Annotated in this window: 96 protein-coding genes and 2 pseudogenes (2 of these 98 cut by a window edge); 55 read left to right on the forward strand and 43 right to left on the reverse strand. The window is 60.1% G+C overall.

The genetic code is table 11. The features are described 5' to 3' along the window. The 5 genes from AABM52_RS05220 to AABM52_RS05240 form a co-directional block, all read right to left on the reverse strand. Nucleotides 1-564 carry the 5' portion of an SIS domain-containing protein gene (locus tag AABM52_RS05220; protein WP_347910800.1) on the reverse strand. The gene continues 459 nt to the left of window position 1, outside the view, so 564 of the gene's 1,023 nt are visible here — the first part of the coding sequence; it begins with the start codon at nt 562-564; the stop codon falls past the left edge of the window. Further along, nucleotides 545-1,651: an N-acetylglucosamine-6-phosphate deacetylase gene (gene nagA / locus AABM52_RS05225; protein WP_347910801.1), complete on the reverse strand. Its 1,107-nt coding sequence runs from the start codon at nt 1,649-1,651 to the stop codon at nt 545-547. Before nagA ends, AABM52_RS05220 begins: the two co-directional genes overlap by 20 nt. Before the next feature lie 50 nt (nt 1,652-1,701). Further along, complete coding sequence (locus tag AABM52_RS05230; RefSeq protein WP_046040977.1) at nt 1,702-2,433, reverse strand: GntR family transcriptional regulator; 732 nt, start codon at nt 2,431-2,433, stop codon at nt 1,702-1,704. Nucleotides 2,434-2,727: 294 nt separating this feature from the next. Next, nucleotides 2,728-3,231 carry a murein L,D-transpeptidase family protein gene (locus AABM52_RS05235; RefSeq protein WP_046040978.1) on the reverse strand — a complete coding sequence of 168 codons (504 nt, stop codon included), beginning with the start codon at nt 3,229-3,231 and terminating at the stop codon, nt 2,728-2,730. A gap of 121 nt (nt 3,232-3,352) precedes the next feature. Then, nucleotides 3,353-3,904, reverse strand: coding sequence for an NUDIX hydrolase (locus tag AABM52_RS05240; RefSeq protein WP_347910802.1), 552 nt, complete (start codon nt 3,902-3,904; stop codon nt 3,353-3,355). 14 nt (nt 3,905-3,918) lie between these two features. Here AABM52_RS05240 and AABM52_RS05245 point away from each other — a divergent pair, with 14 nt between their 5' ends. From AABM52_RS05245 to tadA, 11 genes are all read left to right on the forward strand, one after another. Then, entirely contained in the window at nt 3,919-4,062 is a 144-nt protein-coding gene (locus AABM52_RS05245) for a hypothetical protein (protein WP_185754788.1), read from the forward strand. Continuing rightward, the gene (locus tag AABM52_RS05250; protein WP_347910803.1) at nt 4,052-4,651 is read left to right on the forward strand and encodes a CoA pyrophosphatase; all 600 of its coding nucleotides are present in this window, start codon (nt 4,052-4,054) and stop codon (nt 4,649-4,651) included. Before AABM52_RS05245 ends, AABM52_RS05250 begins: the two co-directional genes overlap by 11 nt. Before the next feature lie 72 nt (nt 4,652-4,723). Then, nucleotides 4,724-5,248 (forward strand): gamma carbonic anhydrase family protein, encoded by a 525-nt coding sequence (locus tag AABM52_RS05255; RefSeq protein ID WP_218429474.1) that lies wholly within the window; start codon nt 4,724-4,726, stop codon nt 5,246-5,248. Further along, nucleotides 5,245-5,460 (forward strand): DUF1289 domain-containing protein, encoded by a 216-nt coding sequence (locus AABM52_RS05260; protein ID WP_347910804.1) that lies wholly within the window; start codon nt 5,245-5,247, stop codon nt 5,458-5,460. Before AABM52_RS05255 ends, AABM52_RS05260 begins: the two co-directional genes overlap by 4 nt. 206 nt (nt 5,461-5,666) lie before the next feature. After that, complete coding sequence (locus AABM52_RS05265; RefSeq protein WP_347910805.1) at nt 5,667-6,134, forward strand: VUT family protein; 468 nt, start codon at nt 5,667-5,669, stop codon at nt 6,132-6,134. A gap of 87 nt (nt 6,135-6,221) precedes the next feature. Next, the gene (gene purT, locus AABM52_RS05270; RefSeq protein ID WP_347910806.1) at nt 6,222-7,403 is read left to right on the forward strand and encodes a formate-dependent phosphoribosylglycinamide formyltransferase; all 1,182 of its coding nucleotides are present in this window, start codon (nt 6,222-6,224) and stop codon (nt 7,401-7,403) included. A 99-nt stretch (nt 7,404-7,502) separates the two neighbouring features. Next, on the forward strand, nt 7,503-8,051 hold the full coding sequence (locus AABM52_RS05275) for a sugar ABC transporter ATPase (RefSeq protein ID WP_347910807.1): 549 nt from the start codon (nt 7,503-7,505) through the stop codon (nt 8,049-8,051). Nucleotides 8,052-8,167: 116 nt separating this feature from the next. After that, nucleotides 8,168-9,637, forward strand: a complete 1,470-nt coding sequence (gene guaB, locus AABM52_RS05280; protein WP_347910808.1) for an IMP dehydrogenase — start codon at nt 8,168-8,170, stop codon at nt 9,635-9,637. Between the two features lie 99 nt (nt 9,638-9,736). After that, nucleotides 9,737-11,314 carry a glutamine-hydrolyzing GMP synthase gene (gene guaA / locus AABM52_RS05285; protein WP_347910809.1) on the forward strand — a complete coding sequence of 526 codons (1,578 nt, stop codon included), beginning with the start codon at nt 9,737-9,739 and terminating at the stop codon, nt 11,312-11,314. Between the two features lie 200 nt (nt 11,315-11,514). Beyond that, on the forward strand, nt 11,515-12,891 hold the full coding sequence (locus AABM52_RS05290; protein ID WP_347910810.1) for a multicopper oxidase family protein: 1,377 nt from the start codon (nt 11,515-11,517) through the stop codon (nt 12,889-12,891). Further along, nucleotides 12,891-13,388: a tRNA adenosine(34) deaminase TadA gene (gene tadA / locus AABM52_RS05295; protein ID WP_347910811.1), complete on the forward strand. Its 498-nt coding sequence runs from the start codon at nt 12,891-12,893 to the stop codon at nt 13,386-13,388. Before AABM52_RS05290 ends, tadA begins: the two co-directional genes overlap by 1 nt. A 59-nt stretch (nt 13,389-13,447) precedes the next feature. Here tadA and cmoB read toward each other — a convergent pair whose 3' ends face one another. The 8 genes from cmoB to AABM52_RS05335 form a co-directional block, all read right to left on the reverse strand. Then, the gene (gene cmoB, locus AABM52_RS05300; protein WP_347910812.1) at nt 13,448-14,404 is read right to left on the reverse strand and encodes a tRNA 5-methoxyuridine(34)/uridine 5-oxyacetic acid(34) synthase CmoB; all 957 of its coding nucleotides are present in this window, start codon (nt 14,402-14,404) and stop codon (nt 13,448-13,450) included. Continuing rightward, entirely contained in the window at nt 14,401-15,144 is a 744-nt protein-coding gene (cmoA, locus tag AABM52_RS05305) for a carboxy-S-adenosyl-L-methionine synthase CmoA (protein ID WP_347910813.1), read from the reverse strand. The genes cmoB and cmoA overlap by 4 nt, the downstream gene beginning before the upstream one ends. A 128-nt stretch (nt 15,145-15,272) precedes the next feature. Beyond that, complete coding sequence (locus AABM52_RS05310) at nt 15,273-15,908, reverse strand: lysoplasmalogenase (RefSeq protein WP_347912585.1); 636 nt, start codon at nt 15,906-15,908, stop codon at nt 15,273-15,275. A gap of 2 nt (nt 15,909-15,910) precedes the next feature. Beyond that, nucleotides 15,911-16,303, reverse strand: coding sequence for a protease inhibitor I42 family protein (locus tag AABM52_RS05315; protein WP_347910814.1), 393 nt, complete (start codon nt 16,301-16,303; stop codon nt 15,911-15,913). 236 nt (nt 16,304-16,539) lie between these two features. Continuing rightward, nucleotides 16,540-17,007 carry a hypothetical protein gene (locus tag AABM52_RS05320; RefSeq protein WP_347910815.1) on the reverse strand — a complete coding sequence of 156 codons (468 nt, stop codon included), beginning with the start codon at nt 17,005-17,007 and terminating at the stop codon, nt 16,540-16,542. 192 nt (nt 17,008-17,199) lie between these two features. Then, complete coding sequence (gene lon, locus AABM52_RS05325) at nt 17,200-19,617, reverse strand: endopeptidase La (RefSeq protein WP_347910816.1); 2,418 nt, start codon at nt 19,615-19,617, stop codon at nt 17,200-17,202. Between the two features lie 303 nt (nt 19,618-19,920). Beyond that, a complete protein-coding gene (locus tag AABM52_RS05330; RefSeq protein ID WP_347910817.1) occupies nt 19,921-22,332 on the reverse strand; it encodes a glucose/quinate/shikimate family membrane-bound PQQ-dependent dehydrogenase in 2,412 nt (803 codons plus the stop codon). Nucleotides 22,333-22,616: 284 nt separating this feature from the next. Next, the gene (locus AABM52_RS05335; RefSeq protein WP_347910818.1) at nt 22,617-23,999 is read right to left on the reverse strand and encodes a carbohydrate porin; all 1,383 of its coding nucleotides are present in this window, start codon (nt 23,997-23,999) and stop codon (nt 22,617-22,619) included. 306 nt (nt 24,000-24,305) lie between these two features. Between AABM52_RS05335 and AABM52_RS05340 the strand changes: the two genes are divergently transcribed. Together AABM52_RS05340 and AABM52_RS05345 are read left to right on the forward strand one after the other, a co-directional pair. Beyond that, on the forward strand, nt 24,306-24,536 hold the full coding sequence (locus AABM52_RS05340) for a VF530 family DNA-binding protein (RefSeq protein WP_007985772.1): 231 nt from the start codon (nt 24,306-24,308) through the stop codon (nt 24,534-24,536). A gap of 2 nt (nt 24,537-24,538) precedes the next feature. Further along, a complete protein-coding gene (locus tag AABM52_RS05345) occupies nt 24,539-25,180 on the forward strand; it encodes a Pr6Pr family membrane protein (RefSeq protein ID WP_347910819.1) in 642 nt (213 codons plus the stop codon). 189 nt (nt 25,181-25,369) lie between these two features. Here the strand turns inward: AABM52_RS05345 and AABM52_RS05350 are convergent, their stop codons facing one another. Beyond that, the gene (locus AABM52_RS05350) at nt 25,370-26,155 is read right to left on the reverse strand and encodes a siderophore-interacting protein (protein ID WP_347910820.1); all 786 of its coding nucleotides are present in this window, start codon (nt 26,153-26,155) and stop codon (nt 25,370-25,372) included. After that, nucleotides 26,152-26,727: a PadR family transcriptional regulator gene (locus AABM52_RS05355; RefSeq protein ID WP_347910821.1), complete on the reverse strand. Its 576-nt coding sequence runs from the start codon at nt 26,725-26,727 to the stop codon at nt 26,152-26,154. The genes AABM52_RS05350 and AABM52_RS05355 overlap by 4 nt, the downstream gene beginning before the upstream one ends. A gap of 504 nt (nt 26,728-27,231) precedes the next feature. Here AABM52_RS05355 and AABM52_RS05360 point away from each other — a divergent pair. The 6 genes from AABM52_RS05360 (at nt 27,232) to AABM52_RS05385 (ending at nt 34,360) form a co-directional block, all read left to right on the forward strand. Continuing rightward, nucleotides 27,232-27,717: a CS1 type fimbrial major subunit gene (locus AABM52_RS05360; RefSeq protein ID WP_347910822.1), complete on the forward strand. Its 486-nt coding sequence runs from the start codon at nt 27,232-27,234 to the stop codon at nt 27,715-27,717. Nucleotides 27,718-27,853: 136 nt separating this feature from the next. After that, nucleotides 27,854-30,376 carry a CS1-pili formation C-terminal domain-containing protein gene (locus AABM52_RS05365; protein ID WP_347910823.1) on the forward strand — a complete coding sequence of 841 codons (2,523 nt, stop codon included), beginning with the start codon at nt 27,854-27,856 and terminating at the stop codon, nt 30,374-30,376. A 29-nt stretch (nt 30,377-30,405) separates the two neighbouring features. Then, nucleotides 30,406-31,686 carry a hypothetical protein gene (locus tag AABM52_RS05370; RefSeq protein WP_347910824.1) on the forward strand — a complete coding sequence of 427 codons (1,281 nt, stop codon included), beginning with the start codon at nt 30,406-30,408 and terminating at the stop codon, nt 31,684-31,686. A gap of 53 nt (nt 31,687-31,739) precedes the next feature. Then, on the forward strand, nt 31,740-32,480 hold the full coding sequence (locus AABM52_RS05375; protein WP_347910825.1) for a molecular chaperone: 741 nt from the start codon (nt 31,740-31,742) through the stop codon (nt 32,478-32,480). Between the two features lie 76 nt (nt 32,481-32,556). Next, nucleotides 32,557-33,045 carry a CS1 type fimbrial major subunit gene (locus AABM52_RS05380; RefSeq protein WP_347910826.1) on the forward strand — a complete coding sequence of 163 codons (489 nt, stop codon included), beginning with the start codon at nt 32,557-32,559 and terminating at the stop codon, nt 33,043-33,045. A 61-nt stretch (nt 33,046-33,106) separates the two neighbouring features. Continuing rightward, nucleotides 33,107-34,360: a hypothetical protein gene (locus AABM52_RS05385; RefSeq protein WP_347910827.1), complete on the forward strand. Its 1,254-nt coding sequence runs from the start codon at nt 33,107-33,109 to the stop codon at nt 34,358-34,360. A gap of 61 nt (nt 34,361-34,421) precedes the next feature. Here the strand turns inward: AABM52_RS05385 and AABM52_RS05390 are convergent, their stop codons facing one another. The 3 genes from AABM52_RS05390 to AABM52_RS05400 form a co-directional block, all read right to left on the reverse strand. Beyond that, nucleotides 34,422-39,077, reverse strand: a complete 4,656-nt coding sequence (locus AABM52_RS05390; protein ID WP_347910828.1) for an NEL-type E3 ubiquitin ligase domain-containing protein — start codon at nt 39,075-39,077, stop codon at nt 34,422-34,424. Between the two features lie 171 nt (nt 39,078-39,248). Further along, nucleotides 39,249-42,362, reverse strand: coding sequence for a transglycosylase domain-containing protein (locus AABM52_RS05395; RefSeq protein WP_347910829.1), 3,114 nt, complete (start codon nt 42,360-42,362; stop codon nt 39,249-39,251). A 291-nt stretch (nt 42,363-42,653) separates the two neighbouring features. Further along, nucleotides 42,654-43,112 (reverse strand): transposase, encoded by a 459-nt coding sequence (locus tag AABM52_RS05400; RefSeq protein ID WP_347910830.1) that lies wholly within the window; start codon nt 43,110-43,112, stop codon nt 42,654-42,656. A gap of 520 nt (nt 43,113-43,632) precedes the next feature. Here AABM52_RS05400 and AABM52_RS05405 point away from each other — a divergent pair. Then, nucleotides 43,633-45,054 (forward strand): amino acid permease, encoded by a 1,422-nt coding sequence (locus tag AABM52_RS05405; protein WP_347910831.1) that lies wholly within the window; start codon nt 43,633-43,635, stop codon nt 45,052-45,054. Between the two features lie 65 nt (nt 45,055-45,119). Here the strand turns inward: AABM52_RS05405 and AABM52_RS05410 are convergent, their stop codons facing one another. Next, the gene (locus AABM52_RS05410; protein WP_347910832.1) at nt 45,120-46,253 is read right to left on the reverse strand and encodes an OpgC domain-containing protein; all 1,134 of its coding nucleotides are present in this window, start codon (nt 46,251-46,253) and stop codon (nt 45,120-45,122) included. A 243-nt stretch (nt 46,254-46,496) separates the two neighbouring features. Here AABM52_RS05410 and AABM52_RS05415 point away from each other — a divergent pair, with 243 nt between their 5' ends. Genes AABM52_RS05415 through AABM52_RS05425 form a run of 3 tightly spaced genes read left to right on the forward strand, consistent with a single transcriptional unit; the run spans nt 46,497 to nt 49,319 of the window. Beyond that, on the forward strand, nt 46,497-46,871 hold the full coding sequence (locus AABM52_RS05415; RefSeq protein WP_347910833.1) for a GtrA family protein: 375 nt from the start codon (nt 46,497-46,499) through the stop codon (nt 46,869-46,871). After that, nucleotides 46,868-47,809 carry a glycosyltransferase family 2 protein gene (locus AABM52_RS05420; protein WP_347910834.1) on the forward strand — a complete coding sequence of 314 codons (942 nt, stop codon included), beginning with the start codon at nt 46,868-46,870 and terminating at the stop codon, nt 47,807-47,809. Before AABM52_RS05415 ends, AABM52_RS05420 begins: the two co-directional genes overlap by 4 nt. A gap of 1 nt (nt 47,810) precedes the next feature. Next, complete coding sequence (locus AABM52_RS05425) at nt 47,811-49,319, forward strand: glucosyltransferase domain-containing protein (protein WP_347910835.1); 1,509 nt, start codon at nt 47,811-47,813, stop codon at nt 49,317-49,319. A gap of 27 nt (nt 49,320-49,346) precedes the next feature. Here the strand turns inward: AABM52_RS05425 and AABM52_RS05430 are convergent, their stop codons facing one another. Together AABM52_RS05430 and AABM52_RS05435 are read right to left on the reverse strand one after the other, a co-directional pair. Beyond that, on the reverse strand, nt 49,347-50,966 hold the full coding sequence (locus AABM52_RS05430; protein WP_347910836.1) for an FMN-binding glutamate synthase family protein: 1,620 nt from the start codon (nt 50,964-50,966) through the stop codon (nt 49,347-49,349). A gap of 103 nt (nt 50,967-51,069) precedes the next feature. Further along, complete coding sequence (locus tag AABM52_RS05435) at nt 51,070-51,870, reverse strand: LuxR C-terminal-related transcriptional regulator (RefSeq protein WP_347910837.1); 801 nt, start codon at nt 51,868-51,870, stop codon at nt 51,070-51,072. 124 nt (nt 51,871-51,994) lie between these two features. Here AABM52_RS05435 and AABM52_RS05440 point away from each other — a divergent pair, with 124 nt between their 5' ends. Together AABM52_RS05440 and AABM52_RS05445 are read left to right on the forward strand one after the other, a co-directional pair. After that, nucleotides 51,995-52,816 (forward strand): carbon-nitrogen hydrolase family protein, encoded by an 822-nt coding sequence (locus AABM52_RS05440; RefSeq protein WP_347910838.1) that lies wholly within the window; start codon nt 51,995-51,997, stop codon nt 52,814-52,816. 207 nt (nt 52,817-53,023) lie between these two features. Further along, nucleotides 53,024-53,200: pseudogene (locus AABM52_RS05445) on the forward strand (amino acid permease); the annotation flags it as partial. Between the two features lie 76 nt (nt 53,201-53,276). Here AABM52_RS05445 and AABM52_RS05450 read toward each other — a convergent pair. Then, nucleotides 53,277-53,744, reverse strand: coding sequence for a hypothetical protein (locus AABM52_RS05450; RefSeq protein WP_347910839.1), 468 nt, complete (start codon nt 53,742-53,744; stop codon nt 53,277-53,279). Nucleotides 53,745-53,922: 178 nt separating this feature from the next. Between AABM52_RS05450 and AABM52_RS05455 the strand changes: the two genes are divergently transcribed. The 3 genes from AABM52_RS05455 to AABM52_RS05465 are packed head-to-tail and all read left to right on the forward strand — an operon-like array spanning nt 53,923 to nt 55,528. Further along, nucleotides 53,923-54,366, forward strand: a complete 444-nt coding sequence (locus AABM52_RS05455; protein ID WP_347910840.1) for an NUDIX domain-containing protein — start codon at nt 53,923-53,925, stop codon at nt 54,364-54,366. A 23-nt stretch (nt 54,367-54,389) separates the two neighbouring features. Continuing rightward, entirely contained in the window at nt 54,390-55,028 is a 639-nt protein-coding gene (locus AABM52_RS05460) for a LysE family translocator (protein WP_347910841.1), read from the forward strand. Nucleotides 55,029-55,030: 2 nt separating this feature from the next. Continuing rightward, nucleotides 55,031-55,528, forward strand: a complete 498-nt coding sequence (locus AABM52_RS05465) for a GNAT family N-acetyltransferase (RefSeq protein ID WP_347910842.1) — start codon at nt 55,031-55,033, stop codon at nt 55,526-55,528. Between the two features lie 121 nt (nt 55,529-55,649). Here the strand turns inward: AABM52_RS05465 and metR are convergent, their stop codons facing one another. Together metR and AABM52_RS05475 are read right to left on the reverse strand one after the other, a co-directional pair. Further along, the gene (metR, locus tag AABM52_RS05470; RefSeq protein ID WP_007985733.1) at nt 55,650-56,567 is read right to left on the reverse strand and encodes a transcriptional regulator MetR; all 918 of its coding nucleotides are present in this window, start codon (nt 56,565-56,567) and stop codon (nt 55,650-55,652) included. Between the two features lie 117 nt (nt 56,568-56,684). Beyond that, a complete protein-coding gene (locus AABM52_RS05475; RefSeq protein ID WP_347910843.1) occupies nt 56,685-61,919 on the reverse strand; it encodes a DUF6543 domain-containing protein in 5,235 nt (1,744 codons plus the stop codon). A 218-nt stretch (nt 61,920-62,137) separates the two neighbouring features. On the opposite strand from AABM52_RS05475, the gene AABM52_RS05480 reads away from it, so the two are divergent. Continuing rightward, the gene (locus AABM52_RS05480) at nt 62,138-63,172 is read left to right on the forward strand and encodes an alpha/beta hydrolase (protein ID WP_347910844.1); all 1,035 of its coding nucleotides are present in this window, start codon (nt 62,138-62,140) and stop codon (nt 63,170-63,172) included. Between the two features lie 67 nt (nt 63,173-63,239). On the opposite strand, the gene AABM52_RS05485 is transcribed toward AABM52_RS05480, so the two are convergent. The 7 genes from AABM52_RS05485 to AABM52_RS05515 form a co-directional block, all read right to left on the reverse strand. Next, nucleotides 63,240-64,568, reverse strand: coding sequence for a sigma-54 dependent transcriptional regulator (locus tag AABM52_RS05485; protein ID WP_347910845.1), 1,329 nt, complete (start codon nt 64,566-64,568; stop codon nt 63,240-63,242). Next, entirely contained in the window at nt 64,565-66,466 is a 1,902-nt protein-coding gene (locus AABM52_RS05490; RefSeq protein ID WP_347910846.1) for a sensor histidine kinase, read from the reverse strand. The genes AABM52_RS05485 and AABM52_RS05490 overlap by 4 nt, the downstream gene beginning before the upstream one ends. A gap of 223 nt (nt 66,467-66,689) precedes the next feature. After that, on the reverse strand, nt 66,690-67,424 hold the full coding sequence (locus AABM52_RS05495) for an amino acid ABC transporter ATP-binding protein (RefSeq protein ID WP_093214651.1): 735 nt from the start codon (nt 67,422-67,424) through the stop codon (nt 66,690-66,692). Then, a complete protein-coding gene (locus AABM52_RS05500; RefSeq protein WP_347912586.1) occupies nt 67,421-68,092 on the reverse strand; it encodes an ABC transporter permease subunit in 672 nt (223 codons plus the stop codon). The genes AABM52_RS05495 and AABM52_RS05500 overlap by 4 nt, the downstream gene beginning before the upstream one ends. Next, on the reverse strand, nt 68,092-68,838 hold the full coding sequence (locus AABM52_RS05505; RefSeq protein ID WP_347910847.1) for an amino acid ABC transporter permease: 747 nt from the start codon (nt 68,836-68,838) through the stop codon (nt 68,092-68,094). Before AABM52_RS05505 ends, AABM52_RS05500 begins: the two co-directional genes overlap by 1 nt. 194 nt (nt 68,839-69,032) lie before the next feature. Next, nucleotides 69,033-69,947 (reverse strand): glutamate/aspartate ABC transporter substrate-binding protein, encoded by a 915-nt coding sequence (locus AABM52_RS05510; protein WP_347910848.1) that lies wholly within the window; start codon nt 69,945-69,947, stop codon nt 69,033-69,035. 277 nt (nt 69,948-70,224) lie between these two features. After that, nucleotides 70,225-71,853 carry a glucan biosynthesis protein D gene (locus AABM52_RS05515; protein ID WP_347910849.1) on the reverse strand — a complete coding sequence of 543 codons (1,629 nt, stop codon included), beginning with the start codon at nt 71,851-71,853 and terminating at the stop codon, nt 70,225-70,227. A gap of 417 nt (nt 71,854-72,270) precedes the next feature. Here AABM52_RS05515 and AABM52_RS05520 point away from each other — a divergent pair, with 417 nt between their 5' ends. Beyond that, entirely contained in the window at nt 72,271-72,456 is a 186-nt protein-coding gene (locus tag AABM52_RS05520; RefSeq protein ID WP_046041279.1) for a hypothetical protein, read from the forward strand. 62 nt (nt 72,457-72,518) lie between these two features. Here AABM52_RS05520 and AABM52_RS05525 read toward each other — a convergent pair whose 3' ends face one another. The 9 genes from AABM52_RS05525 to AABM52_RS05565 form a co-directional block, all read right to left on the reverse strand. Continuing rightward, entirely contained in the window at nt 72,519-73,025 is a 507-nt protein-coding gene (locus AABM52_RS05525) for a Bro-N domain-containing protein (RefSeq protein WP_347910850.1), read from the reverse strand. 405 nt (nt 73,026-73,430) lie between these two features. Next, nucleotides 73,431-74,915 (reverse strand): amino acid permease, encoded by a 1,485-nt coding sequence (locus AABM52_RS05530; protein ID WP_347910851.1) that lies wholly within the window; start codon nt 74,913-74,915, stop codon nt 73,431-73,433. A 227-nt stretch (nt 74,916-75,142) separates the two neighbouring features. Continuing rightward, on the reverse strand, nt 75,143-76,567 hold the full coding sequence (locus tag AABM52_RS05535) for a gamma-aminobutyraldehyde dehydrogenase (RefSeq protein ID WP_347910852.1): 1,425 nt from the start codon (nt 76,565-76,567) through the stop codon (nt 75,143-75,145). A gap of 169 nt (nt 76,568-76,736) precedes the next feature. Beyond that, nucleotides 76,737-77,546 carry an ABC transporter permease gene (locus AABM52_RS05540; RefSeq protein ID WP_347910853.1) on the reverse strand — a complete coding sequence of 270 codons (810 nt, stop codon included), beginning with the start codon at nt 77,544-77,546 and terminating at the stop codon, nt 76,737-76,739. Beyond that, nucleotides 77,536-78,483 carry an ABC transporter permease gene (locus tag AABM52_RS05545; RefSeq protein WP_347910854.1) on the reverse strand — a complete coding sequence of 316 codons (948 nt, stop codon included), beginning with the start codon at nt 78,481-78,483 and terminating at the stop codon, nt 77,536-77,538. Before AABM52_RS05545 ends, AABM52_RS05540 begins: the two co-directional genes overlap by 11 nt. Nucleotide 78,484: 1 nt before the next feature. Beyond that, on the reverse strand, nt 78,485-79,519 hold the full coding sequence (locus AABM52_RS05550) for an ABC transporter ATP-binding protein (protein ID WP_347910855.1): 1,035 nt from the start codon (nt 79,517-79,519) through the stop codon (nt 78,485-78,487). Nucleotides 79,520-79,767: 248 nt separating this feature from the next. Beyond that, nucleotides 79,768-80,919, reverse strand: a complete 1,152-nt coding sequence (ydcS, locus tag AABM52_RS05555; RefSeq protein WP_347910856.1) for a putative ABC transporter substrate-binding protein YdcS — start codon at nt 80,917-80,919, stop codon at nt 79,768-79,770. Nucleotides 80,920-81,003: 84 nt separating this feature from the next. Further along, entirely contained in the window at nt 81,004-82,491 is a 1,488-nt protein-coding gene (locus tag AABM52_RS05560) for a gamma-aminobutyraldehyde dehydrogenase (protein WP_347910857.1), read from the reverse strand. Nucleotides 82,492-82,593: 102 nt separating this feature from the next. Beyond that, nucleotides 82,594-83,508, reverse strand: coding sequence for a LysR family transcriptional regulator (locus AABM52_RS05565; RefSeq protein ID WP_007975056.1), 915 nt, complete (start codon nt 83,506-83,508; stop codon nt 82,594-82,596). Between the two features lie 194 nt (nt 83,509-83,702). Between AABM52_RS05565 and AABM52_RS05570 the strand changes: the two genes are divergently transcribed. From AABM52_RS05570 to AABM52_RS05640, 15 genes are all read left to right on the forward strand, one after another. After that, entirely contained in the window at nt 83,703-84,395 is a 693-nt protein-coding gene (locus tag AABM52_RS05570) for a tellurite resistance TerB family protein (RefSeq protein ID WP_347910858.1), read from the forward strand. Between the two features lie 213 nt (nt 84,396-84,608). After that, complete coding sequence (locus AABM52_RS05575) at nt 84,609-86,231, forward strand: methyl-accepting chemotaxis protein (protein ID WP_347910859.1); 1,623 nt, start codon at nt 84,609-84,611, stop codon at nt 86,229-86,231. Next, nucleotides 86,231-86,767: a chemotaxis protein CheW gene (locus tag AABM52_RS05580; protein WP_347910860.1), complete on the forward strand. Its 537-nt coding sequence runs from the start codon at nt 86,231-86,233 to the stop codon at nt 86,765-86,767. Before AABM52_RS05575 ends, AABM52_RS05580 begins: the two co-directional genes overlap by 1 nt. Then, nucleotides 86,764-88,035, forward strand: coding sequence for a CheR family methyltransferase (locus tag AABM52_RS05585; RefSeq protein WP_347910861.1), 1,272 nt, complete (start codon nt 86,764-86,766; stop codon nt 88,033-88,035). Before AABM52_RS05580 ends, AABM52_RS05585 begins: the two co-directional genes overlap by 4 nt. Further along, nucleotides 88,032-88,712 (forward strand): chemotaxis protein CheW, encoded by a 681-nt coding sequence (locus tag AABM52_RS05590; protein ID WP_347910862.1) that lies wholly within the window; start codon nt 88,032-88,034, stop codon nt 88,710-88,712. The genes AABM52_RS05585 and AABM52_RS05590 overlap by 4 nt, the downstream gene beginning before the upstream one ends. After that, a complete protein-coding gene (locus AABM52_RS05595) occupies nt 88,709-90,982 on the forward strand; it encodes a hybrid sensor histidine kinase/response regulator (RefSeq protein ID WP_347910863.1) in 2,274 nt (757 codons plus the stop codon). Before AABM52_RS05590 ends, AABM52_RS05595 begins: the two co-directional genes overlap by 4 nt. After that, the gene (locus AABM52_RS05600; protein WP_347910864.1) at nt 90,979-91,989 is read left to right on the forward strand and encodes a chemotaxis response regulator protein-glutamate methylesterase; all 1,011 of its coding nucleotides are present in this window, start codon (nt 90,979-90,981) and stop codon (nt 91,987-91,989) included. Before AABM52_RS05595 ends, AABM52_RS05600 begins: the two co-directional genes overlap by 4 nt. 48 nt (nt 91,990-92,037) lie before the next feature. After that, nucleotides 92,038-93,039, forward strand: coding sequence for a PleD family two-component system response regulator (locus AABM52_RS05605; protein ID WP_347910865.1), 1,002 nt, complete (start codon nt 92,038-92,040; stop codon nt 93,037-93,039). 245 nt (nt 93,040-93,284) lie between these two features. Then, a protein-coding gene (gene prfB, locus AABM52_RS05610; RefSeq protein WP_347910866.1) for a peptide chain release factor 2 occupies nt 93,285-94,380 on the forward strand; the annotation gives its coding sequence in 2 pieces (ribosomal slippage) (nt 93,285-93,356 and nt 93,358-94,380; 1,095 coding nt in all). A 129-nt stretch (nt 94,381-94,509) separates the two neighbouring features. Further along, complete coding sequence (lysS, locus tag AABM52_RS05615; protein WP_104450709.1) at nt 94,510-96,012, forward strand: lysine--tRNA ligase; 1,503 nt, start codon at nt 94,510-94,512, stop codon at nt 96,010-96,012. Nucleotides 96,013-96,110: 98 nt separating this feature from the next. Further along, nucleotides 96,111-96,827 (forward strand): TetR family transcriptional regulator, encoded by a 717-nt coding sequence (locus AABM52_RS05620; RefSeq protein ID WP_347910867.1) that lies wholly within the window; start codon nt 96,111-96,113, stop codon nt 96,825-96,827. Nucleotides 96,828-96,904: 77 nt separating this feature from the next. Next, nucleotides 96,905-97,459, forward strand: a complete 555-nt coding sequence (locus AABM52_RS05625) for a hypothetical protein (RefSeq protein WP_347910868.1) — start codon at nt 96,905-96,907, stop codon at nt 97,457-97,459. Nucleotides 97,460-97,491: 32 nt separating this feature from the next. Beyond that, on the forward strand, nt 97,492-98,769 hold the full coding sequence (locus AABM52_RS05630; protein ID WP_347910869.1) for a flavohemoglobin expression-modulating QEGLA motif protein: 1,278 nt from the start codon (nt 97,492-97,494) through the stop codon (nt 98,767-98,769). A gap of 58 nt (nt 98,770-98,827) precedes the next feature. Next, on the forward strand, nt 98,828-99,742 hold the full coding sequence (locus AABM52_RS05635; RefSeq protein ID WP_347910870.1) for an alpha/beta hydrolase: 915 nt from the start codon (nt 98,828-98,830) through the stop codon (nt 99,740-99,742). Further along, complete coding sequence (locus AABM52_RS05640; protein WP_046041078.1) at nt 99,739-100,068, forward strand: hypothetical protein; 330 nt, start codon at nt 99,739-99,741, stop codon at nt 100,066-100,068. Before AABM52_RS05635 ends, AABM52_RS05640 begins: the two co-directional genes overlap by 4 nt. A gap of 133 nt (nt 100,069-100,201) precedes the next feature. Here the strand turns inward: AABM52_RS05640 and AABM52_RS05645 are convergent, their stop codons facing one another. After that, entirely contained in the window at nt 100,202-100,546 is a 345-nt protein-coding gene (locus tag AABM52_RS05645) for a hypothetical protein (RefSeq protein WP_008051389.1), read from the reverse strand. Between the two features lie 202 nt (nt 100,547-100,748). Between AABM52_RS05645 and ppc the strand changes: the two genes are divergently transcribed. The 7 genes from ppc to AABM52_RS05680 all read left to right on the forward strand — a co-directional run bounded on the left by ppc (nt 100,749) and on the right by AABM52_RS05680 (nt 108,903). Further along, a complete protein-coding gene (gene ppc, locus AABM52_RS05650; RefSeq protein ID WP_347910871.1) occupies nt 100,749-103,379 on the forward strand; it encodes a phosphoenolpyruvate carboxylase in 2,631 nt (876 codons plus the stop codon). Between the two features lie 288 nt (nt 103,380-103,667). Beyond that, nucleotides 103,668-104,315 carry an adenylate kinase gene (gene adk / locus AABM52_RS05655; RefSeq protein WP_347910872.1) on the forward strand — a complete coding sequence of 216 codons (648 nt, stop codon included), beginning with the start codon at nt 103,668-103,670 and terminating at the stop codon, nt 104,313-104,315. Nucleotides 104,316-104,409: 94 nt separating this feature from the next. Continuing rightward, nucleotides 104,410-105,090, forward strand: coding sequence for a tRNA (adenosine(37)-N6)-threonylcarbamoyltransferase complex dimerization subunit type 1 TsaB (gene tsaB / locus AABM52_RS05660; RefSeq protein WP_347910873.1), 681 nt, complete (start codon nt 104,410-104,412; stop codon nt 105,088-105,090). Between the two features lie 350 nt (nt 105,091-105,440). Continuing rightward, nucleotides 105,441-106,652, forward strand: a complete 1,212-nt coding sequence (locus AABM52_RS05665; protein WP_347910874.1) for a hypothetical protein — start codon at nt 105,441-105,443, stop codon at nt 106,650-106,652. 229 nt (nt 106,653-106,881) lie between these two features. Continuing rightward, the gene (locus AABM52_RS05670) at nt 106,882-107,187 is read left to right on the forward strand and encodes a hypothetical protein (protein WP_057716196.1); all 306 of its coding nucleotides are present in this window, start codon (nt 106,882-106,884) and stop codon (nt 107,185-107,187) included. Further along, nucleotides 107,187-108,047, forward strand: a complete 861-nt coding sequence (locus AABM52_RS05675; RefSeq protein ID WP_347910875.1) for a DUF72 domain-containing protein — start codon at nt 107,187-107,189, stop codon at nt 108,045-108,047. The genes AABM52_RS05670 and AABM52_RS05675 overlap by 1 nt, the downstream gene beginning before the upstream one ends. 34 nt (nt 108,048-108,081) lie before the next feature. Beyond that, on the forward strand, nt 108,082-108,903 hold the full coding sequence (locus AABM52_RS05680) for an isocitrate lyase/phosphoenolpyruvate mutase family protein (protein ID WP_347910876.1): 822 nt from the start codon (nt 108,082-108,084) through the stop codon (nt 108,901-108,903). Between the two features lie 22 nt (nt 108,904-108,925). On the opposite strand, the gene AABM52_RS05685 is transcribed toward AABM52_RS05680, so the two are convergent. Next, nucleotides 108,926-109,546 (reverse strand): energy transducer TonB, encoded by a 621-nt coding sequence (locus AABM52_RS05685; protein WP_347910877.1) that lies wholly within the window; start codon nt 109,544-109,546, stop codon nt 108,926-108,928. 96 nt (nt 109,547-109,642) lie between these two features. Here AABM52_RS05685 and AABM52_RS05690 point away from each other — a divergent pair, with 96 nt between their 5' ends. Next, entirely contained in the window at nt 109,643-110,422 is a 780-nt protein-coding gene (locus tag AABM52_RS05690; RefSeq protein ID WP_347912587.1) for a class I SAM-dependent methyltransferase, read from the forward strand. Nucleotides 110,423-110,560: 138 nt separating this feature from the next. On the opposite strand, the gene AABM52_RS05695 is transcribed toward AABM52_RS05690, so the two are convergent. Further along, a complete protein-coding gene (locus AABM52_RS05695; protein WP_347910878.1) occupies nt 110,561-111,199 on the reverse strand; it encodes a TetR/AcrR family transcriptional regulator in 639 nt (212 codons plus the stop codon). Nucleotides 111,200-111,292: 93 nt separating this feature from the next. Between AABM52_RS05695 and AABM52_RS05700 the strand changes: the two genes are divergently transcribed. Both AABM52_RS05700 and AABM52_RS05705 read left to right on the forward strand, forming a co-directional pair. Further along, a complete protein-coding gene (locus AABM52_RS05700) occupies nt 111,293-112,393 on the forward strand; it encodes an efflux RND transporter periplasmic adaptor subunit (protein WP_347910879.1) in 1,101 nt (366 codons plus the stop codon). Between the two features lie 6 nt (nt 112,394-112,399). Beyond that, nucleotides 112,400-115,343, forward strand: a pseudogene (locus tag AABM52_RS05705) (efflux RND transporter permease subunit) (it continues 123 nt past the right edge of the window).

Genomic DNA, 115,343 nt, shown 5'->3' on the forward strand with positions numbered 1-115,343 from the left:
TTGCGCGGCGTGGCGCAGGCCATCGGGCAAGGCAGAGCCGGCCTCGAGCAGTTCGGCGTCTTCTTTCCAGTGGCCAATCAACCGGGCGCTGGCGCTGAGGGTGGCGATGAAGCTCTTGGTCGCGGCGACGCTGCTTTCGGTACCGGCCAACAGCGGCAAACTGAATTCGCAGGCGGCTTCCAGCGGCGATTCTTCGGCGTTGACCATCGAAATGCTCAGGGCGCCGCGCTTGCGCAACAGGCGCAGGCTGTTGACCAGGTCCGGGCTTTGCCCCGATTGCGAAAAGGCGAATGCCACCTGGCCGCTGACCTTCAATGGTGCCTGCTGCATGGTCACCACCGACATCGGCAGCGACGCCACCGGGATGCCCAGCAGTTGCATGGTCAGGTAGGCGAAGTAGCTGGCAGCGTGGTCGGAGCTGCCGCGCGCCACGGTCATGACCACTTGCGGCGGCTGACGACGCAGGCGTCCGGCGATCTCGATCATCTGCGGGTCGAGTTGCTGCAATTGGGCTTGCACGGCCTCGAACGAGGACAGCGCCTCTTCAAGCATTTTTGAAGTCAATGTCTTCTCCTTCGACCATCACGGCGGTCAGTTTCAGTGAGCGATCCAGCCGCACGCAGTCGGCCCAGGCCCCCGGTTGCAGGCGCCCGCGTTCGGTGATGCCGAGGTAGTCGGCGGGGAATTGCGACAGGCGCTGCGAGGCTTCGGCGATGGGAAGGCCGATCTTCACCAGGTTGCGCAGGGCCTGATCCATGGTCAGGGTGCTGCCGGCCAGGGTGCCATCGGGCAGGCGCACGCCGCCCAGGCATTTGGTCACGGTGTGGCTGCCGAGCTTGTACTCGCCATCGGGCATGCCGGCGGCGGCGGTCGAGTCGGTGACGCAATACAGGCACGGAATCGACCGCAGGGCCACGCGGATGGCGCCGGGGTGCACGTGCAACAAGTCCGGAATCAGTTCGGCGTATTTGGCGTGGGCCAGCGCGGCGCCGACGATTCCGGGCTCGCGGTGATGCAGAGGGCTCATGGCGTTGTAGAGGTGGGTGAAACTGCTGGCGCCGGCCTCCAGCGCGGCCACGCCTTCCTCATAACTGCCCAGGGTGTGGCCGATCTGCATGCGAACGCCGCGGTTGCTGAGGTCACGGATCAAGGCATCGTGACCGGCGATTTCCGGGGCAATGGTGATCACCCGGATCGGCGCGAGCGCCAGGTACGCTTCGACTTCGGCCATCAGCGCGGTATGGGCGAAGTTGGGTTGCGCGCCGAGTTTGCCGGGGTTGATGTAGGGGCCTTCGAGGTGTACGCCGAGCACCCGGGCGCAGCCTTGGGGGCGCTGCTCACAGAATTCGCCGACGGCCTGGAGCACGCTGGAGATCTCTTCGCTCGGTGCCGTCATGGTGGTGGCCAGCAACGACGTAGTGCCGAAGCGCAGGTGGGTTCGGGTGATGGTTTCGAAGGCCGGCGCGCCTTCCATGATGTCTTTGCCGCCGCCGCCGTGAACGTGCAGGTCGATGAAGCCCGGCAGCAGGTACGGCAGCTCGTTGTCCGCCGGATCGCAGGCCTGGCCCTCGATCGACACGACTTTGCCGTGCTCGTGGACCAGTCGGCCGCGAACCCAGCCGCGGGCGGTGAGGATGTTGTCTTCGGACATGATCGGGATCTCGGTTTTTTAGCGACGCAGCTCTCTATCTTCGAAACTCTTTATCTTCGAAGCTCTGCCACAAAGTCGTAGTAGTCGTTGCGGCAATAGGTGTCGGTGACTTCGATGGGCGTGTTGTCTTCGAGGTAGCCGACCCGGGTCATCAGCAACATGGCGGTGCCGGGGGCGATGCCCACCAGTGCGGCGAACTCGTCCGAGGCGTTGATCGCCTGGATATGCTGCAGGGCGCGGACCACCGGTTTGCCGATGCCGTCGAGGAATTCGTAGAGGGAGTCGCCCACCGCCTGCGGCTTGGGAATGATCGAGGCGGGCAGGGTACTCATCTCGATGGCCATCACCGTGTCGTCGGCCTTGCGCAGGCGTTTGAGGCGCGCGACCTTGTCGTTGGGCGACAGGCCGAGGCGGATCAGCTCTTCGTGGGTCGGCAGGGTGATTTCCCGCTCCAGCCATTGCGAGCCGGGCACGAAACCCTTGAGGCGGAGCATTTCACTGAAGCCGGAAAGGCGCGACAACGGTTGTTCGAGGCGCGGCGTGATGAAGGTTCCGGAACCCTGGTTGCGGCGGATCAGGCCTTGTTCGAACAACACTTCCAGCGCCTTGCGGGCGGTGACGCGGGAGATGCCCAGCGTCTCGCTCAGATTGCGTTCCGATGGCATTGCCTGCTCGGCTTTCCACTGGCCGGCGTGGATCGCCGCTTCCAGATTGCGTGCCAGTTGCAGGTACAACGGCGTGGGTTGGGTGTCATCGGGGCGCAGGGCCTGGAGATCGTTCATGGCGGGTGTCCGGGGCGGATATTGGAATGTTTTTGCCCGTGAATGGGCAAAAACTAATACCACTTGAATACCATGTCAACGCCAGAGCTTTGCTGCTTGTGTAGGGAATCCCGCCTTTTCGGCTGGTTGGAATGGGAGTTGGTTTGAAGTGGTATTAGCGGTAGGGTTTAAAGCGACAAAGATCGCAGCCTGCGGCAGCTCCTGCAGAGCGAAATGGTATTCACCCTGTAGGAGCTGCCGCAGGCTGCGATCTTTTGAATTTATTTTTTGCGGGCGACCAACGGTCGTGGGGGATTACGGGCGGATTTCGATCATCGTGCCGTCCGGCACCAGGTTCCAGACTTCGCGCATGTCCATGTTGCGCATGGCGATGCAGCCGTCGGTCCAGTCCAGGGTGTGGAACAGGTCTTCCGGGGTATCTTCGCTGTCCGGGGTGCCGTGGATCATGATCATGCCGCCGGGTTCAACGCCTTCACGACGAGCGCGGGCAGAGTCGCTGATGTTCGGGTAGGAAATGTGCATCGCCAGGTTGAAACGGTCGCTGACTTTGCGCCAGTCGACCCAGTAGAAGCCTTCCGGAGTGCGCTTGTCGCCTTCCATCAGCTTGGGCCCCTTGGGGCGCTTGCCCAGGGAAATGCGATAGGTCTTGAGCGGCTTGCCGTCATTGATCAATTGCAATTGATGGGAAGACTTGAGAATCAGGATCTTCTCGATGACCTTGCCGTCCAGGGTTTCCACGGCAGAAGCCTGGGACACCGTGACAAACGACAAACAGAACAGGGCAAGCAACCAGCGCATTGAAACGATTCCCCAGGAGGTGTCGCGACTATTTATGTATAGAAGTTTTTGCAGGAGCTGCCGCAGGCTCGTGCCGCGTTCGGGCGGTCTTTCGGCGCCTTTGAGTGATGCCGAGATGACATCAGATAATGGCAGGCTGAGCAAGTGGCGGGATCGATTCAGACCGAACGGGATAGACCTCGGTCCGCCGGTCAGCGAAGAAGCATTCTAAGGTACGGCCCACTGTGCGGAAAGCCAGCTCATCCCATGGAATGTCCGCTTCGTCGAATAGTTGCACTTCCAGGCTCTCGGGGCCGGCAGAAAAGTCCAGGTCGGCCAGCTCGGCACGGAAGAACACATGCACCTGGCTGATGTGCGGCACGTCGATCAGGGTATAGATGCTCAGGTTGCGCACCCGGGCGCAGGCTTCCTCGGCGGTTTCGCGAATGGCGGCCTGTTCGATGGTCTCGCCGTTCTCCATGAAACCGGCGGGCAGGGTCCAGTAGCCGCGACGTGGCTCGATGGCCCGTCGGCACAACAACACCTTGGTGCCCCAGGTCGCCACGCAACCGGCGACGATGTTGGGGTTCTGGTAGTGAATGGCGTGACAGCTGTCGCAGACAAAACGCAGGCGCGAATCGCCTTCGGGAATGCGCTGGGTTATCGGGTTACCGCACTGGCTGCAAAATTTCATGCTGGGGTTCCTGAATGCTGCGCCTATCTTGGCGTGCGGCAGTGCCGGTCGGCAAGTTGTCGTTTCGCGACATGGGGCGGTTGCGGGGGTTGGGCGACCGCAGCGATTGGTGCATGATGCCGGGTAAGGCACAGATCGAGAACACTCATGCTGGATGAGCTACTGCATCGGGTTAGTAACCACACACCACGCATACTGGAGACCGACCGTCGTTTTCCCGAGGCCGCGGTGCTGGTGCCCATCACTCGCAGTGACGAACCCGAGCTGGTGTTGACCCTGCGTGCCAGCGGCCTGTCGACCCATGGCGGCGAAGTCGCCTTCCCCGGCGGGCGCCGTGACCCCGAAGACCCCGACCTGATTTTCACCGCCCTGCGTGAAGCCGAAGAAGAGATCGGCCTGCCGCCGGGGCTGGTCGAGGTGATCGGCCCGCTCAGCCCGCTGATCAGCCTGCATGGCATCATGGTCACGCCCTATGTCGGGGTGATCCCGGATTTTGTCGAATACCGGGCCAACGATGCCGAGATCGCCGCAGTGTTCAGCGTGCCCCTGGAGTTCTTCCGCAAAGACCCCCGCGAACATACCCATCGCATCGATTATCAGGGCCGCAGCTGGTACGTGCCGAGCTATCGCTTTGGCGAATACAAGATCTGGGGGCTGACGGCGATCATGATCGTCGAGTTGATCAACCTGGTGTATGACGCCAAAATCAGCCTGCATCAGCCTCCCAAAAGCTTTATCAATATCTGAAGCCATCGTTCGAATGGTCTCAATCCTGGTTTTGCTGAAAAAAAGCCTGCCTGAGCCTTGAGGAATACAACAATGAAATACCGCCTGGGCGACGCCCGCGTCGAAACCCATCCACAGAGCTGGGTCGCACCCAATGCCGTGCTGGTAGGCAAGGTCAAGCTGGAAGAGGGCGCCAACGTCTGGTTCAACGCCGTATTGCGCGGCGACAACGAATTGATCCTGATCGGCAAGAACAGCAACGTCCAGGACGGCACCGTGATGCACACCGACATGGGTTACCCGCTGACCATCGGTACCGGCGTGACCATCGGCCACAACGCCATGCTCCACGGCTGCACCGTCGGCGACTACAGCCTGATCGGCATCAACGCGGTGATTCTCAATGGCGCGAAGATCGGCAAGAACTGCATCATCGGCGCCAATTCGCTGATCGGCGAAGGCAAGGAGATTCCGGACGGATCGCTGGTCATGGGCTCGCCCGGCAAAGTGGTGCGCGAATTGACCGAGCCGCAAATCAGGATGCTGGAGGCCAGCGCTGCTCATTACGTGCACAACTCGCAGCGCTATGCCCGCGACCTGGCTGAGCAGGAACAATGACCACCAGCGAACGCCCGGTTGCATCGCCCTGCGTGAATATTTGTGCGCTGGATGACGATGACATCTGCACCGGTTGCCAACGCACAGTGGAGGAGATTACCCGCTGGAGCCGCATGGACAACGACGAGCGGCGCAAGGTGCTGGGGTTGTGTCATGAGCGGGCGAAGTCCAGTGGGTTGATCTGGATGTTGCCTTCCAAATCCGATAACTGAATTGGCCCCAGAAAGTGCTTCGCACTTTATCGCGAGCAAGCTCGCTCCCACATTAGTTTGGTGTCGATCACAAAAGTGGGGTCGACATGAATCAATTGTGGGAGCGAGCTTGCTCGCGATGAGGCCGCCACAGTCACCACTTCTATTGGCCCAAAGTCATCCCTGAAGTACCCTGTGCACAAAATTGACAGGTACTTGTACACGCCATGCTCTTCCTGATCGCCTACATCGGCAGCGTCGTGCTGATCAACTACGCCTTTTCCACCGCACCGCACCTGGACATCATCTGGTCGGCCTGGGGCGGGTTGGTGTTTGTGTTGCGCGACATGGTGCAAGCCCGGTTCGGGCATGGCGCCCTCGCAGCGATGCTGGTGGCGCTGGTGTTGTCCTATGTCACCTCCGATCCGTCCATCGCCCTGGCCAGCGCCACGGCGTTCGCGGTCTCCGAGTGCATCGACTGGCTGGTGTTCAGCATCACCAAACGCCCGTTGCACGACCGCCTGTGGATAAGCTCGGCCCTGAGCATTCCCCTCGATACCTTTATCTTTTTCGGCATGATCGACGCCCTGACGCCGGGGGTGATCCTCACCGCCCTGGGTTCGAAATTCGCCGGGGTCACCGCCGTGTGGCTGATCATGGCCTGGCGCCTGCGCAAACAGGCTGTCGTCAGCTGAAGTTCATGTAAAATGCCGCGCTTTCTCCCCATGGGAAGCGCGCATGGCGACGCGTCCCTCGATGATCCGCTTCTTGAGGACCTTCAGATGACCCGTATCGGAACTCCATTGTCGCCGACCGCGACCCGCGTATTGATGTGTGGCTGTGGCGAGTTGGGCAAGGAAGTGGTGATCGAACTGCAACGCCTGGGCGTTGAAGTGATTGCCGTGGACCGTTACGCCAACGCGCCGGCCATGCAGGTGGCGCACCGCAGCCACGTGATCAACATGCTCGACGGTGCGGCCCTGCGCGCCGTGATCGAAGCCGAGAAGCCACACTTCATCGTGCCGGAAATCGAAGCCATCGCCACCGCGACCCTGGTGGAACTGGAGGCCGAAGGCTTCACTGTGATCCCGACCGCCCGCGCCGCGCAGCTGACCATGAACCGCGAAGGCATCCGTCGCCTGGCCGCTGAAGAGCTGGACCTGCCAACCTCGCCGTACCACTTTGCCGACACCTTCGAGGACTACAGCAAAGCCGTCGAAGACCTCGGTTTCCCATGCGTGGTCAAGCCGGTCATGAGTTCCTCGGGCAAGGGCCAGAGTCTGCTGCGCAGCGTCGATGACGTGAAGAAAGCCTGGGATTACGCCCAGGAAGGTGGCCGTGCCGGTAAAGGTCGGGTGATCATCGAAGGCTTCATCGATTTCGACTACGAAATCACCCTGCTGACCGTGCGTCACGTCGGCGGCACCACTTTCTGCGCGCCGGTCGGCCACCGTCAGGAGAAGGGCGACTACCAGGAATCCTGGCAGCCGCAAGCCATGAGCCCGATTGCCCTGGCTGAATCCGAGCGTGTCGCCAAAGCCGTGACCGAAGCCCTGGGTGGCCGTGGTCTGTTTGGCGTCGAGCTGTTCATCAAGGGCGATCAGGTGTGGTTCAGCGAAGTCTCGCCGCGCCCGCACGACACCGGCCTGGTCACACTGATCTCCCAGGACCTGTCGCAGTTCGCCCTGCACGCCCGCGCGATTCTCGGTCTGCCGATCCCGTTGATCCGTCAATTCGGGCCATCGGCCTCGGCGGTGATCCTGGTGGAAGGGCAGTCGACCCAGACCGCTTTCGCCAACCTGGGCGCTGCCCTGAGCGAACCGGATACCGCGCTGCGTCTGTTCGGCAAGCCTGAAGTCAACGGCCAGCGCCGCATGGGCGTGGCCCTGGCCCGCGACGAATCGATCGAAGCCGCCCGCGCCAAGGCAACCCGTGCTTCGCAGGCGGTTGTCGTAGAGCTGTAAAAACAGCTATGGCGGGCCTATAACTTCTTATAGGCCCGCCTGCAATCCACTACAGGGATTGTTGATCGACCCTTTCATTAAAGCTTCAGGCCTGTACCCATGAATTCCCAAAGCATCATCGTCCCGAAAATCTCCACACTGCCGGTGCACGAGCCCCGGGCCCGGGCGATCGTGCGTTGGCTGGTGCGCAAGAACATCATCGAGGAAGAGCTGACCACTTGCGGTCGCACCGGCAATCGCATGGCCCATGCCATCGCCGACGGTGCCCGCGCAGTGGTCCTGCACCCCGAAGCCCTGCCGTACGGCGAGCCGATCAATGGCCTGGAGATCATCACCAAGCGCTGCATCTATACGCCAGCCAAGGGTTTTCTTGAGGAGGCGGGCTGCGCCGAGTGCCGCAAGGAAGTGGGTGAAGCCCTGTTCGAAAGCCTGGAAGACTGGATGCCGGGGCGTACCGACAACTTCACCTGCCCCGAATGCGGGCATGAAGACGACATCAACGGGTTCCTGTTCCTGCAGGAATGCGGCTTCTCCAACCTCGGTTTCATCTTCAATAACTGGGCCGAAGCCGGGTTCAAGCAGAGCTTTATCGATGAATTCGCCGATTGGCTCGATCAGCCGGTCAGTTGGGTGAAAGTCGAATTGTAGGGGCGCCAATCCCCGTATGTCAGTAATGCCAATAATAGACAGAGTTTTACATTGAACCCGAGGGGGTGTCTGACTATAATGGCGCGCTTCCATTTTCCCGCTCGGGAGCCCCCGCGATGCTGCGTATCAGCCAAGAAGCTCTGACATTCGACGACATTCTCCTAGTGCCCGGTTATTCCGAGGTGCTTCCTAACGAAGTCAGTCTCAAGACCCGCCTTACCCGTGGCATCGAGCTGAATATTCCACTGGTCTCCGCCGCCATGGACACCGTCACTGAAGCCCGTCTGGCAATCGCCATGGCTCAGGAAGGTGGTATCGGTATCATCCACAAGAACATGACCATCGAGCAGCAAGCTGCCGAAGTCCGCAAGGTCAAGCGTTACGAAGCCGGTGTGGTCAAGGACCCGATCACCATCGTCGCCGACGCCACCGTGCGCGAGTTGTTCGAACTGACCCGCATGCACAACATCTCCGGCGTTCCGGTGCTGCACAATGGCGACCTGGTCGGCATTGTCACTTCCCGTGACGTGCGTTTCGAGAACCGTCTGGAAGCCACTGTCCGTGATGTGATGACGCCTAAAGAGCGTCTGGTCACGGTCAAGGAAGGCGCCGACAAGAACGATGTGCGTGAACTGCTGCACAAGCACCGCATCGAGCGCGTGCTGATCGTCGACGACAAATTCGCCCTCAAAGGCATGATGACCGTCAACGACATCGAAAAAGCCAAGGCTTACCCGCTGGCGAGCAAGGACGATCAAGGTCGTCTGCGTGTTGGCGCTGCAGTCGGCACCGGTAAAGACACCGGTGACCGCGTTGCAGCCCTGGTCGCTGCCGGTGTTGACGTGGTGGTGGTCGACACTGCTCACGGTCACTCCAAGGGCGTGATCGACCGCGTTCGCTGGGTCAAGCAGAACTTCCCTGAAGTGCAGGTCATCGGCGGCAACATCGCCACCGGCGCTGCCGCCAAGGCCCTGGCCGAAGCCGGCGCTGACGCCGTCAAGGTCGGTATCGGCCCTGGCTCGATCTGCACCACCCGCATCGTCGCCGGTGTCGGCGTGCCGCAAATCAGTGCCATCGCCAACGTCGCCGCTGCCCTCGAAGGCACTGGCGTACCGTTGATCGCCGACGGCGGCATCCGTTTCTCCGGTGACCTGTCCAAGGCCATCGTGGCCGGTGCTTCCTGCGTGATGATGGGCTCGATGTTCGCCGGTACCGAAGAAGCGCCGGGCGAGATCGAACTGTTCCAGGGCCGTTCGTACAAGGCTTATCGCGGCATGGGTTCGCTGGGCGCCATGTCCCAGGCTCAAGGTTCCTCCGACCGTTACTTCCAGGACTCTTCGGCAGGCGCCGAGAAGCTGGTTCCGGAAGGCATCGAAGGGCGTGTTCCGTACAAGGGCACCCTGAGCGCGATCATCCACCAGTTGATGGGCGGCCTGCGCTCCTCGATGGGCTACACCGGCAGCGCCGACATCGAAGAGATGCGCACCAAGCCTGAGTTCGTGCGGATCACCGGCGCCGGCATGGCCGAATCCCACGTTCACGACGTGCAGATCACCAAGGAAGCGCCAAACTACCGCGTAGGTTGAGCCTTCAAGCAACAAGCTAAGCAACCGGGGCTGTTTTATTCAGCCCCGAGTTGTTTCTGAATCACGACTGTTTCCGAATTTTTTAGACGAGACTGAATCATGGCCCTCGACATTCACGCCCACCGCATCCTGATCCTCGACTTCGGTTCCCAGTACACCCAGCTGATCGCCCGCCGCGTGCGTGAAATCGGCGTGTACTGCGAACTGCACCCGTTCGACATGGACGAAGATGCGATCCGCGAATTCGCTCCTAAAGGCGTCATCCTCGCCGGTGGCCCGGAGTCGGTTCACGAAGCCAACAGCCCTCGCTGCCCGCAAGCGGTTTTCGATCTGGGCGTGCCGGTCTTCGGTATCTGCTACGGAATGCAGACCATGGCCGAGCAACTGGGTGGCAAGGTTGAAGGTTCCGAGCTGCGTGAGTTCGGTTATGCCCGCGTAGACGTGGTCGGCAAGAGCCGCCTGCTCGACGGCATCGAAGACCACATCGACGCCGACGGCCTGTTCGGCCTCGACGTGTGGATGAGCCACGGTGACAAGGTCACCAAGATGCCGCAGGACTTCCACATCCTGGCCAGCACCCCAAGCTGCCCGATCGCCGGCATGTTCAACGATGCTCGCGGCTACTACGGCGTGCAGTTCCACCCTGAAGTGACCCACACCAAGCAGGGCGGTCGCATCCTGTCGCGCTTCATCCTCGACATCTGCGGCTGCGAAGCCCTGTGGACGCCTTCGAAGATTGCTGAAGACGCCATTGCCAACATTCGCGCCCAGGTCGGCACCGACAACGTACTGCTCGGTCTGTCCGGCGGTGTGGACTCCTCGGTGGTTGCCGCACTTCTGCACAAGGCCATCGGCGACCAGCTGACCTGCGTCTTCGTCGACAACGGCCTGCTGCGTCTGCATGAAGGCGAGCAAGTGATGGCCATGTTCGCCGAGAACATGGGCGTCAAGGTGATCCGCGCCAACGCCGAAGACCAGTTCCTGAACAACCTGGCCGGCGAAAGCGACCCAGAGAAGAAACGCAAGATCATCGGCCGTACCTTCATCGACGTCTTCGATGCCCAGTCGAACAAACTGGACAACATCAAGTACCTCGCGCAAGGCACCATCTACCCGGACGTGATCGAGTCGGCTGGCGCGAAAAGCGGCAAGGCCCACGTGATCAAGTCGCACCACAACGTGGGCGGCCTGCCGGAAGAGATGAACCTCAAGCTGGTTGAACCCCTGCGCGAGCTGTTCAAGGACGAAGTCCGTCGTCTGGGCCTGGAACTGGGCCTGCCGTACGACATGGTCTACCGTCACCCGTTCCCGGGCCCGGGCCTGGGCGTGCGCATCCTCGGTGAAGTGAAGAAGGAATACGCCGACCTGCTGCGTCGCGCCGACCACATCTTCATCGAAGAACTGCGCAAGGCCGACTGGTACCACAAGGTCAGCCAGGCGTTCGTGGTGTTCCAGCCGGTGAAATCGGTTGGCGTGGTCGGCGATGGCCGTCGTTACGCCTGGGTCGTGGCCCTGCGTGCCGTGGAAACCATCGACTTCATGACCGCGCGTTGGGCACACCTGCCTTACGAACTGCTGGAAACCGTCAGCGGCCGCATCATCAATGAAATCGAAGGCATCTCCCGCGTCACCTACGACGTGTCGAGCAAGCCGCCGGCGACCATTGAGTGGGAATGATCCCGCGCCAGCCCTGAGGGGTTGATCGCTGGATGAAAAGCCGTGTGAACGAGAGTTCACACGGCTTTTTGCATTGCTGCGGGGCCTTCCTGCGGCCCGTCGTCATGCCCGCTTTGCTGTTTCTTTCACAACTGCGGGTGTATCGTATTCGCCTTTTGCGGGCCCCGGGCCTGTCGCTGATACGTGAGGTAGTTGAGTTCATGTCGTTTACCCGTCGCCAAATCCTCGGTGGCCTGGCCGGTCTTGTTGTCGTTGGCGTCGGTGCGGGGGGCGCTTCGCGCTACTGGCTGGGCAAGATGGCTGACGCCGAGGCAGGCCACGACTACGAGCTGATCGCAGCGCCGCTGGACGTGGAACTGGTAGCCGGGCACAGGACCCAGGCCTGGGCTTTCGGTCCGTCGGCGCCGGGCACCGAATTGCGGGCGCGCCAGGGTGAATGGCTGCGGGTGCGCTTCATCAACCATCTGCCGGTCGCGACCACCATTCACTGGCATGGCATCCGCCTGCCGCTGGAAATGGACGGTGTGCCTTACGTGTCGCAATTGCCGGTGTTGCCGGGTGAGTACTTCGACTACAAATTCCGTGTGCCGGATGCCGGCAGCTACTGGTATCACCCGCATGTGAACAGCAGTGAGGAGCTTGGTCGTGGCTTGGTCGGCCCGTTGATCATCGACGAACGCGAGCCGACCGGTTTCAAGTATGAAAAGACCTTGAGCCTCAAGAGCTGGCATGTCGACGACGTTGGCAATTTCGTCGAGTTCAGCATCCCCCGTGAAGCGGCCCGTGGCGGTACGGCGGGGCGCCTGGCGACCATCAACGGCGTGCCGCAAGCGGTGATCGACCTGCCGGCCGGGCAGATCACCCGCGTGCGCCTGCTCAACCTCGATAACACCCTGACGTATCGCCTGAACATTCCCGGCGTTGAAGCGCAGATCTATGCGCTGGACGGCAACCCGGTCGAGCCACGACCGCTCGGCAAAGAATACTGGCTCGGCCCGGGCATGCGCATTTGCCTGGCGATCAAAGCCCCGCCGGCCGGTGAAGAGTTGTCGCTGCGCAACGGCCCGGTGCGCCTGGGTACGTTTCGTTCGGTGGCCAATAGCGATGCGCCGACCGAGTGGCCACCCGCATTGCCCGCCAACCCGATCGCCGAGCCGGACCTGGCCAATGCCGAGAAACTCAACTTCAATTTCGAGTGGGTCGGCTCGGTGTCGGTCAACGTCGACAACGGCAAACCGCCGAGCCTGTGGCAGATCAACGGCAAGGCCTGGGACATCACCGACAAGACCTGCGCCGACCGGCCGATTGCCAAGCTCGAGAAGGGCAAGAGCTACATTTTCGAATTGAAGAACATGACTCAATACCAGCACCCGATTCACTTGCACGGCATGAGTTTCAAGGTCATCGCCTCGAACCGGCACAAGGTCATTCCGTATTTCACCGACACCTACCTGCTGGGCAAGAACGAGCGCGCGCAGGTAGCGCTGGTGGCGGATAACCCGGGTGTATGGATGTTCCACTGCCATGTGATCGACCACATGGAAACCGGCCTGATGGCCGCCATCGAGGTGGCGTGATGCGTCAGATTCGTCCCGCCACCATCATCGACCGCAGCCGTGATCGCGAATTCATGCGTGAGGCCCTGGCACTGGCAGCCCAAGGCGCGGCCCTCGGCGAAGTGCCGGTGGGCGCGGTGCTGGTGCAGGACGGCGAAATCATCGGTCGCGGCTTCAACTGTCCGATCACTGGCAGCGATCCTAGTGCTCACGCCGAGATGGTTGCCATCCGCGCCGCCGCCCAGGCCGTGAGCAACTACCGTCTGCCGGGCAGCACGCTGTATGTGACGCTGGAGCCTTGCAGCATGTGCGCAGGGCTGATCGTGCATTCGCGGATTGCACGGGTGGTGTACGGTGCGCTGGAGCCGAAGGCGGGGATTGTGCAAAGTCAGGGGCAGTTCTTTACCCAGGGTTTTTTGAATCACCGGGTGCTGTATGAAGGCGGGGTGTTGGCGGAGGAGTGCGGGGCTGTGCTCAGCGAGTTCTTCAAGGCCCGGCGCGCCAAGCCATCAGACTAAGCACCGCCCCCCTGTAGGAGCGAGCAGGCTCGCTCCTACAGGGATCTCCATCGGGACAATTATTTGCGGGCGACAATGACCGCCCGCATCGGCGCCGGCAGCCCTTCAACGGTCTTGCTGTGATCCTCGGGGTCAAGGAAGTCGCTCAACGACTGATACTTCATCCACTCCGTCCCGCGCTGTTCCTCGATCGTGGTGGTGCTCACATCCACGCACTTCACATCGGTGAACCCGGCTCGACGTAGCCACAATTCCAGCGCAGGCACCGACGGCAGGAACCACACGTTGCGCATCTGCGCGTAGCGATCTTCCGGCATCAGCACCTGATGCTTGTCGCCTTCGACCACCAGGGTTTCCAGCACCAGCTCACCGCCCTTGACCAGGCAATCCTTCAGCGCCAGTAAATGCTCGATCGGTGAACGCCGGTGGTAGAACACACCCATGGAAAATACCGTGTCGAAGCCTTCGAGGTTCGGCGGCAGGTCTTCGAACGGGAAGGGCAGGTGCCAGGCATTCGGCTCGGACAGGTAACGCTGAACGGCCTGGAACTGGCAGAAGAACAACCAGTTCGGGTCGACACCGATCACGCTGTCGGCACCGGCACCGAGCATGCGCCACATGTAATAACCGTTTCCGCAGCCGACATCGAGGATGCGCTTGCCCTTGAGGTCCAGGTGCGGAGCGACCCGCGACCACTTCCAGTCAGAGCGCCATTCGGTGTCGACGTGCACGCCGAACAGCTCGAACGGCCCCTTGCGCCACGGCGACAGGCCCATCAACGCGGTGCGCATTTGTGCGCGGGTCTCGTCGCTGCAATCGGTATCCAGCTTCAAGCCATTGAGCAAATCGACTTCGCTCGGCTGGATCTTCGGCAGGGCGTCCAGCGCGCTTTGCCAGCGCTCCAGGTCGCCATGGCCCTTCTCCATTTTCTTGTCGAGTTGCGCCTGCAGGGTGTTGGCCCATTCGGCCAGCGGCGTGCCGGCCAGACGGCGGGCGAGGGGGGACAGATCAATCATGGCAAGGCAATCAACGAGGCAAAGTTAAGACACTGGAACCACGGCACGACTTTCGAGAATCCGGCGGCCAGCAGGCGTTCGCGGTGTTCTTCGAGGCTGTCGGGCTTCATGACGTTTTCGATGGCGCTGCGTTTCTGGGCGATTTCCAGTTCGCTGTAGCCGTTGGCGCGTTTGAAGGCGATGTGCAGGTCGGTGAGCAACGCGTGTTCCTGCTCGTCTTCGAAGCGCAGTTTTTCCGAGAGGATCAGGGCACCGCCGGGCAACAGCGACTGACGGATGCGCGACAGCAACGCCGTGCGCTGGTCCGGGGCGATGAATTGCAGGGTGAAGTTCAGCGCGACCACCGAGGCCGGCTGGAACTCCAGCGCGAGGATGTCGCCCTCGATCACATCGACCGGCAGCAACTCCTGGAACATCGAATTCTGACCGTTGAGGTACTCGCGGCAACGCTCGACCATGGCCGCGGAGTTATCCACAGCGATGACCCGGCAACCGTCAGTGCGCACGTGCCGGCGCAGGGCCTGGGTCACGGCCCCCAGCGACGAACCGAGGTCGTAGAGCACGCTGTTGGGTTGGGCGAACTGCGCGGCGAGCACGCCGAGGTTTTCCACGATGGTCGGATAACCCGGCACCGAGCGCTTGATCATGTCCGGGAACACCCGCACCACGTCCTCGTTGAAGGCGAAGTCAGGCACCTGAGCCAAAGGCTGGGCGAAAAGGCGATCGGGTTCTTTGCTCACGGCGGTTCCAGCGGTGTAGGTGGAAAAGGCCGGCATTTTAGCCAAGTTGGCGCGGGGATGCGCGGGTTGTCTGATAAAGCGGCGGGGCTGATGCAGTTTGAATGCTGGCAGCCCCCTCGCCACAGGGGTCAGCGTCTGTTTTGGGGGAACGCCGAGGCAGTGATCCCCCATTGCCCAAGCCAGTAACTGAGGATAATCACATAAGGCGCCGCATCGAACGGCACCACAAACCGGCTGATGCCAATCACGCTGTCGGAGAACACAAACGCGACTGCTCCCGCCGCCGCCAGCAGCGCCGAACGTTTGGGCACGTCGGTGCCGAGTCGGGCAAGTGCGCGCCAGAGCATGGCGCTGATCGCCGTGCCATAGACAATCACGGGCACCAGCAGTGGGCCGAGGCCGTTGGAAATCAGAATCCCCAGCAGGACGGCGCCGACACCGATGGCCAGCACCAGCGGCAGCACGGCCAGGCGTCGGCAATCGCTCAGATAAGCCTTGAGATAAGCCAGATGCGCGACCAGAAACGCGCCCAGCCCAAACACGAACAGATCCCCCGGCCATGCCAGCAACACGTCGCCGACCAGGGAGAAAATCAGGCCTAGGCTGATCCAGCGCCGATATTCGCCGGGCGGTGCGTCGTGCAGCCAGCCGAGCAGGGCCAGCACCGGCAGCGGCTTGACCAGCAGGCACAGCAGAGACGCATGCACGCTCAGGCCATAAAGGAAGGTCACTGCGCCCATCAGTGCCAGAATCAGCCAGCCCACGATCAGTTGACCGAGATCGTGCAGTCGAACGAATCCACCGGCAGCACTTCCGGCGCCCACGGTTGTTGCGAGGTCAGGCGCAAACGTCCGGTGCCGGGCGCAAAAGCCTGAAAACGCCAGGTCGAGACCCCGGCCGCGCCGACGATGCCGGCATCTTCCGGGTTTCGATAAACCTCTGGCCCCAGGGCGTGCAACACCCCGCCGGCGGAATCCTGGATCGCCCAGCGATAACCTGTGGTCGGATTGCTCGGCAGGGTCAGGATCAGGTTTTGCCCGTTGCTGAGCTGCACCGGACATTCGCTTTGTTTTTCCACGGTCACGTTGTGCGCAGGTGGCGTGGCGCATCCGGCCAGCAAGGCGAGGGCGAGGGGGGCAAGCAGGCGAATGGGGGACATAAAGTCAGTGGCTCCGGCGTTCACGACGAACGGCGAGCATAACTTAAGATGAGACAAAGTGTGACAGGCATCCAGGCTCAAAAAGGGAGAGTAGTCCTGTGACATCGTCGTCATCGGCAACCCGTTTTACTGTCAAGTAAAGCAAGGTTGCCATGATGGCTGTTCGGTTCGGCATGTTTCCGAACAGCCGTTCCTGGGCATATCTGGCGATACGGATAGATCACCGCAGGTGCAACTCAACTGATAACTGCCGCAGCTTCTCGAACAAAATCAAATTGGCCTTTCAGAACGCGTGTAATACCCGTGAGCGTTGATGTAGCCGTGATGGTGAAGTCCGTGATGTCGTAGTGGCGGTCAGTTCCTTCGTTCGTGACGGTAATGGTTATTGAACCAGCAGTTGCTTTGTAGTGGTTTGCTCTAGGTTGTCGGTCGAGTCGACCTGATTCTTCATATGCCGCGCTATAAAACAAACCACTGTTGTCAAGGAGGTACGTCCCTGATGTCAAGTTGGGATCAAACGAAAAAGTGATGGATCGCTGAGCGTCGTCGACTCCTTTGTTCATGGAGAACTGAACATCAAAGTTATCAGGTATCAAAGTGTAGATGGCGAGATCTGTTGACAAAAACTCAGGGCGCATTTTAGTGGTGCATTGCATTTTTCCGTAGGAAACCGTGAAAGTTTCGGCAGTGTTTTCGTTTGGCATGGCCACTTTTCCTAATTGATTAAAACAGCTTGGAGCAGGAATTGTGACGTGCGAGATGAAAAGCAGGTACTGTCATAACTGACAGGTTTCTATTGCTTTTGGCGATATTGATTTTGTTGGCAAGTTGAAAATTCGCATAAAACTATCGCTGCCCACTCATCAAAAAACAGGCAGCGATAAAAAGCCTGCGTCTTAGAACAACACCTTCGCCACATCCGCAAATTTTTTGGCAAAGTGCACGGTAATGCCTTCCTTCAGATACTCCGGCAGTTCCTCGAAATTGCCCTGATTCGCTTCCGGCAGAATCAGCTCGAAAATCTTCTGCCGCCGCGCCGCAATTACCTTTTCCCGCACCCCGCCAATCGGCAGTACATGCCCGGTCAGGGTCAATTCACCGGTCATGGCCACGCCTTTTTTCGGCGGCTGGTTGCGCGCTAGCGAAAGCAGGGCACTGGCCATGGTTACGCCGGCGCTCGGGCCGTCTTTCGGGGTGGCACCTTCCGGCACGTGCAGGTGCACGAAGGCCTCGTCGAAAAACTTCGGATCGCCGCCATAGGACTTCAGGTGCGAGCTGACGTAGCTGTAGGCGATTTCCGCCGACTCTTTCATCACGTCACCCAATTGCCCGGTGAGCTTGAAGCCACGGTTGAGGGTGTGGATGCGCGTGGCTTCGATCGGTAGAGTCGCGCCGCCCATGCTGGTCCAGGCAAGGCCGGTGATCACGCCGACACCCGACAGCACCTGCTCGTTACGGAACACCGGTTTGCCGAGGGACGTTTCGAGGTCTTTCGGGCCGAGTTTGATCACCGCCTCAGGATCGTCGAGCAGTTTCATCACCGCTTTGCGCACCAGTTTTCCGAGGTTTTTTTCCAGCTGGCGCACACCGGCTTCACGGGCATAACCGTCGATCAGCGCCTTGAGCGCACTGTCGCTGATGCTCAGGCTGCCCTTGGACACACCGGCTTTCTCAAGCTGTTTGGGCCACAGGTGACGCTTGGCGATGGCGACTTTTTCTTCGGTGATGTAACCCGACAGGCGAATCACTTCCATCCGGTCCAGCAGCGGGCCGGGGATCGAATCCAGGGTGTTGGCGGTGCACACGAACAGCACTTTCGACAGGTCCATCCGCAGATCCAGATAATGGTCGAGGAATTCGACGTTCTGCTCCGGATCCAGGGTTTCCAGCAGCGCCGAGGCCGGGTCGCCCTGGTAGCTCTGGCCCATCTTGTCGATCTCGTCGAGCATGATCACCGGGTTCATCACTTCGACGTCTTTCAACGCCTGCACCAGTTTGCCCGGCTGCGCGCCGATGTAGGTGCGGCGATGGCCCTTGATCTCGGCTTCGTCGCGCATGCCGCCAAGGCTGAAGCGGTAGAACGGCCGGCCCAGGGATTCGGCGATGGATTTGCCGACGCTGGTCTTGCCCACGCCCGGCGGGCCGACCAGCAGCACGATGGAACCGCTGATCTCGCCCTTATAGGCCCCGACCGCGAGGAATTCGAGGATGCGGTCCTTGATGTCGTCAAGGCCGGCGTGGTGTTTGTCCAGCACCCTGCGCGCGTGCTTGAGGTCGAGTTTGTCCTCGCCGTACACACCCCACGGCACCGAGGTCGCCCAGTCGATGTAATTGCGGGTCACCGCATATTCCGGCGAACCGGTTTCGAGGATCGACAGCTTGTTCATTTCCTCTTCGAGGCGTTTCTGCACCTGCGCCGGCAGGACTTTCCCCACCAGCCGCTGCTCGAACTGTTCGAGGTCGGCGCTGCGGTCGTCCTTGGTCAGCCCCAGCTCCTGCTGGATGACCTTGAGTTGCTCCTTGAGAAAGAACTCGCGCTGATGTTCACCGATCTTGCGGTTAACTTCGGCGGAAATCTCTTTTTGCAGGCGCGCGACTTCGACTTCCTTGCGCAGCATCGGCAGGACTTTTTCCATGCGCTTGAGCATTGGCACGCAGTCGAGCACTTCCTGCAGCTCACTGCCGGTGGCCGATGTGAGCGCGGCGGCGAAGTCGGTCAGCGGCGACGGATCGTTGGGGCTGAAGCGGTTGAGATAATTTTTCAACTCTTCGCTGTACAGCGGGTTGAGCGGCAGCAGTTCCTTGATCGCATTGATCAGCGCCATGCCGTAGGCCTTGACCTCGTCGGTCGGCTCGGTGGGCTGGTGCGGGTATTCGACTTCCACCAGGTACGGCGGGCGGTGGTGCTTGAGCCAGGTCTTGAGGCGTACGCGGGTCAGGCCCTGGGCGACGAATTGCAGCTTACCGTTTTCACGGCTGGCGTGGTGCACCTTGACCAGGGTGCCGTACAGCGGCAGGGCCGAGGTGTCGAAGTGGCGCGGGTCTTCCTGGGGGCTGTCCATGTAGAACAGGGCCAGGGAGTGGTGTTCGGACTTGGCCACCAGGTCCAGGGTCTCGGCCCACGGTTCTTCGTTGACGATGACCGGCAACACCTGGGCCGGGAAGAACGGGCGGTTGTGAATCGGGATGATGTAGACCTTGTCCGGCAGGTTCTGGCCAGGCAGGGCCAGGCCTTTGCCAGGTTTGTGCTGCGGGGCGTTTTCCGGATCGGCGTATTCGCTCGGGTCTTCGGGGAATTCCTGCTGGTCGCTCATGGGGGCACCTGCGCAATGGGTATGGGTCTTAGATGGGGCAGGTTGGCGGTGGTTTCAACGGTCATTTTCTGCGAAGCGGTGTTTCGCAGGTGTGTTCAGCGCAGAGACAGGTTAGCTGGGATTCGGCTCGACACCGTTCAATTGTAGGAGCGAGCCTGCTCGCGATAGCGGTCTGACAGTCACTTCAAGGATGTCTGTCATGTCCTCATCGCGAGCAGGCTCGCTCCTACAATGGGACGATGGTGAGCATAAAAAAGGCGACGCCTGTGGGGGCGTCGCCTTTCGTTTTACCGCCGCTAAAACTTACTCGGACAGTTTGTACGCAATCACATAGTCACCCATTTTGGTGCCCAGTGAGCCGTGGCCACCGACGACCAGCAGTACGTACTGCTTGCCGTCCTTGCCGGTGTAGGTCATCGGCGTCGCCTGACCGCCAGCCGGCAGGCGCGATTTCCAAAGCTCGTTGCCGGTGTTGACGTCATAGGCGCGCAGGTATTGATCCAGCGTGCCGCTGAGGAAGCCGACGCCGCCGGCGGTGACCATCGAGCCGCCCATGCTTGGCACGCCAAGTGTCAGGCCGATAGGCAGTGGCGAACTGTCGCGGCTGGTGCCGTTCTTGCGTTTCCACACGACTTTGCTGGTGGTCAGGTCGATGCCGGCCACGTAGCCCCAGGCCGGAGCCTGGCACGGTACGCCGAACGGCGACATGAACGGGTGCATGATCACCGCGTAAGGTGCGCCGGTATTCGGCTGCACGCCCGCGGTTTCGCTCTCGCGCTTGCTGCCGGCCGCGACTTCGGCGCGTGGCACCATTTTCGAGACGAAGGCCATGTAGTTCGGGCTGGTGAACAGCATCTGGCGAACCGGGTCGACCGAAACGCCGCCCCAGTTGAAGACGCCGACGTTACCCGGATAGATCAGGCTGCCCTGTTCCGACGGCGGGGTGTACTGACCTTCGTAACGCAGTTCCTTGAACTGGATGCGGCACAGCATCTGGTCGAACGGGCTGGCGCCCCACATGGCTTTTTCGGTCAGTTCCGGGGCCAGCAGGTTCAGGTCCGAACGGGCCTGGGTCGGCGCGGTGTGGTCACCTTTCACGGCGCCTTGCGGAACCGGGATTTCCTTGATCGGGATGATCGGCGTGCCGTCACGACGGTCGAGTACGTACAGGCTGCCTTGCTTGGTCGGCTGGATCACAGCCGGCTTGATGCCGTCGGCGGTTTTCATGTCCAACAGGGTTGGCTGGCTGCCGACGTCCATGTCCCACAGGTCGTGGTGAGTGAACTGGTAGTTCCAGCGCACCTTGCCGGTGGCCAGGTCCAGCGCGACCAGGCCGGCACTGAACTTCTCGGCGCCCGGGGTGCGGTCTGCGCCCCACTGGTCTGGAGTCTGGTTGCCCAGTGGCAGGTAGACCATGCCGAGTTTTTCGTCGATGCTGGCCAGCGACCACATGTTGGCCGAGTTGCGGCTGTAGTGTTCGCCCTCAGGCAACGGTTCGGTCGCGTCGGGATTGTTGCTGTCCCAGTTCCACACCAGATGACCGTCGTGTACGTCAAAGGCACGGATCACGCCGGATGGCTCGTTGGTCGACTCGTTGTCGGTGACGTGGCCACCCATGATCACCAGGTCACGGGTGATTGCTGCGGGCGAGGTGGCGTAGTAGCCACCGGGGGTGAACGGGCCGATGCCTTGAGTCAGGTCAACCACGCCGTTTTTACCGAAACCTTCGCAGACCTTGCCGGTGTCGGCATTGAGTGCGATCAGGCGTGCATCGGCGGTTGGCAGGTACAGGCGACGCGGGCAGACCTGGGCAACGGCTTTGCCGGCCTCGGAAATCACTGCGGAGGCTGGGTTTTCAGACTGGGCGTAGGCCGCTTCGTCGTAGTACGACACGCCACGGCAAGTCATGTGGGCGAAGCCCTTGAAGCCCACCGGGCTCTTGATCTGCGGGTCGAAACGCCACAGTTCCTTGCCGGTGTCCGGGTCCAGCGCCAGCACCTTGCTATGGGCGGTGCAGGCATAGAGCATGCCGTTGGCCTTGAGCGGGGTGTTTTCGTTGGTCAGTTCCACCGGGTCATCGGCGGTCGGCAGATCGCCGGTCTGGATACGCCAGGCTTCTTGCAGCTTGCCGACGTTGGCCGGAGTGATCTGCTTGAGCGGCGAGTAGCGGTCACCGAATTCGCTGCGGCCATAGGCCTGCCAGTCGCCTTCGGGCATCTGCGGCGCAGTGCTGGTCATGTCCGCGGTGTCGCGGCCCAACTCGCCCAAGGTCTCGCCAGGATGGGTGAACTGGCTGGCCACGGCGGTGGCGCCGGCCAGGACCACTGCCACGCTCAAGGCGCCAGTGCCCATGGGGGCAGGGCCGTTGATCAGCAATGGACGACGGAACCACGGCAGCAGCATCACTACACCGAGGGCGAACCACAGCGCCAGGCGCGGCACCAGTTGCCACCAGTCCAGGCCAACTTCCCACAGCGCCCAAACAGTGCTGGCGAACAGCACCAGTGCGTACAGGCCCAGCGCGGCACGGCGGGCGGCGATCAGCAACACGCCGCTCAGCGCGATGCCGATACCGGCCAGCAGGTAATACAGCGAGCCGCCGAGCATGCTCAGCTTGATCCCCCCGGCCAGCATGGCCAGGCCCATCAGTAGAAGCAGAATGCCGAGCAGGGTCGGCCATAGACGGCTTCGACTCGAGGCACTATCAGTGCTCATAGTGTGATTCTCCGTGACGTTTCATAGAGTCCCGCGCAAGTTCACTGTAGATGACGATCTTGTGCGGGCGTGGTTCAAGTAAAACTGGTGTGGTTGACGCATACCCTTGTAGGAGCGAGCTCTGTGGCGAGGGGGCTTGCCCCCGTTCGGCTGCGAAGCAGTCGCAAAGCATTGCACTCGGTGTGCCTGACACGCCGCAGTTGCAAGTATTGGGGTCGCTTCGCAACCCAACGGGGGCAAGCCCCCTCGCCACATGTCGCTCCCACAGGGTTTTTCGGTGTTTTTTAGAACGACGACTGGACCTTGATCCCGCCGATCAGCGCGTCATCGACCTCGTTCACGCCACCGGGATGGCGGATGTATTGCAGGTTCGGGCGCACGGTCAGCCAGTGGGTCACGTGCACGCCGTAATAGAGTTCGGCGCTGTATTCGGTGTCCTGGGGCGGCAGGTAGGACGGATTGTCGTAGTCGAAAACGACATTGGCCTGGTTGGTCGCCTCGGCATTCTTGCGAAAGGCCGGGTTGACGTGGACGCGGGCCATGGCGAAACCGATGTCGTCCCGGGCGCGTGCGTCGAACGGGCCTTTGTAGACGAGGCCGGCCTGGACGTAGTTGTCGATGGCGTTGGTCTTCTTGTCGTGCATCGTGCCGTTGGCGAACAGGCTCAGGCCCCTGGAGTGGTCGCTGGCGACGCTGGTGACTTGCTGTTGAAGGCCCAGCCACACACCGTGTTTGCTCGACGCGCTGCGGTAGGCTTCGCCGCTCAGGGCGGCAGGCTGGCCATTGCTGTCCTTGTAGACGTCGGTGGCGCTGGCGCTGCTGTAGTAGTAACCGGCGCGATATTCACCCGGCAGGCCGTTGAGTTTCGGCGTCCATACCAACTCCACCGGCAGGACCGCGCCCTGGGTGCCGCTGCCGCTGAGCTTGAAACCGTTGTCGCGATCCAGGTTCGACGGGTTCTGTTCATACGCGCCGACCTGTGCATAAAGCTCTGGCGTCAGGTGATATTTGACCCGCATCGCCCACTGGCTGACCGGCCAGTTGTACCAGATGTCGCCCGCCCAGTTGCCGACCTGGGAGCCGCAGAAAGCCAGGTTCTGGAAGTCGCAGGGGAAACTGTTGAAATCTTCGCCTTCGCCGAATCGGCCGACCTTGATGTCGAGTTTTTCATCGAGGAACTTCTGCTGGTACCACATCTGCGTCAGGCGCCAGGTCTGGCCGCGGCCCCAGACTTCCTGGGCCGAGGTGAAACCGCCGACACGCGGGTCGTTGATGCGGTCGTTGCTGATGTTGTTGCCGCTGCGTTCGGTAATGGTCAACTGGAACTCGGCGTCGTCCCAGCCGAGGATTTTCTGCAAGTCCAGGTGGGTGCCCAGGCCGAACTGGTCGCTGTAGCGAGCGGTGCGGTCGTGGTCGTAGCCGCCGTGCAGATTGCTGCCCATTTCACCGGTGTAATCGACTTTGAAGTCGTAGCCTTTTTCCGCGAGTTCTGTGCGAGTGCCGTTCCAGTCGCCGAGCATCCACGGTGAATCGCTATCGAAGGCAGGCGCCGCCTGAACGCAGGAGGCAAGGCCCAGCGCGGTGAGGCCGCTGATCAGTGGCAGGATGGTTCGTTGGGCAGCAGTTGTAAAGACAGCGCTGTCTCGCAAAGATTTAAAGTCAGGCATAGAGACGGAATTCTTGATCTTTTTCTGGGGGATAAACGGAAAGCAGCAGGCGTGAAGCGAAAGCAGAAGCGTTTCAGCAGGCAGCGGGGCGCAAGGATAATGTTCTGTTACAAATAGAGAAAGTGCTTTTGCTGACATGCATCGTTTCGGATTTGGTAACAGTGACAAAAGATCGCAGTCTTGAGTGACTCCATCCGCGCGTTTGCCTGCGCAGGCTCGGGACTTGTCCGGACGATCTTTTCCGTTTCACCTACATTTAACGTAAGGTGCGCGGCTTCCAATTCCCACTCTGCTCGAAGGCCCGGCATGACCGAACACAACACCGATCCGCTGCATGGCGTGACGCTGGAACAGATCCTCAACGCGCTGGTTGAACACTACGAGTGGTCGGGGCTGGCCGAGCGCATCGATATCCGCTGCTTCAAGAGCGACCCGAGCATCAAGTCGAGCCTGACGTTCCTGCGCAAGACCCCGTGGGCGCGGGAGAAGGTCGAACGCTTGTATGTGAAGTTGATGCGCACCAAACGACCGCTTTGAACATGGCCGACCCGTCTGCGTTACGCCGTCGTTTTGTGGCCGCGGCTGCCATGCTCGGCTGGGCGGGATTGAGCATCCAGATGTACCTGATTTTCCATTCACGCTGGACGCTGGGCGCCAGTCTGATCGGCGGGCTGGTGAGTTTTTTCAGTTTTTTCACCGTGCTGAGCAACACCCTGGTGGCGACCGTGCTGACCTGTGAGTGGACATCCCGCGAGTCGGCCGCGCGACGCTGGTTCCTGCAGCCTTGGGTCAGCAGTGGGATTGCCGTGAGCATCGCGGTGGTGAGCCTCGCCTACAACCTGCTGCTGCGCCACTTGTGGCACCCCGAGGGCTGGCAATGGCTGGCCGATGAGCTGTTGCACGACATCATGCCGTTGCTGTTCCTGGGGTATTGGTGGCGTTGTGTGCCCAAGGGCACATTGCGCGTGTGGCATATCGCGCTGTGGGTGATTTATCCGCTGCTGTATTTCGCCTATTCACTGTTGCGCGGGCATCTGCTGGCGGTTTACCCGTATCCCTTCGTGGATGTGGACAAACTGGGTTATCCACAGGTGTTCATCAATGCCGGCGGGTTGTTGGCGGGGTTTGTGGTGATTGCGTTGTTGGTGATCGGGCTGGATCGGTGGCGGGCTCGAACATGAGCGCGGATATGGCGGTGTGGAATGCTTTATGTGGCGAGGGGGCTTGTCGGATCGCCGCACCGCCCCGTTCGGCTGCGAAGCAGTCGCAAAACAGGTAAACGCGGTGTGCCAGACCATCACCGGTCGCAGGTTTTAGCGCCGCTTCGCAGCGCAACGGGGGCAAGCCCCCTCGGCACATAGTGACGCCAGTCACTCTTCGCCGCTGTCCCCCAATTTCCAGTAACCCACCGCCTTGACGAACTGCTCGTCCAGCCCATGCTCATCAAGCAACACCCGACGAATCTGCCGCGACACTTTGCTCTCGGTCGCCACCCACGCGTACAGGCTGCCGGCTGGCACCTGGATCTGGTGCACGGTGGCCAGCAGATTGTCCTTGCCGCCTTCGCGCAGCACCCAGATCACATTGACCTCGGCCGCACTGTGCAGCACTTGCTGCTCCTTGCCGTTTTCCACTTCCACGATCACCAGCGCACGGCGGTTGGCCGCCAGGCCTTCGAGTCGCCGGGCGATGGCGGGCAGGGCGGTTTCGTCGCCGATCAGCAGGTAGCTGTCGAAAATGTCCGGCACGATCATCGACCCCCGTGGCCCGCCGATGTGCAGGAACTGTCCCGGTTGGGCCTGCGCCGCCCAGGTCGAGGCAGGGCCGTCGCCGTGCAGCACGAAGTCGATGTCCAGTTCCAGGGTATCGAGGTCATAGCGGCGCGGGGTGTAGTCGCGCATCTCAGGCAGCGGACCGTTGTCCTTGCCGGCGCCCAGCACCAGGGTTTCCAGCGCTGCAGCCTGCTCGGCGTTCTGCGGGAACAGCAGTTTGACGTGATCGTCCGTGCCCAGGCTGACAAAACCCGCCAATTCAGGGCCGCCCAGGGTAATCCGGCGCATGCGCGGGGTCAGGTCGACCACGCGCAGCACTTCCAGGCGACGGCGTTTGATTTCGTGCATGACACGGTGAATGGTTGAGGCGATGACTTCAGTCATTCGGCGTTCTCCTGAACGGGTTGAACGGCGGGGCCGTCGACGATGGCTTTGGCGGTGTTGTTGAGCAGGTCGCGTACCCGCAGGATTTCGTCCGGGCTCCAGCGCCCATGGTGCATTTGCAGGGCGTGGCGCAGGTTATGCACAGCCTCGTGGATTTCCGCCGGGCGATCATGGCCGCGCAGCGAACGCTTGCTGACGTCGATGCGCATCCGCACGCCATCCAGGGCAACGGCTTGCTCTTGCAGGAATAGACGTCCGGCATCGGTGATGGCGTAGCGTTTTTTTCCGCCTTCGGCGTCGCCCAGGATCAGTTCGCTTTCTTCCAGGAACGTCAGGGTCGGGTAGATCACGCCGGGACTGGGGCAGTAGGCGCCCTCGAACATGCCTTCGATCTGGCGGATCAGGTCGTAGCCATGGCACGGCTGTTCGGCGATCAATGCCGGCAGCAATAATTTCAAATCGCCGGGGGCAAACACCCGGGGACCGCGGCCACCGCGTTCGCGGGCGGGACGTTTCTCGAAGCCGTCGCGGCCATCGCCGTGCTCACGGTGGGGGGAATGATGGTCTCTCATTTTCTGCTTTCTCTCGTCGTGTTTAGATACAACTTAAGATATATCTTAACGATCTGGCAATGGCTCCCGACCAACGGCACTCCCTTGGCGCGGCCATGGCTTGAGGGTCAAATCGAAAAAATAGTGCTTATTAGTAAAGGTAAAACCTCCAGAATTAGTGTTAACTCTCTAATAGATTAGTTTGCTCCATTGTTTACTGGGGTTGTGGTATTGGTCTTACAGAAGTTACTTTGTTAATATCTCGAGTGTCATGGCGGGCAGGAGCTGTTTGTAGTCTGTCTCTTACAGTCAAACATTGGTTTTATAGTTGTTTACGCTTTTTTCTTTCTGCTGTCATGGCACTCCGGCTACGCACTTGCAGGAATTTTCTTGCTTACTTTAAAGATAAATTGATCGATCATCTTTCGGCGTTGAAAGTTCGGCTTAGCAGTGGCTGCTCGTGACAGTTTTTGCTCTGTATGAACTTTCAGTACGTAATCCTTTTAAAAACACAGGTACTGAAAGATGTTCAAGAAAATCGCGTTCGCTGCTCCCCTGGCTGTTATTGCCCTGAGTTCTTCGATGGCGTTTGCCGCAGAAGAAATTCGTAGCTCAATCAACATCAGTGCCACCATTCCAAGCAAGGTTTTTCACGCTCAACCGGTGAACCCTGACTTCGGTAAAGATGAAACGATGGCCTACAATCTGGTCGACGGCACCTTGAGCCCGTTGCGTGCAACTTACGACGTTCGGCACACCAACGGTTCGGTTAACGCTTATGTAGAAGGTGGTCCGCAACCTCTGTTCAATGGTGCCGACAGCATCGCGCTGACCTACACCTTCAATGGCGTAACCTTGACCGGAACTTCTCAAGAAGTGGTCGGCGATACTGAGTCCAACGCTGGTATGCGGGCTGATCTGGTGATTGCGGCGGCCAAACCAACTACCACTCAGGCAGGTCTATACACCGCCACCCCGGTTGTGATTTTTGATGCCATTCCGCGCACCTGATTTTCGAAGCCGTAGGCGTATCCCGTAATACGGTTATGAACTAAGTCGGTTCTTTATTCGTTAACGCTTACCGGTCGATGGGTAATCACTGCCCATCGATCGGGTTTAACGCACTTATCTTTAGAGTATCTCGTTCATGTTCCCGATGACTCCCATCGCGACGGCGCTTGCCCTTTTTTTTTGCGCAACGGCCCTGGCTACAGCGGCGGAAAGTGGCCAAACACCTCGAAGTTTGTTAGCGCAGGCCAAAGGTTTGCCTAGCGAGTTTGAAGAGCATTTTTTTGATGTGCCATTAGCGGTGCGCGTGGAACTTGATCAACAGTTTCTGGGGGAGGCGATGGTGGTGTTAACCCGCGACGATCGAATCGCCCTAGTTGACTTCACTGATTTCAGCGACAGCATGATCAAAGCCAGCGAACGCGACACTTGGTCGAGTTATCTGAAACAAGGTGTAGCACTGGGCGGCTGTCAGACTAAATGCCCCGAGCAATTGCTAGCCGTGCACTACAGCCTTGAAAACTCTCTGGTCTCGATTCTCACGCAAAACGCCGAGCGTGACGAGCAGGCGCAGCTTTACTATGCGTTGCCTGAAGGCGGCAGCACCGGGTTGATCGTACGCAACCAGTTGAATCTCAACGGTGGCCAGAATCAGGACCTGGGCGGACGCTATGGTCTTGAAGCCAGCAGCAGTCTGGGTAACTGGACCCAAGCGGTAAACATTCAGCTGTCCCGATTGGGTGGCCCGGATAACCAGCTCTTTCACTCGGTGAATGAGCTCTTCACACAGCGCGAACTGGAAGGTAATTTCCTGCGCCTGGGCCTTTTCACGCCCTCGTCCGAAGGGTTGACGCGACAACCGCGTACTTTTGGCACCAGCCCTGACACGGCATTCGGCGTCATGTACGGCAGCTCGGACAGCCTGGCGATCAACAACCCGAAACCGGCGGTCTATCCGATTTATGTCACCGCCAATCGCCAGGGTTCGGTGGAGATCTACCGCGACGGCTTGCTGATCAATACCCAGGCGATGCCCGCCGGGCTACAGACCCTCGATACCCGACCGCTACCGGGTGGGATCTATGAAGTGGAAGTGCGCCTGATCGAAGACGGTCAAATCACCTCCAGCTCTCAGGAACTGATCTACAAACCCAGCAATTGGCGCAATCACGACGAGCGCTGGCGCTACAACCTGTTCGCCGGCCGTGAATCCAAAGTGCTAAGCAACTGGGACGAGCAGGACGACGGCGACATGACCGCCGGAGCGGCATTCAACTTTCTGCTGCATCCACGAGTCATCCTTGGTCTGAGCGGGCGACAAGTGCGGGACACTTTGCAGTATGGAACCTCGCTCGATTGGGCGATCGTCAACAGTGCCAGTCTTTATGCCAGCGTCTACCAAACCGAGGATTACGGCACCGGACTTGATGTTCAGGGGCTCTATTCCTATGGCAGCGGCAGCATCGTCGCCAGCCACAACCGTAGTTGGCTCGACACGACCCGGCTCTACGACACGTTACCGGACGGTACGCGAGTGCGGCAGCGCAATGTCTTTGTTGGTCAGACAAGTAACTCATCGCTGTCGGTGAATCATCGTCTGACCAGCAAAAGTTCGATCAATGCCCGAGTCTCCCACAGTGAAGGCAACACCGAAGGCACAGGGGTGGATCTCGGATGGACCCAGCGTACCCGTCTGTTTGGCAGCGATGCCAACTGGCGGTTGTCGTTGTTCGACAGGCCGGGAAGTTTCAGTTCGGGTGATGACAGAAACCGCGGTATCGACTTGAGCGTCAACATTGCATTGGGCGGTCCGGGTGAGCAGATATCCGGCAGTATCGGTACCCGTACGGACCGGGATGGCGGCCGGGACAACAACGCGTCGATCAGCTATCGCAAAGACCTTCAGGATCACCTGCTGCAAAGTGTCTCGGCCACGGCGATCACTGATACCTACGGCGTCGGTTTGAATGCCATGGCAACGATGCAATCGGACCTGGTCAACGGCGACGGTTTTATTCAGCGCTCGTCCTTCAACAACGATCTCACCGGCGGTCTTAACCTGGACAGCACCGTGGCCGTCGGCGCGAGCAAGATGGTCATGACCAGCCAGTACCACCGAGATGGCGCCGGCATGATCATCGATGTGGAGTCGGATATCGATGGCATTGTCCTGCGTGCGGACGACTTGAGTGGCAGCAGCGCGGTGCTACGGCCGGGGCGTAACTTCGTACCCATCACGGCTTACAAAAGCAGCTCGGTGAGTTTCGATTTCGAAGGCAATCATGTGCCTGCGGCGAACATACAGCCACCCCGTTCCAGCTATCACCTGAACAAGGGCGGCGTGGAGTACCGCAAGATCACCGTCAGCAAAACCGTCACCGTGCTCGGACGCTTGGTCGACCCTCAGGGTAAGCCGCTCAAGGGCCATCACATCATCAACCACGCCAGTCGTGGCGTCAGCGAAATCGACGGCTTCTTCTCCATGGAAATGAACGCCGGTTCTCCCACCCTGGAAGTGCGCTCCGGCAACCGGTTGCTCTGCCAGTTCCGTCTAGATCCGGACAGCGCCCAGCGGGAAAACGATGTGCTGATGATTGGTGATTTGCGCTGTACGCCGGATACGTTGGCGGATGCCACTGGCAATGCCGAGACGGCCGGTTAAGTAGCCGTCGAGGCTCTGGAGGAAGTTTAGTGTCTATCAATATGAATGCGGTGCGCGCCATAAAAAAAGCGATGAGTTATTGTTTTTTGTTCTTGGCTCTCAGTACGGCTCCATTGTTCGCAGTCGCGGCGTCGATGGATATTCAGGCCAAGTTCAGTCCTGATCCGGCTAATCCGTTGGTCAATAAATTTATCAATACGACGCCGTCTACCGGTTATTGCTTTGATTTTTATACTAGCTGTGAATTTTTAAGAATATTCAGTTTAAGAACACCAATTACGTTTAGCTCGAGTAATCCTATTCCCGGGCGACATAGTGATCCACGGCAGGGAGCGATGTTCAAGGTCCCAGCCGAATGGAGAACTTTCACTGTCAGCAAAGTAGGAGGAGAGGGAGCGACAAGCAGTGAGGCAGTAGAAGTTAAAGTACGTATTGCCGGTATAGGCACCCGGTATAGACTTAGTGCTTCGGCGTCTGATTTGGTCGGGCGTCTGGATGGTGAACACCACATTTTATGGTCAGGGCTGAACTGGCGCACTCCTTCTGCTCCGTCTGTAGGCACCTCGGTGAGTGGGCATATTCCTACTGAGTTCAATGTGTTTTGGCTTACACCGGTAGGAGGTACATGTACTAAAACGGCAGCTTATACAATTCCTGCTTTTGAATACTTACGTTTTGATTTTGGTTATGTGCTTGAAACGCCCGAGCCTCTAAAAATGAGTCAGGGGATCTACACTGGCAGTATCACTTATCAGATAGGGCCTCATGGTGACTTTGATATGGGTGACAACATGTTACCCAGTGAAAGCAATCTGACGCTTAACTTTACCTTGGAAGTTCAGCACACTCTAAAAGTTGAAATTCCACCCGGTGGTAATCACATCGAACTGGAGCCTCAGGGTGGTTGGCAAGCCTGGCTCAATCAAGGGCGCAAACCGGTTCGGTTGTTCCGGGACCAGACCTTTAATATTTCGGCGTCATCACGATTCAAAATGTTACTCGAATGCCAATACCTGGCGGGTAATGCCTGCGGGTTACGCGACACTGAATCCGCGCATCTGGTGCCGCTCAATACCAGTGTGAGCCTGCCGTATGGCCTGGCCGATGCGGCGGGGCAAACAGTCAATCGTCGCCCATTGCGTCTGGATGGCGGGGGTACGGAGCTTTTTCAACCCGGTTTTTATCTCGATCGCAAACCGGGGACCCTGCACTTTGAAATTGCCCGCGAACAGGTCGAGTCGATGCTGAGTGAGGGCGTCAGAAAAACATACTCGGGTGATGTCACGGTGATCTGGGATTCGGAAGTTTAAACCCATGTCGGTGGATCCGATTCGAGGGTTTTATTTTATTGAGGTGGTATGTCATGAAACGTCTGTTGGCACTCTTTGGTTTTTCTGTGTTTTCCCATGCAGCCCTGGCTGGGCCGCAAATTAATGTCGGAGTTGTTTACGACTATCTGGATGGCGATAAAAGTACTTACTTGAAACGTGTTTTCAACGGTGGTGACAGCACCGCTTTCGTCAAGATCAACATCCTCGAGATTATCTATGACGTCGATGGCAAGTCCCGGGAAATTCCACTGGAGAACCAGGCAGATGGCACTTCCCGCAATGGCTTGATGGCCAGCCCCGCACGCTTGATCGTGCCGGCCAACGGCATGCAGGGTTCGCGGTTGTTGTACATGGGGGAGCGTGAAAAAGAACGTTACTTCCGTGTGCGCTACGTGCCTGTGGTGCCGGAGAAGGAAGATGAGTTTGCTGTGTCCGTCGAAGAGCGTGAAGACTACAAAAAGAGCCTGTCAGCGGGTGTCAACGTACTGGCCGGGTACGGCACTGTATTTTTCGTGCGTCCAAAAGATACTCGTTACGACAGTGTGATCGAGAACGACGTCAGCCAGTACCGAATCCGTAATAACGGCAACACCGTGGTGGTGATCGATGAGTTCAAGGACTGTTCAGTCAAGAATGAACAGGAATGTCAGCCCGTTACCAAGCACCACATTCTGGCCGGTCGAACGTTCACGTTCGATAAACAGGCAGGCCGGGAATACCGTTTCACCATGGTTGAAGGATCCAAAACCACGAAGCTGGACGTAAAGGGATAACGCTGAGCGTTGGACGAAAGTTGTGTCAAGGCTTTCAGCCTTTTTAATTGCGTGCAGTACCAACAGGTGATGACACATGTTTAAGGAATTGATGACCATCATTTCGATGATGTTGCTGTCGTTGGCCAGCGCTTGTGCGTATGCCCTAGTTGAACGAGAAACCTTTGAAGTCTCAGTCACCGTCCCGACCGCGGAATTCTATGTGTTGCCGGTTGATCCGGACTGGATTGGACGGGAACAGAAACTGACCTGGGATTTGACTGCGCAGGCACTAAGCCCGCTGCGTAAACAATTCGACGTTAAAAACAGCAATGGCGAGATCACTGCACGATTAAGTGAAGAACCTTATTTGAGCAATGGCAGAGACGTGGACAACATTGCATTGGATGTTCAGTTCAATCGGGTAAAGCTCACGGTACATGATGCACCCGTCATTTCGGAAGTTGACGGAAAAACCGGTAAACGCGTGGAGTTGGTGATTGCGGCAGTCAAGCCGGATGACGGTTACAAGCCCGGTGAGTATTACGGCAGCGTGCACATGATCTTTGAGGCGAGTGCTCCTTGATCCTGTTTTAGAAACAAATGACGAATGTTTTCGTCACGTTTAAATTTCAGGCTGGTTAACAATGAAACTCTCTTTTTCGCTAAAAGTAATGACCGTGCTTTCGTTGGCGGGAGGTTTATCAACAGGGTTGTATGCTCCGTCCGCCAATGCGGTAGTTCAGGAGATTCGGGCGGAGTTTGTGCCTGATCCGACAAATCCGATGCTCAACAAATTCAAGAACACAACACCGGAAACCGGGGTTTGCCCCCAATGGATTGCGGCTGTATGCAAGAGGATGGGAATCTTCAGCCTGCAGGTACCCGGTCTACGATTCAATTCCTCAAAGCCTATTCTTGCCAATCATGCCGATCCCAGACAGGGCGCGATCTTCAGTGTGCCATCCAGTTGGCGGAGTCTGGAGGTCGTTCACTCCCGTACAGGCGAACGGGAGACGGTTCAGATGAGAGTCGCGGGAATTGGCGGCACCTGGAGTATGGCCAGACCCCCAGGGGTCAGTGCCTGGTCGCATGGGGGGTATTGGTTTAATCAATGGCGCTATGCGCCGGCTCCCTGTAGCGGTGTTGCCGTGGGGGTTGCCGGTGTCGCTTTTTCGCCCTTTTTCTGGCTGGTTCCCGAAGGTGCGGGCGCTTGTGGCAGGGTACCCTCTGTCGACATTCCCTGGTTCAACTTCTCTTCGGTTTCGTACGTCTATGAACTCCGGACCCCAAACCCCCTGGGAATGTCTTCAGGTGAATACAAAGGTTCACTGACCTACACCACAGGTCCGGGAATGGACTTCGACATGGGCGACGTACTGATCCCCAACGACAACGCCATTACACTCAATTTCACCCTGGATGTCATGCATGCGCTAAAAGTCGACGTCCCGCCGGGAGGTAATCGCATTGAGTTGGTGCCTCAGGGCGGTTGGCAAGCCTGGTTGAATCAGGGACGCAAGCCGGTGCGGTTGTTCCGGGACCAGACATTCAATATCTCGGCTTCATCACGGTTCAAGATGCAGCTCGAGTGCCAGTTCATCGCCGGAAACACCTGCGGTTTGCGCGACACGGGCTCTGCCGATCTTGTGCCCTTGAATACCAGCGTGACACTGCCATACGGCTTGACCGATGGAGCGGGACAACCCGTTGATCGTCGCCCCCTGCGACTTGATGGTAGTGGTACCGAGTTGTTTCAACCTGGTTTATACGTCGATCGAAAGCCGGGAGTCCTACACTTTGAAGTGGCACGGGAGCACGTCGAACAGATGTTGCAAAAGGACGGTGCCAAAACCTATACGGGAAATGTCACAGTGATCTGGGACTCGGAAGTGATTTGATCGCGCGCCCCTGAAGGCTTATTTTATGAGTTCTTCAGGGGCGGTATCAGTTATTGATCGTTTAAATGTTGGCTCTTGTCATGGCTTCTCGAGTCAAACGTCTTGCTAGTTCTTTTTCTTCGTCTCCCAAGTTGATGAGCAGCCGATTATAGATGTCCTCACTTATTGGAATTCCGGAAAACACTACATCTTCCTGAATCGAAAAATCGTTCATGAGTTCTATTAGTTTGTTTCGCAAGCCCATGCGTTGGATTTTCGTCAATTGCGTCGAATAGACCCACTCAAGCTGGGTGCTTAGTAACGTATCGATCCGCTCTGATTTACTCAGATAGAGCTGTTTGTTTTCTTCGAACTGCGAGGGGTATGTTTCACGAAGAAAGCGCTCCCAGAAGTCCAGCTCAAGCATTCTGTTAACCAGGCCGTCATCCTTTTCCATGGATAGCACCGTGTCGTACGCGTTATCGATCATGTCATCGGTGACGCCGGACACCGGCCGGTAAAGCATGGATTCGGATTGCCAAGGCAGGCCCAAACGTTCAGCCAAGCCCGTCTGATAAGCCAGGTAGACTTCCACTTCGTCAGGGTTGCCTTCACGGCTACTCAAATCGGCCCGGGCGATATCGTTTACCAGTTCCAGTCGCGCGGAACCTTTGGCTAGCATCACTAATTTATTTTCAAGTATCTCTGGATCAGTAGAGTAGGCGTGCGCCTCAAAGGCGAGTACCTCAATCCCCATATTGTTGAATAACTGCGCACCTGCATCAGCACATCTCACTGGATCCTTTGCCATTGTGAATAGCTTTTCCCTAAGCTGGGTGTCGATGTAGACGGCATCAAGCATGCGCCACAGGCGATCCAGTAGCTGTGTCCGAGATTCGCCTCCAGCACGATAATCAGCAAAACCCTCTGCCCCGTTAACGAAAGACAAAAAAGGTCCTGAGTCGGGCTCGTGTTTCAGCTCCTCCCAATGTTGGATGCGTTCAGGTCTCACGTCGGGAGCACCGGTCCATATCGATATGGTCGGCGGCATATCGATAACAGGCGATGCACCTATCTCATTGGGAAGACCTAACCACTGACGTATCTGATTAAACCTGAGGCGGTCTGAAACCGATAAGTTCTCGATATCGAGACGTGTTTGACCTACCACCCATGCATTTGGCGATTGATGAATCACTTCTGGTATTAGATTGATAGGATTGCCACGCATGTCCAAAACAAACTCCTGAGGTCTGCGTCTGGTAAACGTGCCAGTGGGCCAAGCAGTAATACCGGTGTTCCTCAAACCGACAGTGTTCAGCCGGGGCATGCGCCCAATATCCGGCAGCAGGGTTAGTGGATTGTCATCCAGTTCCAGAGTTTCCAGATAAGTCAGATTCCTCAGTTTCTCGACAGCGGGAGGGTCCAAGGTAATAGCGTTTGAACTCATTCGCAGACATTCCAGGCGATGCATGGCACCGATGCTATCTGGCAGGCGAGTCAGTTCGCAGTGGTTGGCATTGAGCTCCCGCAGGTTTGGAAAGTCCTTCAGCACCCCGTATAACTCGCTGGAAAACCTTGTGTTATCGAGTTTAAGCACGGTGACTTTGTCGAGATACTTTTTTAATTTTGGACGTTTTGACCACCAGGTTTCCAGATCCAGTGGTATTAACTCTCTAGAGAGATCGAGAGAGTAGGAGTACGGATCGGTGCGGGTACCGAGCACGGTATTTTTCCGCTCGTAACAGTCGATGAGCCGTTCGACTATGTGCCTTCCACCACCGCCAAGGAACCCGCGGTTGTCCGAAACCGAACTGTAAGGTTGCTGGCGCTCCCAGTGATTGAGTATTTCCCGCAACTCTGCGAGATCCTTTTCTTGCTCGTCCATCGCCCTGAGCGGCTCACCTCTGGTGTTCAAGGCCTGAGCAAATACCTCAACCTCGGCTTCACTGAAGTGCGGATGAAGATCCTGAATTCGTTCGTGCAGTGTTTTTCCTTCCTTACTGAGGCTACCACCACGAACCAACAGCATCGTTTCATGCTCGACAACCGGTCGGATGGGGGGCGTGGCGAGAACAGTTCTGCGTTCGCTAGGCGGCGCTGACTTGGCAATGACCCACTGCCTGAAAAACCTGGCATCGCCCGGTTTGTACCCCAACGCTTTTTTACCTTCGTTCCCCATGGCATGCAGCAGTGCTTCAAAAAAGACATCAGCATTGTGGATAGGCTGATTCGAGGCATCGCGCACCTGATACTTCCCCGAATTGTCTCGAATCAGTACCCGAACCTGCGTTGCGTCCTCGGGCCCGGCACTGCAACGAAGTTCGCCATCGAGTGTTCCCTGACGGATTTCTATGCGCAGGTCGCCAAACATATCTGTATTGAATCGCAACGCTCCCAATGCCAAGCGTTCGGTGTCGATATTGCTCAGTGCGTCGAGGTACAGACCTTGGGCTGCACGGACCGATTGCACTTCGAACTGGAGCTCTCGTGCCTGGGTTTTGAGACGCAAGGGGAGTCGAAGCTTTCGCTCAATATGTTGAAGCTCCGAGGGGGTTGCGCCCGCCATGATGTTTTCCACAATTCGGGCAGGCAGATCGGGGAAGTCGCTGAACAGTAGGGTGATCTCGGGAGATAACACGGCAGGTGGATTCACCGGTGCCCCCAGGCGCTGCAGGGTATCGGTCAGCAAAGGCGGCGGCGGGGCGTGCTCGATGTGCATCTTGCGCAGTTCGGCCTCTTCAGTACCGCTGATCTGACGGATCTGCTCCAGTTGTGTGTCGCTGAAGGCATCGGTCGTATGGCCCAGGCGACGCATCAGGGTCGTGCCTTCCCACTCGCGCGGGTTCTCCGTTTCGCAGATCCAGGCACCCTGGCCGTTGTGTCGCAGGGTCGGCGCATAGGCATCGAATCGCTGCGGATGGCGAATGCGCTGTTGCCCGGAAACGGGGTCGTCCAGCACTTCGAAGTGTTGATTGTTCAGGCGCAAAATTCGCCGGCCGCGATGCTGGTGAAAACCCTGTCGATCAGGCCGTGCATCCGCCGGCAAAACCACGTCGGTTCGTTGATAAGGGCTGAGGTCAGGGTTCCACAGCCGTGTCTCACCGTTTGCCAACTGCACCGGTTTCAGACTTTCGAAGAACGGCGAGAGCTTTGCTCGCGCGACATTGCCGATTGCGCCGCCTGCCGCAAATGCGCCCAACTGGACGACGCTTTCCAGCACGCTGATGGTCTGTTCTGCCGCCTCGGCAAAATGACCTTCGGCCAGGTCGACGATACCCTCGACCACTTCATCGGTCAGTTGCCAGGCGGTGTAGGCCAGCATCAGTTCGCCCAGACCGGGGACAAGCGGCGTGGCCACCAGCAGCGCGACGTTGAGAATGTCCGACAGCATTTTTTCCAGGTTATCCCACCACGCCCAACGCGCCATGCGGTCGGCGTACTCGGTGGAAATCGCGATTTCCCGCCCGTCGTTGAGAATCTTGTTGAGCTTCTGGCGGTAGTAGTAGCCCCAAAGATCATTCTTGAACACAGTCTCTCGGTCGGTCCTGACGCTCGACAGGCTGAACTTCAAGTCGGGGTTGGCCACGGGTGTTTCGCGCCAACTGGGCAAGTTGGAACCAGGTGGAGCCTGCTGCCAGGTGATTGTGCTCAGGCGGTCATTCAGTCCGGCAAAGAACTGTCCGCGTTGCTGATGGGGCACGAACTGGCTGAAGTACTGTTGATAACTTTTGCTGGAGGCGCCATCGCGCAGCTGGCGTGTCAGTTGCGCCATGAAATCGAGCGTCGACGGGTACAGCTTGAGCGGGTGCTCCGGGTCATGGGGAACATACGCCAGGACCGGGACGGTACTTGTGGAGGTGTATACATCAGGGGCGATCAGCACAATCCCAACCAGCCGCGTGTCCATCATCGACAGGTTGTAATAGCCGACGGGCTGCCCGCGCCATTGCATTTTTGAGCGATCGTCGAGCATGCTTTGCACGACGTCATAGGCCTCCTGGTCGATGTCCTTTTTCATCAGGGCCATTTGTGCCGCAACGTTCAACGCGCTTTTCTGACTGCGAATGACGGTGTAACGCAGGTAATTGCTCGCCACTCTGTTGGTCGACAGCAAAAAATCGTTCAGATGCTGTTGGTATCTGGCACCGATGTTCAGTTCGCGGCACAGTGATTTGAACTGATCGATGCTCAGCTTGTGCTTGAGGTGTTTGACCCCGAAATGCCCGCGAGCGTCGGGGCGGGTGATGAACTCGGAGTCTTGGCTAAATGACTCGTCGAGCGAAAAGTTATGCAGGGCGGCGTCCAGCAGCGAGACGGTTCGGCTGGTGACTCCGCCTGAAAAGTCATGCACCCACCAGGATGTTTTCACCGGTGCATACAATCGCAGCCAGGTCTGCTCGACATCGTCGTCGACGCCGAAGCGGTCCTTCAGCGCCTGTTGCAGGATGGGCCGGGCAAACCCGTAGACATCCTGCAGTTCGCTCAGTGCGCGATCTACCTGGTTTTGCGCAGTCCAGCTGAGCCTGATGTCATTCTTCAGTCGTTGCTGCAGCGCCCGGGTGGCTTCCCGTAGCGGGGCTGGAAGGATCACCCGGTCGGCTTTCAGTTCATCGACACGAGCGATGGAAGTCTCTTTCAGCCAGTAAGGGATAGCCTGTTTGACCCGTTCAAAATGGATACTTTTATCGGCCAGCTCATTGGCGAGTGAGTCTGGAGTTTTATCGGGGTTGGGCATTTTCTGATCGTCCGTTGATCAATAATGGAACGGACAGACTAGGTACGCATGGCCCCCGAAAAAAAGCTCAAAAACTGGTTTGAAAGGATGTCTTTTTTGCCCCGTTCCTCCAAAAATCAAAGAGTGAAAAATAAATAGTTACCACCACCCCGGTCCCGGTTCTGGTACTGGTTAGCGCACAGCCGTCGCCTGGGTTGGCCTGCACATCGTGTGGGTGCCCGGTTGCAGGTACGGCGTCAGAATCGGTGCCATGCCCTTGAGCACCTGCACCGGTAACGCCGAGGTGAAGGTGAAGCTTTCCGCCGAGCGGCCCGGCACGTACGCGGTCAGGGTGCCGAAGTGGGTATCGCCGATGTAGAACACGAAGGTGGCCGTGCGGTTGAGCGATTTCGAACTCAGGATCCGTCCGCCGGAACCGATGGCTTCGATGCGGTTGTCACCGGTACCGGTCTTGCCGCCCATGGCCAGCGGGCTGCCATCCGGCAGTTTGAAACTGCCAGCCACGCGTTTGGCCGTACCGGCATCCACCACTTGTGAAAGGGCTTCGCGCATGGCGGTCGCCACCTCGGATGGCATCACCCGTTTGCCGACGTCCGGGTCATTGATCAGTTGCGTTTCATAGGGCGTGTTCGCAGCGAAATGCAGGCTGTCGATGCGCAGGGTTGGCATGCGCACGCCATCGTTGAGGATGGTGCCGATCAATTCGGCCAGGGCGGCGGGGCGGTCACCGGAGCTGCCGATGGCGGTGGCCAGCGACGGCACCAGGTGGTCGAACGGATAGCCGACTTTCTGCCAGCGCTGGTGGATGTCGAGGAACGCTTCGATCTCCAGCATGGTGCGGATGCGACTGTCGCGGGCGCCCTTGTGCCGGCTTTTGAACAGCCAGCTGTAGACTTCCTGGCGCTCGAACTGGCTGGCTTTGACGATCTCGCTCCACTTGGCGTCGGGGTGATTGAGCAGGTAGCCCATCAGCCACAGGTCCAGCGGGTGGACCTTGGCGATGAAGCCCTGGTCGGGCAAGTCATAGGAGCCGGGGCCGTAAGCCTCGTAGAGCCGTACAAGACGTTCGTCGGTCAGTTTCTCCGTGAGCTTGGCGCCCGTGAGGTGCGAGCGTACGAAGGTGTTGAAGCTTTCCTGGCTGGCCTGCGGTAGTAGGTAGCGGTGTACGGCGGCCATGCGGATCGGGGTCGGGCGCATGCTGTCGAGGAAGGTGTCGAGGCGGTCCTGGGTGTCTTTGTTCTTGTACCTCTTCCAGAACTTGAGCAGGAACGAAGTGCCCTCGCGGTCGGCGAATTCGGCCAGGTATTCCTGGCGCCGCGGGTCGCTGTCGTCCTTGAGCAGTTCGGCACTGCTGTTGGGGCCGGAGTAGATGGTGTAGCGCACCAGATCGCGCATCAAGCGAATGAACGGCAGGTTGATCGACTCGCGCAGGGCATCGCGCAGGGCCGGTATCCGGCCGTTGTCTTCCTTGCGGAAGTTGTGGAACACATGCAAACCGCCCCCGGTGAAAAACGCCTCGCCGGGGCTGGCGGAGTATTTGCGGTCCAGGGCTGCGCCGAGCATTTTCTGCAGGTCGCGGTCCTTGTTCTCGATCAGGTAATCGACGGCCCAGCGGCTCAGGCGGTCCTGATCCGGTACGTCGACTTTCTTCAGTTCCGGAACGGTCATGCCGGCATATTTGTCGTGCAGCTCGGCGATGATTTGCAGGTAGGTGGTCAGCACGCGCATTTTCGCGGTGGAGCCCAGTTCCAGCTTGCTGCCTTCGTTGATGTCGAAGGGCTGGTCGGTGCTGTCGGTCTGTACCCGAACCCGGGAGCCGTCCGGGGTCAGTTCGAACAAGGTGAAGCTGTAGCGCACCTGGGTGGTGCTGGTGGTGGTCAGGAGGCGTTCGCCGATCAGGCCGATTTGCGTGGCAAACTCAGGGTCGGCGAGTTTTTTCAGGTACGCGGTGGCCTCGCTTTGCAACTCGCCTTGCAGGGTGCTGGTGGCGGAGAGGTCGAGGCGGTCGAGGTCATACAGCGGACGATTGAGCATCCCGGCCAAACGGCTGCGCGCGACGCTGATGCCCTTGTTGGTTTCAATCGGTTGAATGGTCGGCTGGGTGGCCCAGTCGCGGTAGGTCACTTTGCTGGCCAGGGCGGCGGCGGCGAACTCGGCGTCGATCACATTGTTTTGCGCCAGCAGGCGAATATGGCTGTCGGTGAGGTCGGCCAGTTCATCGTGACCCTTGGTCAGGTAGTGCGAGGGGCGGCGTTGGGCAATCATCAGCGACAGCATTTCGCGCAGGGCCAGGCCTTTTTCCGCCATGGTTTTTGGATCCGTCGCGGTGCTGGACAGCGCTTCGTTGGCCTGATTGAAGTCGGAGCCGTACCACACGCGCAACCCTTCTGCCATGCCATGCACTTCACCATGGCCCGGTACGGCCGACAGCGGCACGCTGTTGAGGTAGTCGCGCACCACATTCTGCCGGGCTTCGAGGGTTTGTGGCCCGGCCTGGTAGGCACGCACGGTAGCTGAAATCATCTGGCGAATCTTTTCCGCACCATTGACCGTCAAACCATCGGGGGAATGCCGGTACTTCTCCAACTGTGTGGCCAGGGTACTGCCACCGGCGGATTGGCCGGGCACGTGCAATATCTTGGCCACCTGGGACCACGCCGCCATGCCAAACCGCGGCCAGTCTACCGCCGGGTTGGCCAGCGGTTGTTTTGGATCCAGCAGGAAGCGGTTTTCGATGAACAGCAGGCTGTTGACCACCACCGGCGGGATCGAGGCAAATGTTGAATAAAGCTGCTGTGGATAGTTGTACTGGTACAGCGGCGCTGCACGGCAATCGGTGATCGACAGACCGGCCTGGATTTTCTCGGTATAAGGCACGAACAGGCCCTTGTCGCTGTACTTCAACAGCGCCGGGGAAAAGCGGGTTTGCGCCTCGACGACGAAATCGCGCTTGATCAGGCGCGGCAGGAACTCATCCAGCGAGCTGTAGCCCAGGCGCCGATCGAACGGACCGTCCCCCGGATAGCGAATCGCATCGCTGGGGCCGGGTTTGAGCTCATAGCTCAGGGACGCGGCGTATTTGCTGACTTCCCGGGCCTGGAACTTCGAGGTACGCATTTCCCTCGTCGCCGCCAGCCCCACGACAACCGCGATTATCAAAAGCAATAGCCAGAACGCTCCCCATCCGTGCCTGGAGCGACGGGGTTTTTCAGGTGTAGGCGCTTCATCCTCTCGTTCATTCGGAACCACGGCTTTACTCGAATCGGTTTGCCACAAAGCGCCCATAGTCGACTGATCCATTCACGCAGATTGATCGGACTTGAATGAAGCTTAGACGGTGGTTGGCGGGGGGGAAGAAAATGTGAAGGGCAAAATGATGCACGGACACACCAATAATTGGGCCGGATGGAGCCATTGTGGCGAGGGGGCTTGCCCCCGTTCGGCTGCGAAGCAGTCGTAAATCCGGTATTTGCGGTGTGTCTGATACAACAGTGGTTGCCTGATCGAGGGGCCTGCTTCGCAGTCCAACGGGGGCAAGCCCCCTCGCCACAAAGTGCTTGGTATACGGGCGTCTGTTTACAGCCAGCACGCATCCCAGAGCGGGTAGTCGCCAATTTTATCCACAAGCCCCGCCCTAAGTGGATTGGCAACGATGTAGCGAGCGAACGGTAGAAGATCTTCTCCGTCGCGGATGGCCCGGTCGTGGTAGCCGGTTTGCCAGAGCGGGCCATGGCGGCCGGTGATTTCGTTCACTTCACGGGTGCAGCGTGACTTGATGGCTCCGATGACACGCCCAAGATTGTCTTCTTCCAACTGCATCAACCAATGAAAGTGATCGGGCATGACCACCCATGCGATGGAGTTCACTACGTTGGTTTCATCAGCTCGGCGCAGTTCTGCAACAAGTAAGCGTCCCAAATGCCAATCCGAAAAGAGCGGTTGGCGATCATGGACAACAGCGGTGATGAGATATGCCCGGCCACACTCGGAATATCGGCCTAGACGCAAGCGGTGGGAGTTGGGTTGAGATGGCATTCCATTGCTTCCCTTGAGGTTATTAATTACACATTCAAGGCTAGTACCCGCTTGTCTCGGGCAGATCTGCATGTGTTGAGTGAAAGCTCTGATACCTGTGAAGGAATGACGGCATGAGAAGGCTGTTGTGGCGAGGGGGCTTGCCCCCGTTCGGCTGCGAAGCAGTCGCAAAACAGATAAACACGGTGTGTCAGACAATCACCAGTCGCAGTTTTTAGCGCCGCTTCGCAGCGCAACGGGGGCGAGCCCCCTCGCTACAGGTGCTGCTGCGGCTGAAGCGCGGTGGCGGTCTGTAATGGCCGGATTAGAGCCTTTTATAGGGCAAGTACGACTTTGGCAGGGGCATGACGATGCACCATTGTTGTGCAATACTCGGCGCCGTTTTTCCCACTGATCTTGCGGGTTTTTCCTACAAGACGGTTCTGCCCACGAAGCAGAACCGGTTCGGGAAGCAATGGCTTATCGGTCAGCGCTTCGCTACTCCGTGGTCATATCCAATAACAAGACGAGGATGTCCCCCATGCCCGTAGGCAATCACCTGCCACACGGCGAGACCGCTCAGGGCGGTCCGCTTAAACGTGAACTCGGCGAGCGGCATATCCGCCTGATGGCACTCGGTGCCTGTATCGGCGTCGGCCTGTTCCTGGGTTCAGCCAAGGCCATCGAAATGGCCGGCCCGGCCATCATGCTTTCTTACATCATTGGCGGTCTGGCGATCCTGGTGATCATGCGCGCCCTCGGCGAGATGGCCGTGCACAACCCGGTTGCCGGCTCGTTCAGCCGTTACGCCCAGGACTACCTCGGCCCGCTGGCAGGCTTCCTGACCGGCTGGAACTACTGGTTCCTGTGGCTGGTGACCTGCGTCGCGGAAATCACGGCCGTGGCGGTCTACATGGGCATCTGGTTCCCCGATGTGCCACGCTGGATCTGGGCGCTCGCTGCGCTTATCAGCATGGGCTCGATCAACCTGATCGCGGTCAAGGCTTTCGGTGAGTTCGAGTTCTGGTTTGCCCTGATCAAGATCGTCACCATCATCGCGATGGTGTTCGGCGGCATCGGCATCATCGCCTTCGGTTTCGGCAACGACGGTGTGGCGTTGGGTATTTCCAATCTGTGGACCCACGGCGGCTTCATGCCCAACGGCGTGCAAGGCGTATTGATGTCCCTGCAAATGGTGATGTTTGCCTACCTGGGCGTGGAGATGATCGGCCTGACCGCCGGTGAAGCGAAGAACCCGCAAAAGACCATCCCCAATGCCATCGGCTCGGTGTTCTGGCGGATTCTGCTGTTCTACGTCGGTGCGTTGTTCGTGATCCTGTCGATCTACCCGTGGAACGAAATCGGCACCCAGGGCAGCCCGTTCGTGATGACCTTCGAGCGCCTGGGCATCAAGACCGCGGCGGGCATCATCAACTTCGTGGTGATCACCGCGGCGCTGTCGTCCTGCAACGGCGGCATCTTCAGTACCGGGCGCATGCTCTACAGCCTGGCGCAGAACGGCCAGGCCCCGGCCGGCTTTGCCAAGACCTCGAACAACGGCGTGCCGCGTCGTGCATTGCTGCTGTCGATTGGTGCGTTGCTGCTGGGCGTGTTGCTCAACTATCTGGTGCCGGAAAAAGTGTTTGTCTGGGTGACGGCGATTGCCACCTTCGGCGCGATCTGGACCTGGGCGATGATCCTGCTGGCCCAGTTGAAATTCCGCAAAGGCCTGAGCGCCAGCGAAGCGGCAGGCCTGAAATACCGCATGTGGCTGTACCCGATCAGCTCGTACCTGGCGCTGGCGTTCCTGGTGCTGGTAGTCGGCCTGATGGCGTACTTCCCGGACACCCGCGTGGCGCTGTATGTGGGCCCTGCGTTCCTGGTGCTGCTGACGGTGTTGTTCTACGTGTTCAAGCTGCAACCGACGAATGTTTCGCAAGGTGCGGCGCGTTCGGTTTCGTAAGCGCCAACGCTTGAAATGAAAAAGCCCCGGTCGTAACTGATCGGGGCTTTTTTTGGTTTTGAAGATCAATGGATCGCAGGCTGCGATCTTTTGATTGTCTGGTTCAAACGCTTGTTGAACTCAAGCCACGCCCCCAGCAGTGCCATCAACCCGGCACCCACCAGCGCTGTGAAGATCTGCATGGCAAACGCATCGTCGGTCAGCGCATTGACCATATCCGCCAAGGGCGCAAGCAACACACCCAGACAGAAAATCTCCAGCGAGAAACGGCCCATGCGGCAACTTTGCTGCGCGAGCCAGTTTTGCGTCCATCCGCTGTCGGGAATCAGTTTCGCCGTGACGTAGGCCAGTGCGAGGAAATGCAGCAGGCGCACGGGGGACAGGTCGGTCTTGCTGATGGGGTACAGGACGTTTTGCAGGCTCGCCGGCACCACGGCATCGTGTATCTCCGACCAACGCCACAGAACGGTCAACACACCGGCGGCCACTACATACAGCGCCGCACTGACAAACAGCGGCTGGCGAACCAATGGGCGGGTTTCTGGCTGGCGCGGGCGCTGGCTGTGAATCGCAGCGGCACCGCCGAGTACGAACAGCAACTGCCAGGCAACCGGGTTGAAATACCACACGCCGTCCTTGATGGCTGCCAGGTTCCAGCCAGCCAGCGGCACCATCAGGTACAGCGCCAACGACATCGCGACCACCACCCAGGCCTTGCGCACCAGCAGCGGCAGCACCAGGGGCAAGCCTGCCAACAGCACGATGTACAGCGGCAGCGGGTCCATCAGGTTCGGCTTGAAGCGCAACAGCAGTTCATCGATCAGCGCCTGCTGCGGGTTGCTGATGAAGTGATGCATGCCCATTTCCTCCACCAGATCCCGTGTTTCCACGTGGCTGTTGGCGAAAAACACAATGCCCATCAGCATCGCCAGCAGGAAGATGTGCACCACGTAGAGCACCCACGCCCGGCGCAGGATTTTCACGCAGGCGATCAGAAAACCTTCGCGCGCCAGGACTTTGCCGTATGCCAAAACGGACGCGAAACCGGCCAGAAACACGAAGACCTCGGCCGCATCGCTGAAACCGAAGTTACGCAGGGTGATTTGCCCCAAGGGGTTGTGGGGCACGTGATCCCAAAAGATGAAGATCAGTGCCAGGCCACGAAAGAAGTCGATCCGGTGATCGCGCGCTAACGTCATGACAGCAGGCTCGTAACAGCGGGAAAAATGGGATTGGCCGCGGGCGCAAAGGCCACGCGCCCGATCGGCGGCGCGCAGGGTGGACTGATTCGCGGGCAATTGCAAAGTCGGGATATTACCGGATGTCTCGGGCGTTGCCCCAAGGCTCAACCGCTGGTCTGAAAGGTCCAAAAACCTGCGATTTCTGACAGCAGACAGGCTCCAATGTTAATGAGTGCATCGTTCTTGAAACGGGAGCCGTCCATGAGACTGTTGTGGAAAGGGCTGTCCAGTTACACGGTGATCGGGGTCGCCAACACCCTGATTCACTGGCAGATCTTTTTCCTGTTGAGCGTGGCGGCCGGCCTCAGCCAGGCGATCAGCAACCTGTCCGCGTTTTGCGTGGCTGCGTCGTTTTCCTTCTACATGAACGCGCAATTTACCTTCGCCGCCAGCGCCACGGTCGCAGGTTATCTGCTGTTTCTTTTGGGCATGGGGGCATTGAGCCTGGGGGTCGGCCATCTGGGCGACGTCTGGCGATTGCACGGCTTGCTCACGGTGGTCCTGTTTTCGGCGTTGAGCCTGGTGTTCGGTTTCCTGTATTCCAAATACGTGGTGTTTCGCGAGCGTGATCAATGAAAATCTCGCTCATTGTCCCGGTGTTCAACGAAGAACAGTCCATCAACCTGTTTTATCAGGCGGTGCGACGGGAGTTGAGGCTCAGCGGCACCGAAGTCGAGATCGTGTTCATCAACGACGGCAGCTCCGACCGCACGGCCGAACAGGCTATGGCTCTGGCTCAGGCGGACGATCAGGTCATGCTGATCAATTTCTCCCGCAACTTCGGCAAGGAACCGGCACTGTTTGCCGGCCTGGAGCACGCCAGCGGCGATGCCGTGATCCCGATGGATGTCGACCTGCAGGACCCGATCAACGTCATTCCGTTGTTGATCGAGCAATGGCAAAAGGGTGCCGACGTGGTGCTCGCCAAGCGCCGCAGCCGGGCTGCCGACGGTTACCTCAGGCGCCACAGTGCGTCGATTTTCTACCATGTGCTCAATCGCATCGCCTACACCCGCATCGAGGAAAACGTCGGGGACTTCCGACTGATGGATCGCAAGGTGGTCGACGTGATCCGTTCCCTGCCCGAGCACCAGTTGTTCATGAAAGGCGTGCTGTCGTGGGCCGGGTTCAACACCGTGGTGGTGGAGTTCGAGCGGGCAGGAAGGGTGGCGGGCAACAGCAAGTTCAATGGCTGGAAGCTGTGGAACCTGGCCCTGGAAGGCGTGACCTCGTTCAGCACTGTGCCGCTGCGCTTGTGGACTTACGTCGGTGGTGGCATTTCGATTTTCGCGGTGCTCTATGCGGTGTACATGGTGCTGGACAAGATTTTCTTCGGCAACAGCGTCCCCGGTTATCCGTCGCTGATGACCGCGATCCTGTTTCTCGGCGGCGTGCAACTGATCGGCATCGGCATCCTCGGCGAGTACATCGGTCGCATCTACATCGAGGCCAAGCATCGGCCGCGCTATGTGATCAAGGACATCGTCGGCGGTAAAGACCGGGGTGAGCGTTAGCATGGGGCGGTTCAGCGACTTCTTCGTTCGTGAGCTCAGCCGGCATCAGGTCTGGCGGTTTTTTCTGTTCGCCACCCTGGTGTATGTCCTGCCGTTGATCCTTGCGGATTATCCCTACATCGATGACAACTGGCGCTCGCTGGCAGCGGGTATGGCCTGGGCCGAACAGGGCCGGCTCTTCGCCCAACTGTTCTACAACGCGCTGACCTTCAGTCATGCCGCGCCGAACATCTTTCCCTTGCCCTTGTTGATCGCCACGCTGGCCATGGCGTCGGCGCTGACCAGCCTGACGTTTCATTACTTTCGCCAGCCCACCGTCGCTTGTTGCCTGGTGCTGTTGCCGCTCTGGTACAACCCGTTCTTCCTGCAAAACCTGTCCTATCAATACGACGGTCCCGCCACGGCCCTGAGCCTGGTGGCGGTGATCTACGCCATTACCTTTCGTCACCCTTGGCGCAGCGTGCAATGGCTGGTGCCGGCGTTCCTGATTGCACTGGCGCTGGGGTTGTATCAGATCAGCCTGAATGTGTTCCTGGGCCTGTGTTGCCTGGAGTTGCTCAGGGCCGCCAACGATAAAACGGCCCCGGTGCCATGGCGCGACTTGCTGGGCTGGAAAGCCGCACAGGTCATCCTCGGCGGGCTGATCTACAGCGTCAGTGCGGGTCCGTTCATGGACTCCAATCGCACATCGTTGCTCAATTGGACGGCGCATCCTTCATTGCAGATCCAGATCAACATTGCCCGGGTCCTGGAAAAAGTCGTGCTGCTGTTCCATGGCGGATGGCTCTGGGTGTTCGGCGGGTTGCTGTTGCTCGCGATAGCCGGGGCAGTGCGGTTGGGACTGAACGTAGCGGTGCGCCAGGACAGCGGACCGAAGAAGCTGTTGATTGGTCTGATGTGTTTACTGACATTGCCGGTGGTGACGCTGCTGGTGTCCGGTGTCGCGCTGTTTTTCCGCGACTTCAACGAAGGCGCCCGCACCTTGATGGGCTTCGCCGTGTTGCTGGTGTTGCTGTTCTACCTGGGCCATCTGGCGCTGGCGTCGATCCATGAGCGCTTGCCGCTGTTGTTGATGATTCCCCTGCTGGCCATGTTGTCGCTGTCGTTCGCCTATGGCCGGGTGCTGACGGTGCAGAAAACCTTCGCGTCCACGGCATTGGCCAGCCTTGCGTACGACATCGCCAGTCGTCAGGCACTGCGCGAGGCCAAGCGGATCTATATGTCGGTGAGTTATTCCGACTACTGGTTGCTGGCGGCAGCGGGTTCGTTCAAGCAGCTGCCGGTGCTGCACTACCTGTTCAATACCGACTTTTACATGCTGGCCGAGAATCTGCCGAAAGCGGGGATCACCAATGTGGTGGCGGAGCGGGAGCGGCGTAACGCGACGCGGGTGGGTTATCAGGGTTATCCGGCGCTGGTGGACAGCCAGTACTACCGGATTTACCTGATCGGTGATTACGGTTTCATCGTGATGAAGGAACCGACCCCGAGCAAAACCCTGCGCTGGTGACGCGCGATTTTGATCGGGGTGGCGAGGTCATGCCGCCGCTATGTCATTGGGCTCGAAACTGTCGGCCCGTGCCATCTGCCACATCCGCGAGTAGAACTCGCCGTTCACTTCGCCGGTCAGCAACTCGCCGGGTTTGAGGAACACATGCAGCTGCGAGAACAGCTTGATCTCGGTCGCCGACATGCGTCGCACCAGGTGCTTGGCGGACAATTGCGATGGATGTTCGAGGCCGGCGGCGGCGAGCATTTCCGCCAGGGCCTTGAGGGTGTTGCGGTGAAAGTTGAATACGCGCTGGGCCTTGTCCGGCACCACCAGCGCGCGCTGGCGCAGGGTGTCCTGGGTGGCGACGCCGGTCGGGCATTTGTTGGTGTGGCAGCTCTGCGACTGGATGCAGCCGATGGCGAACATGAAGCCGCGCGCCGAGTTGGCCCAGTCGGCGCCGATGGCCAGCACGCTGGCGATGTCGAAGGCGCTGACGATCTTGCCGCTGGCGCCGAGCTTGATCTTGTCCCGCAGGTTCAGGCCCACCAGGGTGTTGTGCACGAACAGCAGGCCCTCGCGCATCGGCACACCGATGTGGTCGGTGAACTCCACGGGCGCGGCGCCAGTGCCGCCTTCCTTGCCGTCAACGACGATGAAGTCCGGGAGGATGCCCGTCTCCAGCATGGCCTTGGCGATGCCCATGAACTCCCACGGGTGGCCGAGGCAGAATTTGAAGCCCACCGGTTTACCGCCGGACAACTCACGCAGTTGCGCGATAAAATGCATCATTTCAATGGGGGTGGAAAACGCAGTGTGGCGCGACGGAGACACGCAATCCTCGCCCATCGGGATGCCGCGGGTTTCGGCGATTTCTTTGGTGACCTTGTGTTTGGGCAGGATACCGCCGTGGCCGGGCTTGGCGCCCTGGCTCATCTTGATTTCGATCATCCGCACCTGCGGCGTCCGGGCTTGCGCCGCGAAGCGTTCCGGGTCGAAACGGCCGTCGCTGGTGCGGCAGCCGAAGTAGCCGCTGCCCAGTTCCCAGGTCAGGTCGCCGCCGTTTTCCCGGTGATAGGGGCTGATGCTGCCTTCACCGGTGTCATGGGCGAAGTTGCCGAGCTTGGCGCCCTGGTTCAAGGCACGGATGGCGTTGGCGCTGAGGGAGCCGAAACTCATGGCCGAGATATTGAACACCGACGCCGAATACGGCTGGGTGCACTGCGGACCGCCGACGGTGACGCGGAAACTGCTCGGGTCGCTCAAGGGCGCGGGGCGCATGGAGTGGCCGATGAATTCGAAACCCGACTGGTACACGTCAATCAGCGTGCCGAAGGGTTTGTCGGCGCTTTCGTTCTTGGCCCGGGAGTAGACCAGCGAGCGCTGGGCCCGGGAGAAGGGCAGGGCGTCGCTGTCGGACTCGAGCAGGTACTGGCGGATTTCCGGGCGGATGCCTTCGACCAGATAGCGGATATTGCCGAGGATCGGGTAGTTGCGGCGCACCGCGTGGGGGCTTTGCAGCAGATCGAACAAGCCGATCAGGCTGAGGACAGCGGTGACGGCGGTGATCGGCCAGAGCCAGTCATAGTCAAGAAAAGGCAGGCTGGCGAGGGTGAAGATCACGCAGACGGCAAAGAAGGCGTAGCGGCTCAGGAGTGACAGGCTCATACGGTTTCCTTGGGTTCGGACTCGAGTTTTAAAGATCGCAGCCTTCGGCAGCTCCTACAGGGGAATGCGATCCATGTAGGAGCTGCCGAAGGCTGCGATCTTTTCAGGCATTTTGTGCCTGGAGAAAAATCGAAAACAGCTCGGACTGGGATTTGATCCCCAGCTTGCTGTACATGTGTTTCTTGTGGACTTTCACGGTTTCGACCGAGATTTCCAGCTTACGGGCGATTTCTGTACTGGAGCAACCGCTGAGCATCAAGCGCCCGACATCCAGCTCCCGGACGGTCAACTGCGCGCCTTTGAGCTGCTGCACCGAGGCCTCCAGTTGTACCCGCCAATCAGCTTGCGGCGGTGCGGGGGCCAGGGCCACGACTTCGTTGATTTCATAGGGTAGACGCTGGCGCAACAAACCGAGCACCCACGGCTGGATCAACGACAACAAGGCGATCTGCTGGCCGCTGAAGCGCTGCGTGCTGCCTAGGGACAGGCACAGCGTGCGATCGCCTTCGAGCTGGCAATTGAACTGGATTTCATCGGCCACCACATTCAGACGAAAGTAGCGCTGGTAATACTCGGTCAGCTCGAAATGCTCCGGGGCCACTTCCGACAGGCGATACAGCCCGGTGCGCGACTGCTCGCGGCAGGCGATGTAGAAGGGGTCGAGCAGGTACAGGCCGCGCAGGTAATCCTGGAACAACTGGTCAGGGCTGCCGTCTTCGCCGGGGCATTCGGCGAACACCTGCGGGCGCTGATCGGCGCTGAAAAGCAGCGCCACCCAGCTGTCGAAGGGCACGTACTGGTCCAGTAGGCGTACCAGCTGGGTCCAGAAATTGGGCTTGTCCAGGGCGTCGATCAGTTGCCCCACCGAGCGGTGCCAGGCGATGTCGTCCAACGAGAGTGTCATGCATCTACCCCTATCGTGTTACCCCAGCGGCGTAATTCCCCGCCCGGTTGCTTGCTGCGCATACTGGCGCACAGACACCGACCGGGCAATCTTTCTGCGGCCCGGCCCATAACAAGGAATACCCATGAAGGTCGAACTCGCCCAATTGGCAGGCCGTGACAACGACACGGCCTACAACCTCGAACGCACCCTGGCGGCGATGGCTGCGTGCGCTGTCGATACGCAGCTGATCCTGTTCCCCGAAGGCCACTTGATGGGCTTCCCTTCGGCGGAGTCCGTGGCCGAGGTGGCCGAGGCGCTGGACGGCCCGTCCGTCAGTGCGGTGATCGCCGCCGCCCGCCAGCGCAATATCGCCGTGGCCATCGGCATGGCCGAGAACGACAACGGCCGCTTCTACAACACCACGCTGCTGATCACCCCTGAAGGCATCGCGCTGAAGTACCGCAAGACTCACTTGTGGGCCTCGGATCGCGGTGTCTACGAAGCGGGCGATCGCTACGCCACCTGCCTGTGGAACGGCCTGCGCGTGGGCCTGCTGATCTGCTACGACATCGAATTCCCCGAAAGCGCCCGCGCCCTGGCGCAACTGGGGGCCGAACTGTTGATCGTCACCAACGGCAACATGGACCCGTACGGCCCGACCCACCGCACCGCCATCATGGCCCGCGCCCAGGAAAACCAGGCGTTTGCGCTGATGGTCAACCGGGTGGAAGAGGGCGACGGTGGTTTGTTGTTTGCCGGCGGCAGCGCATTGGTCGATCCGCTGGGCACCTTGTTGTTCGAAGCCGGACGCAAGGAAGGGCAGTTTGCGGTCGAGCTGGACCTGAACCAGCTGACGGCGGCGCGCCAGGATTATCGCTATCTGGATGATCAGCGGCTGAGGTTGCCGGGGGAGGTGGTTGAGCAGGCGGATGGGCTGCGGGAGCTGCTGATTCCTGCGCGCTGATCCGGATTCCGTGTTGGCTGGGCTGACGCCTTCGCGAGCAAGCTCGCTCCCACAGGGGGTTTCCGGTGGATTCAGATTTTGTGATCGACAAAAAACCTGTGGGAGCAACTGTCTTCACCAAGCCACTCGTCACCGCCATTCGGTGCCGTCCCGCAACATGGCATTCAGTCTAATCAGTAAGATCCGCATGCAGGCGATGAGCGCGAATTCGTGCTGTTCCCGTTCATCGGCCTGGCAGCGGATTTGTGGCTGATGGTCAGCCTTGATCATCTAGCGGTTTATCTGGGGTTGAGCTGGCTGGCGATCGGCGTGGTGTACCTGGCGGAGTTGACCGGCGGGTTCCATCGGCAGCCGCCGGAGATGGATTTCCAGGAAGCTGCTTAAGCGAACTGGCTCCAAGCTGATTGCGTTGCGTAAAGCAAAAAGGCGAACACCTTCAAAGGTGTTCGCCTTTTTCGTTTCAAGCCTGGATAGGTTGTTTTTGCTGTTTTTTTTCTTCGTGTTTTTGCTTGTCACGGGGAAGGGCGTTGATGCAGTAGTTGACGTAGTAAAAGGTGAAAAGCCCGGTATAGACTAGGTTCATGCGCAGTTCGAAGTTGTGTTCAGCCAAGGTATATGCCCTTAACACCCTTCGTACACGGAAACACCAGAGCAGGGTCAGCAGTAAATATAGTATGAACAGAACACCTATAAGGGCGAATGCATAGTAGTGAGGTACCGAGCCGAGAGTTCCGATAGAACCAATGATGATCAGGTAGAAGACAAATAAAGCCGGGCTCATCGTCTTGATGTGTGTGACCTCCTCAAGTGCCGTGAAGGTTTTGTACATCCAGACATTTATATAGAGCCCACCAGTCAAGAGTCCCAGTAGAAGGAGAGGAAACGTCCTGGTGTTGATTTTTTCTTTCAATGTTGAAATGTCAGACATGCGAGGCGTTCCAGTGACGGTGGAGGGCGATTGACCGGTGAAGTTCGGCAGAACACGCTACCAAAGTCGTTCGTGGGAAATTTCCGGGCTTGTTGGCGGATAGTTCTGGATTCACCCTTGGCCGAGTTTTGAAGGCGTGGGATTCTGTGCGTCCCTCAACATGGACCTATAGTCAGCGATGCCTTCTTCTACTGATTTTTCACTCAATCATTCCAGGTTCATCCGCATCGCCGCTGCCCTGTTGATCGGCCCAGACGGCCGCACGTTGCTGGTGCGCAAGCGCGGCACCACGGCGTTCATGCAGCCGGGCGGCAAGATCGAGCCCCATGAATTGCCGGTTCACGCCCTGGCCCGGGAGCTGGAAGAAGAGTTGGGGCTGGACATCGACCCGGCGCAGGCGGTTTACCTCGGTCACTTCTCGGCACCGGCCGCCAACGAGCCGGGCTTTGTCGTACACGCCGAGCTTTTTCAGCTGAATATTGATTCGGATGTCACCCCGGAGGCAGAGATCGAAGAAGTGATCTGGATCGACCCGGTCACCGATGGCGGTGTCAGCCTGGCGCCATTGACACGGGACCTGATCCTGCCGTTTTATCGAGCATCGCTGACCGCGATCGCCTGATCATCACGCAAAGGACCTCGCCCATGATCCCGCTTCAAGACCTGCTGATTTTTACCGCTGCCGCGTTGTTGATGGTACTGACGCCGGGGCCGAACATGATCTACCTGATCTCCCGTTCGATCTGCCAGGGGCGCAAGGCCGGGGTGATTTCGCTGCTTGGGGTGGTTGCGGGTTTTTTCGTGCACCTGTTTGCTGCCGCCGCCGGTTTGACCGCGGTGTTCCTGGCGGTGCCGATGGCCTATGAGGTGTTGAAGTGGGCCGGTGCGCTGTACCTGTTGTGGCTGGCCTGGCAGGCAGTCAAACCCGGTGCGCGTTCGCCGTTCGAGGCACAGCAGTTGCCCCCGGATTCGTCGCGAAAACTGGTCACCATGGGCTTTCTGACCAGCGCCCTGAACCCGAAAATCGCGGTGTTCTATCTGTCGGTGTTTCCGCAGTTCATCACGCCGGAGCACGGTTCGGTGTTCAGCCAGAGCATCATCCTCGGCCTGACCCAGATCAGCGTCAGTTTCTGCATCAACCTGCTGATCGCCATGTTTGCCGCGGGTATCGCCTCGTGGTTCGTCAACAATCCGAGCTGGCTGGCGATGCAGCGCTATTTCATGGGCTTCGTGTTGTCGGCGCTGGCGCTGCGCCTGATGCTTGAGCAAAAACGGATGGCCTGAGGATGTGGATCGAACGACTGGATGCCAGCCATGCCCTGGACTACCGGGCGCTGATGCTCGAAGCCTACGACCTGCACCCGCAGGCCTTTACCTCGAGCGTGCGTGAGCGGGCGGCGATGCCGCTGGGCTGGTGGGAGTCGCGGCTGACCGGCAAGCTGGACGTGGTGCTCGGGGCGTTCGAAGAAGGCCGGTTGGCCGGCATCGTCGGCCTTGCGTTCGAGTCTCGGGAAAAGGCCCGGCACAAGGTGACGCTGTTTGGCATGTATGTTTCACCGACGGTCCGCCAGCGCGGGCTTGGCCATCAACTGGTCCAGGCTGCATTGGCCGAGGCGCAGAACCATGGAGGTTTGCGCCTGATCCAGTTGACCGTCACCGCCGGTAATGATGCCGCGTTCAACCTCTACCAGCGCTGCGGTTTCGTCCAGTTCGGGCTTGAGCCGATGGCGGTGCGGGTGGGTGAGGACTATTTCGACAAGATCCATATGTGGCGCGAAATATAAGGATCACCAAGATCCATGTAGGAGCGAGCCTGCTCGCGATGGCGGCGTGTCAGTCAATGCAGATATTGAATGTCAGACCGCTATCGCGAGCAGGCTCACTCCTACAGGGATTTTTGTTGTTCTATCGAACTGCGCTAACCCCATCCAATGTCGAAAACGACGTGTCCTTGGCCGTCAGCAGGAAGTCGCGCATGTACGGCGCATCAAGCATGTCGGCGCGGATCGCCGCATACAGTGTGGCGAACAAACCTTTCTCACCCAGCCGCTTGGCTTTCACGTAACCCCGCGAGCTGTATTCGTGCAGTGCCCAATGGGGCATGCCGCACACGCCGCGACCGCTGGCCACAAGTTGCATCATCATCACCGTCAGCTCCGAGGTGCGGACCTGGGCCGGTTCGATGTCGGCGGGTTCGAGGAAGCGGGTGAAGATGTCCAGCCGGTCCCGTTCTACCGGGTAGGTGATCAAGGTTTCCGGGAGCAGGTCTTCGGGGACGATATAGGCCTTGCTGGCCAGGCGGTGCTGGTTGGCCACCGCGAGCATCGCTTCATAAGTGAACAGCGGTACATAGGTGATCCCTGCCAGGTCCACCGGATCGGAGGTCACCACCAGGTCCAGGTCGCCACGGGCCAGGGCCGGCAGCGGGGCGAAGGAGAACCCCGAAGCCAGGTCCAGCTCGACTTCCGGCCAGGCGTCGCGGAACTGGTCGATGGTCGGCATCAGCCACTGGAAGCAACTGTGGCATTCGATGGCCATGTGCAGGCGACCGGCGGTGCCCCCGGCCAGACGACTGATGTCGCGCTCGGCGGCGCGCAGCAGCGGCAGGGTGGCGTCGGCCAGTTGCAGCAGGCGCAGACCGGCGCTGGTGAAGCGCACCGGTTTGGTCTTGCGCACGAACAGCGGCATGCCCATGCGCTCCTCCAGCTCCTTGAACTGGTGGGACAGGGCTGACTGGGTCAGGTGCAGGCGATCGGCCGCATCCACCAGGCTGTCGGCTTCGCGCAAGGCGTGCAGGGTCTTGAGGTGACGGATTTCAAGCACCGGGGGCTCCATGAGGAAAACTTGTCGATAAATCGAAAAGATTGAGTTTGTCTCATGTTGGGGCCGCTGTCGACCACCAGCACGGCGGAGCACATGGCGTACTCCGCCGTAGTTACTTTACAGCGCGGAAAAGTGTTTGTTGCCCAGCGGTTTGCCGATGTCGCCGCGCCAGATCGCCTCGACCGTACCGCCACTGGCGGCCACGTCCTTCTGCCATTGCAGGCCGAGGTTGCGTTGTTCCGGCCGTTTCAGATGGCCTTTGACGAAGTCGCTGAACTGAGGCTTGGCCGAGGTGTAGTGGAAGTGTGCGTACCACAGGGTTTGTGCCGGTTCGCTGCGCAGGTCGCGCACCTCGTATTCCTGGAGGAAATCCCGTCGTCCGTCTGCGCGTTTGCCCAGGTCGCGCAAACCGCCTTCCTTGCGGATGTCCACCACTTGCTGTTCAAGCAGATAGTCCAGATAACCTTCGGTCGGGGTTTTGCTGTTCATGCTTTGATCGATGCGCAGGGTGCGCCCCGTGCGCAACATCTCATCCGCCCGATTGCGCAATTGCAGCGCTACGGTCTCGGCGGGGGACAACCGTTCGATGGCCTGGGCGCGCAGGGTCAACTCCGCTGCTTCGCTGCTCATCATGTGTTCCAGGTCGACGGGCAGCATGTTTTGCTGCGCATAGCCTTTGACTTTGTGGGTATAGGCGTCCGCGGCTACCAGCCTTTTTCCGGCCTCTGTCAGCAGTGGCCTGACATCGGTCGGCAGCATCGGTTGCGCGGAGACGGCGGGTTCACTGAGGTGATATTTACCGCTGGAACGGGGCAGCCAGGTTTCCGTACGGCCATCGACACCTTCGATGGTGAAGCGCTTTTGCCGGGTGACCGCGTCGGTGCTGGCGATGCCGATCAACAACTGGTTGTCTTCGGTCTCGAACAGCTGCTGCCCGGGCCGTCCTTCCTTGGGAACCACCGAAGGGCGGGTCTTGATGGCATGGCGCGCGAAGTCCTCGACCCTGTCCAGATTGTCCAGAAATGCGGTGACTTGCTCCAGATCCAGGTGCTGCGGATAGCCGAGAGTCCAGGCGCCCAACTGACGGCGGAATCCGGTATAGGTGGCCAGGCAGTCTTCGAGGACTTTGTTGCGCTGGCTGACGCTGGCGCTCACCTGAGGTAGGTGATGCTGCGTCAGTAACGCGCGACCGACCTTGTTGCGGGCTGTTTTCAACTGTACGTGGAAGTACGCCCAGGACAGGTCGGTTACCGCGTCATAGTGGGTGATGATTTCCAGGGTATGTGCCGTTTTCAGGTAGAAGTGATTGGCGTCGCTGAATTTTTCATTCACGGTCGTCATGTCCTGCGCCAACTTCGATTTTTGCATCCGGTTGGTGATCCGGCGGTTCCAGCGATTGGCTTCCTCGACCGTCGTATGGAGCTGATCGAAATCTTTGAGAAAGTCTTTGCGGACCTCCTTGCGTTGCGCCATGAGCTGCAAATGCGCGGCGGTATCGGTGACCTGTGTGGTGTTTGAGCGCGCGATCAACTGATCGACACGGTCGAGGTGCTCCAGCAGCCGTTCCTTGACCAGGCCGATCCGCCGCAACGAACGGTCGACGATGATCCAGGCACAGCGGCTTTGAATGTCTTCGATCTGCACGCGTTTGCGGCCATGGCTGTACAGCATCAGCTCATCGAGATTCAGGTATTGGGCCTGGGCAAGGTCGATATCGTTCGTGCAGGTGATATCGGCACGGGCGCGAAGGGCCGGGCGCTGCTGGGGTTCGAGGCCGAAGTAGTGCTCCAGCGTGACGTTGCTGCTGCGGGTCTGGGTATCGAGCCGTCGCAAGTAGGCGTCGGCGGTATTGGTCAGGGTCAACTGCCGACGCAAGGCCCGATCGGTCCACCAGCGTGGCAGCCAGCGGCGAATGGCGACGGGCCAAAGTGGGTCCAGTCCATCGGCCATGTGCCCCAGCACCGCGCCACCCCCTACGCCGCCGCCTTCGATCACGGTGCCGTACACCGCGTAATGGGTGTTCCAGTGGCCGGATTCATCGAGGGCAACCGGTTGTTTGTAGCTCCGGCTGCGGGTGCCGCTCAAGCGCCAGCGGGGTGGTTGGCCTTCCAGCTCGATGCGATAGATTCGCCCCTGGCTGACCATGAAATGGCCGTCAACGTGGCGGTACACGTTGCGATAAATGCCTTCGGTGCCCGGTTGCAGGTCCGCAAGGGAAATCGGCTTTTCATATTCGTAACCCTTGAAGCGTTCCAGGGCACGTCGTGCCTGGTGTCGCGTCGATACCTGCAAGGCACGCGGGCTTTTGCCCAGCGCCCGCCACTGACGATTGCGCGTGACGGCGCGGGCCGCAGTGGGCGCAGCGCTGACACCCGGGAGAATGTCCATGGCCGCATCGATCAGCGACAACAGCACCGCTTCCACCTCGGCCAGGCCATGACCGACATCACCGCGCAGGAAGGCCGCCACCGCCAGGTTGATGCTGTTCCAGGCGTCGTACAGGGCGATGGCTGCACCGACGAAAGGCAGCATGCCCACGGCCATTTTCAGGTAGTTGAACATCGCGCCGGACTTCAGGGCGACTTGCTCCAGGTACAAGGCATCATTGGAGCGCGATGTCACCCGATGGGCTTCCAGCAAACGGCCCATGTGCACGTTCAGCAGATGCGCCGCCAGGGAGGTGCTGGATGGCCAAGGCATGCCGACGCCGATCAGACCGTCGAAGTTTCTCACTCGCGCCTCGTTGATTCGGCTGACGTGATGGGCGAACTCGCCGGTCAAGGCCCGTCCGGCGAGATAGGTGACCATGGAACTGCGCAGGCAATCGTTGAACAGTCGCATCCGCGCCTGCTCAAGGCTGTCGAACTGGCGAAGAAACACACCGTCCTGGCTGTCCGGCAGGTAGAGCAGGGTCAGGCCACTGATCCGCTCGACAATGAAGGTCACGCCGGACAGGGTGCTCGGCCCCTGGCCAGGGGTGTCGCTGCCGCCTACTGTCAGGTGCGCTGGCAGCAACTCGATGCGTTTACCATGGGCGCTGAAGGCTTCACGACTACTGGCATCGATGGCGATGCCCAGGACCTGTTGGCCATCGGCATTGATGTCCTTGGCGAGCACGGCGAACTCGCCTTGCAGGCGCAGCATCAGGCGCCAGGGTTCGCTCAGGCATTCGTGGCGGTATTCATTGCTGAAGGCCGGCGCGGCCGAGGTGCCGAGGAAGGTTTCATGAATCAGCGTTTCATACTGTCCGGCCAGGTCCAGTTCGGCGACCATCTTGCGTAGCCAGGCCTGGGTGATGGCGGTTTTCAGCTTCTGATGATCTGCCGGGTCGCCGCCGCTGGTCTCCACTTGCATGAACGACAGGCGCCACGACATCGCCTGATCAATGTTGCTTTGCGCCAGGTCGCCGAGGGTCAACTTGCTGCGTTGCTGGCTGGCGACCAGCACGTTTTCCTGGGGTGTCCCTGGTGCCGCCCCCTCGGTGACGACCTTGCGCCAGGCGGTGGAGTCAGGCACGTCCAGTAGCACGTCAACGTTTCGGGACAGGCCGAACGCCTGGCGCAGGTAGGCATCAATGGCCTTTTTGCTGAAGGCGTCGCGGGGCGGCAATTCGCGCTCCAACCATTCATGGGAGCGCTTCATGGCCTTGATGTAGGACTTGAACAGCGTCTTGATCCGCTCACGTTGCACGGCGGACAGGGTGCCGTGCCAGGCCGGCAAGCGTGCGGCCAGCGCACTGCTGTGAACTTGCTCGACAATGTGTTGGTGCGCCAGCTCCCGGGCTGCAGGGACAGGAACCGTCAGGCAGGCGAGGGTCTGCTCGCGCAGCTTTTCCAGTTCTGTCTCGCGTTGACTGGCGCGAGACGGAACCGGGTTGGTGGTCAGTAGCCGGGCCACTTCTTGTACGCAGCCATGAAGCTGGTTCTGCAAGGCATATTCGAACGGGTTTGCAGTCAGCGGCAGCAGATGCAGCGCTTGACTGCCGTCGTTGACCGATAGTTTGAACAGCGACTGTTCCAGCGCCTGTCGAGAAGCGAATCGTTGCAGGCCACCGAAACGTCCGGGCCAGTAGAGCAACAGGCTTTCGGTCGAGGATGGCAGCAAGGCCGACGGCCGGGAAAACAGCAATACACCGTCCAGTTCCCGGGTTTGTGTACCGCTGGTGTCACCTTCGCTGTTCGTCATCGACAACACCAGGCGCGCCACCACCACCCCGTTCGGATGTGGTTGATCCGGTGCGTCCAGCACACTGATCAGCCATTGATGTTCCTCTTGGCTGATCTGGTTCAGGCTCAATTGCAGCCCGGCTTCGGCGCGCAGGCCGTCCAGGCGTGCCTGGTAAAGGGCGGCGTAGTGCGGGCGGTTTTTGTGGCGCAGTTCCAGCATTTTCTGCGCACTGTCGCTGTGCAGCAGTGCGGTTGCGGCGGTGGTGCTGGCCTGCTCGGCCGCAGCGAGGGCGTCCATTTGCTGTTGCAGACGTTGCAGGCGCGGGTCAGTGTGGTCGCCCTGAAAGTTCTCGCCCAGCAAGGCATCCAGTGCCGTGCGCTGTTGCGCCAGTGCCTGGCGACGGATGCCCAGTGGAATATCGGGGCTCAGCTGGCCGAACAGGACACCTTCGTCGTTGGAATCCGCGTCCGGCAGGTCGGCGGGCAGGGCCAGGGTCGATTCGTTGCGCGACCGGTCCTCAGGTGCGACGTGCAAGCGCGGCCACAGGGATTCGGCGCTGGTCTGCAGCACCTTTTGCTCAAGCACTGTGTACTCGACCCTGAGGGTGTCTCTCGGTATCCGGGGTTGGTCGAACATCTGCGGCTGATGTTCGATCAGCCAGCTTTCCATATCGACACGCTTCTCAAAGGTCATCCAGGCGGATGGCAGGGAAGGCGAGTACAGCAGCTGAGCGACCGGTTGCTTCGTGTCCCGGGTGATGACCAAGGCGCCCGATAGCTTGACTGACAAGCCTTTGCCATCCTTGAACTGCATTTGCTCGACGTAAACCCGTGGCGTGGCAGGCGTTGCTGTTTGCACGGGCGGGTCGATGATCGCCTGTAATGTCTCGATCTGTTCGGCTTGTAGAATGCCTTGGGCAAAAGCCCATTGGCTCGACGCCTCGAAATGCTGACGGTACAAGCGGTTTGCCTGTGCCTTACGCGTCTGATCCGTACCGCGCGCACGGGCATTCCACCAAGTGCTGGCGAGCGGCGACTGCGGGTTTTGCGCCATAAGCGCCCGCCACTGTTCACAGCATTCATTCCAGCGTTCCGAGGCGCTCAGGGTCAGGCTTTGATCCGGGTTCGCGGGTAAAGGAAAGGCAAGGCCGAAATCGGCCGTCAGGGGGGTGGTTTCGTCAGCCATGACGATGAGTCTCCATAAGGCCGGACCGTACCGGCGGTACGGGTATTAGGTGGCAGTCGTCAAACGGTCGGGTGGTACATAGTTATCGCGAGGCTGAATCTGGCGCTTGATGACCGCTCGGCACTCTTCATCAAACTGTCATGGAACTGTGGCAGCGCGCTCTAACAAACTTCATCAGACTCGCGCTCTACTGGGGTTCTGCGTTTTGGTGTTTTTTCATGGGTGCTTCATTCTTTTCACGAATCGTATTTCTGGCCGCGCTGTTGTTCGGCCTGCCGGCCCTGGCGGCTTCGCGTTGTGACGTCAATGTTCCGACCGAACGGGTGGATCTGGCCCAGGTAAGCCTGGCGTATCAGAGCATCGGCCGTGCGTCCGATCCGGCCTTGCTGCTGGTGATGGGCCTGGGCGGGCAATTGATTCACTGGCCGGACGAGGTGGTGGTCGCACTGTGCCAGCAGGGCTTCCGGGTGATCCGCTATGACAATCGCGATGTCGGCCTGTCGACCTGGCGGCAAGCACCGGCCGAAGCCAACCTGACCTTCGAAGTGCTGCGCTACAAACTCGGATTGCCGGTGTCGTCGCCGTATTCGCTGACTGACATGGCCGACGATGGCCTGGGCTTGATGGACGCCTTGCACATCGACCAATTCCACGTGTTGGGCGCCAGCATGGGCGGAATGATCGCCCAGCACATGGCGGCCATGGCACCGCAAAGGGTCGAGAGCCTGACCCTGATCATGACCTCCTCCGGCGCCGAAGGCTTGCCGGCGCCAAGTGCGGCGCTGGTGCAGTTGTTGGCCCGGCGCGGCGCACCGAACCGCGAAGTGGCCCTGGAGCAACAGGCCGATCTGCTGGCGGCGCTGGGCAGCCCGATGGTCACCGATGATCGCCAGTCGCTGCTGCATCAGGCGGCGCTGTCCTATGACCGCGCATTCAATCCCGAGGGCGTGAAACGCCAGATCATGGCCATTCTTGCCGAGCCGAGCCGGGTGAGCCTGCTCAATCAGTTGCGGGTGCCGGCGCTGGTGGTGCATGGCACGGCCGACCCGCTGCTGCCGGTGATGCATGGGGTGCATCTGGCGGCGCACTTGCGTGGCAGTCAGTTGATCCTGATTCCGGGGCTGGCCCATCGTTTCCAGGAGGCGTTCAAGGCGCCGTTGCTGGCGGCGGTGTTGCCGTACTTGCGCGAGCACCGTGAAGACACTTCACACTGGGCGCAGATCGAGCCTGTGGCTGATCGCAACCTCCTCTAACCCCAAAATCCCCTGTAGGAGCAGCCTTCGGCAGCTCCTACAGGGGTAGTGGGCGATCAGGTTTTGCTCAATGGCTCAGGCCGTACTTTTTGACTTTGTCGAACAGCGTGGTCTTGGCCATGCCCAGTTCCTGGCTGGCCTGGGTCAGGTTGCCGCCGCTGCGTTGCAAGGCGTCGCTGAGCAGGTTGCGCTCGAACGCTTCCACCGCTTCGGCAAAGGCCAGGCCTTGATTGCCGGCGCCGGCACCGGGTTTCTTGAACGCCGGCAGGCCCAGGGCAAAGCGCTCGGCAACGTTGCGCAGTTCACGCACGTTACCCGGCCAGTCGTGGCTCATCAGGTTCGAAACGGTCTGGTTGTCCAGCTCCGGCACCGCACGGTCGAAGCGCAGGGACGACTGCTGCAAGAAGTGTTCGAACAGTTGCAGGATGTCCTCGCGGCGCTCGCGCAGCGGCGGCAGTTCCAGGGTCACCACGTTGAGGCGGTAATACAGGTCGCTGCGGAACTCGCCGGCCTTGCTCGACTCGACGAGGTCGGATTTGGTCGCCGCGATGACGCGGCAATCCACCGCTACGCTCTGGTTCGAACCGAGGCGTTCGAGGGTGCGCTCCTGCAACACCCGCAGCAGTTTGATCTGCAAGGGCAGGGGCATGCTTTCCACTTCGTCGAGGAACAGCGTGCCACCGTCGGCGTGTTCGATCTTGCCGATCCGCCGCTTGCCCGCGCCGGTAAAGGCGTTGGCCTCGTGGCCGAAAATTTCACTTTCGAACAGGTTCTCCGGCAGGCCGCCGCAGTTCAAGGCGACGAACTGCTTGGTGTGGCGCCGACTGAAATCGTGCAGGCAACGGGCAACCAGTTCCTTGCCGGTGCCGGTCTCGCCTTCGATCAGCACGTTGGCCGAGGTGTCGGCAACGTTGGCGATCAGTTCCCGCAGGTTCTGCATGGCCGGCGAGCGACCGATGATCCGCCCTTCGAGGGAATCGCGTTCGGCCAGTTGTCGGCGCAGCGACGACACCTCCCGCGCCAGGCTGCGTTGTTCCAGGGCGCGGCGGGCGACATCCACCAGGCGTTCAGGGGAGAACGGCTTTTCCATGAAGTCGTAGGCGCCTTTCTGCATCGCGCCGACGGCCATGGAGATGTCGCCATGCCCGGTAATCAGTACCACCGGCAGGCTGCGGTCGCGCTCCTTGAGTCGCGTCAGCAGTTCCAGGCCATCGATGCCCGGCAGGCGGATGTCGCTGACGACGATGCCGGCGAAGTTGTCGCCGACCCGCTCCAGGGCTTCTTCGGCGCTGCCCACGCCAATGCAGGGAATGTCTTCCAGGGTCAGTGCCTGCTGGCAGCCGAGCAGCACATGGGGGTCGTCTTCGACGATCAATACACTAAGGTCGTTGTTCATATTGGCTCGGCGGGAGTGGGGCTTACCAACGGTAAACTGAGGACGAATGCGGTACCACCGTTGGCCGGGTGCTCGACACCCAGGTGACCGCCGGTGGCGGCGGCCAGGCTGGCGGAAAGGGTCAGGCCAAGGCCCAGGCCCTGTTCGCCGGGTTTGGTGGTAAAGAACGGTTCGAACAGGTGCTTGCGCGCTTCGGCGTCGATGCCGTGGCCGTTGTCACGCACCCGCAGGCGGTATTTGCCATCGAACGCTTCGCCTTCGAGCCACAGCTCGGGTTGCGGTTGCGCTTGCATGGCGTCGAGGGCGTTGCCGATCAGGTTGACCAGAATCTGCTCCAGACGGGTCTGGTCGATCTGTACCTGCACATCGGTGAAATCGCGGTGCAGTTGCAGGTGAATGTTTTCCACCCGACCACCGAGCAATTGCAGGGCCGCGTCCACGCCTTTGCCGAGGCAGGCCTGGCCCTTGTCGTCACCGCGCCGGGCGAACGAGCGCAGGCTGGCGGTGATCCGGCCCATGCGGTCGATCAGTTCGTTGATGGTCTTGAGGTTGGTGCTGGCCACGTCGAGCTGGCCGCGTTCGAGGAAGCGCACGGTATTGCCGGACAAGGTGCGCAGCGCCGCCAGCGGCTGGTTCAGTTCGTGGGCGATGCTGGTGGACATCTGGCCGATGGCCGCGAGTTTTCCGGCCTGTACCAACTCATCCTGGGCGCGGCGCAAGGTCTCTTCGGCCTGCCGGCGTTCGCGGATCTGGCCCTTGAGCCGTTCGTTGCTGGCGCGCAAGTCGGTGGTGCGTTCGGTAATCCGACGCTCCAGCTGATTGTTGGCTTCCTGCAAGGCTTCCCGGGCCGCGAGGCGGGTGGCGATCACCTTGCGCCGCTCGTTCCAGGCGATCAAAAGGAACGCCAGGAGGGCAAACGCCACGGCCACAAGGATCCCCTGGTTGATCGCTTCGCGGCGCAAGTCCTGCAGTGGCGTAAGCAGGGTGAAGTTCCACGGCGTATCGCTCAACGGCCGGGTCTGCGCCAGGTAGCTGATGTTTTCGTCGTCGGACATCAGCTCGCTGTTGGCCGGGAACGTGAGTTTTTCCACGCCATCGGACAGGGTTTCCCGCGCCAGCGGCTGCAGTTCGTTGAGCGGAAACCAGTAGTACTGCAGGCTGCGGGCGAGTTTTTCTTTGGTTTCATCGCTCAGCGGCACCACCGATTTCAAGCGCCGCGCCGGATCGCTGGACAGAATGATGATGCCGTTCTCGTCGCTGACGAAGGCTTCCAGGCGAGCCCGTTGCCAGCGTTCTTCCATGGCTTCCAGGCGGACCTTGACCACGGCGACGCCGATGATCTTGCCGTGTTCTTCCAGGCCATGGGCCAGGTAGTAACCGGGTTCGCCGTTGGTGCTGCCGATGCCGTAGAAGCGCCCTGGCTGACCGCGCACGGCGTTCTGGAAATAGGCGCGAAAGGACAGGTCTTCACCCAGGTAACTGTCGACATCGCGCCAGTTGCTGGTGGCCATGACACGGCCTGTGGTGTCCATCACGTAGATGGCCCGACTGCGGCTGCGCCGGTTCAGGCCTTCGAGGTAATCATTGACCGTCTGCCGGTGTTCCGGCGTCGGGTCGGCCAGCAACTGCGAAACGCTGGTTTCGAGTTCCAGCAGGCTGGGCAGGTAGGTGTATTTGCTGATTTCGCTTTCGACGGCGCGGGCGTGCAGTTCCAGCTGGCGCTGGCCGTTTTCGCTGAGGTTGCGGATGCCGTAGTGTTCACTGATCCAGAAGCCGATATAGCCCAGGCCGATCATCATGGCGATGATCAGCGGCGGCAGGAACAAATGACGAACCAGACGGGGTTTCACGGCGAGTGACGGCGACGCTGCGCGATAAAGAGTGGGGTCGCATTTCATCACAGATGCCTTGGGTCAACCACAACACAAATCTCAAGATCACCACTGACCCAATGTGGGAGCGGGTTCTGTGGCGAGGGGGCTTGCCCCCGTTCGGCTGCGCAGCAGTCGTAAACCCATTGCATGCGGTCTGACTATAAAATGCCGGGGCCGCTTCGCGACCCAACGGGGGCAAGCCCCCTCGCCACAAAAGCCCGCCTCCACAGAGGGAGCGGTGTTTTGCTTAGTGCTGCAAGATCTTGTTGAGGAAGTGCTGCGTACGCTCGGCACGGTGGCTGATGTCGCCGAAGAACTCCTCTTTCGGGCAGTCTTCGATGATCTTGCCGGCGTCCATGAAAATCACCCGGTCCGCCACTTTACGGGCGAAGCCCATTTCGTGGGTCACGCACATCATGGTCATGCCTTCGTGGGCCAGTTGCACCATCACGTCGAGCACTTCGTTGACCATTTCCGGGTCCAGCGCCGAGGTCGGTTCGTCGAACAGCATGACGATCGGGTCCATCGCCAGCGCACGGGCAATCGCCACGCGCTGTTGCTGACCACCGGACAGTTGGCCAGGATGCTTGTGGGCGTGGGCCGAGAGACCGACGCGCTCGAGCAGTTGCAGGCCTTTCTTGGTGGCTTCTTCCTTGCTGCGGCCCAGCACTTTGATCTGCGCGATGGTCAGGTTTTCGGTGATGGTCAGGTGCGGGAACAGCTCGAAGTGCTGGAACACCATGCCCACGCGGGAACGCAGTTTCGGCAGATTGGTCTTCGGATCGGCGATGGAGGTGCCGTCGACCACGATGTCGCCTTTCTGGAACGGTTCCAGGGCGTTGACGCACTTGATCAGGGTCGATTTGCCGGAACCGGATGGCCCGCACACCACGATCACTTCACCTTTCTTGACCTCGGTGCTGCAATCAGTCAGTACCTGGAAGTCCCCATACCACTTGTTGATGCTTTTGATAGAGATCATACGGCGAACCTTTTTTGCAGACGCTTGACCAGCAGCGAGGCGGAAAAGCTGATGATGAAGTACACGAGACCCGCGAAAATCAGGAACTCATTGGAGCGGCCAATGATGTCGCCACTGGCGCGCGAAGCATTGAGGAAGTCCACCAGGCCGACGGCGTAGACCAGCGAGGTGTCCTGAAACAGGATGATGCTCTGTTGCAGCAACAGCGGCGTCATCTTGCGGAACGCTTGCGGCAGGATGATCAGGCGCATCATCTGCCCGTAGGACATGCCCAGTGCCTGGGCAGCACCCATCTGGCCCTTGGGAATCGACTGCACACCGGCGCGGACGATTTCGCAGAAGTACGCGGCTTCGAACATCATGAAGGCCACGATGCACGAAGCGAACGCGCCGATCGGCGTGTCTTCGCCGGTGATCCAGCGCAGCACGAACGGTACCGCCAGGTAGAACCAGGTGATCACCAGCAGCAGCGGGATCGAGCGGAAATAGTTGACGTAGGCGCCGGCCAGGTTCGACAGCAGTTTGTTGTGCGACAGACGGCACAGCGCCAGGAGGGTGCCGAGGATGATGCCGCCGATCACGCCCATGGCCATCAGCTTGAGGGTCATGATCATGCCGTTCCACAGGCCCGGCAGGGACGGGATGATGCCCGAGAAGTCGAATTCCATCATTTACCCCCTACGGAGATCAGGCCCGGTACGGCGACTTTCTTCTCGACCAGGCGCATCAGCAACATCAGGCTCATGTTCAGGGTGAAGTAGATCAGCGTTGCCAGGGTAAAGGCTTCGAACAGGTTGGCGGAGAACTCGGCGGTCTGTTTGGTCTGCGCGAGCAACTCCATCAAGCCGATCAGCGAGGCCACGGAGGTGTTCTTGAAGACGTTCAAAAATTCCGAGGTAAGCGGCGGAATGATGATCCGGTAGGCCTGGGGCAGCAGCACGTTCCAGTAGATCTGCGGCAGCTTGAAACCCATGGCGCGGGCGGCGGATTCCTGGCCTTTTGGCAGGGCCTGGATACCGGTGCGCACCTGTTCGCAAACCCGGGCGGTGGTGAACAGGCCGAGGCACACGACGACGCTGAGGAAGGCCGAGGTGGTGGGGTTCAGGTCCTGCTTGTACCACTCTTGCAGGTCGGCCGGCAGCAGGTCGGGTACCAGGAAGTACCAGATGAACAGCTGGACCAGCAGCGGCACGTTACGGAAGAGTTCGACGTAGCAGGTGGCGATGCCCGATACGATGCGGTTCGGCACGGTACGCATCACGCCCAGGATCGAGCCCAGTGTCAGGGCGATGATCCAGGCCGCGATGGCGATGCCGATGGTCCAGGCCAGACCGGTCATGTACCAATCGAGATAGGTCTCGCTGCCCACGCCGGTGGACTTGAAGAACACGCCCCAGTCCCAGTTGTAATTCATTAGGGTCTCCCCTCAGTTCAATCGATGTACAAGTGCCCGCTTGGGGGAAGCTCCGTTCCCGCCTGATCTTTACGATCAGGCACACGCCCCCGGCTCGACAGCCACCGGTTCGAGTGTTTCCAAAAAATGCCAGCAGGAAGTGACCACCTCCTGAAAGGGCCAGGGCCCTTTCAGGAGATAAGGTTAGTCAGAAATCAGGACTTCTTGTCGTCAGCCGCTTTATCGGTCGGATTGGCGATCAGGGCCTTGAGCTCGTTGCTCATCGGGAAGTTCAGGTTCAGGCCTTTTGGCGGGATAGGTTGCATGAACCATTTTTCGTAGATCTTGTTGATCTCGCCCGATGCGTAGGTGGCCTTGATGGCGTCATCCACAGCCTTTTTGAACGGTTCGTCGCCTTTGCGCACCATGCAGCCGTAGATTTCGTAGGACTGTGGAGTGCCGGTCACGGCCCAGTCGCTTGCCTTCTTGGCCTTGGCAGCTTCACCGGCCAGCAGGGCGTCGTCCATCATGAAGGCCACTGCGCGGCCGGTTTCCAGCATCTGGAACGACTCGCCGTGGTCTTTGGCGGAGATGACGTTCATGCCCATCTGCTTGTCGGCGTTCATCGCCTTGAGGATGCGCTCGGACGTGGTGCCGGCGGTGGTCACGACGTTCTTGCCGGCCAGATCAGGGAAATCCTTGTACTTGGAGTCTGCCTTGGACAGCAGGCGAGTACCGATTTCGAAGATGCCAACGGAGAAGTCAACTTGCTGCTGACGCTCGACGTTGTTGGTGGTGGAGCCGCACTCGAGGTCCACGGTGCCGTTCTGCACCAGCGGGATACGGGTTTGCGAGGTCACCAGGTTGTACTTGACCTGGAGGTTCGGCATGTCGAGGTCTTTTTTCAGCGCTTCGACGACTTTCAACTGGATGTCGTGGGAGTAGCCGACCGGTTTGCCGGAAGCATCCGCGATGTAGGAAAACGGAATGGAAGCGTCGCGATGCCCGAGGGTGATGACGCCGGACTCTTTGATCTTCTTCAGGGTGCCGGTGAGTTCGGCGGCGAAAACTGGCGTGCTGATCAGAGCGGCAGCAATGGCTGCGCCCAGGATATGGGGAACGATGCGCATCAAATTTTCCTCGACATTGTTTTTTTTATGGAGCCAGTTGATCGGCCCTTTTGTGCTGCAAAACACCTGAGCGCTATTGAGAGTCGGCGCAAAGGACATTCGTCGAAGAAGTGTAGAGCATGACTCGTGCCAGACCAGTCGCAATTGATCAAAGTATTGATTTTTAATGGAATTAAATATTTTTTGCACTGAAATTTCAGTGAAATGATCCGGTTAACCGAACCGACCTGCAGGTCGCGTTCGGAAAACCGAATGGTGGCGGGGTGCTACTCGGGTGTCAGGTGTATTTGCGCTTGTCCGGCGCTGGCGGGAAGTACTGGTACAACCAGGTTTCACTCAGCGTGCGGTCGTTGGTGCGGATGAACAGGCGCAGCTCGACAGGCTCGACGCTGTCATTGGTCGGGTACCAGTCAAACAGGATGCGGTAGCCCTTGATGTCATCGAGCTTGAGCACGCTGAAATCCTTGACCTCGCCGTTCGAGCAAGTGACTACAGGCTCGATGCCCGCGCCTTCAGGCAAGCGGTCCAGGCCGCCGCCAGTGAAGTCCACGGCAAAACGACGGGCCCAGACTGGCGGGTAATGCTCGCCTGGCGCCCAGCCTTCGGTGAAACCGCCCATGCCCGAACGGGTCGCGTTGACCCGCGCCAACGGCGTTCCGACTGGCGGCAATGCGCTCCAGTACAGCTTGTAGCCGTAGTTCAGCGAGTCGCCGGCCGCCACCGGTTTCTTCGGGGTCCAGAAGGCGACGATGTTGTCCATGGTCTCGCCGGTGGTCGGTATCTCCAGCAGATCGACCGAGCCTTCGCCCCATGCGGTGGTCGGTTCTACCCACAGGCTCGGGCGGCGACTGTACCAGTCGACGGTGTCCTGATAGCTGGCGAACTCGTGGTCGGTCTGCACCAGGCCGAAGCCCTTCGGGTCGGTATCGGCGAAGGCATTGAATTGCAGGGTGGCCGGGTTGTTCAGCGGGCGGCAGACCCACTCGCCGTTGCCTCGCCACATGGCCAGGCGGTCGGAGTCGTGGATTTGCGGGTGGATGGTGTCGCACATGCGGCGCTCGTGGGTGCCGCAACTGAACATGCTGGTCATCGGCGCGATGCCTAACTGGTCGATGGCGGTGCGGGCGTTGACGTGGGCATCGATCTCCATCACCACGCGCTCGGCCTGGCAGTCGATATCGAAGCGGTAGGCACCGGTGGCGCTCGGCGAGTCGAGCAGGGCGTAGACCACGAAGCGGGTGCTGTCCTTGTCCGGTGTCTCGAACCAGAACTTGGTGAAATCGGGAAATTCTTCGCGCTTCTTGGCGTAGGTGTCGATGGCCAGCCCGCGGGCCGACAAGCCGTATTGGCCGGTGGCGTCCACCGCACGGAAGTAACTGGCGCCGAGGAAAGACACGACGTCGTGTTTGTCCAGTTCCGGTGCCTTGAACAACTTGAAGCCGGAGAAACCCAGGTCGCCCTTGAGCTGTGCGGTGTCGACCGTGGTGTTTTCATAGTTGAACAGCGACGGGCGGAAATGCACCTCGCGGGCCATCCGGGTTTTCGGATCGACGCTGTACATGCGCACCGGCTGCTTGAACCCCATGCCGACGTGGAAGAACTGCACGTCCAGCTGGCCCTTGAGCTCTTTCCACAACGAATGATTGCCGTCGTAGCGGATCGCATTGAAGTTCTGCGGCGTCATGGTCGCCAGGGTCGGCGGCAACTGTTGCTTGGTGTCCTGGTAGCGATTGCTGGCGAGCTGTTTGGCCTGGAGCTTCAGCGCCTCGAAATCGAACGCGGTGGCCTCGCCATCAGCGGTTCCGCCGCCGGCGGCCCAGGCCTTGGCGGCCAACAGGCCCGTGGCGGACAAACCGGTGTAGGCGGCGATGGCCATGGAGGCTTTGAGCAAGTTCCTGCGGTGCATAAATACAACCTGTCGTGAACAATCCCGCGCCGTTCCTGGCACGTGCTGGATCAGAAATATCGGTTCGGACATGCCTTCGGCCAAACGCAACGGACTTTTAAACAGATGCCCGACAGCTTAAACCGTTCGATTGCAGAGCAAAATTGATTGGTGGCACTGCGCCGGCTCGGCAATGAAACAAGACATGTCGGGAAACAATTCCGACAGGGGTTTCTGATTTACAGGGCATTTCTGCTTTTTTCGACTAATTACTCTAAAAACCGCTTTTCAGCGCCCGGAATATTTCTATTCTGTGCACATGACCGGTTTATGCCCTTCGGACCGGTGCGGTTCAGTGGGCACCCAGCCGCTGCTGAAAAAGGGATAGGGCGATGCGGTTTTTTGCAGTTTTCTTTGACGTTTAGAAGGACATCGTCCATGTCGAAAGTACAAGGCATCACCGAAATGTTGGGAATCTTTCCGTGTCTGGCCCTGGGGCGACGAAGACGCCGGCTCAACAGCGAGGAAATGAAACTGGTGGAACGCTATCGGGAACTGTCGGAGAGCGACAGGATCGCGATGAGGTATCTGGTGGATGCGATGAGGAGTGTTTCGAGGTTTTGAGCAGGCAACCCAAAGGGACGGACTGTGAAGTCTGTCCCTTTTTTCCAGCTCGATTTATCCCTTCAACGGCAGGTGCCTGCGATTGGGAAAGGTCGCTGTACCTGCATCAGCTCAGGCATGTCTCGCCACTTGATCCAGGCGTGATGTTGGTAGTGCAGCAAGGGCACCGAAACTCCGGCCCAATTCAAGGAGCTCAGGCTTGGCAGGTTTTCCACAGGCTCTGATTTCGCATCACGCAGCGAGGGTATGACTTCGTTGCTCAACCACTGGCGCAGATTGCGGTTTTCCGGGACGAAGTGGTGGACCAGCAAGGCGTACATGCCTGATTCGCTGACTATCAGGGTTTCGATCGTTTTGCCGTCCTTGCGCAGCCAGACGGTGCGACGTTGGTCGGGGTCGAGTTTCAGGGTGAGCCGTTCATTCAGGGGTTTGCCCATCAGGCGCCCAAGGTCCTGAACACAGAGCCAGGCTTGGTTGTCTTGCATGAAGGCATGGAGGAAACGGTTGTGGCGGGTGAAGACGGAGGGATCGAAATAGGGAACAGGCGAGCTTTGAGGATGCATTGGCATGGCGTGATTTCCGTTTTGGCTTGGAAAGTCGCCACCAACCTTTCGACAGGTTGGGTGGCGGACCGAGTGACGTTCGAAGCCGGGACACTTCCAATCAAAACGGAAGCCGGAAGGCCCGCGCCACACGGCCCGCCATAAAGCAGAACTGAAGGCATAAAACAGCCACAGTTCTATGGGGGCACACGAGCACCGTTTTGACTTGTTCCGGCTTCGACTCCGGGCCGCTGATTTGGCAGCGACGGAACAAAGCCTATCGGTCAGGCACTCGCGGCGCCAAGTCTACTCTGGCGACGCTTGTTGTAGGAAACGAGGGTTTTTCAGGAAGGCTGCGCCTGTAGGAATTTCCTGTGTTTGCACTGGACAGAACTCGCCCCGAGATCGCACTTGATCCCGGGGCGATTTTCATTAGTGACTAACCTTCCATGCATCCCCCGCAGGTGCCGTACCGTGGTCATACGGCTTGGCGATCCACATGTAGAGCAGGCCCAGGCCAATGACGATGGCCGTGCTCAGTACCATGGCATAGTTGATGTACCACGCGGCATCCGGGGTGCGTGGCCAGGCCATGTTGATGATGGCACCGACACCATAGACCAGTGCGCCGATGTTCACCGCCCAGCCCCAGGCGCCGAGGGTGAATTTGCCGCTTGGTTTCCAGCCCTTCATGCGGGCGTACAGGGCCGCGAGCACGATCATCTGGAACGCCAGGTAGATGCCGATGGCCGCGAAGCTGACGATAGTGGCGACTGCGTCCTGCAGGAAGAAGCCGAGGATGATGATCAGCGCCGGCAGGACGCCGGAGACGAACAGGGCCGCGACAGGAACCTGGGTTGTAGGGGAAATCTTTTTCAGCAGTCGGCTGCCGATGACCATTTCATCACGGGCGTAGGAATACAGCAGACGACTGGCCGCCGCTTGCAGGCTGATCACGCAGGAGATGAAGGAAATCATCACCACACCCATCACCACTTTCGAACCGACCGGGCCGAAGGCGTTGTTGAGAATGGTGGTGACTGGGTCCTTGTCGGTGCCGTTGATCACCGCTTGCATGTCCGGTACGGCCAGGATCAGCGCCAGGCAGGCGAACATCGCTGCGATGCCGCCGATGTAGATGGTCATGCGCATGGCCACCGGGATTTTCTTGCTCGGGTTCGGGGTTTCTTCGGCCACGTCGCCGCAAGCCTCGAAGCCGTAGTACAGGAACATCCCCGCCAGCGACGCGGTGAGGAAGGCCGGCAGGTACGAGCCGTCGACACTGATATCGAAGGTGTTGAACAACACGCTGATGGGCTGATGACGCTCGAAAATCAGCAGGTAAACGCCGACGATCACCGCGCCCACCAGTTCGCAGAGGAAGCCGAACATGGCGATCCGCGCCAGCACTTTGGTGCCGCTGAGGTTGACCAGGGTGGCGAACAACGTCAGGAACAGGGCGATGATGATGTTGGTGTTGTTGCTCGGTTCAAAGCCCATCATGGCGGCGAGGTACGGACCGGCACCGACGGCAACGGCGGCGATGGTTACGCACAGGGCGATGGAGTAGATCCAGCCGACCATCCACGCCCAGCGCTTGCCCACCAGACGACGGGCCCACGGGTACACACCGCCGGAAATCGGGAACTGCGAAACCACTTCACCAAAGATCAGGCACACCAGCAATTGGCCGCAACCGACCAGCAAATAGGCCCAGAACATCGGTGGCCCGCCTGCGGCCAGGCACAGGCCGAACAGGGTATACACCCCGACCACCGGGGACAGGTAGGTGAAGCCCAGGGCGAAGTTCTCCCATAGGCTCATGCTGCGATTGAAGTTGGAGGTGTAACCGAGTTTGCGCAGTTGCTCGGCATCGCTGTCGGCAAGGGCTGCAGAGAGATCGGGTGATGCACTCATGTGTGATTGCTCCGGAAAATCGGCAGATTTCGGATGTCCGAAACCGTGGCGGGGCCTTGGGGGCGCCGCCCGGATCGGTGGTTATTGTTTTGTCTTCTTTGGGGTGGAGCCTGGTGGTGCTGGTGCCGGTTTCTTCCTTGAGGTTGCGGTGACGCCATCGCGAGCAGGCTCGCTCCTACAGGGGAATGCGATCAACTGTAGGAGCGAGCCTGCTCGCGATGCTTTTCTTAATGCTTGAACATCACATGCCGCACTACGGTGTAGTCCTCCAGCCCGTACATGGACATGTCCTTGCCATAGCCGGACAGTTTCTGACCGCCGTGAGGCATTTCACTGACGAGCATGAAGTGCGTATTCACCCAGGTGCAGCCGTACTGCAAGCGCGCTGCCAGGCGATGGGCGCGGCCGACGTCGGCGGTCCACACGGAGGAGGCCAGGCCGTAGTCCGAATCGTTGGCCCAACCCAGCACCTGCGCTTCATCGCTGAATTTGGTGACCGACACCACTGGCCCGAACACTTCGCGACGGACGATCTCGTCGTCTTGTTGTGCATCGGCCAACACGGTCGGTTCGAAGAAGAAACCATTGCCCTCAACTACCTTGCCGCCAGTGATCAAGCGGATGTGCGGCTGGGCGATGGCGCGCTCGACGAAACCGGCAACTCGGTCGCGGTGTTGCGCGGTGATCAGCGGGCCGAGTTCGGTCGACGGATCATCCTGCAAGCCGTACTTGATGCTGCTGACGGCGGCGCCGAGTTTCTCCACGAACTTGTCGTAGATGCCTTCCTGGGCATAGATGCGGCAGGCGGCGGTGCAGTCCTGGCCTGCGTTGTAGAAACCGAAGGTGCGGATGCCTTCGACGGCGGCATCGATGTCGGCGTCGTCGAAGATAATCACCGGGGCTTTGCCGCCCAGTTCCATGTGCATGCGTTTGACGCTGTCGGCGGTGCTGGAAATGATGTTCGAACCGGTGGCAATCGAACCGGTCAGCGACACCATGCGCACTTTCGGGTGGGTCACCAGCGGGCTACCGACGGTAGGACCACGGCCGAACACCAGGTTGAGTACACCGGCCGGGAAGATTTCCGACGCCAGTTCGGCCAGGCGCAGGGCGGTCAGCGGGGTTTGTTCCGACGGCTTGAGCACCACGGTGTTACCGGCAGCCAGGGCCGGGGCGATTTTCCAGGCGACCATCATCAGTGGGTAGTTCCACGGCGCGATGGAGGCGATCACGCCGACCGGGTCGCGGCGGATCATCGAGGTGTGGCCCGGCAGGTACTCGCCACCGGCCGAACCGCTCATGCAGCGGCTGGCGCCAGCGAAGAAACGGAACACGTCGGCAATCGCCGGGATCTCGTCGTTCAGCGCAGCGCTGTAAGGCTTGCCGCAGTTGTCCGATTCCAGCTTGGCCAGCTCTTCGCCGTGGGCTTCGATGGCATCGGCCAGTTTGAGCAGCAGCAGCGAACGCTCTTTCGGCGGGGTATGCGACCAGCTGTCGAACGCGGCGTCGGCGGCGCGTACGGCGGCATCGACCTGGGCTTCGCTGGCTTCGTTGATTTCCACCAGCACCCGGCCCAAGGCCGGGTTGAATACGGGTTGGGCGGGGCCTTCGCCGTCTTGCAGTTGGCCGTTGATCAGTAGTTTGGTTTGCATGGTTCTGTCCTCACTAACACTTTTATTTTTCTGCCTGAACCGGATCTAAATGTAGGAGTGAGCCTGCTCGCGATAGCGGTCTTACAGTCGACATCACTATTGAATGACAGTCAGTCATCGCGAGCAGGCTCACTCCTACAGGGATTCGGTTCCTTCAGTGGTTACTCGGTTATTTCCCACCACTACCCGCAACGCTTTCGCCACCACGGGTCAGGTAATAGGCGCCGAGAATCGGCAGCATGGTCACCAGCATCACCAGCATCGCCACGACGTTGGTCACCGGTACGTCCCGTGGGCGGCTGAGCTGGTTGAGCAGCCACAACGGCAGGGTGCGTTCATGGCCGGCGGTGAAGGTGGTGACGATGATTTCGTCGAACGACAGGGCAAACGCCAGCATGCCGCCGGCCAGCAACGCCGAGCCAAGGTTTGGCAGGACGATGTAGCGGAAGGTCTGCCAGCCGTCGGCGCCGAGGTCCATCGAGGCCTCGATCAAGCTGTGGGAGGTGCGGCGCAAGCGGGCGATGACGTTGTTGTAGACGATCACCACGCAGAAGGTCGCGTGGCCGACGATGATGGTGAACATCCCCGGCTCGATCCCCAGTGTCTTGAAGGTCGCCAGCAGCGCGATCCCGGTGATGATCCCCGGCAGGGCAATCGGCAGGATCAGCATCAGCGAGATGCCTTGCTTGCCGAAGAAGTCCCGGCGGTACAGCGCGGCGGACGCCAGCGTGCCAAGGACCATGGCGATCAGCGTGGCAATCGAGGCGATCTGCAACGACAGCTTGATCGCTTCGAGCACGTCCGGTCGCGAGAACGCTACGCCGATCCATTTCAGGGTGAAGCCCTTGGGTGGAAAGCTGAACGCCGCATCTTCGGTGTTGAAGGCGTACAGGAAGATGATCAGGATCGGGAAGTGCAGGAACACAAGCCCGCCCCAGGCGGCGATACGCAGCCCGATTGAAGCCTTTTCAGAGTGCATCGAAGGCCCCCAGACGTTTGACGATGGACAGGTAGATGGCGATCAGCACGATCGGCACCAGGGTGAAGGCGGCTGCCATCGGCATGTTGCCGATCGCACCTTGCTGGGCGTACACCATGCTGCCGACGAAGTAGCCGGGCGGGCCGACCAGTTGCGGCACGATGAAGTCGCCCAGGGTCAGCGAGAAGGTGAAGATCGAACCTGCGGCAATGCCCGGGATCGACAGCGGCAGAATCACTTGCGTGAAGGTCTGGCGCGGCTTGGCACCGAGGTCGGCGGAGGCTTGCAGCAGCGACGGCGGCAGGCGTTCCAGCGAGGCCTGGATCGGCAGGATCATGAACGGCAGCCAGATGTAGACGAACACCATGAAACGCCCCAGGTGCGAGGTCGACAAGGTGCTGCCGCCGACGCCCGGAATGCCCAGCACGAACTGCAGGACCGGCTCCAGCCCCAGGTGCTGCACGAACCACTGCGCCACGCCGCCCTTGGCCAGCAGCAGCGTCCAGGCGTAGGCCTTGACGATGTAACTGGCCCACATCGGCATCATCACCGCGATGTAGAAAAACGCCTTGGTCTTGCCGGTGGTGTAGCGCGCCATGTAGTAGGCAATCGGGAACGCGACGATGGCGCTGGCAATCGACACCACAATCGCCATGCCCAGGGTGCGCAGGATGATGTCGAAGTTCGACGGCTGGAACAGTGCGGCGAAGTTCGCCAGGGTCAGGTCGGGAGTGACCGCCATGGTGAAGTCGTCGAAGGTGTAGAAGCCTTGCCACAGCAGCGTCAGCAACGAGCCGAGGTAGATCGCGCCGAACCACAGCAGCGGCGGCACCAGCAGCATCGACAGGTACAGGTTCGGCCGGCGGTACAACAGGTTGGAAAACCTGCGCAACGGCGAGCCGCCTGACGAGGTTTGAGAAATAGCCAAGGTGCTCATCTCACACCCCGCCAACGGTGTCGTGCAACTGGACCATCGCTTCCCGCGCCCAGCGTGCGTTGAGGCGCTGCCCGGTCTGGTGTTGGGCGCAGGTGTCCAGCCACTGGTTGTTGGCCTTGCTGATGTTCAGGGTCTGGCCGTTTTCCAGTTTCAGTTCGTAGCGGGTGGCGCTGCCCTGGTACTGGATGTCGTGCAGCAAACCGCTGACTTCGATCTCGTGACTGGCCAGCGGGCCTTCGGCGAAACGCACGTGTTCCGGGCGAATCGAGAACGGCTGCGGATTGCCACTGAGTTGCTTGGCCAGCTCGCCGCGAATCACGTTGGAAGTGCCGACGAATTCCGCCACGAAGGTGGTGGCCGGTTTCATGTACAGGTTGCGCGGACTATCGACTTGTTCGATGCGGCCCTTGTTGAACACGGCCACGCGGTCGGACATCGACAGTGCTTCGGTCTGGTCGTGGGTGACGAAGATGAAGGTGATGCCGAGTTGGCGTTGCAGCTTCTTCAACTCGCCCTGCATTTGCTCGCGCAACTTCAGGTCGAGTGCACCGAGGGGTTCGTCGAGCAGCAGCACCCGTGGACGATTGACCAAGGCGCGGGCCAGGGCCACACGCTGGCGCTGACCGCCGGAGAGTTGCACCGGCTTACGGTCGCCGTAGCCGCCGAGGGCAACCATCTCCAGGGATTCTTCGGCACGCTTGAGGCGCTCGGTCTTGCCGATGCCTTTGACCTTCAAGCCGTAGGCGACGTTGTCGCGCACGTTCATGTGCGGGAACAGTGCGTAATCCTGGAACACGGTGTTCACGTCGCGCTGGTACGGCGGCAGGCCGGCGGCCTCTTCGCCATGAATTCGGATGGAACCTGCGCTCGGTTGTTCAAAACCGGCGATCAGGCGCAAACAGGTGGTCTTGCCCGAGCCGGACGGCCCCAGCATGGAGAAGAACTCGCCGTCCTGGATGTCGATGGAAACCCGGTCTACGGCTTTCACTTCGCCGAATAGACGGGAAACGTTGGTGAACTGGACTGCAAGCGTCATGGTGCGGTGCTCCAAAAAGGCGAAGGCCGTCGCAGCGGCCCTGCCTGGACTTCTGAAAAAGCTGAATCGTGTTCGCGCATGTGTAGCTGGAATACTGACTGTGGCGAGGGGGCTTGCCCCCGTTGGGCTGCGCAGCAGCCCTGAAAGCGGAGATCGCGGTTTGTCGACTGGTTAGAGGAGGGCTTCGCCCTCCAACGGGGGCAAGCCCCCTCGCCACAAAAGCTCCTTTGCCACAGTTGAGCGGTGTGTCAGCGGCCGCCCATGATCGCGATGTAGTCCTGGGTCCAGCGGCTGTACGGCACGAACTTGCCGCCTTCAGCCTGCGGGGTTTTCCAGAAGGCGATCTTGTCGAACTGGTCGAAACCGTTGGTCTTGCAGCCTTCGGCGCCGAGCAGTTCGCTCTCCTTGCACGCCGCCGGAACCGCTGGCAGCGAGCCGAACCAGGCCGCTACGTCACCCTGGACTTTCGGTTGCAGCGACCAGTCCATCCACTTGTAGGCGCAGTTCGGGTGCTTGGCTTCGGCATGCATCATGGTGGTGTCGGCCCAGCCGGTGGCGCCTTCTTTCGGGATGGTCGAGGCGATTGGCTGCTTCTCGTTCATCAGCCCGTTGACCTGATATGGCCAGGCGCCGGAGGCGACCACGCCTTCGTTCTTGAAGTCGCTCATTTGCACGGTCGTGTCATGCCAGTAGCGGTGGATCAGCGGCTGTTGGGCGCGCAGCAGGTCGAGCACGGCCTTGTACTGGGCTTCGGTCAGTTCGTAGGGGTTCTGGATGCCCAGTTCCGGCTTGGCGGTCTTCAGGTACAGCGCCGCGTCGGCGATGTAGATCGGGCCGTCATAGGCCTGCACGCGGCCCTTGTTCGGCTTGCCGTCTGGCAGGTTTTCCGCGTTGAACAGCACGCCCCAGCTGGTGGGCGCGGTCTTGAACACGTTGGTGTTGTACATCAGCACGTTCGGGCCCCACTGATACGGGGTGCCGTAGGTCTGCTTGTTGACCACGTACCAGGGTCCATCCTTGAGGCGCGGGTCGAGGTTTTTCCAGTTCGGGATCAACGCGGTGTTGATCGGCTGCACACGCTTGCCGACGATCAGGCGCAGGGACGCATCGCCGGATGCGGTGACCAGGTCGTAACCGCCCTTGGCCATCAGGCTGACCATTTCATCGGAGGTGGCCGCCGTCTTGACGTTGACCTTGCAGCCGGTTTCCTTCTCGAAACCGGTCACCCAGTCGTAGGCCTTGTCGCTCTCGCCACGTTCGATGTAGCCGGGCCAGGCCACAATATCCAGTTGGCCTTCGCCCGCCCCGACAGCTTTGAGCGGCTCGGCGGCCTGGAGACTGGCGCTGGCCAGCAGCGCGGTGGTGATTGCACTGAGCAGTGCGGTCTTGTGCACGAACATGGGAATTCCCTCTTCTTTAATTATGGTCGGGGCAGTGTTTTGAACGTGGTGAAGCATGCCGTTGGTGGCTTGTTATTAGCGTAGTCAGAGATGCTCGCCATGGCGGGCCATGATGTGTCGCACCACGCTGTAGTCCTGAAGCGAATCGCTGGACAGGTCTTTGCCGTAGCCAGAGCGTTTCAGGCCGCCATGGGGCATTTCGCTGACCAGCATGAAGTGGCTGTTGATCCAGGTGCAGCCGTACTGCAAGCGCGCCGCGACCTGCATGGCCTTGTCGAGGTTCTGGGTCCAGACCGACGAGGCCAGGCCGTATTCCGAATCGTTGGCCCAGTCCACCGCTTGTTCCAGCTCATCGAAACGAGTGACGGTGACCACCGGCCCGAACACTTCGCGTTGGACGATCTCGTCACTTTGCTTGCAACCGGCGAGCAGGGTCGGCTGGTAATAGAAGCCGGCGCCGGAGTGCACCGCCGCGCCGGTCACCCGCTCGATATGCGGCTGGCCCAGGGCGCGCTCGACAAAACTGGCCACGCGGTCACGCTGGCGGGTGCTGATCAGCGGGCCGATTTCGTTGTCGGCGTCGCGTTTGCCGGCAAAACGCAGGCTGCTGACGGCTGCGCCGAGCTCGGCCACCAGACGGTCATGAATCCCGGCCTGGGCATAAATTCGGCAAGCGGCGGTGCAATCCTGGCCGGCGTTGTAATAGCCGTAAGTGCGCACACCTTCGACCACGGCCTGAATGTCGGCATCGTTGCAGACGATCACCGGGGCTTTGCCGCCGAGTTCGAGGTGGGTGCGTTTGAGCGTTTTCGATGCGGCCTGGAGGATTTTTTGGCCGGTGACGATATCGCCGGTCAGCGACACCATGCGGATCTTTGGATGGCTGACCAAATGGCTGCCGACGCCTTCGCCGCCACCGCAAACGATGTTGATTACACCGCGCGGCAGGATTTCGGCCAGCGCGGGGGCCAGGGCCAGGATCGACAGCGGTGTGTGTTCCGACGGCTTGAACACCAGAGTGTTGCCGGCGGCGAGGGCCGGGGCGATTTTCCACGCGGCCATCATGATCGGGTAGTTCCACGGCGCAATCGACGCCACGACCCCGATAGGATCGCGCCGGACCATGCTGGTGTAGCCCGGCAGGTATTCGCCGCTGAGCTGGCCGGTCTGGCAACGCACGGCACCGGCGAAGAAGCGGAACACATCGACCGTGGCACTCAAGTCGTCCTGACGGGCCAGGTGCAGCGGCTTGCCGCAGTTCATGGACTCGAGGCGGGCCAGCAGGTCGGCGTTTTTTTCGATGGCGTTGGCGATCTCCAGCAACAGGTTCGAGCGTTGCTGTGGCGTGGTGCGCGACCAACCGGCAAAGGCACGGTGGGCGGCGAGGATGGCGGCTTCGACTTGCTCGGTGCTGGCTTCGGCGATCTGTGTGATGACTTCGCCGGTGGCCGGGTTGAGAATCGGCTCGACGCAGCCTTGACCGGCAACCAATTCACCATCGATCAACAATGCGGTGAACAACGGGGTCTGCGCGCCAGCCATTTTTCGGGTTCTCTTTTCTTGTGTAGCCATGGTGTTCCCAGTGATTGGGGCCCGGCCGTCTTATATAGATGTAACAAGACTAGTTCGCGGACCCGAGGACAACAAATACTAAATACTGAAGGTGGCGTTCGATTAAATAGATGGCTTGCGCCCGCCGTGAGGTTGTTCGCGGGCGACCGTGAGGAAGGGGTCCACCAGCGCTGGCCGCGCGGTGCCGCGACGCCACGCCAGGCCGACATCCAGGGTCTGGCTGAGGTCGGCAATCGGCCGCGCTTCGATGATGTCGCCCTCCAGTGACCACGGGCGATAGGTCATGTCCGGCTGGATCGATACGCCCAGCCCGGCGGCCACCAGGCTTCGCACCGCTTCGGTCGAAGCCGTGCGCAGGGTGATGCGCGGTTGCAGCGAGGCGGCGGACCACATGCGTTGGGCGTTGCGGTCCATTTCATCGACGTTCAGTTGAATCAATGGCTCGCGGGCCACGTCGGCGAGGTTGATGCTGTCGTGCTCCAGCAACGGGTGCTGGGCCGGCAGCCATAGCCGGTGCGGCGAATGGGTCAACACTTCGGTCTGCAGGGCGTGGCGGTCTTCGAGGTTGGACAGGATCAACACGCCGACATCGATCTCGCCGCTGACCAGCAAATGCTCGATGTACGGGCGCTCATCCTCCATCACGCGGATTTCCACATTGGGGTAGGCGCGCTGGAAGCGGGTGAGCAGATCCGCCAGGTAATAGCCGGCCACCAGGCTGGTCACGCCGACGATCAGTTGCCCGGCAACCTGATCGGTGCTCTGTTGCAGGCTGCGCTTTGCGTTATCCACCGTGGCCAGGATCAAGTGCGCCTGACGCAGGAATTGATGCCCCTGATGGGTCAGGGTCATGCCCTTGGCGTGGCGGCTGAACAGGCTGACGCCGATTTCCTCCTCCAGTTGCTGGATCGCCAGGGTCAGGGTCGACTGGGAAATGAACGCGGTTTGTGCGGCGGCCGAGATCGAGCCGGTCTCGGCCACGGCGATGAAATGACGGATCTGACGCAAGGTCATCATGGGAAAGTACCCGGTGGGCTGTTTTTATCGATTGGCGAGAGTGTATATCTTTTTTTCTGATAGGCCGGCGCAAGCGGCATTGGGTGCATCGAGGCAATGCAACATCTGGAAGCACTCTCGCCCACGGAGCGTGGGCACTTTCGTTTTAGGCTGGTGGTCCTGGTTTCAGGTTAAACGTCTTGTGGAGGCGGTAAATGAACACCCGTGGATTGCTCGATCAACTACTCAAGTCCGGCCAGGACCTGTTGCAGAACAAGGCCGGCAGCCAGCAGCAAAAGGGCGCGAGCGGTGGCACCAGTGCCCTCGGCAGTTTGCTCTCCGGCGCGAGTGGCGGGGCGTTGGCGGCAGGCGCGATGGGTTTGCTGCTCGGCAGCAAAAAGGCCCGTAAAGTCGGGGGCAAGGTTGCGGTCTACGGCGGTCTCGCCGCGTTGGGCGCGCTGGCTTATAAAGCCTATGGCAACTGGCAGGCGCAGCAGGGCGGTGCAGCCGCTACGCAACCGCAAACTTTGGACCGCGTGCCGACCGCGCAAGTCGAACTGCACAGCCAGGCGATTCTCAAGGCGCTGGTGGCCGCGGCCAAGGCTGACGGTCATGTCGATGCGCGTGAGCGGGCCTTGATCGAAGGCGAATTCACCCGGCTCGACAACGACCAGGAGCTGCAACACTGGCTGCACGCCGAGCTCAACAAGCCGCTGGACCCGAGCGATGTCGCCCGCGCCGCCCGCTCCCCGGAAATCGCCGCCGAGATGTACATCGCCAGCGTGATGATGGTGGACGAGGAAAACTTCATGGAGAAGGCCTACCTCGATGAACTGGCGCGCCAGCTCAAGTTGGAGCCGGGGTTGAAGGCCGAACTGGAGAAGCAGGTTCGCCAGGCTTCTCTGTAAACCTTTAGTGCGCCATCGCGAGCTTGCTCGCGATGGCGTTTTCGGCCACAACACCTCCCCAATGACCATTGCACGGTCCCTTTCTGCCCAATCCCCCGGCATCCATCCCGCCTTTTTTCAACGGGATGAGAAGCGGTGCGCAACCGTCTTATAAATGAAACACCGCCCTCGGCTATACTCCCCGCATTTCGTATCAGCCCCCGAGGATTGACTGTGAAGAACTGGACGTTGCGCCAACGCATTTTGGCGAGCTTTGCGGTAATTATCGCCATCATGTTGCTGATGGTGGTCCTCTCCTATTCGCGATTGCTGAGGATCGAAGAGAGCGAAGCCAGCATGCGGGACGACGCTTTGCCGGGGGTTTATTACAGTTCGATGATTCGTAGCGCCTGGGTCGACACTTTCCTGCAGACTCAGGAAATGCTCGGCTTGAAAGAAGGGCAGGGCATCAGCAGTGAAGACGCTGCGGAATTCAAGGCTTTCGAAGTGCGTCTGCTGGAGCAGATAGGTAACTACCGCAACACCATCACGACCGATGAAGACAAGGTCGAGTTTGCCGCTTTCGAACAACGGCACGAGGAGTTCAGCAGGATTCTGACGGCAGTGCTCGATCTGCACAGCCGCAACCAGGAAGCCGAGGCTCTCAAGTTGTTCACCGAGCAACTGACCCCGGTCTGGACCGCAGGTCGCGCGAAGCTCAACGACATCCTCCGCGAAAACAAATTGGTGGCCGACCACGAAATGGCCGCCATCGACGATGCCGTGCTTGCGGCAAAAATCAGCATGGGCATTTCCCTGCTGGTGGCTGTCCTGGCTGCCGGCCTCTGCGGTTTGCTTTTGATGCGCGCCATCATGGCGCCGATGAACCGCATCGTGAAAATCCTCGAAATCATGCGCACCGGCGATCTCAGCAGCCGCCTGAACCTGGAGCGCAAGGACGAATTCGGCGCGGTAGAGACCGGTTTCAACGACATGATGTCCGAGCTCACGTCTCTGGTGTCCCAGGCCCAGCGTTCGTCGGTGCAGGTGACCACGTCGGTGACCGAGATCGCCGCAACGTCCAAGCAGCAACAAGCCACCGCCACCGAAACTGCCGCCACCACCACGGAAATCGGTGCGACTTCCCGTGAGATCGCCGCCACTTCCCGGGATCTGGTGCGCACCATGACCGAAGTCTCCACTGCCGCCGATCAGGCTTCCGTGGCTGCCGGTTCCGGGCAGCAGGGCCTGGCGCGCATGGAAGAAACCATGCACTCAGTGATGGGCGCGGCCGATCTGGTCAACGCCAAGCTGGCGATCCTCAACGAGAAGGCCGGCAACATCAATCAGGTGGTGGTGACCATCGTCAAGGTCGCCGACCAGACCAACCTGTTGTCGCTCAACGCCGCCATCGAAGCCGAGAAAGCCGGGGAATACGGGCGCGGTTTTGCCGTGGTCGCCACCGAAGTGCGGCGCCTGGCGGACCAGACCGCTGTCGCCACCTACGACATTGAGCAGATGGTGCGCGAGATCCAGTCGGCAGTGTCGGCCGGGGTCATGGGCATGGACAAGTTCTCTGAAGAGGTACGTCGCGGCATGTCCGAGGTGCAGCAGGTCGGCGAGCAGTTGTCGCAGATCATCCATCAGGTCCAGGCGCTGGCGCCGCGGGTGCTGATGGTCAACGAAGGCATGCAGGCCCAGGCCACCGGTGCCGAGCAGATCAACCACGCGCTGGTGCAGTTGGGTGATGCCAGCAGCCAGACCGTCGAATCTCTGCGTCAGGCCAGTTTCGCCATCGATGAGCTGAGCCAGGTGGCCGTCGGGCTGCGCAGCGGCGTTTCGCGATTCAAAGTCTGATGAGCGAAATCACGGCCAAACGCTCTGCCGTGAAGCAGACGCTGCACGCTTTGTTTCTGGTGTTTCGCATCGGCAGCGAGCGCTATGCCTTGAAGGCCATCGAAGTGGCTGAAGTGCTGCCGCGTCTGCCCTTGAAGCCCATTCCCCATGCCCCCACCTGGGTTGCCGGGGTGTTCGCCTATCGGGGCACAGTGGTGCCGGTCATCGACTTGAGCGCACTGACCTTTGGTACGCCGGCACAGGCCCGTACCAGCACGCGGCTGGTGCTGGTCAACTATCGCCCGGACGAAACCGCCGAGACGCAGCTGCTCGGGCTGATTCTGGAACAGGCGACTGACACCTTGCGCTGCGATCCGGCGGATTTTCAGCCCTACGGCCTGGACAACCGCCAGGCGCCTTACCTCGGGCCGGTGCGCAAGGACGAGCAGGGCTTGCTGCAATGGGTACGGGTCGGCGATCTGCTGGACAATCAGGTGCGCGCCTTGCTGTTTCCCTCGCCGCCAATGGATCCGGTACTGCTGCAGGAGCGGCCATGAACAGCGATCAGCGGTTTTTCGATTTCCTCAAGGAAACCATCGGACTCGACGTGACCTCGGTCGGGCAAGCGATCATCGAGCGAGCGGTGCGCCAGCGCAGCATCGTTTCGCAAGCAGTCTCGGCCGATGAATATTGGCGCACCTTGCAGGGCTCGCGGGATGAGCAGCAGGCATTGATCGAAGCGGTGATCGTTCCGGAAACCTGGTTCTTCCGCTATCCGGAGTCTTTTGTCACCCTGGCGAAACTGGCGGGCAAGCGTCTGGCCGAAATCAACAACCTGCGCGCACTGCGGATTCTCAGCCTGCCGTGCTCCACCGGTGAAGAACCGTACTCGATCGCCATGGCGTTGCTCGATGCCGGGCTCAAACCGTACCAGTTCAAGGTCGACGGCCTGGACGTCAGCCCGTTGTCAGTGGAAAAAGCCCGTCGGGCGTTGTACGGCAAGAACTCTTTCCGGGGTGACGACATTGCGTTTCGCGACCGTCATTTCATCGCCGAAGGCGAGAGCTATCGCCTCAATCAGCGGGTGCTCGAGCAAGTGCGCCTGCAGGTCGGCAACCTTCTGGATCCGGCCTTGCTGGCTGGTGAACCGCCCTTCGATTTCGTGTTTTGTCGCAACCTGCTGATCTATTTCGACCAGCCAACCCAGAAGCAAGTCTTCGAAGTGCTCAAGTGCCTGACCCACGTTGACGGCGTGCTGTTTATCGGCCCGGCCGAAGGCAGTCTGCTGGGGCGTTTGGGGATGCGTTCGATCGGAGTCCCGCAGTCCTTCGCGTTCAGTCGACAGGGCACTGCGGACCCTGATCCCTTGCCGACATTCGTTCCTGCACCCTTGCCGGTGCCGCAACCGCTGCGCAATCCACCGCCTGCGCCAGTACGCAGTCGCCCGTTCGCCAGTGTCGTGCCGCTGGCGACTGCGCCGAAAACGCCTGGCACCGATACGGCCGTGCTGCTGGCGAACATCGCCGCGCTGGCCAACGAAGGCAAAAGCGCCGAGGCGCGAGCGGCGTGTGAAAGCTACTTGCGCAGCCATGAACCGGTGGCCCAGGTCTTTTATTGGTTGGGACTGCTCAGCGATGTGGCTGGCAATACCCTGGAAGCCCAGGGGTTTTATCGCAAGGCGTTGTACCTCGAACCGCAACATCCCGAAGCGTTGATGCATCTGGCCGCATTGCTGCAGGCCCAGGGCGACGCGATGGGAGCCAGACGATTGCAGGAGCGTGCCGCCCGCAGCGCACGCGCCGCCGACAGTGAGCGTAAACGATGATCGCCTCCGACACCTTTAGCGTCACCCGGGATGCCCAGGCCATCGACGATTGCTGGAACCGCATCGGTATCCACGGCGACAAGTCCTGCCCGCTGCTCAGCGAGCATATTCATTGCCGCAATTGTGCGGTGTATTCGGCCGCCGCCACACGCTTGCTCGATCGCTATGCAATGCAGCAGGAAGATCGCGGGCCCGTGTCGGTCGCAGTCGAGAGCGAGGTGAAAACCCGCTCGCTATTGATGTTCCGGCTGGGCGAGGAGTGGCTGGGGCTTGCGACCCGTAGCCTGGTAGAGGTGGCGCCGCTGCAAGCGATTCACTCTTTGCCGCATCAACGTTCCCGGGCCTTGCTCGGCGTGGCGAATGTGCGTGGCGCGCTGGTCGCCTGTCTGTCGCTGGTGGAGCTGCTCGGGCTCGACGGCGCCGGCAACGTGGCACCCGGTGCGCGGGTTATGCCGCGCATGCTGATCATCGCGGCCCACGGCGGGCCGGTGGTGGTGCCGGTGGACGAAGTCGACGGGATTCACGCCATCGACGAGCGCATCCTCGATACAGCATCGCGCTCGGGTGCTCAGGCCAGCGCCAAATACACCCGTGGCGTGTTGCAATTCAAAGGTCGCAGCCTGCGTTGGCTGGATGAAGAACAGCTGCTGTCCGCCGTGACCCGGAGCCTCACATGACCCCCGAGCAAATGCGCGACGCCTCTTTGCTGGAGCTGTTCAGCCTGGAGGCCGAAGCCCAGACCCAGGTCTTGAGCGCCGGCCTGCTGGCGCTTGAGCGCGACCCGACCCAGGCCGATCAACTTGAATCGTGCATGCGTGCCGCGCACTCGCTCAAGGGGGCGGCGCGGATCGTCGGTGTCGACGCCGGGGTCAGCGTCTCCCATGTGATGGAAGATTGCCTGGTCAGTGCCCAGGAAGGCCGTCTGTTGCTGCGCCCCGAGCATATCGATGCGTTGCTGCAAGGCACCGACTTGCTGATGCGCATCGCCACGCCGAGCAATAACCCGGAGGCTGCGGAAATCGAGGCCTACGTGGCGTTGATGGCGCGGTTGCTGGACCCGGTGGCCCAGCTGGTTGCGCCTGCCGCACCGTTGATGGCCGAACTTCAGCTCGAAGCACCGTCGCCCCGGGTCGAGCCGCTGACGTCTGCCGTAGAACCGCCATCGGCCCCACGCAAGACCAAACGCACCACCGAAAACGGCGAACGTGTACTGCGTGTCACCGCCGAGCGTTTGAACAGCCTGCTCGATTTATCGAGCAAATCCCTGGTGGAAACCCTGCGGCTCAAACCGCACCTGGCGACCATGCAGCGACTCAAGCGCATGCAGAGCAACAGCCTGCGCGCACTGGAGAGTCTCAATGTGCATCTCAAGGAGCACACCTTGAGCCTGGAGGCCCAGGAAGCCCTTGAGGATGCGCGGCGATTGCTCGCGCAGTCCCAGCAATTGCTCGTGGAAAAGAACGCCGAACTCGATGAGTTCGCCTGGCATGCCAGCCAGCGGGCGCAGGTGTTGTACGACACGGCGCTGGCCTGTCGCATGCGGCCGTTTGCCGATGTGCTGACCGGGCAGGTGCGGATGGTCCGGGATCTGGGGCGCGACCTGGGCAAACAGGTGCGGCTGGAAATTGAAGGCGATAAGACTCAGGTCGATCGCGACGTACTGGAAAAGCTCGAAGCGCCGCTGACTCACTTGTTGCGCAACGCGGTCGACCACGGCATCGAAACCCCGGAGCAGCGCCTGCTGGCGGGCAAGCCGGCGGAAGGTTTGATTCGCCTGCGTGCGTCCCATCAGGCCGGTTTGCTGGTGCTTGAACTGAGCGATGACGGTAACGGCGTGGACCTGGAAAAGGTCCGTCGCAGCATCGTTGAACGAAATCTGTCGCCCGCGCAAACCGCCGCGCAGTTGAGCGAAGAGGAATTGCTGACGTTCCTGTTCCTGCCCGGTTTCAGTCTGCGCGACACGGTCACCGAAGTGTCCGGTCGCGGCGTCGGCCTGGATGCGGTGCAGCACATGGTCCGGCAGTTGCGCGGCGCGGTGGTGCTGGAGCAGACGGCGGGCGAGGGCAGTCGGTTCCATCTTGAAGTGCCGCTGACCCTGTCGGTGGTGCGCAGTCTCGTGGTGGAAGTCGGCGACGAAGCCTATGCCTTTCCGCTGGCGCACATTGAGCGCATGTGCGACCTGGAGCCGGCGGATATCGTGCAGGTCGAAGGCCGCCAGCATTTCTGGCACGAAGGCCGGCACGTCGGCCTGGTGGCGGCCAGTCAATTGCTGCAACGTCCGGCCAGCCAGAGCAGCGGGCAAACCCTGAAGGTCGTGGTGATTCGCGAGCGCGATGCGATCTACGGCGTGGCCGTGGAGCGGTTCATCGGTGAGCGGACCTTGGTGGTGCTGCCGCTGGATGAGCGTCTGGGCAAAGTGCAGGACATTTCCGCCGGGGCCCTGCTCGACGACGGTTCGGTGGTACTGATCGTCGATGTCGAAGACATGCTGCGATCGGTGGAGAAACTGCTCAACACCGGTCGTCTGGAGCGCATTGCCCGCCACAGCAATCAGGTGGTCGAGGCGGCCCGCAAACGAATTCTGGTGGTGGATGATTCCCTGACCGTGCGAGAGTTGCAGCGCAAACTGTTGCTCAATCGCGGCTACGACGTGGCGGTTGCAGTGGACGGCATGGACGGCTGGAACGCGTTGCGTTCGGAGGATTTCGATCTGCTGATCACCGACATTGATATGCCGCGCATGGACGGCATCGAACTGGTCACGCTGTTGCGTCGGGACAATCGCCTGCAATCGCTGCCGGTGATGGTGGTGTCCTACAAGGATCGTGAAGAGGACCGGCGCCGTGGACTGGATGCCGGGGCCGACTATTATCTAGCCAAGGCCAGTTTTCATGACGACGCCTTGCTCGATGCAGTGGTCGAGCTCATTGGAGGAGCGCGTGCATGAGGATTGCTATCGTCAACGACATGCCCATGGCGGTGGAGGCCCTGCGCCGCGCCCTGGCATTCGAGCCGACCCACGAGGTGGTCTGGGTCGCCGGCAATGGCGCCGAGGCGGTGCGCCAGTGCGCCCAGGACACCCCGGACCTGATTCTGATGGATTTGATCATGCCGGTGATGGATGGCGTCGAAGCCACGCGGCGGATCATGGCCGAGACTCCCTGTGCCATCGTCATCGTCACCGTGGATCGCCAGCAGAACGTGCACCGGGTGTTCGAGGCCATGGGCCATGGTGCGCTGGACGTGGTCGACACCCCGGCGGTCGGTGCCGGCAATGCCCAGGAAGCGGCCGCGCCGTTGTTGCGCAAGATCTTGAATATTAGTTGGCTGATCGGTGACAAGGGCAATCGCCCGCGCCCGGCGCCGGCACCGTTGCGCAGTTCGGGCTCTCGCCGGAGCCTGATCGCCATTGGCTCATCCGCGGGTGGGCCGGCAGCGCTGGAAGTCTTGCTCAAAGGGCTGCCGCGTGATTTCTCTCCGGCCATCGTGCTGGTGCAGCACGTTGACCAGGTGTTTGCCGCCGGCATGGCCGAGTGGCTCGGCAGCGCCAGCGGCCTCGACGTGCGCCTGGCCCAGGAAGGCGAGCCGCCGCAAAGCGGCGCAGTGTTGCTGGCCGGCACCAATCATCATATTCGCTTGCTGAAAAACGGCACGCTGGCCTACACCGCCGAACCGGTCAACGAGATCTACCGGCCCTCCATCGATGTGTTCTTCGAGAGCGTGGCCAGTTACTGGAATGGCGACGCCGTAGGAGTTTTGCTCACAGGCATGGGGCGTGATGGCGCCCAAGGGCTTAAACTCATGCGCCAACAGGGCTACCTGACCATCGCACAAGACCAAAACAGCAGTGCGGTGTACGGCATGCCGAAGGCGGCCGCAGCCATCGACGCTGCCGTGGAAATTCGCCCGCTGGACAAGATAGCGCCACGATTGCTGGAGATTTTCGCCAAATGAGCACATTTTCCCTCATTCCTGGCTCAGGTAGTACTCAGGTGACCGCACATGACTGAATTACAACTCGACGACTTCAAGACCGACGAAAACGCCGCCATGGTGTTGCTGGTGGACGATCAGGCCATGATCGGCGAAGCCGTGCGTCGCGGCCTGTCGAACGAAGAGAACATCGATTTCCACTTCTGCGCCGACCCGCACCAGGCCATCGCCCACGCGGTGCGCATCAAGCCGACAGTGATCCTGCAGGATCTGGTCATGCCCGGTCTGGACGGCCTGAGCCTGGTGCGCGAGTACCGCAATCACCCGGCGACCAAGGACATTCCGATCATCGTCCTGTCGACCAAGGAAGACCCGTTGATCAAGAGCGCGGCCTTTGCGGCCGGGGCCAACGATTATCTGGTCAAGCTGCCGGACAACATCGAACTGGTCGCACGCATTCGCTATCACTCGCGCTCCTACATGACCCTGCTGCAACGGGACGCGGCGTACCGCGCGCTGCGGGTCAGCCAGCAGCAATTGCTCGACACCAACCTGGTGCTGCAACGCCTGATGAACTCCGATGGCCTGACGGGGTTGTCGAACCGTCGGCACTTCGATGAATACATGGAACTGGAGTGGCGCCGTTCGCTGCGTGAGCAGAGCCAGTTGTCGTTGCTGATGATCGACGTGGACTATTTCAAGGCCTACAACGACAGCTTCGGCCACCTGGAAGGCGATGAAGCCCTGCGCAAGGTCGCCACGGCGATCAAGGACGCCAGCGCCCGGCCTTCGGACCTGCCGGCCCGCTACGGCGGCGAAGAGTTCGCGCTGGTACTGCCCAATACCTCCCAGGGCGGTGCACGGCTGGTGGCCGAGAAGCTGCGCCAGACCGTGGCTGCTCTGAAGATCCCGCATAACTCGCCCACCGAAGGTTCGAGCCTGACCATCAGCATCGGCCTGTCGACCATCACGCCGAAAGCGGGCAGCAACTGCCGCGACCTGATCCTGGCGGCGGACAAGGGGCTGTATTTGGCGAAGAACAATGGGCGTAATCAGGTGGGCGTGGAGTGATCTACCCTAATTCCTGAGCGACGCAAAGCCCTGTGGGAGCGAGCTTGCTCGCGATGGCGTTGTGTCAGTCGATAGTTCCATGGACTGACACGCCGTCATCGCGAGCAAGCTCGCTCCCACAATGGTCTCAATCGCTGTAAAGAACGTCTGCAACCCCGTCTTTTCAGCCAAGCGGACTGCCGTTGCCGGCCGTTTCCCGGTATACTCGTCGGCTTTCAAAAGTTCGCCAACGAGTGCTGCCCGTCATGGAAATCAACCCGATCCTGAACACCATCAAGGACCTGTCCGAGCGCTCCGAAACTATTCGGGGGTATCTTTGACTACGATCAAAAGCATGAGCGTCTGACCGAAGTCAATCGCGAGCTTGAAGATCCGAGTGTCTGGAACAAACCTGAATACGCCCAGGAACTGGGCCGCGAGCGCGCTGCGCTGGCGCAGATCGTCGATACCCTCGACGAGCTGAACACCGGTCTGGCCGATTGCCGCGACCTGCTGGACATGGCCGTCGAAGAAAACGACGAAGGCGCAGCGGGCGATGTCGTCGCCGAGCTGGCCCGTCTTGAGGAAAGTCTGGCCAAGCTGGAATTCCGCCGCATGTTCAGCCACGAAATGGACCCGAACAACGCCTACCTGGACATCCAGGCCGGTTCCGGCGGCACCGAAGCCCAGGACTGGGCCAACATTCTGCTGCGCATGTACCTGCGCTGGGCCGACAAACGCGGTTTCGACGCGACCATCATGGAACTGTCCGCCGGTGAAGTCGCCGGGATCAAGGGCGCGACCGTGCACATCAAGGGCGAATACGCCTTTGGCTGGTTGCGGACAGAGATCGGCGTGCACCGTCTGGTGCGCAAGAGCCCGTTCGACTCCGGCAACCGTCGCCACACCTCGTTCTCCGCGGTGTTCGTCTCGCCAGAGATCGATGACAAGGTGGAAATCGAAATCAACCCGGCAGACCTGCGGATCGACACCTATCGTTCCTCGGGTGCCGGTGGTCAGCACGTAAACACCACCGACTCGGCCGTACGTATCACCCACGTACCGACCAACACCGTGGTCAGCTGCCAGAACGAACGTTCCCAGCACGCCAACAAAGACACCGCCATGAAAATGCTGCGGGCCAGGTTGTACGAGCAGGAAATACAGAAGCGCAACGCGGCGTCCCAGGCGCTGGAAGACACCAAGTCCGATATCGGCTGGGGTCATCAGATCCGTTCGTACGTGCTCGATGCCTCGCGGATCAAGGATCTGCGCACCAACATCGAACGCAGCGACTGTGACAAGGTGCTCGATGGCGACATCGACGAATACCTGGAAGCGAGCCTGAAATCCGGGCTGTAAAAGACGCAATACAGGATCGGCTGATTCAACTCGATCCCTGTAGGAGCTCAGGGGGACGCCTAGTCCCTGCTGAGCAATCTCCTGGCCGCAGGGGCCGGGGGCAACGAACCTGATGGAATATTTAAAGACATGAGCGACCTAGAACTCGACCCGCAAGCCCTGCAACAGGAAGAAAACTCCCTGATCGCCCTGCGCAAGGAAAAGCTTGCTGCCGAGCGCGCCAAGGGCAACGCCTTCCCGAACGACTTCCGCCGCGAAAACTACTGCGAACAATTGCAGAAACAGTACGCGGACAAGACCAAGGAAGAGCTGGCAGAGGCTGCGATCCCGGTCAAGGTTGCCGGTCGTATCATGCTCAACCGTGGCTCGTTCATGGTGATCCAGGACATGACCGGTCGCATCCAGGTCTACGTCAATCGCAAGACCCTGTCCGAAGAAACCCTGGCCGCGGTGAAAACCTGGGACATGGGCGACATCATTGCCGCCGAAGGCACCCTGGCCCGTTCCGGCAAGGGCGACCTGTACGTTGAAATGACCAACGTGCGCCTGCTGACCAAATCCCTGCGCCCGCTGCCGGACAAGCACCACGGCCTGACCGACACCGAACAGCGCTACCGCCAGCGCTACGTCGACCTGATCGTCAACGAAGACGTGCGCCAGACGTTCCGCGTGCGTTCGCAAGTCATCGCCCACATCCGCAGCTTCCTGATGAAGCGTGACTTCCTGGAAGTGGAAACGCCGATGCTGCAGACCATTCCGGGCGGCGCGGCAGCCAAGCCGTTCGAAACCCACCACAATGCGCTGGACATGGGCATGTTCCTGCGCATTGCGCCGGAGCTGTACCTCAAGCGGCTTGTTGTTGGCGGCTTCGAGAAAGTGTTCGAGATCAACCGCAACTTCCGTAACGAAGGCGTTTCGACTCGTCACAACCCAGAATTCACCATGTTGGAGTTCTACCAGGCCTACGCTGACTACGAAGACAACATGGACCTGACCGAAGAACTGTTCCGCGAACTGGCGCAGCTGGTCCTGGGCAGCACCGACGTGCCGTACGGCGACAAGGTGTTCCACTTCGGCGAGCCGTTCGTGCGTCTGTCGGTGTTCGACTCGATCCTCAAGTACAACCCTGAGCTGACCGCCGATGACCTGAACGACATCGACAAGGCTCGCGCCATCGCCAAGAAAGCCGGCGCCAAGGTGCTGGGCTTCGAAGGCCTGGGCAAGCTGCAGGTGATGATTTTCGAAGAGCTGGTCGAGCACAAGCTGGAACAGCCGCACTTCATTACACAGTACCCGTTCGAAGTGTCGCCGCTGGCCCGTCGTAACGACGAGAACCCGAACGTCACCGACCGTTTCGAGCTGTTCATCGGTGGTCGTGAAATCGCCAACGCCTATTCCGAGTTGAACGACGCGGAAGACCAGGCCGAGCGCTTCATGGCCCAGGTGGCCGACAAGGACGCCGGCGACGACGAAGCCATGCACTACGACGCCGACTTCGTTCGTGCGCTGGAGTACGGCATGCCGCCAACGGCGGGTGAAGGCATCGGTATCGACCGTCTGGTGATGCTGCTGACCAACTCCCCGTCGATCCGCGACGTGATCCTGTTCCCGCACATGCGGCCGCAAGCGTAAGTGTTTCAAATAAAAAGCCGCCTTTGAGGCGGCTTTTTATTGCCTGTCTGGTACAAACGTATCAACTTGTTACTTTCATCTGAGAGGAAATACCTGTCGTGATTCGTGCAATAGCTCAAGAAGGTGCAGCGGGTGTCGCCACTGCGGTCGCTGAAAGTGTTCAGTACCAGGGTCGCAAGGCCAGCCGACAGGGCAGCGAACAGCGACGACAGGAAATCCTGGATGCCGCCATGCGCATTGTCGTGCGTGACGGCGTACGGGCCGTACGGCACCGTGCGGTGGCCGCCGAGGCACAAGTGCCGTTGTCGGCGACCACTTACTATTTCAAGGATATCGATGACCTGCTCACCGATACCTTCGCCCAATACGTGGAACGCAGTGCGGCGTACATGGGCAAGCTTTGGGTGAACAACGAGGGCCTGCTGCGCGAGATGATCGACAGTGGTGATGGCAGCCCCCAGGCGCGCTCGAAGCTGGCGGACGACATTGCACGGCTGATGACCGATTACGTTCACCGTCAACTGGTCAATCGCCGCGAACATCTGATGGCCGAGCAGGCGTTCCGTCAGGAGGCATTGCTCAACCCGCGCCTGGCCGAACTGGTGCGCTCGCATCAGCAAATCCTGTTGCAGGGCTCTTGCCAGCTGTTCCAGGTGTTGGGCTCGCGCGAACCGCAACAGGATGCCAAGGTGTTGACGGCGATTATCGGCCGGATGGAATATCAGGGCCTGCTCAACGTAGACGAGCCTGCCGCCGAAGAGGAAATGCTCGGCATCCTGACACGCTACATGCACCTGGTGCTGGCGTCGGTGTGATTTCGGGCGGGGGTTACCCCTGTAGGAGCGAGCAAGCTCGCTCCTACAGGGGTCGGTATGTTCATAGGGAGTTTTGAATGAAAGCCTGGCGTGTCGTTGTGATCGCCTTGTCGTTCCTGCTGCTCAGTGGCTGTCTGGTGACCTTCAAGGAACCGCTGCCTGCAAGCGAACCCGCGCCCAAGGGGTTGCTCGGCAAATGGACCAGCACCAATGCCTGGGGCGAGCCGCTCAACCTTGAACTGACCCGCATCGGCGACAACCGCTATCAGGCCATCAGCTATTACCGGGCCAGGCCCAAGGAGCGGGAGGCCTATCCCTTCACAGTGACGCGCCATGGCAACCGCTGGTATCTGTCAGCGAAGGTGCCGGCGCAGTTCGGCGGGCATTTCACCATTGGCGGGTTTGAACTGACCGACAAGCATGAACTGGTGGTCTACAACCTCGACCTCGAACAGATCAACCAGGCCATGAAGCAAAAAGCCCTGAGCGGTGAAAGCTTCCAGACCCACGACGGCGATGGTGTATTGATCGACAGCCACATGGATCAAGTCGCCGCCTACCTCGACGACCCGGCCAATTCCGATGTGTTCGTCGAAGCCGTACGCTATCAGCGTCAGGCCAAAGCCAAATAAGCAGCACAAACAGGTTTCTACAGGAGTTTCGCGTGGACGATTACCAACAGTCGATACGCATTTTGTCCGATCGCATCGTGCTGGCGCAGACACCGATCCGCGTCCTCGATGCGGTCAAGTGGGACGACAACATTCGTAAGGGTTTCCTCAAGGCCAAGGGCAAGGAAATGCCGGCGGTGGACCGCGACTACTACCTCAATCGGCCGCTGGCGTTCGATTCCAGCAAGGTGAAGTTGGAGTTCCAGAACATCGAGCGCGACATCACCCGCCAGCTCGGCCAGTTCAACCCGGTCGGCCAGATCATGCGCCGCATGTGCAAGGAATACCGCATGGTGGTGCGCATGCTCGAAGCGCGCGGTACCGAAGATTTCGGCCTGATTTCCCAGGAGTTGTACGGTGCTGCCTCCGACGCGTTCCATGCGGGTGACCCGACCCTGTCCGACCTGGGCATGATGTTGTCCGAATACCTGAACAACATCGACGGCCGTGGCGACCTCAAGGATGAGCCGAAGACCCTGACGGCCAAGGATGCGGTCGACATGCTCCAGCAGCGCTTGAACAAGGTGTTTGGCGAGGCCGAGGAAACCATCCGGGTGTTCGAGTCCGACGGCATCGTCGCCGATGCGGCGGCCGGTGCCGACTACATCAAGATCCGCTCCGATGCGATGTTCAACGACCGCGACGTGCGGGCACTGGAAGTTCATGAAGGACTGGTGCATGTCGGCACCACCCTCAACGGCCTGAACCAGCCGATCTGCACCTTCCTCGCCAAGGGCCCGCCCTCGTCGACGGTGACCCAGGAAGGCCTGGCGATCCTGATGGAAATCATCACCTTCGCCTCGTATCCGAGCCGCCTGCGCAAACTGACCAACCGCACCCGCGCCATTCATATGGTGGAGGAGGGCGCGGACTTCCTGCAGGTGTTCGAGTTCTTCCGCGAGCAAGGCTTCGAGATGCCCGAGAGCTACAGCAACGCCAGTCGCGTTTTCCGCGGCTCGGTGCCGACAGGTCTGCCATTTACCAAAGACTTGTCCTACCTCAAGGGCTTCATCATGATTTACAACTACATTCAACTGGCCGTGCGTAAAGGCAAGCTGGAGCAGATACCGCTGTTGTTCTGCGGCAAGACCACCCTGGAAGACATGCGTACCTTGCGCCAGTTGGTGGACGAAGGCCTGGTGGTACCGCCCAAGTACCTGCCGGAACAGTTCCGCGACATGAACGCGCTGTCGGCGTGGATGTGTTTCTCCAACTTCCTCAATCACCTGAGCCTGGACCGGATCGAGGCGGATTACTCCAACATTTTGTAGGCCCTATGAGGTCACCTGTGGGGTATGTATTCCAATCTTCACTGCGAGGTTTCAGCGGATGAGAATCCTCGGCATCGTCTGCCTTCTCCTGACCTTGAACGGTTGCAGTTCACTGTTGTTCTACCCCGAACCCGGCCAGTTGTTCACCCCGGAAAAGGCCGGGCTCGAATACCGCACCGTCACCCTGATCACCGCTGATGGCCTCAAGCTGAATGCCTGGTGGCTGCCGGCGAAGAAGGGCGTCGAGGTCAAAGGTACGGTGCTGCACCTGCACGGCAACGGTGGAAACCTGCCCATGCACCTCGGTGGGAGCTTTTGGTTGCCGAAAAATGGTTACCAGGTGTTGCTTGTGGACTATCGCGGTTATGGCCTGTCCGAAGGCGAACCCAGCCTGCCAGCGATCTACCAGGACATCGATGCGGCGTTCGCCTGGCTGGACAAGGCGCCGGAGGTTCAAGGCAAGCCGCTGATCCTGCTGGGCCAGAGCCTCGGTGGCTCGATGGCCGTGCATTATCTGGTTCAACACCCGGAACGGCAGAAACAGCTGAAGGCTTTTGTCCTCGACGGTGTGCCTGCCAGTTACCGAAGCATCGGTCAGTTTGCCCTGAGCAATTCGTGGATGACCTGGCCGTTCCAGGTGCCGTTGTCGTGGCTGGTGCCGGACGGCGACAGCGCGATCAACTCCATGGCGCAACTCAAGGACGTGCCGAAACTGCTCTACCACAGCATCGACGATCCGATCGTGCCTCTTTCCAACGGCATCCGACTGTATCAAGCTGCGCCGCCGCCACGGGTGCTGCAACTGACCCGTGGAGGCCATGTGCAGACGTTCGCCGACCCGGTCTGGCGCAAAGTCATGTTGCGTTATCTTGATGATCCGCAGCATTTCAACGGCCTGCGCCGCCTGGGTGAAGTCCCCAACTACCCGGCACCCCCGAATTCTGAAGATGAACCACCAGAGAGTCCGCAATGAGTGAAGAACGTAACGCCATCCCGCTGATCATCACCGGTATCTGCAGCATCCTCGGCACCGTCGGTGCCCTGTGGTGGTACGGCTACCTGCACTTCGCCAAGCCTGAGGATGCGTTGCTGCTCAACGAATTCACCATGCTCAAGACCGTGCCGGGTGAAGACTACAAAGTCTCCCTGGAACCGGCCGCCCAAGTGGCGCAGTGCATCGATGGCGTGCTGGTGCTGTTCGACATGGAACAGAAAGGCCTGACCGGCGTGCTGGTCGACAGCAAGAAAAAAGCCGTGCGCTGCATGGGGCAGGAGACGCCGCAGAAGCTGGAGCAGTAAACCGGTATTTGTTGGCAATAGAGATCAAATGTGGGAGCGGGTTTGCTCGCGAAAGCGGTTTAACTTTCAACACTGATGTTGTCTGACACACCGCTTTCGCGAGCAAGCCCGCTCCCACAGACTCTATGGAAAATCAGTGTTTCTGTTTGTCGTCAGGCACCGACAAATCGTGCAAATGCCGACGGGACAGCGCCAGAAAGCGCGGGGTCGGGCCGATGTCTTCATACAGTGGATCGCCTTCTTCATCAGTGGCGACCACGGTCGTGCCCTTGACGTACGGGAAGCTTCTTTCCAGCTCTTCCAGCGCGGCGCCGATCAGATCGCCGAGCAGTTCTTCGGGATGCCGCTTGGGGTACATCTCGACAAGCGCGGCCAGCCGTGCGGCAGACTCTACGTCCAGATGAATCGAGTAGCCGGTGTCGGTCAGGCGACCCTTGGCGTTTTCTTCCCAGTGGTGGGCAAGCTCGCGGATTTTCATATTGACCTCATTGCGCTCCCGCTCGTGGCAGGCAGAGTGAGTGTCCGGCACTGGCCGGTGACAACCGTTGTACGGCTTACCGTTCAGACTAGCCTCAACAGGCAGGGTTTACAGGCCCTTCGTCGTCTTGCTTGTAAGAACCTGTCTGGGGCGGCACTCTCTTGTTTCTTAGCCGCCCGGATTTTTTGCTGGAGACCTGCTGATGACCGATATTGATGCACGCTTGCGCGAGGACGTTCACCTGTTGGGTGAGCTGTTGGGCAACACCATTCGTGAGCAATATGGCGACGGTTTTCTCGACAAGATCGAGCAGATCCGCAAGGGCGCCAAGGCTGACCGACGTGGCTCCATGGACGCCGAACTCAGCGCCAGCCTCAATCAGCTGAGTGAAGACGAGTTGCTGCCGGTGGCCCGGGCGTTCAACCAGTTTCTCAACCTGGCCAACATCGCTGAGCAATATCAGTTGATTCATCGTCGCGAGGAATCCCAGGAGGCTCCGTTCGAAGCCCGGGTGCTGCCGGAGTTGCTCGCGCGCCTGCGCGCCGAGGGGCATGGCGCCGACGCGCTGGCCCGGCAACTGGGCCGGCTGGAGATCGAGCTGGTACTCACCGCGCATCCCACCGAAGTTGCACGCCGCACACTGATCCAGAAGTACGACGCCATCGCCGCGCAACTGGCGGCTCAGGATCACCGTGACCTGACCCGTGCCGAGCGCGAGCAGATCAAGACCACCTTGCAACGCCTGATCGCCGAAGCCTGGCACACTGAGGAAATCCGCCGCACGCGTCCGACGCCGGTGGACGAAGCCAAGTGGGGTTTCGCGGTGATCGAGCACTCACTGTGGCAGGCCATTCCCAATTATCTGCGCAAGGCCGATCAGGCCCTGCACGCCGCCACCGGCTTGCACCTGCCACTGGAGGCGGCACCGATTCGCTTTGCCTCGTGGATGGGCGGCGACCGCGACGGCAACCCGAACGTGACGGCGGCGGTTACCCGAGAGGTTTTACTGTTGGCGCGCTGGATGGCGGCCGATTTGTACCTGCGCGATGTCGATCGCCTGGCCGCTGAGCTGTCGATGCAGCAGGCCAGCGATGAATTGAAGGCCAGGGCGGGAGACAGCGCCGAACCGTACCGGGCAGTGCTCAAACAACTGCGCGAACGCCTGCGGGCAACGCGCAACTGGGCACACGCTGCCTTGTCGACGCCAGCGCCGGCACCCGCCGATGTGCTGCAAGACAACCGCGAACTGCTTGATCCACTGGAGCTTTGCTACCGCTCCTTGCACGAGTGCGGCATGGGCGTGATCGCCGACGGGCCGTTGCTCGATTGCCTGCGTCGGGCAGTGACCTTCGGTCTGTTCCTGGTTCGTCTGGATGTACGCCAGGACTCGTCGCGGCACACCGCGGCGATGACCGAAATCACCGACTACCTTGGCCTGGGACGCTACGAGGACTGGAGCGAGGAAGAGCGCATCGCCTTCCTGATGCGCGAATTGAGCAATCGTCGGCCCTTGTTGCCGACGTACTTCAAGCCGTCCGCCGACACCGCCGAGGTGCTGGCGACTTGCCGGGAAATCGCCGCTGCACCGTCGGCATCCCTCGGTTCCTATGTGATTTCCATGGCCGGTGCGGCTTCCGATGTACTCGCCGTGCAGTTGCTGCTCAAAGAGTCCGGCGTGTTGCGGCCGATGCGCGTGGTGCCGCTGTTCGAAACCCTGGCCGACCTCGACAACGCGGGGCCGGTGATCGAGAAGCTGCTGCTGTTGCCGGGCTATCGCGCGCGCCTGCAAGGGCCGCAGGAAGTGATGATCGGCTACTCCGACTCGGCCAAGGACGCCGGCACCACCGCGGCGGCCTGGGCGCAGTACCGGGCGCAGGAGCGACTGGTGGATATCTGCCGTTCGCACGACGTCGAACTGTTGTTGTTCCACGGTCGCGGCGGCACTGTGGGGCGCGGTGGCGGCCCGGCCCACGCGGCGATCCTGTCGCAGCCACCGGGTTCGGTGGCGGGGCGTTTCCGTACAACTGAACAGGGCGAAATGATTCGATTCAAGTTCGGCCTGCCGGACATTGCCGAGCAAAACCTCAATCTGTACCTGGCCGCCGTGCTGGAGGCGACCTTGCTGCCTCCGCCGCCGCCTACGCCCGAGTGGCGCCATTTGATGGACGAACTGGCCGCAGACGGTGTCAGCGCCTACCGCGCCGTGGTGCGGGAAAACCCGCAGTTCGTGGAGTATTTCCGCCAGTCGACGCCGGAACAGGAACTCGGTCGTTTGCCCCTGGGCAGTCGTCCGGCCAAGCGTCGGGCCGGGGGGATCGAAAGCCTGCGGGCGATTCCGTGGATCTTCGGCTGGACCCAGACGCGCCTGATGCTGCCGGCCTGGCTGGGTTGGGAAGCGGCCCTGAGCAAGGCCCTGGAGCGTGGCGAAGGCGAACTGCTGGGGCAAATGCGCGAGCAGTGGCCGTTCTTCCGCACCCGCATCGACATGCTGGAAATGGTTCTGGCCAAGGCCGATGCCGACATTGCGCAGTCCTACGATGAGCGTCTGGTGGAGCCGAATCTGTTGCCATTGGGTGCGCACTTACGCGACCTATTGTCGCAGGCGTGCGCCATCGTTCTCGGCCTGACCGGGCAGTCGCAGCTGCTGGCACATAGCCCGGCGACCCTTGAGTTCATCCGCTTGCGCAACACCTACCTCGACCCGCTTCATCTATTGCAGGCCGAGTTGCTGGCCCGTTCAAGAGTGCAGGACGTGGCGCAGGGCAGCCCGGTAGAACAGGCCTTGCTGGTGTCTGTGGCGGGGATTGCCGCCGGTTTGCGTAACACAGGCTAAGGTTTTTGCCGTGGGGTCAGGCATCCGGCAGGTGAGCCGGATGCCGCCGTTTGACGGCTGCAAAAATGCTGTCAGGCGACAGTTAATGATGGGGTTGCGACTTGGGAAACTGTGCTCAAAGGTCGCAAGAGGCAGCGGTTTCTCCGACTTTCGGCGTCTTGTGTGGGCGCAGCCTGCTGTGTATCTTGATCAGCCTTTGACCGTTTGGGCGGTCACGACCCTATTTTTGAGATTGGCCCCACGAGGCGAATCTGACGTTATCCATATAAAAAATTGAGGAGCACATCGATGCGCGTCATTCTGCTGGGAGCTCCCGGGGCCGGTAAAGGTACTCAGGCTAAGTTCATCACCGAAAAATTCGGCATTCCGCAAATCTCCACCGGCGACATGTTGCGTGCAGCGGTCAAGGCCGGCACCGAGCTGGGCATCAAGGCCAAGAGCATCATGGATGCCGGTGGCCTGGTCTCCGATGACCTGATCATCGCTCTGGTCAAGGACCGCATCGCCCAGTCCGACTGCGCCAACGGTTTCCTGTTCGACGGCTTCCCGCGCACCATTCCCCAGGCTGAAGCCCTGGTGACTGCCGGCGTTGAACTGGATGCCGTGGTTGAAATCGCCGTTGAAGACGAAGAAATCGTCCAGCGTATCGCCGGTCGCCGTGTTCACGAGGCCAGCGGCCGCGTTTACCACATCGTCTACAACCCGCCGAAAGTAGCTGGCACAGACGACGTCACCGGTGAAGAACTGGTACAGCGCAAGGACGACACCGAAGAAACCGTGCGTCATCGCCTGTCGGTCTACCACTCTCAGACCAAGCCGCTGGTGGATTTCTACCAGAAGCTGTCGGCCGCCAATGGCAAGCCGAAGTACAGCCACATCGAAGGCGTCGGTTCGGTTGAAGCGATCACCGCCAAGGTGCTTGCAGCCCTGAGCTGAAAAGTCTGACCCGCTGCATCATCCACGGCCCGCTTGCGGGCCGTAGTTGTTTATACTGACGCACTTTTTTCTGATCTCTCTTGTGGATACATCGATGAGCACCTTGCTGGCCCTGGACACCGCGACTGAAGCTTGCTCCGTTGCCTTGCTGCATGACGGCAAGGTCACGAGCCATTACGAGGTGATCCCGCGCCTGCACGCGCAAAAGCTGTTGCCGATGATCAAGCAATTGCTGGCCGATGCGGGCACCACGCTGCAAGCGGTCGATGCCATTGCGTTCGGCCGTGGCCCGGGCGCCTTCACCGGCGTGCGCATTGCCATCGGCGTGGTGCAGGGCCTGGCGTTTGCCCTGGATCGCCCGGTGCTGCCGGTGTCGAACCTGGCCGTGCTGGCGCAACGTGCGCTGCGCGAACACGGCGCCACTCAGGTCGCCGCCGCCATCGATGCGCGCATGGATGAAGTGTATTGGGGTTGCTACCGCGAAACGGCCGGGGAGATGCGCCTGGTGGGGGCGGAAGCGGTACTGCCGCCGGAGTCCGCTGGATTGCCGGCCGATGCCGACGGCGAATGGTTCGGCGCAGGCACCGGTTGGGGTTATGGCGAGCGTATCGCCGTCAGCCTGAGCGGGCAGGACGCGGGCATGTTGCCTCACGCTGAAGACTTGCTGACTTTGGCGCGGTTTGCCTGGGAGCGCGGCGAGGGGATCGTGGCCGATGAGGCGCAGCCGGTTTATCTGCGCGATAAAGTGGCGACGCCCAAGGCACCGAAAACATGATCGAGATATTTTGAATCTTAAAATTCTCGCTTGGTATTTGTTCATGGCTCGATATGTATCCATGCCGGTAGCTGCGCCGGCATAGGCTATTGCGACGTTATCAAACGTTGTCTCCAGTGGTAAGGAACCTTAATCGGTTTACTCTTCCGCTCCCCGCATACATGGCAATTTTCATTTTTGCAACTGTCATGTTTGACAGTTTCATATGGTTAGTTTAATCGCGCTTAATTCAGGTTCATCAGCCTTGAGTGGCTTCATTCCTGGATGAATGAGTTACGCCTCATTCCTTTGAAATGAAATCGCTGTGGATACCAATCGTATTCGTCTGGGCTGTAATCAGGAGCGAATAAATGAAAACTGAAAAAACTCTAGTCAAACAGCATGTGGGATTGCCACTGGACCGAAGCTTCGGCGAAGCAGGGCAGATCAGACCGAATTTTTTGAGCGGTGGTGCCCGAGCAGCGCAATTGTCAGCGGATGGCTCGCTCTACTTCGCGACTTGGCAAGATGAAAACTCTTTGTTTCGAGCAACACCTGAGGGGGCTTTAGACCCGTCCTTTGGAAATGGAACGGGTCGCGTCAAGTGGCATTTTGTCCACGGTGAAGAGTCCAGACCCTCCTGCCTTTTGGTGCAAGCGGATCACAAAATACTTGTGATCGGTGATACGAGAAGGACTGACGGCACAGCCCGTGCCGCGCTGACCCGCTTCCATAACTCAGGCAGTCCTGATCTAGTGTTTGGTACAGTTTTGGTCCCTGTATTCGAGGGGAACTATGTAGTGATGGAGTTGGTGAGTGGTTGTTTGCAAGCGGACGGTAAAATACTGATTGCGTTCGGGTACGGTACGGCTGAAGGTTTTGGTTCTCTGTTAATACGTTTGAAGGCGGAGAATGGGGAGCTAGATGACAGCTTTGGCAATGGTGGTTATGTAGACGTCAAAAGTAACGGTCCCGCTATCGAACTTAGAAGTGTTCTGGTCCGGGATGACGGGAAAATAATTGTCGGGGGAACGGCTGACGATCAACTGGTAATTGGTTGTTATACCCCTAATGGAGAGATTGACAGCAGTTTTGCCCAGGAAGGGTTTGCCTACTACAAGAGCCCCGAAGGGGCGCTGAGAATGAGGCAGCTAGTCGCTCAACCCGACGGGAAACTTGTATGTGCTGGCAGAGTCAACTTGGGAGCAGCCAACACTAAAGGCATGGTAATGCGGTTCGACTCCAACGGAGATCCCGACTCAAGTTTCAACGAAGGGGTACCTGTTTTCACCGATGCAGGTCGCAACACCGCATGGAATTCATTGGCCGTTCAAGCGGACGGTAAAATCGCGATGACAGGGAATAACGCGGAACTTGGAACGGAACCATTGGTTGTAATAGGCAGGCTTTTACCCAATGGTTCACCTGATCCCGGTTTCGGTGAGAATGGCTGGGGGTCGGTTGGTGTTGGTGGGCTTTCTTGGGATGTAAGGATTCAAGCCGACAAACGAATTATTGTTGCCGGGGAAAATCTTAATGACTCTGGAAACCGTACACCGTCGATTTATGGACTTTCGGTGTAAAAGACATGGCGCCCTGAATGCCCCTTGAACAAAGCAGTTGGTCGATTTGATCGACTGCTCGGGCAGCCCCCTGTCGGACCTGAGTGTCCGTCGCAGAATTCACCAATCGTCGTTTTCTAACCGCAGCTTTTAAACCTTTTGCCTTTTATGTGTTCTAGTTATCACTCGGCGGTTTGCGAAGTGGGTTTTGCGCCACTAAACTGCCATCACTGATTCCGAGTATGCACTTATGCGTATAGACGGCGTTTCCTCTCAGTCCTACCCCATCAAGCGCAAACCTCGCAAAGGCCGCGTGGTGGAAGACGACGCCATTGATATCGAAGGCGAGCTGGAATTCCCGACTGAAGAGCAACTGGCTGCCCGCGCCGCCAAAGCCTCTGCGCAAAAACTGAGCAATCTCCCCGCCCGTCAGCAAGACATGATTTACCACCGTGCCATGAGCAAAAGCGTGGCGACAGCCTTGGCCAGCTACCTGAGCACCGCCGGTTTCGTCGATTGGGAAGCGGATGTGCTGGGTCTCGACCTGTACATCTGATGTTGCTGCCGTATTACCTCGGATGTCCGTCCTGGAGCGAAAACGCCTGGCGCGACTACCTGTATCCGCCGGACGCCAAAACCGCCGATTTTCTTGATCTCTATTCCCAGGTATTCAATGCCGTAGAAGGCAACACGACCTTCTACGCGAGCCCGGCCGCCAGCACCGTGCAGCGTTGGGCCGAGACCATGCCCGAGCACTTTCGCTTCACCGCCAAGTTTCCCGGCGAGATCAGCCACGGTGGCGACCTGCGCGAGCAACTGACTTCCGCCGAAACTTTCCTGCAATTGCTCAGTCCGCTTGGTGAGCGAGTGTCGCCACTGTGGTTGCAGCTATCGAAAAGCTTCACGCCCCAACGTTTGCCTGAGCTGGCCGGATTTATCGATGCCCTGCAGCGGCCGCTGGCCGTGGAAGTGCGGCATGACGAGTTTTTCGCCAAGGGCGACAACGAGCGAATGCTCAACCGCCTGCTGCTGGATCGCGGTGTCGAACGCATCTGTCTCGATCCCCGTGCGCTGTTCAGTTGCACCTCGACCGAGCCTTCGGTGCTCCACGCTCAATCGAAGAAGCCCCGTGTGCCGCCGCGCCCTGCGGCATTCACGCCATTTCCGCAGGTGCGTTTTATCGGCCATCCGACGCTTGAAGCCAACGATACGTTCCTGGAACCGTGGGTCGAGAAAATCGCGCTGTGGATCGAAGAGGGCCGCACGCCGTATATCTTCCTGCACACGGCCGACAACCTGCTGGCGGCGAAGCTGGCGCAGCGTTTTCACGCCCGGCTGATGCTGCGTTTGCCTGGCTTGCCGGCGCTGCCTGAGCTATACAGAGAACCCGTCGCCGAGCAACTTGGCCTGCTCTGAGGCGGATTCTTCCCCCTCTTCAGGAGCCTGCCCAATGGATGCGCAAACCCTTCGAGCCCAGGTGTTCAAAGCCCTTCACGAACGCCCCGGAGCTTTTGTGATTCCCAATCCGTGGGATGCCGGGTCAGCGAAGATGCTCGCCAGCCTCGGCTTCGAGGCGCTGGCGACCACCAGCGCCGGTTATGCCTTTTCCCAAGGCCGCGCCGATGGCGGATTGACCCTCGACGACACCCTGATGAACGTTCAAGCGATTGTCGCCGCCACCGACCTGCCGGTTGCCGTCGACCTGGAAAACGGCTTCGCCGACAACCCGGCTGATTGCGCGAAAAGTATCTTGCGCGCGGCAGAGGTCGGCGCTGTCGGTGGTTCGATCGAAGATGCCACCGGCCGCGAAGAAGGCCCGATCTATTGTTTCGAACACGCAGTGGCGCGCATTGAAGCCGCTGTGGCGGCCGCTCGCAGTCTGCCGTTCCACTTTACGTTGACTGCCCGGGCGGAAAACTTCCTGCACGGCAATCCCGATCTGGCCGACACCATCCGCCGCTTGCAGGCATTCGCCGAGGCCGGTGCCGATGTGCTCTACGCACCGGGCCTGCGCAGCGCCGAGGATGTGCTGGCGGTGGTGCGCGCCGTGGCGCCAAAGCCGGTGAATGTGTTGATGTCGGGGGGCTTGAAGTTGACGGTCGCGCAGTTGGGGGAGATGGGCGTCAAGCGCATCAGCGTCGGTTCGGCGCTGGCATTGGCGGCCTATGGTGAGTTCTTCCGCGCCGCCGAAGAAATCCAGACGTCAGGCACGTTCGGTTTCACGTCCCGGTCGATGCCGTATCAGAAGGCCAATCAGTTTTTCAAAGGCTGAGGGAAGACGGCGCGGCTGAGGGTCAGGCGGCGATACGCAGGTTCTGCAGGACGATCGGGCGCGCCCAGCCATTGTCGAAATCGAGTTGTTTCTGCTGCTCCACCCGTTCTTCTGGCGAGAACGGCGGGAACGGCTTGTCGAGCAGATCGAGTTCGAACTCGGCGATGGGCAGGTGCAGCGCACGTGGTTGTGGGGCAGGGCCAGCTTCTGGCAGCGGCTGACCGGCGTTCAATACGATCGGGCGAACCCAGCCGCTTTCGAAGTTCTGCTGTTTTTGCTGGGCGACGATTTCGTCCACCGGAAACGGTGGGCGTGGTTTGTCTGCCAGGTCCATTTCGAATTCGGCGATTGGCAGGAACAGCGGCTCCGGCGGGCGGATTTCGTTGTCCTTCACGTCGCATTCACGCTGGGACACGATGTGCGCCAGCAGGTCGCTGCCAACGGTGGGTTCAACGGGACTTTCGAGATCGACCGGTGGAAAGTTCAGGGACTCAGGCAGCACTTCACCCGACTGTTCGGCCAGCGCTCGGGCAAAGAAATCCTGCCAGATGTGGCTGACGCCGCTCAGTGCCTGGGTGTTTCGCAGGTTGTAGTCGCCGTAGGGCGAGATAAAACCTGTGATTGTGGGTTGAAAGTCTGACATTTCTCTCGGTCGACGCTCAGCTCTGGCAAAATGCTCGATAGTTTTGTTATCGGCCGTTTTTGCCGATCATTAATTTTTTGAGCGTGTTTTCCGATGATTGATCAACCTGCGGCCTGCCGCATCCATGTCCAGGCCCTCGACGCGGCTTTCGAGCCACAAGCCGAGCAATGGGCCGAGCGCCTGGGCTTGCCAATGCAAGTGGCGGACGGCGAATTTGCCTTGCAGGTGGGCGACATGGGCTTGCAGCTGCAACAACTGGGGCCGGATGCACCGGGGCCGGTGCGGGTGGACTTCGTCGAGGGCGGTGCGGCCCATCGCCGGTTGTATGGTGGTGGCAGCGGGCAGATGATTGCCAAGGCTGTTGGCGTCGCCCAAGGCGTGCGCCCGCGGGTGCTGGACGCCACGGCAGGGCTGGGCAAGGACGCGTTTGTGCTGGCCAGCCTCGGTTGCGAGATGAGCCTGATCGAGCGTCAGCCGCTGATTGGTGCCATGCTGGAAGACGGCCTGGCCCGTGGCGCGGAAGATTTCGACGTGGCGCCGATCGTGGCGCGCATGCGCTTGCTCAAGGGCAATTCGATCGAGGTCATGCGCAACTGGGAGGGCGAACCGCCCCAGGTGATCTACCTCGACCCGATGTTCCCGCACCGTGAGAAAACCGCGCTGGTGAAGAAGGAAATGCGCCTGTTCCGGCCGCTGGTGGGCGATGACCCGGATGCGCCGGCATTGCTTGAGGCCGCGTTGGCCCTGGCCAGCCACCGGGTGGTGGTCAAGCGCCCGCGCAAAGCGCCTTGTATTGAAGGGCCGAAGCCGAGTCATGCGCTGGATGGCAAGTCCAGTCGGTATGACATTTATCCGAAGAAGGCGCTCAAGCCTTAAGACCGAGGCGCCTTCATCGCGGGCAAGCCACGCTCCCACAGGTTTTGTGTCGAGCCCAAGACTTGGGGGCACCTCGGACCCTGTGGGAGCGAGCTTGCTCGCGATGGCGTCAGCCCGGTTACCGACAATCCATCAGGCTCACTCAGGCCGATAAGCCCGCATAAACAACCCCACCACTTCCCGCACATGGCTCTCTGCCTCTTCGCCAACCAGAGGCTCGCCACAGCCGTACAGCAAACGGAAATTCCCCGCACCCTTGAGCAGGCAGAAGAAGTGCTCGGCCGCGTTGTGCGGCTTGTCGATGCGCAGCACACCACTTTCATCGATCTTGCTCAGCAGGCGCTCCATGCCATGCAGCATGCGCTCCGGCCCGGCCTCGAAGAAGATCTGCGAGAGTTTCGGGTCCTGACTGCCCAGGGTCATCATCAAACGGTGCAGGTTCACTGATTCATCACTGTTGATCAGGTGATGAAAGCCGCGCGCGATGTTCAGCAGCACGGTTTCCACGGCCACGCCTTGCGGCAGTTCGAAGAACAGCGTCGGCAACTGCTCCTCGCACTTGGCCATCACCGCAGCGGAGAACAGCGTCTCCTTGTCGTTGAAGTGGCTATAGACCGTCAGCTTCGACACACCGGCCTCGGCCGCGACGGCATCCATGCTGGTATTGGCATAACCCTTACTCAGAAACAGCGCTTTGGCCGCATCGAGAATCGCCTGGCGCTTGACCAGGTCCTTGGGTCTGCCTGGGCCATTGGGTGCTGAAAGATTGTTTGGCATATTCGTTTTTATTACTGGACTGGTGAGTTTGCTATTAATAACATACTGCTCAGTATAATTATTCAAAGCACCATTAGCGAAAGGTCCTTCACCATGTTCCGCTATGCCTTGCCCCTCGCGTTGCCAGTCACCCTGGCTTTTTTATTGTCTGCGTGCGGTCACGAAGAGGCGCCGCAGGTCGGCGTGCGCCCCGCCATGGTGGTCCAGCCAGAGCCTTCGGCGCAGGTCATGGAAAGCTATCCCGGTGAAGTTCGAGCACGGTATGAGCCGGACCTGGCGTTCCGTATCGGCGGTAAAGTCAGCCGACGACTGGTCGAGGAAGGGCAGCGGGTCAAGGCCGATCAACCCTTGGCGGAGCTCGATCCCCAGGACGTGCGCCTGCAGCTGGAGGCCACCCGGGCCCAGGTCGCCGCCGCCGAAGCCAATCTGAACCTGGTGCGTTCCGAGCGTGATCGCTACAAGACCCTGATGGAGCGCCAACTGGTCAGTCGTTCGCAATACGACAACGCCGAAAACCTCTACCGCTCCGGTGAGGCGCGGCTCAAGCAGATCAAAGCCGAATTCAACGTTTCCAATAACCAGGCCAGCTACGCCGTGTTGCGTGCGCCGCAGGACGGCGTCGTGGCCAAGCGTCTGGTGGAAGTAGGGCAAGTCGTGGCTGCCGGGCAAACGGTGTTCACACTGGCAACCGATGGCGAGCGTGAAGTCTTGATCAGCCTGCCGGAGCAGAACTTCGGCCGCTTCAAGGTCGGTGCACCGGTGTCGGTGGAACTCTGGACTCAACCCGACCAGCGATTCGAAGGGCGTATCCGTGAACTGTCGCCGTCGGCTGATCCAAAATCGCGCACCTTCGCGGCCCGCATTGCCTTCAGTTCCGGCAAGGCTCCTGTCGAACTGGGCCAGAGCGCCCGAGTGTTCGTGCAGGCCGCCGACGTGGTTCCGCTTTCCGTTCCGCTGTCTGCGCTGACGGCGGAAAACGGCGTGACCTATGTCTGGGTCGTCAGCGCCAACAACACCTTGAAGAAAACCCCGGTGCGAATCGGTGCCTTCGGCGAGAAAACCGTACCGGTGCTGGAAGGGCTCAACGCCAGCGACTGGGTGGTGGCCGCCGGTGTCCATGTGCTTCTCGAAGGGCAGCAGGTGCGCCCGGTGGATCGCTCCAATCGCGTGGTCAATCTGGCGGACAAGGAGTAAGCCCCGATGCGCTTCAACGTTTCCGAATGGGCGCTACGTAATCGCCAGATCGTCCTGTTCCTGATGCTGTTGCTGGCCATCGTCGGCGCACTTTCCTACACCAAGCTCGGCCAGAGCGAGGACCCGCCGTTCACCTTCAAGGCCATGGTGATTCGCACCAACTGGCCGGGGGCGACCGCCGAGGAAGTCTCGCGCCAGGTCACCGAACGCATCGCAAAGAAGCTGATGGAAACCGGCGAATACGAGCGCATCGTGTCGTTCTCACGCCCCGGCGAATCCCAGGTGACCTTCATTGCGCGCGACTCCATGCATTCGGTGGAGATCCCGGAGCTCTGGTATCAGGTGCGCAAGAAGATCAGCGACATCCGTCATACCTTGCCGCCGGGGATTCAGGGGCCGTTCTTCAACGATGAATTCGGCACTACGTTCGGCAATATCTACGCCCTGTCCGGCGCGGGTTTCGACTACGCCGTGCTCAAGGATTACGCCGACCGCATCCAGATCCAGCTGCAACGGGTCAAGGATGTGGGCAAGGTCGAGCTGCTCGGTTTGCAGGACGAGAAAATCTGGATCGAACTTTCCAACGTCAAACTCGCCACCCTCGGCTTGCCGCTGGCGGCCGTCCAGCAGGCCCTTGAAGAACAGAACGCGGTGTCCACGGCAGGATTCTTCGAAACCAGCAGCGAACGATTGCAGCTACGGGTGACGGGGAATTTTCAGACGGTCGACGAGATCAAGAACTTCCCGATCCGCGTCGGTGATCGCACCTTCCGCATCTCCGACGTGGCCGACGTGCGCCGTGGTTTCAACGATCCTCCGGCGCCGCGCATGCGCTTCATGGCGCAGGACGCCATTGGCCTTGCGGTGGCGATGAAGGACGGCGGTGACATCCTGGTGCTGGGCAAGGCACTGGAAATCGAGTTCGCCCGCATCCAGAAAAACCTCCCGGCCGGCATGGAGCTGCGCAAAGTCTCCGACCAGCCGGCGGCGGTGAAAACCGGTGTTGGCGAGTTCGTGCAAGTGCTGGTTGAGGCGCTGGCCATTGTGTTGCTGGTGAGCTTCTTCTCCCTCGGCGTGCGCACCGGCATGGTGGTGGCCCTGGCGATTCCGCTGGTGCTGGCGATGACGTTCGCGAGCATGTATTACCTTGGCATCGGCCTGCACAAGATCTCCCTCGGCGCGCTGGTACTGGCCCTGGGTTTGTTGGTGGACGATGCGATCATCGCCGTGGAAATGATGGCGATCAAAATGGAGCAAGGCTTCGACCGGGTCAAAGCTGCGAGTTATGCCTGGACCAGTACCGCGTTCCCGATGCTCACCGGTACGCTGATCACCGCGGCCGGCTTCCTGCCGATTGCCACGGCGCAATCGGGCACCGGCGAATACACCCGTTCGATCTTCGAGGTGGTCACCATCGCGCTGTTGGCGTCGTGGGTGGTCGCGGTGGTGTTCGTGCCGTACCTCGGGGAAAAACTCCTGCCGGACCTGGCGAAGATTCACGCCGCCAAGCACGGTGCCGGCCAGCCCGATCCGTATGGCACGCCGTTTTATCAGCGCGTCCGGCGTCTGGTGGAATGGTGCGTGCGCTGGCGCAAATCCGTGATCCTGGTGACCGTGCTGTTGTTCGTTGCCTCCATCGTGCTGTTCCGCTTTGTACCGCAGCAGTTCTTCCCGGCATCGGGGCGCCTGGAGTTGATGGTCGACCTGAAACTGGCCGAAGGCGCTTCGCTGAGCAACACCGCCGACGAGGTCAAGCGCCTCGAAGCGCTGCTCAAGGACAAGGCCGGGATCGACAATTACGTGGCCTACGTCGGCACCGGTTCGCCGCGTTTCTACCTGCCGCTGGATCAGCAACTGCCGGCGGCGAGCTTCGCCCAGTTTGTCGTCCTGGCGAAAACCATCGAAGAACGGGAAACCTTGCGCACCTGGTTGATCTCAACCCTTAACGAGCAATTCCCGGCTCTGCGTTCGCGGGTCACGCGCCTGGAAAACGGTCCGCCGGTGGGCTACCCGGTGCAGTTCCGCGTGACCGGGGAGCACATCGAGGAAGTGCGTGCGCTGGCACGCAAAGTTGCGGCCAAGGTTCGCGAGAACCCGCATGTGGTCAATGTCCACCTGGATTGGGAAGAACCGAGCAAGGTGGTGTACCTGAACATCGATCAGGACCGCGCGCGAGCGCTGGGCGTGAGCACGGCGAACCTGTCGAGGTTCCTGCAAAGCTCCCTGACCGGTTCCAGCGTCAGCCAGTACCGCGAAGACAACGAGTTGATCGAGATCCTGTTGCGCGGCACGCTCGCACGAGCGCACCGAGTTGTCATTGCTGCCGAGCCTGGCGGTGCCGACCGATAACGGTCGCAGTGTCGCGCTGTCGCAGATCGCGACCCTGGAGTACGGCTTCGAGGAGGGCATTATCTGGCACCGCAACCGCCTGCCCAACGTTACCGTTCGCGCCGACATTTATGGCAAGGAACAACCGGCGACGCTGGTGCAGCAGATCATGCCGACTCTCGATCCGATCCGCGCCGAACTGCCTGACGGCTACTTGCTGGATGTCGGTGGCACGGTGGAAGACTCGGCGCGCGGTCAGAACTCGGTGAAGGCCGGCGTGCCGTTGTTCATCGTGGTGGTGTTGACCTTGCTGATGCTGCAGCTGCGAAGTTTTTCGCGCACGGCGATGGTGTTTCTGACCGCGCCGCTGGGGTTGATCGGGGTGACGCTGTTTCTGTTGGTGTTCCGTCAGCCGTTCGGTTTTGTGGCCATGTTGGGGACCATCGCATTGTCCGGGATGATCATGCGTAACTCGGTGATTCTGGTGGATCAGATCGAGCAGGATATCGCGGCGGGGCTCAAGCCCTGGCAGGCGATCATCGAGGCGACGGTGCGGCGGTTCCGGCCGATTGTGTTGACGGCGCTGGCGGCGGTGTTGGCGATGATTCCGTTGTCGCGCAGT

The organism is Pseudomonas grandcourensis (assembly GCF_039909015.1).
GTDB lineage: Bacteria > Pseudomonadota > Gammaproteobacteria > Pseudomonadales > Pseudomonadaceae > Aquipseudomonas > Aquipseudomonas grandcourensis.

Coding starts and splice junctions, on each gene's coding strand:
- nagA (WP_347910801.1), bottom strand. CDS start 1,651: ATGTCCGAAGACAACATCCTCACCGCCCGCGGCTGGGTTCGCGGCCGA.
- AABM52_RS05230 (WP_046040977.1), bottom strand. CDS start 2,433: ATGAACGATCTCCAGGCCCTGCGCCCCGATGACACCCAACCCACGCCG.
- AABM52_RS05235 (WP_046040978.1), bottom strand. CDS start 3,231: ATGCGCTGGTTGCTTGCCCTGTTCTGTTTGTCGTTTGTCACGGTGTCC.
- AABM52_RS05240 (WP_347910802.1), bottom strand. CDS start 3,904: ATGAAATTTTGCAGCCAGTGCGGTAACCCGATAACCCAGCGCATTCCC.
- AABM52_RS05245 (WP_185754788.1), top strand. CDS start 3,919: ATGCTGCGCCTATCTTGGCGTGCGGCAGTGCCGGTCGGCAAGTTGTCG.
- AABM52_RS05250 (WP_347910803.1), top strand. CDS start 4,052: ATGCTGGATGAGCTACTGCATCGGGTTAGTAACCACACACCACGCATA.
- AABM52_RS05255 (WP_218429474.1), top strand. CDS start 4,724: ATGAAATACCGCCTGGGCGACGCCCGCGTCGAAACCCATCCACAGAGC.
- AABM52_RS05260 (WP_347910804.1), top strand. CDS start 5,245: ATGACCACCAGCGAACGCCCGGTTGCATCGCCCTGCGTGAATATTTGT.
- AABM52_RS05265 (WP_347910805.1), top strand. CDS start 5,667: ATGCTCTTCCTGATCGCCTACATCGGCAGCGTCGTGCTGATCAACTAC.
- purT (WP_347910806.1), top strand. CDS start 6,222: ATGACCCGTATCGGAACTCCATTGTCGCCGACCGCGACCCGCGTATTG.
- AABM52_RS05275 (WP_347910807.1), top strand. CDS start 7,503: ATGAATTCCCAAAGCATCATCGTCCCGAAAATCTCCACACTGCCGGTG.
- guaB (WP_347910808.1), top strand. CDS start 8,168: ATGCTGCGTATCAGCCAAGAAGCTCTGACATTCGACGACATTCTCCTA.
- guaA (WP_347910809.1), top strand. CDS start 9,737: ATGGCCCTCGACATTCACGCCCACCGCATCCTGATCCTCGACTTCGGT.
- AABM52_RS05290 (WP_347910810.1), top strand. CDS start 11,515: ATGTCGTTTACCCGTCGCCAAATCCTCGGTGGCCTGGCCGGTCTTGTT.
- tadA (WP_347910811.1), top strand. CDS start 12,891: ATGCGTCAGATTCGTCCCGCCACCATCATCGACCGCAGCCGTGATCGC.
- cmoB (WP_347910812.1), bottom strand. CDS start 14,404: ATGATTGATCTGTCCCCCCTCGCCCGCCGTCTGGCCGGCACGCCGCTG.
- AABM52_RS05315 (WP_347910814.1), bottom strand. CDS start 16,303: ATGTCCCCCATTCGCCTGCTTGCCCCCCTCGCCCTCGCCTTGCTGGCC.
- AABM52_RS05320 (WP_347910815.1), bottom strand. CDS start 17,007: ATGCCAAACGAAAACACTGCCGAAACTTTCACGGTTTCCTACGGAAAA.
- lon (WP_347910816.1), bottom strand. CDS start 19,617: ATGAGCGACCAGCAGGAATTCCCCGAAGACCCGAGCGAATACGCCGAT.
- AABM52_RS05330 (WP_347910817.1), bottom strand. CDS start 22,332: ATGAGCACTGATAGTGCCTCGAGTCGAAGCCGTCTATGGCCGACCCTG.
- AABM52_RS05335 (WP_347910818.1), bottom strand. CDS start 23,999: ATGCCTGACTTTAAATCTTTGCGAGACAGCGCTGTCTTTACAACTGCT.
- AABM52_RS05340 (WP_007985772.1), top strand. CDS start 24,306: ATGACCGAACACAACACCGATCCGCTGCATGGCGTGACGCTGGAACAG.
- AABM52_RS05345 (WP_347910819.1), top strand. CDS start 24,539: ATGGCCGACCCGTCTGCGTTACGCCGTCGTTTTGTGGCCGCGGCTGCC.
- AABM52_RS05350 (WP_347910820.1), bottom strand. CDS start 26,155: ATGACTGAAGTCATCGCCTCAACCATTCACCGTGTCATGCACGAAATC.
- AABM52_RS05355 (WP_347910821.1), bottom strand. CDS start 26,727: ATGAGAGACCATCATTCCCCCCACCGTGAGCACGGCGATGGCCGCGAC.
- AABM52_RS05360 (WP_347910822.1), top strand. CDS start 27,232: ATGTTCAAGAAAATCGCGTTCGCTGCTCCCCTGGCTGTTATTGCCCTG.
- AABM52_RS05365 (WP_347910823.1), top strand. CDS start 27,854: ATGTTCCCGATGACTCCCATCGCGACGGCGCTTGCCCTTTTTTTTTGC.
- AABM52_RS05375 (WP_347910825.1), top strand. CDS start 31,740: ATGAAACGTCTGTTGGCACTCTTTGGTTTTTCTGTGTTTTCCCATGCA.
- AABM52_RS05380 (WP_347910826.1), top strand. CDS start 32,557: ATGTTTAAGGAATTGATGACCATCATTTCGATGATGTTGCTGTCGTTG.
- AABM52_RS05385 (WP_347910827.1), top strand. CDS start 33,107: ATGAAACTCTCTTTTTCGCTAAAAGTAATGACCGTGCTTTCGTTGGCG.
- AABM52_RS05390 (WP_347910828.1), bottom strand. CDS start 39,077: ATGCCCAACCCCGATAAAACTCCAGACTCACTCGCCAATGAGCTGGCC.
- AABM52_RS05395 (WP_347910829.1), bottom strand. CDS start 42,362: ATGGGCGCTTTGTGGCAAACCGATTCGAGTAAAGCCGTGGTTCCGAAT.
- AABM52_RS05400 (WP_347910830.1), bottom strand. CDS start 43,112: ATGCCATCTCAACCCAACTCCCACCGCTTGCGTCTAGGCCGATATTCC.
- AABM52_RS05405 (WP_347910831.1), top strand. CDS start 43,633: ATGCCCGTAGGCAATCACCTGCCACACGGCGAGACCGCTCAGGGCGGT.
- AABM52_RS05410 (WP_347910832.1), bottom strand. CDS start 46,253: ATGACGTTAGCGCGCGATCACCGGATCGACTTCTTTCGTGGCCTGGCA.
- AABM52_RS05415 (WP_347910833.1), top strand. CDS start 46,497: ATGAGACTGTTGTGGAAAGGGCTGTCCAGTTACACGGTGATCGGGGTC.
- AABM52_RS05420 (WP_347910834.1), top strand. CDS start 46,868: ATGAAAATCTCGCTCATTGTCCCGGTGTTCAACGAAGAACAGTCCATC.
- AABM52_RS05425 (WP_347910835.1), top strand. CDS start 47,811: ATGGGGCGGTTCAGCGACTTCTTCGTTCGTGAGCTCAGCCGGCATCAG.
- AABM52_RS05430 (WP_347910836.1), bottom strand. CDS start 50,966: ATGAGCCTGTCACTCCTGAGCCGCTACGCCTTCTTTGCCGTCTGCGTG.
- AABM52_RS05435 (WP_347910837.1), bottom strand. CDS start 51,870: ATGACACTCTCGTTGGACGACATCGCCTGGCACCGCTCGGTGGGGCAA.
- AABM52_RS05440 (WP_347910838.1), top strand. CDS start 51,995: ATGAAGGTCGAACTCGCCCAATTGGCAGGCCGTGACAACGACACGGCC.
- AABM52_RS05450 (WP_347910839.1), bottom strand. CDS start 53,744: ATGTCTGACATTTCAACATTGAAAGAAAAAATCAACACCAGGACGTTT.
- AABM52_RS05455 (WP_347910840.1), top strand. CDS start 53,923: ATGCCTTCTTCTACTGATTTTTCACTCAATCATTCCAGGTTCATCCGC.
- AABM52_RS05460 (WP_347910841.1), top strand. CDS start 54,390: ATGATCCCGCTTCAAGACCTGCTGATTTTTACCGCTGCCGCGTTGTTG.
- AABM52_RS05465 (WP_347910842.1), top strand. CDS start 55,031: ATGTGGATCGAACGACTGGATGCCAGCCATGCCCTGGACTACCGGGCG.
- AABM52_RS05475 (WP_347910843.1), bottom strand. CDS start 61,919: ATGGCTGACGAAACCACCCCCCTGACGGCCGATTTCGGCCTTGCCTTT.
- AABM52_RS05480 (WP_347910844.1), top strand. CDS start 62,138: ATGGGTGCTTCATTCTTTTCACGAATCGTATTTCTGGCCGCGCTGTTG.
- AABM52_RS05485 (WP_347910845.1), bottom strand. CDS start 64,568: ATGAACAACGACCTTAGTGTATTGATCGTCGAAGACGACCCCCATGTG.
- AABM52_RS05490 (WP_347910846.1), bottom strand. CDS start 66,466: ATGAAATGCGACCCCACTCTTTATCGCGCAGCGTCGCCGTCACTCGCC.
- AABM52_RS05495 (WP_093214651.1), bottom strand. CDS start 67,424: ATGATCTCTATCAAAAGCATCAACAAGTGGTATGGGGACTTCCAGGTA.
- AABM52_RS05500 (WP_347912586.1), bottom strand. CDS start 68,092: ATGGAATTCGACTTCTCGGGCATCATCCCGTCCCTGCCGGGCCTGTGG.
- AABM52_RS05505 (WP_347910847.1), bottom strand. CDS start 68,838: ATGAATTACAACTGGGACTGGGGCGTGTTCTTCAAGTCCACCGGCGTG.
- AABM52_RS05510 (WP_347910848.1), bottom strand. CDS start 69,947: ATGCGCATCGTTCCCCATATCCTGGGCGCAGCCATTGCTGCCGCTCTG.
- AABM52_RS05515 (WP_347910849.1), bottom strand. CDS start 71,853: ATGCACCGCAGGAACTTGCTCAAAGCCTCCATGGCCATCGCCGCCTAC.
- AABM52_RS05520 (WP_046041279.1), top strand. CDS start 72,271: ATGTCGAAAGTACAAGGCATCACCGAAATGTTGGGAATCTTTCCGTGT.
- AABM52_RS05525 (WP_347910850.1), bottom strand. CDS start 73,025: ATGCCAATGCATCCTCAAAGCTCGCCTGTTCCCTATTTCGATCCCTCC.
- AABM52_RS05530 (WP_347910851.1), bottom strand. CDS start 74,915: ATGAGTGCATCACCCGATCTCTCTGCAGCCCTTGCCGACAGCGATGCC.
- AABM52_RS05535 (WP_347910852.1), bottom strand. CDS start 76,567: ATGCAAACCAAACTACTGATCAACGGCCAACTGCAAGACGGCGAAGGC.
- AABM52_RS05540 (WP_347910853.1), bottom strand. CDS start 77,546: ATGCACTCTGAAAAGGCTTCAATCGGGCTGCGTATCGCCGCCTGGGGC.
- AABM52_RS05545 (WP_347910854.1), bottom strand. CDS start 78,483: ATGAGCACCTTGGCTATTTCTCAAACCTCGTCAGGCGGCTCGCCGTTG.
- AABM52_RS05550 (WP_347910855.1), bottom strand. CDS start 79,519: ATGACGCTTGCAGTCCAGTTCACCAACGTTTCCCGTCTATTCGGCGAA.
- ydcS (WP_347910856.1), bottom strand. CDS start 80,919: ATGTTCGTGCACAAGACCGCACTGCTCAGTGCAATCACCACCGCGCTG.
- AABM52_RS05560 (WP_347910857.1), bottom strand. CDS start 82,491: ATGGCTACACAAGAAAAGAGAACCCGAAAAATGGCTGGCGCGCAGACC.
- AABM52_RS05565 (WP_007975056.1), bottom strand. CDS start 83,508: ATGATGACCTTGCGTCAGATCCGTCATTTCATCGCCGTGGCCGAGACC.
- AABM52_RS05570 (WP_347910858.1), top strand. CDS start 83,703: ATGAACACCCGTGGATTGCTCGATCAACTACTCAAGTCCGGCCAGGAC.
- AABM52_RS05580 (WP_347910860.1), top strand. CDS start 86,231: ATGAGCGAAATCACGGCCAAACGCTCTGCCGTGAAGCAGACGCTGCAC.
- AABM52_RS05585 (WP_347910861.1), top strand. CDS start 86,764: ATGAACAGCGATCAGCGGTTTTTCGATTTCCTCAAGGAAACCATCGGA.
- AABM52_RS05590 (WP_347910862.1), top strand. CDS start 88,032: ATGATCGCCTCCGACACCTTTAGCGTCACCCGGGATGCCCAGGCCATC.
- AABM52_RS05595 (WP_347910863.1), top strand. CDS start 88,709: ATGACCCCCGAGCAAATGCGCGACGCCTCTTTGCTGGAGCTGTTCAGC.
- AABM52_RS05600 (WP_347910864.1), top strand. CDS start 90,979: ATGAGGATTGCTATCGTCAACGACATGCCCATGGCGGTGGAGGCCCTG.
- AABM52_RS05605 (WP_347910865.1), top strand. CDS start 92,038: ATGACTGAATTACAACTCGACGACTTCAAGACCGACGAAAACGCCGCC.
- lysS (WP_104450709.1), top strand. CDS start 94,510: ATGAGCGACCTAGAACTCGACCCGCAAGCCCTGCAACAGGAAGAAAAC.
- AABM52_RS05625 (WP_347910868.1), top strand. CDS start 96,905: ATGAAAGCCTGGCGTGTCGTTGTGATCGCCTTGTCGTTCCTGCTGCTC.
- AABM52_RS05635 (WP_347910870.1), top strand. CDS start 98,828: ATGAGAATCCTCGGCATCGTCTGCCTTCTCCTGACCTTGAACGGTTGC.
- AABM52_RS05640 (WP_046041078.1), top strand. CDS start 99,739: ATGAGTGAAGAACGTAACGCCATCCCGCTGATCATCACCGGTATCTGC.
- AABM52_RS05645 (WP_008051389.1), bottom strand. CDS start 100,546: ATGAAAATCCGCGAGCTTGCCCACCACTGGGAAGAAAACGCCAAGGGT.
- ppc (WP_347910871.1), top strand. CDS start 100,749: ATGACCGATATTGATGCACGCTTGCGCGAGGACGTTCACCTGTTGGGT.
- adk (WP_347910872.1), top strand. CDS start 103,668: ATGCGCGTCATTCTGCTGGGAGCTCCCGGGGCCGGTAAAGGTACTCAG.
- tsaB (WP_347910873.1), top strand. CDS start 104,410: ATGAGCACCTTGCTGGCCCTGGACACCGCGACTGAAGCTTGCTCCGTT.
- AABM52_RS05665 (WP_347910874.1), top strand. CDS start 105,441: ATGAAAACTGAAAAAACTCTAGTCAAACAGCATGTGGGATTGCCACTG.
- AABM52_RS05670 (WP_057716196.1), top strand. CDS start 106,882: ATGCGTATAGACGGCGTTTCCTCTCAGTCCTACCCCATCAAGCGCAAA.
- AABM52_RS05675 (WP_347910875.1), top strand. CDS start 107,187: ATGTTGCTGCCGTATTACCTCGGATGTCCGTCCTGGAGCGAAAACGCC.
- AABM52_RS05680 (WP_347910876.1), top strand. CDS start 108,082: ATGGATGCGCAAACCCTTCGAGCCCAGGTGTTCAAAGCCCTTCACGAA.
- AABM52_RS05685 (WP_347910877.1), bottom strand. CDS start 109,546: ATGTCAGACTTTCAACCCACAATCACAGGTTTTATCTCGCCCTACGGC.
- AABM52_RS05695 (WP_347910878.1), bottom strand. CDS start 111,199: ATGCCAAACAATCTTTCAGCACCCAATGGCCCAGGCAGACCCAAGGAC.
- AABM52_RS05700 (WP_347910879.1), top strand. CDS start 111,293: ATGTTCCGCTATGCCTTGCCCCTCGCGTTGCCAGTCACCCTGGCTTTT.